Here is a 114,198-nt window from a genome sequence, read left to right on the forward strand (position 1 = left end):
ACGCCCGGTTACATTCCGAACCCGGAAGCTAAGCCTTTCAGCGCCGATGGTACTGCATGGGGGACCGTGTGGGAGAGTAGGACGCCGCCGAACAATATTTCAAGGACCCTTGGTCCCAGCGTTCACGCTGGGACCAAGGGTCCTTTTTGTTTTTTCCGAAGCGCGCCGGTCCACCGGTTGCGCGAGAATGACTGCGGTACCTGAAGACAGGAGTCACGTCGATGTCCACCAACTCTCCCGACGATCGATCGGGTAGCGACCGGGGCGGCTTCCGCCGCGACGACCGGCCGGCGTACCGGCGTGACGACCGTGGCGGTCCGCGCCGTGAAGGCGACCGGGGTGGACGCCCGACCGGCGGTGGTTTCCGTCGTGACGACCGCGGCGGCAGCAACGACCGTCCGCGCGGCCCGCGCCGCGAGGACGACCGTGGTGGTTTCCGCGGTGGGCGTGACGACCGTGGTGGCCGTCCCGCCGGTGGTGGCTTCCGTCGCGACGACCGTCCCTCCTTCCCCCGCGACGACCGGGCGCCCCGTCGTGATGACGACCGTGGCCCGCGTCGCGAGGACGACCGCGGTGGTTTCCGTCGCGATGAGCGTCGCGATGACCGTCCGTCGTTCCGCCGTGACGACCGTGCCCCGCGCCGTGACGACGATCGCGGTGGTTTCCGTCGTGACGAGCGTCGTGATGACCGTCCGTCCTTCCGCCGTGACGACCGCGCGCCCCGTCGTGACGACGATCGCGGCCCCCGTCGTGACGATGACCGTGGCGGCTTCCGTCGTGACGAGCGTCGTGACGACCGTCCGTCCTTCCGCCGCGACGACCGCGGCCCGCGCCGTGACGACGACCGTGGTGGTTTCCGCGGTGGGCGTGACGACCGTGGTGGCCGTCCCGCCGGTGGTGGCTTCCGTCGCGACGACCGCCCCTCCTTCCGTCGTGATGACGACCGCGGCCCCCGTCGCGAGGACGACCGCGGCGGCTTCCGTCGCGATGAGCGTCGTGATGACCGTCCGTCCTTCCGCCGTGACGACCGCGCGCCCCGTCGTGACGACGATCGCGGTGGTTTCCGTCGTGACGAGCGCCGTGACGACCGTCCGTCGTTCCGTCGCGACGACCGCCCGTCCTTCCGTCGTGACGACGACCGCGGCCCCCGTCGCGATGACGACCGCGGTGGTTTCCGCCGTGACGACCGCGGCCCGCGCCGTGACGACGACCGTGGCGGCTTCCGTCGTGACGAGCGTCGTGACGACCGTCCGTCCTTCCGCCGCGACGACCGCGCTCCGCGCCGTGACGACGATCGTGGCCCCCGTCGCGATGACGACCGCGGTGGCTACCGTGGTGGCCGCGATGACCGTGGTGGTCGTCCGGGCGGTGGCGGCTACGGGCGTCGTGACGACCGGCAGGGCGGCGGTGGCTACCGCGGTGGGCGCGACGAGCGCTCCGGTGGCTACGGGCGCCGTGATGACCGGCGTGACGACCGGGACCGGGACCGCGAGCCCGTGAAGCGTCTGCCGATCCCCGACGACGTGACCGGCGACGAGATCGACAAGGACGTCAAGCAGGAGCTCATGAGCCTGCCGAAGGGCCTTGCCGAGGAGGTCGCGCGCAACCTCGTCATGGTGGCGAACCTGCTGGACGAGGACCCGGAGCAGGCGTACGCCTACTCCCGGATCGCCCTGCGCCTCGCGTCCCGCGTCGCCGCCGTGCGTGAGGCCGCCGGCTTCGCCGCGTACGGCACGGGCAAGTACACCGAGGCGCTGGCCGAGTTCCGCGCCGCGCGCCGGATGACGGGCTCCGTCGAGCTGTGGCCCGTGATGGCCGACTGCGAGCGCGGCATGGGCCGCCCGGAGCGCGCGCTGGCCATGGCAGGCGAGCCCGAGGTGCACAAGCTGGACAAGGCCGGCCAGGTCGAGATGCGTCTCGTCGCCGCCGGTGCCCGCAAGGACATGGGCCAGGCGGACGCCGCGGTCGTGACCCTGCAGAGCCCCGAGCTCGCGTCCAGCTCGATCCAGCCGTGGACCGCCCGCCTGCGCTACGCCTACGCCGACGCGCTGCTCGCCGTGGGCCGCGAGGACGAGGCCCGTGAGTGGTTCGCCAAGGCCCTCGAGGCGGACCAGGGCGGCATGACGGACGCCTCCGACCGGCTCGCGGAGCTGGACGGCGTCGAGTTCACGGACGCCCTGGTCGAGGCCGACGAGGACGAGGAGACCCCGGTGGCCGAGGCTCCGGTGGCCGAGACCGCCGAGACCGCCGAGCCCGCTGAGAACGAGACCGTCGAGGCGGACGCCCCGGAGCGGTCCGTCGAAACCCCGGCAGCGGCCCCGCAGTTCGTGGAGCCCGTCATGCCCGAGGAGCCCGCCGAGGCCCCCGAGCCCGCCGCGGAGAAGGCGGCCGAGGACAAGCAGGCCGACGACAAGAGCTGACCGCTCACGCGTTGACGCTGACGCCGAAGGGCGGAACCCCCACCGGGGGTTCCGCCCTTCGGCGTTGAGGCCGTCGGCCGGTCGGTCTCAGTTCAACGCCAGGCTCCGCAGCACCAGGCCCGTCGCCGGTTTGGGGCCGAAGGAGGTGGATTTGCGGGGCATGGTGACGCCCTGTTCCGCCAGTTCGCGTACGACGTCCTCGCAGACCGGGTGCATCAGTACCGCCGTGCCGCCGTGGCGTTCGGCCTGTTCGACGGCGGCTGCCGTCTCGTGGATGTAGCCGATGTGCTCGGGGTCGTCCGGGACGTGCCAGATGTGTTCCAGGAGGACCGAGTGCAGGACGGTGGCGTCGAGTGTGCGCCATGCCTCCGGGCGGTCGGTGGGGACCGTGCGGGCGAGGAGGGCGGGGTCGGGGGTGTCGAGGAGGTGGAAGCGGCCGTCGCCGGCGAGCACGAAGGCGTTGCCGTCCTTGCCCACCGCCTCGGCGAGCGCGTCCAGGGCCTCCGGCAGGGAGCCTTCGAGGGTGCGTACGCGGAAGGCGGTGCTGGCGGCCGCGAGCGCCTCGGCGACCGGGAGGTTGTGCAGCAGGCGGTGGATGGCCCGTACGCGCAGGGGATAGCGGGCGGTGTCGACGAGGAGGACCAGGCCGAAGTCCCAGGGGCTGCCGGCGGGTTGCTCGGCGCGCAGCCGCAGGTAGGTGGCCCAGCGGTGGTGGCCGTCGGCGATCAGGGCCTGCTGCCGGGACAGGTCCTCGCCGACGCGGCGCAGGTCGTCCGGGTCGGTGATGGACCACAGCCGGTGGGCGTAGCCGTCGTCGGTGGTGGTGGAGAGCAGCGGAGCGGTGCGGGTCACCCGCTCGATGACACCCGCCGCGCCGCCCTCGCCGCCGTTCCCGCGGTAGGAGAAGAGCAGCGGCTCCAGGTTGGCGCCCGTGCCACGCATCAGGGCCGCGCGGTCCTCGACGATGTGCGGCATCACGTCCTCGTGGGGGAGCACGACGCCCTCCTCGCGGGGGCTGAGGCGCAGGGCCCCGATGAGGCCGCGTTGCAGTATGCCGTCGCCCCGCTGCTCGTAGACGTAGAGCGCGGGTTCGGGGTCGGCGGCGAGGATCCGCTCGTCCTGCCAGCGGCGCAGCGTTTCCGCGGCCTGCCGGTGCCGGTCCGCGGCCGTGGCGGCCTGGGGGAGGATGAGGCGGACGATGTTGTGCGGGTCCGCGGTCTCCAGGTGGCGCAGGCCGTCGGGCCGTACGACGACGTCGTACGGTGGTGACGTCACGGCGGCCAGGCTGCCGACCCGCTCCGGGACATAGCGCAGCCCTCGGAATGGCGCGAGTTCGAGACCCTGCCTTGTATCCCCTGTTCGGCCTGGAGTGCTCATTGGGAAATGTTATGTCCCATGGCCGGATGAGCAATGATCGGGGAAGAGACGTACAGCACAAGGAGTGAGCGCACGATGAACCAGACCGTCCGGACCCGGCCCGACGGCAGCCGCGAGCCGCTGAGCGCGGCCTACGACACGGCGCTGCTGGACCTCGACGGCGTGGTCTACGCGGGCGGCGAGGCCATCGCGTACGCCGTCGAGTCGCTGGGGACGGCGCGGGACGGCGGGATGCACCTCGCCTATGTGACGAACAACGCGGCCCGTACGCCCGGGGCGGTCGCCGCGCACCTGACGGAGCTCGGGGTGCCCGCCGAGCCCTCCGATGTGATCACCTCGGCGCAGGCCGTGGCACGGCTGATTGCCGATCAGATCCCCTCCGGCTCACGGGTGTTGGTGATCGGGGCGGAGGGGCTGCGGGTCGCGCTGGAGGAGCGCGGGCTGGTTCCGGTGGACTCGGCGGACGAGGACCCGGCCGCGGTGGCGCAGGGCTACGGCGGGCCGGACATGCCGTGGTCGCGGCTGGCGGAGGCGTCGTACGCGGTGGCGCGGGGCGTGCCGTGGTTCGCCTCCAATACGGACCTGACGATTCCCAGCGCCCGGGGGATCGCGCCCGGCAACGGCGCGGCGGTGCAGGTCGTGCGGATCGCGACGGGTGCGGAGCCGCAGGTGGCGGGGAAGCCGCTGCCGCCGATGCACCGGGAGACGGTGCTGCGCACGGGCGCGGAGCGGCCGCTGGTCGTCGGTGACCGGCTGGACACCGATATCGAGGGCGCCCACGTGGGCGGCGTGGACTCGCTGCTCGTCCTGACCGGGGTGACGACCGCCGCGCAGCTGCTTGCCGCGCCGCCGGAGCACCGGCCGACGTATGTGGCGAAGGACCTGCGGGGGCTGCTCCAGGCGCAGCCGGCGGTCGGCGAGGACTTCCGGTGCGGTGGGTGGACGGCCACGGCGGAGGGCGGGGAGCTGACCCTGGCGGGTGCGGGGGAGCCGGTCGACGGGCTGCGGGCGCTGTGCGGGGCCGCCTGGTCGGCGGCGGGCTCCGGCCGGTGCGAGCTGGACGCGGGGAAGGCGCTGGCGCGGCTGGGGTTCTGACGCCTTCCGCGTCCTGTGCGGGACGCCGACGGGCCCCCAGCCCTGGCGGCAGGGCTGGGGGCCCGTCGGCGTCCTCGGCCTCAGGAGAGCTCCGCCAGGAGTTCCTCCTCCGAGGCGCCCCGGCGCCAGTAGCCGGTGAAGGTCACCGCGCGGCGGTCGAAGCCGCGTTCGCCGACCAGGTGGCGGCGGAGGGTGCGGACCATGCCGGCCTCGCCGGCGATCCAGGAGTACGGGGTGCCGGTCGGCAGCTCCGCCGCGCGCACCGCGTCGGCCAGCGGGCTCGCGTGGCCGGGTCCCCGTACGAGCCAGGTGATCTCCGCCGAGGCGGCGGTCGGCAGGCCCTGGACGTCGTCGGCGTGCGGCACCTCGATCCAGACCTTCGCCCGGGTGCCCGCGGGCAGCCAGGCGAGGATGCCGGCGACGGCGGGCAGGGCGGTCTCGTCGGCGGCGACGAGAACCCAGTCGGTGCCGGCCGGGGGCTGGAAGTCGGCGCCGCCGTTGTCCCGGGCGACCGGGCCGAGGACGGCGACGCGGTCGCCGGGGCGGGCGGCCTGCGCCCAGTTCGTGGCGGGCCCGCCGTGGCCGTTGGCGTCGCCGTGGACGGCGAAGTCGACGTCGAGCTCGGCCGGGTTCTCGCGCAGGTCGCGGACGGTGTACGAGCGCATGACGGCGCGTACGGCGGGGTCCTGGGCGCGCCACTGCGCGTACCAGCCCTCGCCGAGGTCCTCGGGGAGGACGGGGGCGTCCTGGCCGGGCTGCGGCAGGAACAGCTTGAAGCGCTGGTCGCGGCCGTCGCTGACGGCGGCGCCGAGGTCGTCCCCGCCGAAGGTGACGCGGATCATGGCGGGGCTGACCCGGACCGCCCGCAGGACGCGCAGGTCGAAGAAGCGGAACGGGGCGGCGGTGGAGGTGGTGGTCATGCGGGGCGTGATCCTTTCGGCGGGCGCGACGGACACGGTCGCCGGCGGTGGCCGGCGTGAGGGACCGTCAGCTGACCTTCTTGGCCTTCTCGACCGCGGCGGCGAGGCTCTCGATGAGCGGGGCACAGCCGGCGTAGGAGTAGCGCGGTTCGCTGAGCCAGGGGGTGATCTGGCCGGCCTTGACCGCGGGCAGGCCCGCCCAGGTGGGCTTGGCGGTGAGGTCCTTGGGCTGGAGGGTGGCGGTGCGGTTGTCGAGGAGGATCAGGTCGGCGGCGTACTTGCCGGCGTTCTCCCAGCTGAGGCTCTCGAAGAAGCCGCCGGTGACCTTGTCGGGGACGACGATCTCGACGCCGAGCTGCTTGAAGTAGGTGAGGTCGGCGTAGACGGAGGGGTCGGAGACGTAGAACATGTCGGCGGCGGCGGAGGCGGCGAGGACCTTGAGGCCCTTGTTGTCGCGGGCGGCCTTGCGGAGCGTCTCGGACGCCTTCTCGAAGCGCTGCTTGGCGTCGGTGACGCGCTTCGCCCGGAGGTCGGCGCCGAGGGACCCGGCGAGTTCGGCGTAGCGCCCGATGACGTCGGTGAGCGACTTCTTGGAGGTGCTGATGCCGACGCAGGGGGCGAGGCCGAGGATCTTCTTCTTGCTGTCGTCGGGGACGTACCAGAGCTCCTGACCCTGGAACATGTTGGTGACGAGCAGTTCGGGGCCCATGGCGGCGTACTTCTCGACGTTGAACTCGCCCCAGGTGTTGCCGAGGACCGTCACCTTGTCGACGTCGAGGTCGCCGGCCTGGGGGTCGGGCTTGCCGTCCTTGAGCTTGGTGGGGCCGAAGACGGCGGCACAGTCGAAGCCGAAGTCGTGGAGGGCGGCGGCGGAGCCGGTGAAGGCGACGACCTTCTTGGGCGTGCTGCCCGCCTTGGCCGTCTCGCCGCGGTCGTCCTTGAAGGTCCAGGAGCCGCCGGAGGAGCCGGAGTCCGAGCCTCCCGAGGATTTCCCGCTCCCGCAGGCGCTGAGGAGGGCGCCGGCGCCGAGCGCGCCACCCACCGTCAGAAGGCCGCGACGGGACAGGGAGCTGATGCCTGGGATGCGGGGGGTGCTCATGTGATGCACTTCTCTCGGTACTCACTCGAAGGGGCGGTGTCAGGGTAGGCTAACCTAACCTGGTGTTGGTCGACAGTCTCCCCGAATCCCCGGCGGCGCCGCCCCGGTCCGCGCCGCCCGGCCGCAACGCGGCCCGCGCGGCAGGTCTGTTCGCCGCGCTGGGAGTCCTGCTCCTGGTCGCCGTCGCGAGCGTCGCCGTCGGCGCCAGAGCGATCCCCCTCGACCAGGTGTGGGACGCGCTCTTCCACTCCGCCTCCGGCGCCGACGCCGTGGTCGTCCGCGAAGTGCGCCTGCCCCGCACCCTCCTGGGCATCCTGGTCGGCGCCGCGCTCGGACTCGCGGGCGCCGTGATGCAGGCGCTCACCCGCAACCCGCTCGCCGAACCCGGCATCCTCGGCGTCAACGCCGGGGCCGCGGCCGCAGTCGTCTCCGCCATCACCTTCCTGGGCATCGGCACGATCAGCGGCTACATGTGGTTCGCCTTCCTCGGCGCGGCCGTCGTCGCCGTGGCCGTCCACTTCCTCGGCGGCAGCCGCAGCGCGACCCCGGTGCGGCTCGCGCTGGCGGGCACGGCCGTCACGTACGCGCTGTACGGCTACGTCTATTCCGTCCAGCTGATGGATTCCGCCGCGCTCGACCGGATGCGCTTCTGGACCGTCGGCTCGCTCGCCTCCGCCGACATGGGGACCGTCGGCCGGATCGCGCCCTTCATCGGCCTCGGCGTCGTGCTCGCCCTCGTGCTCGCCCGGCCGCTCAACGCCATGGCACTCGGCGACGACACCGCCCTCGCGCTCGGCTCCCGGCCCACGCTCACCCGCGTCCTGGCCATGGCCGCCGTCACGCTGCTGTGCGGCGCGGCGACCGCCGCCTGCGGGCCGATCGTCTTCGTCGGCCTGATCGTCCCGCACCTGGTCCGCGCCCTCACCGGCCCGGATCTGCGCTGGATCCTGCCGTACGCGGCCGTCCTCGCGCCCGTGCTGCTGCTCGGCGCCGACGTGCTCGGACGGGTCGTCACCCGGCCCGGCGAACTCCAGGTCGGCATCGTCACCGTGCTGATCGGCGGGCCCGTCTTCATCCACCTCGTACGCCGCCGGAGGGTGGTCCAGCAGTGAGCGTCTCCTCACCCCCCAGGCCCAAGGTGGTCCGCACCCGCGGCGGGCTCTCGCTGCGCGTGGACACCCGCGCCGTTCTCGTCGTCGCGGGGCTGCTCCTGCTCGCCGCGGCCGCCGCCGTCGCCCTCATCGGCACCGGCGACTTCCCGATGTCACCGGCCGAGGTCGTCACCACCCTCACCGGCGGCGGCACGACCGCGCAGGAGTTCATCGTCCAGGACCTGCGGCTGCCGCGCGTGCTCGTCGGGCTGCTCGTCGGCGCCTGCCTCGGCCTGGCGGGCGCGGTGTTCCAGTCGGTCTCCCGCAACCCGCTGGGCAGCCCCGACGTGATCGGTTTCGGCCAGGGCTCGGCGGCCGGGGCGCTCGTCGTCATCATCCTCTTCCACGGCGACCCCTTCGCCGTCGCGGCCGGAGCCGTGGCCGGCGGGTTGCTCACCGGCATCGCCGTCTACCTGCTGGCGTGGAAGAAGGGCGTCCACGGCTACCGCCTCGTCCTCGTGGGCATCGGCGCGGCCGCCGTGCTCACCGGCGTCCGCGACTACCTGATGACCCGGGCCGACCTCGTCGACGCGACCCGCTCGCTGGTCTGGATGGTCGGCTCGCTCAACGGCCGCGACTGGAGCCAGGTCTGGCCCCTGCTCTGTGTCGCCGCCGTGCTCTTCCCCGTCGTCATCGGCCACGGCCGGGCCCTGCGGATGCTGGAGATGGGCGACGACGCGGCGCACGCGCTGGGCGTACGGGCCGAGCGCGTCCGGATCGTCGTGATGGGCGCCGCCGTCCTGCTGACCGCCGCCGCGACCGCCGCGGCCGGACCCGTCAGCTTCGTCGCCCTCGCCGCCCCGCAGCTCGCCCGGCGGCTGACCCGGGCGCCGGGCCCCAACCTGCCCGCCTCCGCGTGCATGGGCGCCGTCCTGCTCATCACCGCCGACTGGGCCTCGCAGCGGCTCTTCGGCGCCGACCAGCTGCCCGTCGGCGCGGTGACCGGCATGCTCGGCGGCTGCTATCTGCTGTGGCTGCTCTTCACCGAGCGCAAGGCAGGCCGGATATGACGCCGCACACCACGAACCAACAAGGAGAGACCACCGTGAGCGACGTACGCGAGGCCGCCGTGCCACAGGCGGCCGGAGCGGCCGGGAAGCCCCGGCTGACCGCCGAGTCCGTGACCCTCTCCTACGACCAGCGGGTCATCGCGGAGAACCTCTCCGTCGCCGTCCCCGACCGCTCCTTCACCGTGATCGTCGGGCCCAACGCCTGCGGCAAGTCCACCCTCCTGCGGGCCCTCTCCCGCATGCTCAAGCCCGCCGCCGGAGCCGTGCTGCTCGACGGCGCGGCCATCGACTCGTACCCCGCCAAGCAGGTCGCCCGCACGCTCGGGCTGCTGCCGCAGTCCTCCGTCGCCCCGGACGGGATCACCGTCGCCGACCTCGTCGCCCGTGGCCGCTACCCGCACCAGGGACTGCTGCGGCAGTGGTCGCGCGAGGACGAGCGGATCGTCGTGAAGTCGATGACCGCGACCGGCGTCGACGGCCTCGCCGACCGCCACGTCGACGAGCTCTCCGGCGGCCAGCGCCAGCGCGTCTGGATCGCCATGGCCCTCGCCCAGCAGACCCCGCTGCTGCTCCTGGACGAGCCGACCACCTACCTCGACATCCAGCACCAGATCGACGTCCTCGACCTGTGCGCCCAACTGCACGAGGAACAGGGCCGCACCCTCGTCGCCGTCCTCCACGACCTCAACCACGCCGCCCGCTACGCCACCCACCTCATCGCCATGCGCGACGGGCGGGTCGTCGCCCAGGGCGAGCCGGGGGAGGTCGTCACGGCCGAGCTGGTCGAGCAGGTCTTCGGGCTGCGCTGCCAGGTCATCGACGACCCCGAGACGGGCACGCCCCTGGTCGTCCCGGCCGCCCGCCGGCGCCGCGTGCCCGCCGGGGCTACAGCAGGGACCGCAGCCGCAGGACGTCCCGCAGGCTCGCCTGCACCCTGACCCGGCCCGAGGCCCACGCCTTCGCGAAGCCCAGCCGGCCGTCCACCAGGTCCACCAGGTCGTCGCCCGACATCGTCAGGGCGATCTCCGCCCGCCGCTCGGGAGTGCCCGGCTGTGTCGTGACGTCCTGGATGTGCCCGCCCGCCAGATGGCCCGTGAAGGTGACGTCGAGATCGGAGAGGTGGCAGCTGAGCGAGCGGTCGGGCGCGGCGGCGTCCCGCAGGTCGCCGCTCGCCCCCGCGAGATTCCCCGCCAGCCGGTCGAGTGCCTCCCGGCACTCCTCGATGGTCGCCATGGGGAGGGACGCTACCCCAGCGGATCGCGTACGCCGCGAAGGCACCGGGACGGGGTAGCGTCGGGGACATGACCGACCCGATGACCGGCGCACCGCGGGACGAGCGGGCGAGCGGGCCCCTCCCGCTCGGCGTCGACCGCGCCCCCACCGGCGACCCCGCCGTCGACGGCCTGCTGGTCCGGCTGGCCGACGCCGACCACCTCGCCGCGACCGGTCACCTGGAGGTGTACGAGGATGTACACCGGGGCCTGCGCGACGCGCTCACCGCGCTCGACCGGCACCCCGGGCCGACGGCGCCCTCCGGCGCGCCCGCTTCGCACGACAACAGGAGCTGAACCACCCGTGGCAGTGACCCGCCCGCGCCGCAGCCGACTCGACGCCGAGCTGGTGCGCCGGAAACTCGCCCGCTCCCGCGAGCACGCGAGCCAGCTCATCGCGGCGGGCCGGGTGACCGTCGGCGGCGCGACCGCGACCAAGGCGGCCACGCAGGTGGAGATCAGTGCCGCCGTCGTCGTCACGAACGACGAGAACGACCCGGACTACGTCTCCCGCGGCGGCCACAAGCTCGCCGGCGCCTTCGCCGCCTTCGTCCCCCGCGGGCTGAAGGTCGAGGGCCGCCGCGCGCTCGACGCGGGCGCCTCCACCGGCGGCTTCACCGACGTCCTGCTGCGCGCGGGCGCCGCCCACGTCGTCGCCGTCGACGTCGGCTACGGCCAGCTCGCCTGGTCGCTCCAGAGCGACGAGCGCGTCACCGTGAAGGACCGCACCAACGTTCGCGAGCTGACGCTGGAGCAGATCGACGGCGAGCCCGCCGACCTCGTCGTCGGCGACCTGTCCTTCATCCCCCTCGGCCTCGTGCTGCCCGCGCTCGTGCGCTGCTCCGCCCCCGACGCGGACCTCGTCCTCATGGTCAAGCCGCAGTTCGAGGTCGGCAAGGAGCGGCTCGGCAGCGGCGGCGTCGTGCGCAGCACCCAGCTGCGGGCCGACGCGGTCCGTACGGTCGCGGCCCAGGCGGCCGGGCTCGGGCTCGGTGTGCTGGGCGTGACGGCCAGCCCGCTGCCGGGACCCTCGGGCAACGTCGAGTACTTTCTGTGGCTGCGCGCCGGGGCGCCTGAACTGGACCCGGCGGACGTTGACCGTGCAGTGGCGGAGGGGCCCCGTTGACCACTTCAGAATCAGCATCGACAGCAGTATCCGCAGCGGTATCCGCACAGACCAGGGCGGCAGCCGAGGGGGAGAGGACGGCGGCCGACGGCCGCAGGGTCTTCCTGCTCGCCCACACCGGCAGGCCCGCGGCCATCCGCAGCGCCGAACTCGTCGTCCAGGGACTGCTGCGCTGCGGCATCGGCGTGCGCGTGCTGGCCGAGGAGGCCGCCGACCTGCCGCTCCCGCCCTCGGCCGAACTCGTCGAGGCCGGACCGGACCGGCCGGACGTCCTGGAGGGCTGCGAGCTGCTGATCGTGCTCGGCGGCGACGGCACGCTGCTGCGGGGCGCCGAGTTCGCCCGCCGTTCCGGGGTGCCGATGCTGGGCGTCAACCTCGGCCGGGTCGGCTTCCTCGCCGAGGCCGAGCGCGACGACCTGGACAAGGTCGTGGACCGGGTGGTGACCCGGGAGTACGAGGTCGAGGAGCGGATGACCCTCGACGTGCTCGTCCGCGCCGACGGACACATCGTGCACACCGACTGGGCGCTGAACGAGGCGTCCGTCGAGAAGGCCGCGCGCGAGCGGCTGCTGGAGGTCGTCACCGAGGTCGACGGCCGGCCGGTCTCCCGCTTCGGCGGCGACGGCGTCGTCTGCGCGACCCCCACCGGCTCGACGGCCTACGCGTTCTCCGCCGGCGGCCCGGTGGTCTGGCCCGAGGTCGAGGCCCTGCTGATGGTCCCCATCAGCGCCCACGCCCTCTTCGCCAAGCCGCTGGTGACCGCGCCGGATTCGGTGCTCGCCGTGGAGGTGCAGCCGGAGACGCCGAACGGTGTGCTCTGGTGTGACGGGCGGCGGACGGTGGAGCTGTCGGCGGGGGCGCGGGTGGAGGTGCGGCGGGGGGCTGTGCCGGTGCGGTTGGCCCGGCTGCACCATGCGTCGTTCACCGACCGGTTGGTGGCGAAGTTCGCGCTGCCGGTGGCTGGGTGGCGAGGGGCGCCGCATTAGGTGACGGGGTGGGGTGCCCGCCGTTGCCGGATGCGCCTGCGGCGGGCTTTTTCCCAGCCCCGCCCCTTCCCGGCTGCGTCCGGCGCTCGAGGACACCCGAACCGTGAGGCGGCCACTCACGGACGCAGCCGCGCCAGAGCCTCCGGCAGCGCGTCGTCCGGGCGGACGGCGACCGTAGGCGGAATGCCCGCCCCGTCATACGTCGTCCGGCGATCCGAACCGTTCAAGAACTCCTCGTTCGGCAGCCAGAACTGCCAGCCGTTGGGGAGCGTCCGCTCCAGCCGGTCGGAGAAGAGGCCCTGCGTGTTCTCGCCGATGAGCACCGGCTTCGGGCCCCGCCCGAGCAGCGCCTCGGTGAGGGTCTCGCCCGCGCTCATCGTCAGCCGGCTGGTGAGGACGGTCAGCGGGCCGGTGTAGACGGGCCCGGCGTGCGGGACGGCCCGCACCGGCTCGGCGGGGGTGAACTTCCGCGGGTCGTCGGCGTCGTCGCGCGCGTGCTTGAGATAGGCCGTGTACGGCCGCCCGGTCAGCCGCTCGGCCACGTCCAGGGAGAGGCGGTCCGAGCCGCCGCCGTTGAGCCGCAGGTCGAGGACCAGGCCGCGCAGGGCGCCCGGACCGCTCGTGCGGGCGGCGGTGAAGACCTCGTCGAGGGCCTTGCCGAGCGTGGCCGCGTCGGCCTCGTAGGTGTTGCCCTGCGCGTAGCCCTGGAACGTGGTGACGCGGAGGAAGCCGATCCGCCCCGGCAGCTCCGCGTAGCTGATCTTCCCGTCCGCCCAGGACCGTTCGTCCTTGCCGCCGGCCGCCCTGACGCTCTCGGCGACGGCCTGGTCCATGCGGTTCCGCTCCTGCGCCGTGGGGAGGACGGTGTCCTCGCGGTGCCCGGCGAAGTAGCCCTCGGGGTGCCGCGGGTCGACCAGGCCGGTGTGCCCGTCGTGGAGCGGCCGGACCATCTCCGACAGGACCGAGAACAGCTCGTCCGGGCCGGTGGCCGCCGTGATCCGGGGCCGGTAGCGGTCCCGTACGGCGTTCCAGTCGATGTGCCGCGCGGCGAAGAAGGGGTAGTTCTCGGCGTACGTCCGCCAGTAGGTGTCGAAGACCTGCCGCGGGTCCGCCTTGGGGTCCGGGCCGATGTCGCCGCGGCAGTTCGCGGGCAGTGCGGTGATCCGGCGCAGTGTGCGGTGCCCCACGTCGTCCCCGAACGCCAGCTCCGCCCGGTCGCGCCCCTTCGGCGTCACCGTGAGGGGTGCCTCGCCCTCCTGGAGGAAGGGGCCGCGGGTGTCGGAGCGGGCCGCGGTCAGCCCGCCGGGCAGACAGCTGACGGCCGTGGTCTCGTACGACCGCAGCTTCCGTCCCCCGCCCTCCACGGTGACGACCGTGCCGTAACCGTCCACGCGCCATGTGCCGTCGAGCGCCGCACCGCCCGGGCCGCGGGCGGACGCGTTCCCCGGACCGACGGCGGTGGTCAGGGCGACGGCCGTGGTCAGCAGCAGTGCGGCGATGCGCGGGGTACGGGGGCGTACGGTCATCCTGACCTCATGGGAGTGCGTTCGGGCGGGACGGGATCAAGCCTCTCCGGTAAGGGGCGCGGAGGCCATGGAGGGGTCACCCGGACCGATGGTGGGGTTCTCCCCAGGGCGGCGGATGGGGGTGGCCGTCGCGAGGGGGCCCCGGAACCTCGTATGGTCGTATCCGTGTTGGAGGAGATGCGGATCCGGTCCTTGGGCGTCATCGATGACGCGGTGGTCGAGCTGGCGCCCGGTTTTACCGCGGTGACCGGCGAGACCGGCGCGGGCAAGACCATGGTCGTCACCAGCCTCGGTCTGCTGCTCGGCGGGCGTGCCGACCCCGCGCTGGTGCGGACGGGCGCCAAGAGCGCGGTGGTCGAGGGGAGGATCACCGTCGACCGCCGGTCGCCCGCGGCCGTCCGCGCGGAGGAGGCGGGCGCCGACCTCGAGGACGGCACCCTGCTCATCAGCCGCACCCTCTCCGCCGAGGGCCGCTCGCGCGCCCATGTGGGCGGCCGGAGCGTGCCCGTCGGCCTGCTCGCCGAGCTCGCCGACGACCTCGTGGCCGTGCACGGCCAGACCGACCAGCAGGGGCTGCTCAGACCCGCGCGGCAGCGGCAGGCGCTCGACCGGTACGCGGGCGACGCCGTGTCCGTGCCGCTCGCCAAATATGTATCCGCCTATCGCAGGCTGCGGGCCGTCGCCGCCGAGCTGGCCGAGCTGACCACCCGGGCCCGCGAGCGGGCGCAGGAGGCGGATCTGCTGCGCTTCGGCCTGGAGGAGGTCGCCGCCGTCGAGCCGCTGCCCGGCGAGGACACCGAACTGGCCGCCGAGGCCGCCCGCCTGGGCCACGCCGAGGCCCTCGCCTCCGCCGCCACCGTGGCCCACGCCGCCCTCGCCGGGAACCCCGAGGACCCCGAGGGCATCGACGCCGCCACCCTGGTCGCGGGCGCGCAGCGGGCGGTGGAGGCCGTACGCGCCCACGACCCGGCCCTGGCCGGCCTCGCCGACCGGATCGGTGAGATCGGCATCCTGCTGTCCGACGTGGCGGGGGAGCTCGCGGGCTACGCCTCCGACCTGGACGCGGACCCGCGCAGGCTCGCGGCCGTCGAGGAGCGGCGGGCGGCCCTGACACATCTGACGCGGAAGTACGGCGAGGACATCGCGGGCGTCCTGGCCTGGGCGGAGGAGGGCGCGGGCCGGCTCGCCGAGCTGGAGGGCGACGACGACCGCATCGGCGAACTGACCGCCGAACGCGACGCGCTGCGCGCCGAACTGGGCGAGCTCGCGCAGGCGCTGACCGACGCGCGGACGGAGGCGGCCGAGCGGTTCGCCGAGGCCGTCACGGAGGAGCTCGCGTCGCTGGCGATGCCGCACGCGCGCGTCTCCTTCGCGATCCGGCAGAGCGAGGTCGCGGAGGCGGAGGCCGACCACGGCATCGAGGTGGGCGGGCGCCCCGTCGCCTACGGCCCGCACGGCGCCGACGAGGTCGAGCTCTACCTCGCCCCGCACCCCGGCGCCCAGCCGCGCCCCATCGCCAAGGGCGCCTCCGGCGGTGAGCTGTCGCGCGTGATGCTCGCCGTCGAGGTCGTCTTCGCGGGTTCCGACCCCGTGCCCACGTATCTCTTCGACGAGGTCGACGCCGGCATCGGCGGCAAGGCCGCCGTCGAGGTCGGCCGCCGGCTGGCCCGCCTCGCGCAGACCGCGCAGGTCGTGGTCGTCACCCACCTTCCGCAGGTGGCCGCCTTCGCCGACCGCCACCTGGTGGTCGAGAAGACCCACGACGGGACGGTGACCCGCAGCGGCGTCCAGGCGATGGAGGGGGAGGACCGGGTGCGGGAGCTGTCCCGGATGCTGGCGGGCCAGTCGGATTCCCACCTGGCCCGGGCCCACGCCGAGGAACTCCTGGCGGCCGCGCGCGCACCGCTCCCACGGGGGGCGTGAGGCCGCCCCGGCGCGCCGGTGAGCATGCCGGCCGTGCCACGGCCGCGCGAGCGCGCCGGGCGAACGAAGGGGGCGCCCCTGGCCCTTGGGGCCGGCCTTCGGTCCGGCCTTGGGTTCGGCGCCGACCGGGTCCGGCGGTGGCCCGCGAGGCGCCGACCGGGTCCGGCCCTTCCGCATATTGAGCTTCCGCAGAGGAGCGCACACGCGTCGGGCCCGCGGTGATCCGGCGGCGCTGGCACACAGTCGGTACCGCATGCCACCGCCGTCGTGAGGCCGGCCGCCAAGAATCACCTATGTGAGTGAACCCGCGCATGCGTGGGCGAGGTAAGGCGGCCGACCCGCGAGACGGTGGTGTCGGGATGTCGGTGAAGGCTGGCATCCTGGGCGCGGCACCGCAGCGCCGTCCGTCCTCGCCCGACGCCGAATCAGGAGCTTCACCCGCGTGAGCAGCACACCCGTCTCGCCGCACGGGCGCCCACCCCTGCACGCCGTGCAAGTGCTGGGCGGCGGCGGTTCCGGCAGTGGACCGCATGTGCGGTCGCTGGCCGCCGGGCTGGTCGCGCGCGGGCTGCGGGTGACGGTGTGCGCACCGCGGCGCACGGGCGAAGGGTACGGCTTCACGGGCGCCGGGGCCGTCGGCGGCGCCTCGTTCGCGCCACTGCGCACCGGCCCGGACGCCCTGGCCGTCGCCGGGATCCGGGCCGCGAGCACGGGCGCGGACGTGGTCCACGCGCACGGTCTGCGGTCGGGGGTGCTCGCGGCACTCGCGCTGCGGGGACGGCGTACGCCCCTGGTTGTCACCTGGCACACGAGGGCGCGCGCGGCAGGGGCGCGCGCCCAGCTCGTACGGCTGATGGAACGGCAGGCGGCCCGTGCCGCGGCCGTCGTGCTCGGGGTGACCTCTGAGCTCGTCGACCGGGCGCGCCAGCGCGGCGCCCGGGATGCCCGGCTGGCCCCCGTCGGGGTGCCCGCGCCGCGCCCCGCCCCCGAGGACGACGAGCCGACGCGCAACAAGACGCGGGCCGAACTGGGGGCCGTCGCCCGGCCGTTGCTCGTCACGGTCGGCAGGCTGGAGGCCGACCAGGGCCACGGGCCCCTCCTCGACGCGGCCCGCGCCTGGCGTGAACTCGACCCCGAGCCCCTCCTCGTCGTGGCCGGCGAGGGCCGCGAACGGCCGGTCATCCAGCGCAGGATCGAGACGGAGGGCCTGCCGGTCCTCCTGGTGGGCCACCGCGACGACGTACCGGACCTGCTGGCCACGGCCGACGTGGCGATCCTCTCCAGCCGGTGGGAGGCCCGCTCCGTGCTCGCGCAGGAGGCCCTGCACGCGGGCGTCCCCCTGGTGGCGACCGCGGTCGGCGGCGTGCCGGACCTGGTCGGCGAGGCGGCCGAGCTCGTCCCGTACGGCGACGCGGCCGCGCTGGCCGCCGCCGTGAGCCGCCTGCTCGCCGACCCGGTCCGCCGGGCGGAACTCTCGGCGGCGGGCCGCGAACAGGCGGCGACGTGGCCGACGGAGGACGACACGGTGGCGCATGTGCTGAGCGTGTACGACGAATTGAGCTCGCGGCGGCGTTGAGCGGCGGGGGCGGGGTCGAATAACGGCCGTCGTGCCAGGTTCCGTGAGTGCGCTGTGTGCGGGCTCCGGTTCGGGGTGGCGTTGAGCGGCGGGGCGGGCGGGGTCACGGCACGGCTGTCGTGTCAGGTTCCGTGAGTGCGGTGTGTGCGGGATCCGGCTGCGGTATGTGTCGTCGGGTCCGCAGTGCGGGGTCCGGTTCGGGGTGGCGTTGAGGGACGGTCGCCGGGGGTGCCACGACCGCCGTGCCCGCGGCGTGCGGTTCGGCGGCAGGGCACAGGGCCGCGCCAGGTGCCCTGTGCCTGCCGCGCCGGGCGGGAAGCCGGGCTCGCGGCGTCGCTGAACGCCATAAGCCGGGTCCGGAGCCGGGCCGCGCCAAGTGTCCTTGTGCCCGCGACCCAGGGGATACGGCGACAGCCGGGCGCCAGGGGCGGGCCGCGTGCCCTTGCGCCCGTACCCCGACTCGACCGGCCGCGAGCCGAGTTCGTGGCCTCGCCGACCCGCGCGGTCGCCTCCGGGCCGGGCTACGCCACGTGCCGTCGTGCCCGCAGCGCCAGGTTCAGGGAGAGCGCCGTGTGCGGGTCCTCCAGGTCCGTGCCCAGGAGGCGGCCTATGCGTGCCAGGCGGTCGTAGAGCGTCTGGCGGTTGAGGTGGAGCTCGCGTGCCGTCTCCGCCTTGCGTCCGGCGTGGGCCAGATACGTCTCCAGCGTCGGCAGCAGTGCCTGGCGGGACGCGCGGTCGTGGGTGATGAGCGGCCCGATCACCCGGTCCACGAACGCCGCCAGATCGCCCTGCGAGCGCAGCCGCCACAGCAGCACGTCCACGTCCAGCTGCCGGACGTCGTGCCAGAGCCGGTCCGGCAGACCACGGGCCGCCGTCGCCGCCTCCGCGGCGTGGCGCAGGCCCGGCCCCACCGTGTCCCACCCCGTGGGCGCGCCCGTCACCACCACGGGGTGACGCTGCCCCGACCGCTCGGCCCCGGCCCGCAGCGCCCCGGCCACCCGGTCCGCGACGCCGGGGCGCTCCGCCTCGTCCCGCAGCCCCACCAGCAGCGGTATCCGGCCCTCCGGCAGCCGTACGCCCAGCAGCACCGGCGCCCCCACCGCGGCCAGCTCCTCCTGCACCGCGCACACCAGCGCGGCCCAGCTGTCGGGCGGTACGAGATCGGTGGACAGCCGCAGCACCATCGGCAGCAGCGGGCCGGGCCCCGGCCGGAAGCCGAGCACGCGGGCCTGGGCGGGAGCGTCGGCCGCATCGACGCGGCCGTCCGCGAGGCCGGAGAGGAAGTCGCCCCGGCCGCGCGCCGCGAGCTCCTCCTCCTGCCGGGCCTGGAGGAGGACGACGGCCAGCAGCCCCGCCGTACGGTCGGCGGCGATCCGGTGCACGGGCGCCAGCGGCGCGTTCACCGGCAGCACGGTCAGCCGGGCCCGGACCGCGCCGGGCCCCGGGCCCTGGCCGGGAATGTCGGTGGTCAGCGCGCCCGCGAGCCCCGCGTCACGCAGCCCTTCCCACACCTGGAGCGGATCGGCGCCCGTCCGGCCCGCGGGCCCCGCCGCGTAGAGCAGCCGCCCGTCCGGCGTCTGGAGGAAGACGGGATTGCCGGTGAAGCCCGCGAACAGCCGCAGCACCTCGGGCACCCCGCCACCGCCCAGCAGCACCTCCGTGCACCGCCGGTGGACCTCCTCGGCGCGCCGCAGCAGGGCGTAGTGCTCGTTGACCAGCTCGGTGTGGATCTCCTCGGTCACCGCGACGAACGGCACCTCACGGTGCAGCTGGACCAGCGGCAGGCCCAGCGAGCGGGCCGTGTCCACGACCGTCGCGGGCAGCGTCGCGAACCGGGCGCCCAGCTCCACCACCAGCGCCGCGATGCCCCGCTCGGCCAGGCCCCGGACGAAGCCGCGCTGCTCGGCCGGGCGGCTGCCCAGCCCCAGCCCGGTGGTCAGCAGCAGCTCGCCGCCCTTGAGGAGGGTGGCGATGTGCGGTGCCTCGCCCGCGTGCACCCAGCGCACCGGGCGGTCGAGCCGGTCGCCCGCGGCCAGCACCTCGGGCAGGCCCTTGCGCAGGGCGGGCAGGTCGAGCGCCCGCGCCACGGTGATCGTCCCTTGCGGGCCTTGCGGTTCCATGACCGGGAACGCTACTCGGCCCACCCCGGCGCGGACCACCGCCGCCGGACCGGCCGGACCCGGTCCGGGCCGGTGCCGGGGCGGGCGGGCCGCCCCTACGCTGTCGCGCATGACCGCAGTCCCCGAGTCGGCCCCGGACTCCGCCGACATACCCGGCATATCCCCGGCGGCCGACCGCGCCGCCGTCCAGCGGCACACCGTCAGGGTCCTGATGTCGGCACAGGTGGCCGCCGGGATCGGGATGGGCTCGATGATCTCCTCCGGGGGAATCCTGATCGAGCACCTCACCGGCTCCGAGGCCGTCGCGGGCCTCGGCACCACGCTCACGACCCTGGGCGCCGCCCTGCTGTCCGTCCCCCTCGCCACGCTCTCCCGGGCCCGCGGCCGCCGCGCCGGGCTGGGCACCGGCTGGCTGGTCGCGGCCGCCGGGGCACTGACGGTGCTGCTGGCGGCGGGCGCGGACCTGCCGCCCCTGGTGCTGCTCGGGATGCTGCTCATCGGCGCGGGCACGGCGGCCAACCTCCAGTCCCGCTACGCGGCCACCGACCTCGCCCCACCCCGCACCCGCGCCCGCGAGCTCTCGCTCGTCGTCTGGTCCACCACCGTGGGCAGCGTCCTCGGCCCCAACCTCAGCGGCCCCGGCGCCGTGCTCGGCCGCGCGCTGGGGGTGCCGGAGACCGCGGGCACCTTCGTCTTCTCCCTCGTGGCCTTCTGCGCGGGAGCCGCGATCGTCCTCGTACGGCTGCGTCCGGACCCCCTTCTGCTGGCCGTCCAGGACGCCGCGAGAGCCGCCGGGGACGTCACCGGCCGGGCCCGTTTCCGTACCCGAATGAGCGGAGCCCTGCGTCATGTCTCGGCTTCACCCTCGGCGCTGACCGGGCTGACCGCGCTGGTCCTCGGGCATGCCGTGATGGTGTCGGTGATGACGATGACGCCCATTCATCTCGCCCACCACGGCGCCTCGTTGAGCCTCGTGGGCCTCACCGTCAGCCTGCACATCGCCGGGATGTACGGCCTGTCGCCACTGGTGGGGCGGCTCACCGACCGCGTCGGCCGGGTGCCGGTGATCCTGCTCGGGCAGGTGGTCTTCGTCGCCGCGACGCTGCTCGCGGGCACCGCGGGAAGCCGCCGCTGGGCGGTCACCGCCGGGCTGCTGCTCCTCGGCATCGGCTGGTCGTGCGCGACCGTCGCCGGGTCCACTCTGCTCAGCGAGTCCGTGGACGCCGGGCACCGGGCGGAGGTCCAGGGGCTCTCCGACACCCTGATGAACCTCGTCGGCGCGGCGGGCGGGGCGCTCTCCGGCGGGCTGGTCGCCGCCGTGGGCTACGGCGGCCTGAACGCCGCGGCGGCGCTCCTCGTGGCGCCGGCCGGCTGCTGCGCGCTGTATTTCGGGCTGCGCGGGAGATAGCCCGCCCGTACGGGCCCGAAGGCGTGTGCCCCGGGCCCGTACGGCGAGATGTCTCCGGAGTCTCAGCCGCCGAACGCGCTCGACGCCGTGAGCCGCAGCGCCGTGTCGATCAGCGGGACGTGGCTGAACGCCTGCGGGAAGTTGCCCACCTGGCGCTGGAGGCGGGGGTCCCACTCCTCCGCGAGGAGTCCGAGGTCGTTGCGGAGCGCGAGCAGCTTCTCGAACAGCTGCCGCGCCTCGTCGACCCGGCCGATCATGGCGAGGTCGTCGGCGAGCCAGAACGAGCAGGCCAGGAAGGCCCCTTCGTCGCCCTCCAGACCGTCCACGCCGCACTCGTCGCCCACCGTGGGATAGCGCAGGACGAAGCCGTCCGGGGTCGACAGCTCCCGCTGGATCGCCTCGATGGTGCCGATGACGCGCTTGTCGTCGGGCGGCAGGAAGCCCATCTGCGGGATCAGCAGCAGGGAGGCGTCCAGCTCCTTCGACCCGTAGGACTGGGTGAAGGTGTTGCGTTCCTTGTCGTAGCCCTTCTCGCACACGTCGCGGTGGATGTCCTCGCGCAGCTCGCGCCAGCGCTCCAGGGGCCCGTCGACGTCGCCGGCCTCGATGAGCTTGATGGTGCGGTCCACCGCGACCCAGGCCATGACCTTGGAGTGGACGAAGTGCCGGCGCGGGCCGCGGACCTCCCAGATGCCCTCGTCGGGCTCGTTCCAGTGGTCCTCCAGATAGCCGATCAGCCGCAGCTGGAGCAGGCTCGCGTAGTCGTTGCGGGCGAGGCCGGTCATATGGGCGAGGTGCAGCGCCTCGGTGACCTCGCCGTAGACGTCGAGCTGGAGCTGGCCGGCGGCGCCGTTGCCGATGCGGACGGGCCGGGAGTTCTCATAGCCGGGCAGCCAGGGCAGCTCCGCCTCGCCGAGCTCTCGTTCGCCCGCGATGCCGTACATGATCTGGAGGTTCTCGGGGTCGCCCGCGACCGCGCGCAGCAGCCACTCGCGCCAGGCGCGGGCCTCCTCGCGGTAGCCGGTGCGCAGCAGCGAGGAGAGGGTGATCGCCGCGTCCCGCAGCCAGGTGAAGCGGTAGTCCCAGTTCCGGGAGCCGCCGATGTCCTCGGGCAGGGAGGTGGTCGGCGCGGCGACGATGCCGCCGGTCGGGGCGTATGTGAGGGCCTTGAGCGTGATCAGCGAGCGGACGACGGCGTCCCGGTAGGGGCCGTGGTACGTGCAGTGCTCGACCCACTCCCGCCAGAACTCCTCCGTGGCCACCAGCGACCCCTCCGGGTCGGGCAGCGCCGGGGCCTCGTGGTGGGAGGGCTGCCAGCTGATGGTCAGCGCGACGCGCTCGCCGGGGGCGACGGTGAAGTCGGAGTAGGTCGTCAGGTCCTTGCCGAAGGTGTCGGCGGTGGTGTCCAGCCACACCGAGTCGGGCCCGGCCACGGCCACCGAGCGGTCGCCGACCTTGTGCACCCACGGCACGACGCGGCCGTAGGAGAAGCGCATCCGCAGCGCCGAGCGCATCGGCACCCGGCCGCTGACGCCCTCCACGATCCTGATCAGCTGGGGCGCCCCGTCGCGCGGGGGCATGAAGTCGATCACTCGCACGGTGCCGCGCGGGGTGTCCCACTCGGATTCGAGCACGAGGGAGTCCCCCCGGTACCGGCGGCGGTCGGCCCGCGGTGGCGCGGCCCCCGAGGGGTGCGCGGGGCCGACCCGCCAGAAGCCGTGTTCCTCCGTGCCGAGCAGGCCGGCGAACGCGGCATGCGAGTCGAAGCGCGGGAGGCACAGCCAGTCGGCCGTGCCGTCCCGGCAGACCAGGGCGGCGGTCTGCATGTCACCGATGAGTGCGTAATCCTCGATACGCCCGGCCACGTCATCTCCAGTCGAACGGCCACGGGACCCCGCGGGGCCCTCTTGCGGTCAAGCGATCTTTAGACGAGCTCTTGTTCCGGAGAAAGGCGTGGGTGGTGCCGTGCCGGCCGGCTCGCTGCATGTGTCCGTGCAGGATACGACGCGGAGTTGGTGTGACGCGCGACGGTCGGGGAACGAATCTGAGCCGAACGGGTGGCCTGGGACAACGGTGCGGGACGGGGCCGGAGAGCGGGTCCGCGAGCACCTCGGGAGGGCCGCGGGAGCGCCCCGGCGGAGGGGGCCCACGCGTCACCGGACGCGTACGGGCCGGGGCGCTGATACCCTGGTACCCCGTGGACCGGTGGGCGCAAGACCCCCCAACCGCAGCGACGGCACCCCCGAAGAGACCGGGTGGTCGCCGATACGCACCTCACCTCGCGACCACGGGAGCCCCCCTTTGGCCATTGCCGCAAAGCCCACGACGACCAAGCACCTCTTCGTCACGGGGGGTGTCGCCTCCTCGCTCGGCAAGGGCCTGACCGCCTCCAGCCTGGGCGCGCTGCTCAAGGCGCGGGGGCTGCGGGTCACGATGCAGAAGCTCGACCCGTACCTGAACGTCGACCCGGGCACGATGAACCCGTTCCAGCACGGCGAGGTCTTCGTCACCAACGACGGCGCCGAGACCGACCTGGACATCGGCCACTACGAGCGCTTCCTCGACGTGGACCTCGACGGGTCCGCCAACGTCACCACCGGCCAGGTCTACTCCACCGTGATCGCCAAGGAGCGGCGCGGCGAGTACCTGGGCGACACCGTGCAGGTCATCCCGCACATCACCAATGAGATCAAGCACCGCATCCGGCGCATGGCGACCGACGACGTCGACGTCGTCATCACCGAGGTCGGCGGCACCGTCGGCGACATCGAGTCGCTGCCGTTCCTGGAGACGGTCCGTCAGGTCCGCCACGAGGTCGGCCGTGACAACGTCTTCGTCGTGCACATCTCGCTGCTGCCCTACATCGGCCCCTCCGGCGAGCTGAAGACCAAGCCGACCCAGCACTCCGTCGCCGCCCTGCGCAACATCGGCATCCAGCCCGACGCCATCGTGCTGCGCGCCGACCGCGAGGTCCCGACCGCCATCAAGCGCAAGATCTCGCTGATGTGCGACGTCGACGAGGCCGCCGTGGTCGCCGCGATCGACGCCCCGTCGATCTACGACATCCCCAAGGTGCTGCACACCGAGGGCCTGGACGCCTATGTCGTCCGCAAGCTGGACCTGCCGTTCCGCGATGTGAACTGGACCCAGTGGGAGGACCTGCTGGACCGCGTCCACAACCCCGCGCACGAGGTCACCGTCGCGCTCGTCGGCAAGTACATCGACCTGCCCGACGCCTACCTCTCGGTCACCGAGGCCATCCGCGCCGGCGGCTTCGCCAACCGTGCCAAGGTCAAGGTCAAGTGGGTCGCCTCCGACGACTGCAAGACCCCGGCCGGCGCGCAGAAGCAGCTCGGCGACGTCGACGCGATCTGCATCCCGGGCGGCTTCGGCGACCGCGGTGTGAACGGCAAGGTCGGCGCGATCACCTACGCCCGCGAGAACAAGGTCCCGCTGCTGGGCCTGTGCCTGGGCCTGCAGTGCGTGGTCATCGAGGCCGCGCGCAACCTCGCCGGCATCGAGGGCGCCAACTCCACCGAGTTCGACCCGGCCACCGCCAACCCGGTGATCTCCACCATGGCCGAGCAGCTGGACATCGTCGCCGGTGAGGGCGACATGGGCGGCACCATGCGACTGGGCATGTACCCGGCGAAGCTCGCCGAGGGCTCCATCGTCCGCGAGGTCTACGCGGACGAGCCCTACGTCGAGGAGCGCCACCGCCACCGCTACGAGGTCAACAACTCCTACCGCGCGGAGCTGGAGAAGGCCGGCCTGGTCTTCTCGGGCACGTCCCCCGACAACAAGCTCGTCGAGTACGTCGAGTACCCGCGCGAGACGCACCCCTACCTGGTCGCCACCCAGGCGCACCCGGAGCTGCGCTCCCGCCCGACCCGCCCGCACCCGCTCTTCGCGGGCCTGGTGAAGGCGGCCGTCGAGCGCCAGCAGGGCTGACCTATACGGTTGCCGGGGTGGGGGCCTTCCGGGCCCCCACCCCGGTTTTTCGTTTTTTGGGAGGACGCAGATGGGCATCAAGGACACCGCCGAGGAGTGGCAGGTCACCGAGACCGCGACCCCGTTCACCGGCAACAAGACCAGTGTGCGCACCGACCGGGTCGTCATGCCCGACGGCTCCGCCGTCACCCGTGACTACCAGGTGCACCCCGGCTCGGTCGCCGTCCTCGCCCTCGACGAGCAGGGCCGGGTGCTCATCCTCAAGCAGTACCGCCACCCCGTGCGCCAGAGGCTGTGGGAGATCCCCGCCGGGCTGCTCGACATCCCCGGCGAGAACCCGCTGCACGCCGCCCAGCGCGAGCTGTTCGAGGAGGCGCACGTCAAGGCCGAGGACTGGCGGGTCCTCACCGACGTCTACACCACGCCCGGCGGCTGCGACGAGGCCGTCCGCGTCTTCCTGGCCCGCGGCCTCTCCGAGGCGGAGGGCGAGCGCTTCGAGGTCTCCGAGGAGGAGGCCGACATGGAGTTCGCCCGCGTGCCGCTTCAGGAGCTGGTGCGGGGCGTACTCGCGGGGGAGCTGCACAACAACTGCCTGGTGGTGGGCGTGCTGGCGCTGACGGCGGTGCTCCGCGACGGCGAGGCGGGCCTGGCCGCGCTGCGCCCGGCGGACGCCCCGTGGCCGGCCCGGCCCTTCGAGGCGTAGCGGCGCCGCCGGGGCCCGCCCGGAATTTTCCTCCGACCGTCCGGAGAACCGAATAGGTGATCTTCATGGAGCGGGCGTCGCGTGTCCGGGACCCCACCGGAGCGTGAACTAGGCTCAGGGCGTGCAGGGAAGAGAGTGGGCCCCGTGACGCAGCCTCAGCGACCGGTGTTCGTCGGGCGCCGCCGTGAGCTGGAGGAGCTGCGGGCCGACATCGACCGCACCGGACTCGACACCCTCGCGGGCCGCAAGTCGCCCCGCAGCCGGGTCCTCCTGATCGCCGGGCGCCCCGGCTCCGGCCGTACGGCGCTCGCCGAGGAGCTCGCCCGCAGGCTGGCCGGCGACTACCCCGACGGTGTGCTGCGCGCCCGCCTCACGGGCGCCGACGGCGAGCCCGTACCCACCGAGCGCACCGCCCGCGCCCTGCTCACCGCCGTCGGCGCGCCCGTGCCCGCCGGGGCGGAGGAGGACGAGCTCACGGAGGCGCTGCGCACCGCGCTCAACGGACGCAAGGCGCTGCTGCTCCTCGACGACGCGGCGGGCGCCGAGCAGGTGGACCCGCTGCTGCCGGACGCGTCGGACTGCCTGGTCGTGGCCGTCTCCCGGGGCCCGCTGACCGGCGTGCCCGACGTGCGGCCGTGCACCCTGGGCGGCCTGGAGAAGGCGGCGGCCATAGAGCTGCTGGAACGGTACGCCGGGCCGACCCGGATCACCTGCGACCCGGTGGCCGCGAGCGCCGTCGTGGAGGAGTGCGGAGGCCAGCCCGCGGCGCTCGTCCTGATCGGCGGCTGGCTGGCGGCCGACTCCAAGGTCTCCGTCGCCGACGTCGCCACCCGGCTGCGCGAGCTGCCGCCCGCCGAGGGCTACGACAGCGCGGGCCGCACGGTGGCGCGCGCCTTCTGGCTCGCCCACGAGGCGCTGCCGCCGCCCGCCGCCCGGATGCTGCGGCTGCTGGCGCTGGCCCCGGCCGGTCCGGCCGACGCGCACACCACCTCCGCGCTGGCGGGCTGTTCGGTGGCCGCCGCGCAGACCGCGCTGGAGGACTTCGCCGCCCGGGGCATGCTGCGCCCCGAGCCCGCGGTGGGCCATGTGCCGGCGCAGTACTGGGTGCCCGGCTGCCTGGCGCCGATGCTGCGGTCGCTGCTGGAGACCCAGGAGCGGCCCGCGGAGGTCGAGTTGGCGCGGGCCCGGATGCTGGAGCGGACGGTGCGTCAGCTGCACTCGTGCCGGGCGACCACCGAGACCTGCGACCCGCTGACCCGCAAGCGGCTCGCCGAACTGCCGCGGCCGCTGCGCTTCCCCTCGCCGCGGGCCGCCGAGGAGTGGCTGCGGGGACGGCTGCCCGCGCTGCTCGCGGCGGCGCGGCTGGCCGTCGAGGACGGCCGCCTGGACACACTCGCGCGGCGGCTGGTCTCCGCGCTGACCCGGGCGCTGACGGCCCATCTGGGGGCCGAGGAGGCGGGCCCGGAGCTCTATGGGCTGCACCAGCTCGTGCTGGACGTGGCGCAGCGCTGCGAGATGCCGCTGGAGAAGGCTGCGGCCCTGCTGAACCTCGGTGACCTCGACGCCCGCGCCGGGCGCACCCGCACCGCGCTGGGCCGCTACCGCGAGGCGCTGGACGCGGCGCGCGACGCCTCCGACCCGTACGCCATCAGCCGGTCGCTGGAGTCGATCGCCGCCGCGCAGCAGGAGCTGGGCGACTGGCAGCGGGCCGCCGACTGGTACCGCAGGGCGCTGGAGCTGCGGCTGACGCGCGGTGAACTCGCCGACGAGGCACGGCTGTACGGGCGGCTGGGCGCCGTCCACACCTACGCGGGCCAGTGGGGCGAGGCGCTGCGCGACTGGCGCGCGGCGGCGGCCGCCCACCGCAGGCTGCGCGATCTGCCGGGGCACGCCCGGGCGCTGACCGAGGTCGCCCGGGTGCAGGAGTACGCGGGCCGCCCGCAGGACGCGCTGCGCACGTGCCGGGAGGCGGTGGAGTGCGCGCGGCAGGCGGGCGACGTACGGCTCCAGGCGGCGGTACGGCTGCGGCTGGCGGACACCCTGGAGCGGCTCGGCGACCCCGCCGCCGCCGGGGCGCACCGCGAGGAGGCCGGGCGGCTGCTGGCGGCGGGCGCGGTGCCGGAGGCCGGTGGCGGCGCGATATCGGCCGCCGGATCTCCTCCCGCGCGCCCGGCCGGTGCGGCGGGTCCCACCGCGGACCCGGCGGTGGATCCCGTCGCGGACCCCGCCGTGAAACCCACCGCGGACCCCGCTGTGGGCCCCACCGTGAACCGCGCCGCCCCGGCTGCTCGGTGCGAGCCCCCATCAACCGAGGGTTACCTACGAAATCAGTAGTTGATCGCCAGAAGATTGGCGCTTTGCAAGGCTAGACAGCGCGAGATCCTTCATTAGACTGGTTGAGCCGCGAGCGCCGCGGTCTGCTCTGGTGTGCCCCGGCATTTCCGGAATAGCCTGTCATTCTCTGATTCAAGGACCGTGATCGACGTGAAGGTCGGCATCCCCCGCGAGGTCAAGAACAACGAGTTCCGCGTGGCCATCACGCCCGCCGGCGTGCATGAGCTCGTGCGCAACGGCCACCAGGTCTACGTGGAGCAGGGTGCCGGTGTCGGCTCCTCCATCACGGACGCCGAGTACACGGCCGCGGGCGCGAACATCCTGGAGACCGCCGACGAGGTCTGGGAGACCGCCGACCTCCTGCTGAAGGTCAAGGAGCCGATCGCCGAGGAGTACCACCGCCTCCGCAAGGGGCAGACGCTCTTCACCTACCTGCACCTCGCGGCCTCCCGCGAGTGCACCGACGCGCTGCTCCAGTCCGGCACCACCGCCATCGCGTACGAGACGGTCGAGACCGCGAACCGCGCCCTGCCGCTGCTCGCCCCGATGTCCGAGGTCGCGGGCCGGCTGGCCCCGCAGGTCGGCGCCTACCACCTGATGCGCGCGGCCGGCGGCCGCGGCGTGCTGCCGGGCGGTGTCCCGGGTGTCGCCGCGGGCAAGGCCGTCGTCATCGGCGGCGGCGTCTCCGGCTGGAACGCCGCGCAGATCGCCGTCGGCATGGGCTTCCACGTCACCCTGCTCGACAAGGACATCAACAAGCTCCGCGAGGCCGACAAGGTCTTCGGCACCAAGGTGCAGACGATCGTCTCCAACGCCTTCGAGCTGGAGAAGGCCGTCGTCGAGGCCGACCTCGTCATCGGCGCCGTCCTCATCCCGGGCGCCAAGGCCCCGAAGCTGGTCACCAACGAGCTCGTCGCCAAGATGAAGCCCGGAAGTGTACTTGTCGACATTGCGATCGACCAGGGCGGCTGCTTCGAGGACTCGAAGCCGACCACCCACACGGAGCCGACCTTCGAGGTCCACGAGTCGGTCTTCTACTGCGTCGCGAACATGCCCGGCGCGGTCCCGAACACCTCCACCTACGCGCTGACCAACGCCACGCTGCCCTACATCGTGGAGCTGGCCAACCGCGGCTGGCAGGAGGCGCTGCGCCGCGACGCCGCGCTCGCCAAGGGCCTCAACACCCACGAGGGACAGGTCGTTTACGGCCCCGTCGCCGAGGCGCACGGGCTGCCGCACCTCGAACTGAGCGACCTCCTCGGCTGAGTCGTCAACACGACACGCCAAGAACGCGCACCCGGCCGGGCCTTGCTCCACAAGGCCCGGCCGGGGCGTTTCGGGGCCGTTTCGAGGGCCCGCGAAACTTCCGGGCAATAGGTCGCACGCCCTTGACAGAAGGGTGTTCGATTGCCGACACATCGTGCCGTCTCCGGCGGATTGTGTTGCTGCGGACCGCCGACACGCCATAGAGTCGCCAACCGTCGGCATGGTGCAACGCTGACCTATCTAGATGTTTCCTGGTCACCAAGGAGGTAGGACGACTTGTGAATGAGTCGACATTTGCTCCCGGGGGTGGTCACCCAGGAATGTCTGCGCAGGGCCAGAGTCCCATGGGACTCGAAGCTGTCGGCTCCGTCGCTGTCCACACCTTCGCGGCACACCAGAACATCCAGAGCACACCGACAGCCCACCAGAGCATGGACGGCCATCACGTGAACGCCATGGCCGGCGACCGCGGCGGAGCGGATTCCGCCCGGCTCGCCGACTACGAGGACGTGCCCGAGGGGCACTTCTACGACCCTGACGCGGAGTACGAGCCCGACCCCGAGTACGCGGCCACCCTCGCGCCCGACGCTGCCCGGCAGCGCCGCGAGCGCATCGGCCCCACCGGGCGTCCCCTGCCGTACTTCCCCATCCCCGGTCCGCTGACCGACCACGGCCCCGCGAAGATCATCGCGATGTGCAACCAGAAGGGCGGGGTCGGCAAGACCACCTCGACCATCAACCTGGGCGCGGCACTCGCGGAGTACGGACGCCGGGTGCTGCTCGTCGACTTCGACCCGCAGGGCGCGCTCTCGGTCGGCCTCGGCGTCAACCCGATGGAGCTCGACCTGACGGTCTACAACCTGCTCATGGAGCGGGGCATGTCGGCCGACGAGGTGCTCCTGAAGACGGCCGTGCCCAACATGGACCTGCTGCCCAGCAATATCGACTTGTCGGCGGCCGAGGTCCAGCTCGTCAGCGAGGTCGCGCGCGAGTCGACGCTCCAGCGCGCCCTGAAGCCGCTGCTGGCCGACTACGACTACATCGTCATCGACTGCCAGCCCTCGCTCGGCCTGCTCACCGTCAACGCGCTGACGGCGGCTCACAAGGTGATCGTGCCGCTGGAGTGCGAGTTCTTCGCGCTGCGCGGTGTGGCCCTGCTCACCGAGACGATCGAGAAGGTCCAGGAGCGGCTCAACCCCGAGCTGGAGCTGGACGGCATCCTCGCCACGATGTACGACTCGCGGACCGTGCACAGCCGCGAGGTGCTCGCGCGCGTGGTCGAGGCGTTCGACGACCACGTCTACCACACGGTCATCGGCCGGACGGTCCGCTTCCCCGAGACCACGGTCGCGGGCGAGCCGATCACCACGTACGCCTCCAACTCCGTGGGTGCCGCCGCCTACCGTCAGCTCGCCAGGGAGGTGCTCGCCCGGTGTCACGCCGAGTGAGTCTGCCCGGCGCCGACGAACTGTTCCGCACGACCGGGGGGACCGGGCTGCAGTCCTCCCCCCGCCGGCAGGCGAGCGGCGACGCGGCGCCCCGGGTCCCCGGCCCGGCCGCCGAGCCCGAGGCCCCGGAGAGCGGTGGTGACGAGGGCCGGGCCGAGCACGGCGGGCGGGGCACGGCCGGCACGGAGCGGGAGGCCGCGGGCGAGCGCCGCGCCGCCGCGCAGGCCCCCGACCGCACCCGCGCCGAGCCCGTCGCCCCGGCCCAGGGCCGCCGCCGCGGCCGGGCCGCCAACCGCAGGCCCAGCGGCCGCGAGCGGCACGACGAGAAGATCACCGTCTATGTCTCCGCCGAGGAGCTCATGGACCTCGAACACGCCCGGCTGGTGCTGCGCGGCGAGCACGGCCTGGCCGTCGACCGCGGCAGGATCGTCCGCGAGGCCGTCGCCGTCGTCCTCGCCGACCTGGAGTCGCGGGGCGACGCGAGCATCCTCGTGCGCCGCCTGCGCGGCCGCTGAGCGCGTTCGCCGATAGCCTGCCCGTCCGGAGTGCGGTGCCGCCGCCGGCGGCCCGCAGCGGCCTCCACAGGCCCGTACGGATGCGTACGAGCCGTGGGGCTGCCCCCGGACCGGCCCGTACCACCCGCGACCCCTGGACAGCGACCGAATCCCATGCCCGCCCCACCCGCCGTCCCCCAGGCCCGCCGAGCCCTCGGCCACGGGCCCGGCGCGCGACCGCCCGCGGACGGCGGCGGTGCCGCGGCGCCCGCCCCCGAGGAGCAGGGCGACGGCCGGTTCACCGTGCGGCTCGACAACTTCGAGGGGCCGTTCGACCTGCTGCTCCAGCTGATCTCCAAGCACAAGCTGGACGTCACCGAGGTCGCCCTGTCCAAGGTCACCGACGAGTTCATGGCGCACATCCGGGCCATGGGCCCGGACTGGGACCTCGACCAGACCACCGAGTTCCTGGTCGTGGCCGCGACGCTGCTCGACCTCAAGACGGCCCGGCTGCTGCCCGCCGCCGAGGTCGAGGACGAGGCCGACCTCGCCCTCCTGGAGGCCAGGGACCTGCTCTTCGCCCGGCTGCTGCAGTACCGCGCCTTCAAGAAGATCGCCGACATCTTCGGCGAGCGGCTGGCGGCCGAGGAGCGCCGCCACCCCCGTACGGTCGGGCTGGAGCCGCACCACGCGGAGCTGCTGCCCGAGGTCGTCCTCGGCATCGGTCCGCAGGGCCTGGCCGAGCTCGCGGTCAAGGCGATGCGGCCCAGGGCCGCGCCCCAGGTCTACGTCGAGCACATCCACGCGCCGCTGGTCAGCGTCCAGGAACAGGCCGCCGTCGTGGTCGCCCGGCTGCGCTCGGCGGGGCGGGCGAGCTTCGGACAGCTCACCGAGGACGCCCCCGACACCCTGACCGTCGTCGCCCGCTTCCTGGCCCTGCTGGAGCTCTACCGCGAGCGCGCCGTCGCCCTCGACCAGGACGAGGCCCTGGGTGCGCTGACGGTCCTCTGGACCGGCGCGGAGGGCGAGGACGAGCCCCTGGTGACCGACGAATTCGACCGCGAGAGCACGGCCGACGAGGCTGGGGAGGCCACAGCGTGACCCACGACAACGCCGTCGGGGAGGTGGCCCCCGCCGGGCCGCCCGACGTGGCCGGGCTCCCGCTGAAGCCCGCCCTGGAAGCCGTCCTCATGGTCGTCGACGAGCCGGTGGGCGAGGATTACCTCGCCCGCGTCCTGGAGCGCGGCCACCGCGAGGTGGCGGACGCCCTGCGCGAACTGGCCGACGAATACACCGTCCAAGGGCGCGGCTTCGAGCTGCGGAACGTCGCCGGGGGCTGGCGCTTCGCCACCCGGGCCGCGTACGCCGACGCCGTCGAGAGCTTCGTCCTGGACGGCCGTCAGGCAAGGCTGACCCAGGCCGCGCTGGAGACCCTGGCCGTTGTCGCGTACCGTCAGCCGGTCAGCCGTTCGCGGGTCTCCGCCGTACGCGGGGTGAACTGCGACGGCGTCATGCGCACCCTCCTCCAGCGCGGTCTGGTGGAGGAGACGGGGACGGAACCCGAAACAGGTGCGATCCTGTACAGGACGACGAACTACTTTCTGGAGCGAATGGGCCTGAGGGGCCTGGACGAGCTCCCGGAGCTCGCGCCCTTCCTCCCCGAGGCGGACGCGATCGAGGGCGACACTCAGGAAGGTGTGCCGTCGTTCGATCCGGACGCACCGGACACCGACGCAGACGACAAGACGGAACTTTGATGCGAAGCAGCGGCAGGAACAGCGGAAGCGGCAACCGGGACGACCGGGGCGCCCGAGGAGGGTCCCCCCGGCCGTCGTCCGGGGGCGGGCGCTCCGGCGGCGCGCGCTCGGGTGGCGGGCGCTCCGAGGGCGGTCGCTTCGACGGCGGCCGCTCGGGCGGGCGCCCCGAGGGTGGCCGCTCCGGCGGTGGGCGGTTCGACGGCGGGCGCGCCGGTGACCGGCGGGACGACCGCCGTGATGACCGCCGCGACGACCGTCGTGACGACCGGCAGCAGGAGCGCCCGCGCCGGCCGCGCCCCGAGGAGCGCCGCTACGACGTGGGCCCCGACGCCGAGCGCACCCGCGGCGGTGCCAACAGCGGCCGCGCCAGCGGTCCCACCAGCGGCCGCGGCGCGTCCGCCCGCGGTGGCGCCAAGGGCGGCCCGCGCAAGAGCTCCACGGCCGGTTCCGGCGGGCGCAGCAGCGGGCCCGCCCGCGGCCACGGCTACGCCCCGGCCCGCCCGCGCGAGCTCGACGCCAAGATCGAGGAGCGCAACCGGGAGCGGCACAGCAAGCCCCAGGTGAAGACCCCCAAGACCTTCCCCGGCGCCGAGCAGGAAGGCGAGCGCCTCCAGAAGGTGCTGGCCCGGGCCGGCATGGGCTCGCGCCGCGCGTGCGAGGAGCTCGTCGAGCAGGCCCGCGTCGAGGTCAACGGCCGGATCGTCACCGAGCAGGGCCTGCGGGTCGACCCGGAGAAGGACGAGATCAAGGTGGACGGCCTGACCGTCGCCACCCAGTCGTACCTCTTCTTCGCGCTCAACAAGCCGGCCGGCGTCGTCTCCACCATGGAGGACCCCGACGGCCGCCAGTGCCTCGGCGACTACGTCACCAACCGCGAGACCCGGCTCTTCCACGTCGGCCGACTCGACACGGAGACCGAGGGCATCATCCTGCTCACCAACCACGGTGAGCTGGCCCACCGCCTGACGCACCCCCGCTACGGCGTCCAGAAGACCTACCTCGCGGCCATCACGGGCCCGCTGCCGCGCGACATCGGCAAGCAGCTCAAGAGCGGCATCGAGCTCGAGGACGGCTGGGCCCGCGCGGACAACTTCCGCGTGATCCAGCAGACCGGCAAGAACTACCTGGTCGAGGTCACGCTCCACGAGGGCCGCAAGCACATCGTCCGGCGGATGCTGGCCGAGGCGGGCTTCCCGGTGGAGAAGCTGGTCCGCACCTCCTTCGGGCCGATCGCGCTGGGCGACCAGAAGTCGGGCTGGCTGCGCCGCCTGACGAACACCGAGGTCGGCATGCTGATGCGCGAGGTCGAGCTCTAGGCCGCACCGCGGGTCCTTCACGCGTGCCGTACGGGCCGGTCCACCCGGCCCGTACGGCACGCGTGTCTCAGGACCAGAGCGCGAGCCCCGTCGCCCGGCCCTCCTCGTCGCGCTGGATCTCCATCATTCCCTCCACGGCCTCGCGGTTGATCCGGCCGAAGACGTGCGGGAAGAGCGTGCCGGGCGCGACTCCGGGCGGCGGCGCCGGGTCCGCGGCCTCCCAGCGGACCATCACGTCCAGCTTGTGCTCGTCGATCAGCAGCACCATCAGCGGGCCTGGGGTGTCGCGGTAGAAGGCGGAGGCCACCGCGAGCGTCGTCTCCTCGTCGGGGGAGCAGTGCACGAAGCCGTCGTCGGAGAGGGAGGCGGGGGAGTACGGGCGGTCGGGCACGGCCAGCCAGTCGTCCAGGGGCACCACGTGGTAGATCATGTACATGGTTGTACCGGGTCGCCGGGCTCCACGGGCGGACCATCGCCGGGGAGGGCTCCCGGACGTGGCGCGGAGTCCGTGTCCGGGCCCTGCCGGGCCGGATCCCGCGGACCATGACCAGCACATTCAAGCCGTCCGGCGGCGGAGGGCGACGCGGCGGAGCCGACTCGCGGCGGCCGGCGCCGAGCCACCGGCGGAGCCCGTGCGCGGGACGTGCCGGGCACGACCTAGGCTGGGCGGGCACTCTCCGCTCTCCGCAAGGACACCGTCAGTGAGAACCGCTCTCGTCATCGGTACCGGACTGATCGGCACCTCGGTCGCGCTCGCGCTCCACAGCCGCGGGGTCCGGGTCCACCTCATGGACCACGACCCCGCCCAGGCCCGTACGGCCGCCGCCCTCGGCGCCGGCACGGACGAGGAGCCCGAAGGCCGTGTCGACCTCGCCGTCGTCGCCGTACCCCCCGCGCACGTCGCCGGGACCCTCGCCGAGGCCATCCGCGGCGGCCGGGCCCGCGGCTATCTCGACGTCGCCAGCGTCAAGGGCGGTCCCCGCCGCGACCTGGAGGCGCTCGGCTGCGACCTCAGCGGCTATCTCGGCACGCACCCCATGGCCGGCCGGGAGCGCTCCGGGCCCCTCGCGGGCACCGCCGACCTCTTCGAGGGCCGCCCCTGGGTGCTCACCCCCACCCGCGAGACCGACACCGAGGTCCTCAACCTCGCGCTCGAACTGGTCTCCCTGTGCCGGGCCGTCCCCGTCGTCATGGACGCCGACGCCCACGACCGGGCCGTCGCGCTCGTCTCCCACACCCCGCAGCTGGTCTCCAGCATGGTCGCGGCCCGCCTCCAGGACGCCGACGAGACCGCCGTGCGCCTGTGCGGCCAGGGCATCCGCGACGTCACCCGGATCGCGGCCTCCGACCCGCGGCTGTGGCTCGACATCCTCTCCGCCAACCCCGGCCCCGTCGCCGAGATCCTCTCCGCCGTCGCCGCCGACCTCGACGAGACCGTGCGGGCCCTGCGCGCGCTGGACTCCGCGGACAAGGACGACCGGGAGGCGGGCGCGGCCGGCATCGAGGACGTCCTGCGCCGCGGCAACGCGGGCCGCGGCCGCGTCCCGGGCAAGCACGGCGCGGCCCCCACGGCGTACGAGACGGTGACCGTCCTCATCGGCGACCAGCCGGGCGAGCTGGCCCGCATCTTCGCCGACGCGGGCCGGGCGGGCGTCAACATCGAGGACGTCCGCATCGAGCACGCCACCGGGCAGCAGGCGGGCCTGATGCAGCTGATGGTCGAGCCGCGGGCCGTGCCGGTGCTGATCACGGCCCTGACGGACCGCGGCTGGTCGATCCGGCAGTAGGCCCGGCGAGAGGACGGGCGGTGAGCCAGTAACCTTGTCTGAGGCTGTATAGGACGCACCGTCCGCACCGCCGAAACGTAACCCCCGTGCACGAGGAAGGTGTCTCACACCGTGAACAACGCCGGCAATGCCGTAACCGCCGCCCGGATCGCACCGGCAGCAGTCGTCGTCGGCATCGACGGTCCTTCCGGCACGGGCAAGTCCAGCACCTCCAAGGCCGTGGCCGCGAAGCTCGGGCTGCGCTACCTGGACACCGGCGCCCAGTACCGGGCGATCACCTGGTGGATGCTGAGCAATGGCATCGACGTCGACGACGCCGCCGCGGTGGCCGACGCCGCGGGCAAGCCGGAGATCGTCTCCGGCACCGACCCGTCCGCGCCGAGCATCACGGTCGACGGGGCCGACGCCGCGGCGCCCATCCGCACCCGGGAGGTCACCTCCGCGGTCAGCGCCGTCAGCGCCGTCCCCGAGGTCCGCGCCCGGCTGACCGAGCTCCAGCGGGCCATCGCCGCCGAGGCGCCGCACGGCATCGTCGTCGAGGGCCGGGACATCGGCACCACCGTGCTGCCCGACGCCGACCTCAAGATCTTCCTGACCGCGTCGGCCGAGGCCCGCGCCGCCCGCCGCAGCGGCGAGCTCAAGGGCAAGGAGGCCAGCGACCTGGCCGCCACTCAGGCCGCCCTGGTCAAGCGGGACGCCGCCGACTCCGGCCGCAAGACCTCCCCGCTGGCCAAGGCCGCCGACGCGGTCGAGGTGGACACCACCGACCTGACACTCGATCAGGTCATCGAGTGCGTGGTCACCCTCGTCGAGGAGCGGCGGAGCGTGACCGGGAGTGCGTGAGGCGGGCGGCGCGACGGCCTCCGCGTCCGGTGCCGCCGTCGGCCGGCGGATCGGCATCGGCCTCATGTACGGGCTGTGGAAGCCCCGTGTGCTGGGCGCCTGGCGGGTGCCCGCCGCGGGGCCCGTCATCATGGCGGTCAACCACTCCCACAACGTCGACGGCCCGATGCTGATGGGCACCGCGCCCCGGCCGGTGCACTTCCTGATCAAGAAGGAAGCCTTTGTCGGACCGCTGGATCCCTTCCTGCGCGGGATCGGCCAGCTGAAGGTCGACCGCTCGGGCCCGGACCGCACCGCGATCAGCGGTGCGCTGGAGGTCCTGGAGCACGGCGGCGTCCTGGGGATCTTCCCCGAGGGCACCCGCGGCGAGGGCGACTTCGCGTCGCTGCGCGCCGGGCTCGCCTATTTCGCCGTCCGCTCCGGGGCACCGATCGTGCCCGTCGCGGTTCTCGGCAGCGCCGAGCGCCGCGGCCGGATGATACGGGCCCTGCCGCCGCTGCGCAGCCGCGTCGACGTCGTCTTCGGCGACGCCTTCGAGGCGGGGGACGGCAGCGGGCGGCGCACGCGCACGGCGCTGGACCAGGCGACCGTGACGATCCAGGAGCGCCTCGCCGCGCACCTGGCCGACGCCAGGCGGCTCACCGGCCGCCCCGGTGTCATTCCGGGGGAGACCTCACGGCCCCCGCGAGACTTCGAGTAGTGGACCGCGCACAGCGGCCCACCGATGACGATGAACGAGGAACGGACTTCATGAACGACCAGATCCACTCCGGCGACGAGCACGGTGAGCTTGGCGACGCCGAGTTTGCGGAGTTCATGGAGCTCGCGGCGCAGGAAGGCTTCGACGCCTCGGAGATCGAGGGCGCCCTGGAGGAGGCCGGCCACGGCCCGCTGCCCCGGCTCGCCGTCGTCGGCCGCCCCAACGTCGGCAAGTCGACCCTGGTGAACCGCATCATCGGCCGCCGCGAGGCCGTCGTCCAGGACAAGCCCGGCGTCACCCGCGACCGCGTCACCTACGAGGCCGAGTGGGCCGGCCGCCGCTTCAAGGTCGTCGACACCGGCGGCTGGGAGCAGGACGTCCTCGGCCTGGACGCCTCCGTGGCCGCACAGGCGGAGTACGCCATCGAGGCGTCCGACGCCGTCGTCTTCGTCGTTGACGCCACCGTCGGCGCCACCGACACCGACGAGGCCGTCGTCAAGCTGCTGCGCCGGGCCGGCAAGCCCGTCGTGCTCTGCGCCAACAAGGTCGACGGCCAGTCCGGCGAGGCCGACGCCGCCGCCCTGTGGTCGCTGGGCCTGGGCGAGCCGCACCCCGTCTCCGCCCTGCACGGCCGTGGCACCGGCGACATGCTCGACGCGGTCCTGGAGGCGCTGCCCGAGGCGCCCGCCCAGACCTTCGGCGGCGCCGGCACCGGCGGCCCCCGCCGCATCGCCCTGATCGGCCGCCCGAACGTCGGCAAGTCCTCCCTGCTGAACAAGGTCGCGGGCGAGGAGCGCGTCGTCGTCAACGAGCTGGCCGGCACCACCCGCGACCCGGTCGACGAGCTGATCGAGCTCGGCGGCGTGACCTGGAAGTTCGTGGACACCGCCGGCATCCGCCGCCGCGTCCACCTCCAGGAGGGCGCGGACTACTACGCCTCGCTGCGCACCGCGGCCGCCGTGGAGAAGGCCGAGGTCGCCGTCATCCTGATCGACTGCAGCGAGTCGATCAGCGTCCAGGACCAGCGGATCATCACCATGGCCGTCGAGGCCGGGCGTGCGATGGTCCTGGCGTTCAACAAGTGGGACACCCTCGACGAGGAGCGCCGCTACTACCTGGAGCGCGAGATCGAGACCGAGCTCGCGCAGGTCGCGTGGGCGCCGCGGGTCAATGTCTCGGCGCGCACGGGCCGCCACATGGAGAAGCTCGTCCCGGCGATCGAGACGGCCCTCGCGGGCTGGGAGACCCGCATCCCCACCGGGCGGCTGAACGCCTTCCTCGGTGAGATCGTCGCCTCCAACCCGCACCCGGTCCGTGGTGGCAAGCAGCCGCGCATCCTCTTCGGCACGCAGGCGGGCACCAAGCCCCCGCGCTTCGTGCTCTTTGCCTCCGGCTTCCTGGAGGCGGGCTACCGCCGCTTCATCGAGCGCCGCCTCCGCGAGGAGTTCGGCTTCGAGGGGACGCCGATCCACATCTCCGTGCGGGTGCGGGAGAAGCGCGGGCGTAACAAGTAGCGAGGGTTCGCACCCGGTTCGGCCGGGGGTCCGGGGGGTGCCCCCGGGCAGGCACAGTTCCGTGCGGGTGCGGGAGAAGCGCGGACGCTACAAGTAGCGGTTGCGCAGGGCGGGGACGCGGCGGAGGCCCGGGCCCCGACGGCCGGGCCCGGGGTGACTCGGCCCGGCTCAGAAGCCGCGGACGCGGCCGTCTCGCGACGCGGGCGGCAGCGCGGCGGGCACATGCCCGCCGCGCTGCCGCCCGTAGTACGTGTCCCACGCGGCGGTGTACCCCGAGTGGCCCGGATACGCGGGCTGGCCGCCGAGCTGGCCGAAATGGCCCTGCCCGCCGTAGTGGCCGTGGGCCACCAGCTGGTGGCCGAACCCCGCGAACCGCAGTTCCTCCTCGCCCGTCCGGTCGAAGGGGAGCGCCCGGAACGAGCGGCGGTACTCGGCGTAGAGCGCGTCGTAGATCGGGGTCACCGAGGAGGTGTGGCTCTGCGGGGCGGCTTCGCGGGGTGGGCGCATGCCGGGGATGTGATGGGGGTACGGGATCCGGGGGGCAGGCTCGTATGAGTGCACATCCGAGCCAACGAGTCCGTGGCCCGGGGGATGCGGGCCGGGCCGGTAATGGCCCGTGGCGGTGTGACGCATGGGCAGCGGGAGCACGGTGTGACTCATGTGCCCGCGAGCGGCATGGACGCGGCGACGAGCTGCCCGCGCGCGGCGGCGCGGTCCAGCGCGTCACGGAGCAGGTCCTCACGCGGCTGCTGGCCGATCGTGCCGACGGGCGCCGCGAAGACCAGCACCTTCTTGGTCTTGTTGACCGCCGAGCGCCACTCCTGGGCGACCTCCATCGCCTGGTGCGCCTGCCACCACGCCGACGGGGTGCCGCCCCCGGTGCCCGGCTGGAGGATCGCGTGCAGCCGGCCGACGGCCAGCAGCACCGACCAGCCCGGGGTGGGCGGCGGCACCTGGTCGATGGCGGCGACCGGGGTGAAGCCCTGCTCGATCAGGAGCGGCAGGAAGACGTCCACCGGGCCGCTGGTGCCCGGCCGGGCGATGGGCGCGAGCGGCTCGACGACCAGCGCGGGGTGCAGGTCCCCGTCGACCAGGACCAGCCCGCTGGTCACCCCGAGCTCGGCCTGGACCGGCCCGTCGGTGCCGATGGGCACCACGGGCGGCCCCACCGGGGCCTGCGCCGCGCCCCCCTCGCCGGTGATGGACCGGACGGCGCCCTGGAGCTGCTCCTCGGAGACCGGGACGACCTGGGAGGGGATGCAGGCGGCGTGCGCGAAGGCGAGCACGGCCGTCTCCTCGCCGACGAAGAGCACCGTGCTGGTGGGCTCCCGCTCGGTGTCGCCTGGGGTGCGGCAGGAGGTGCAGTCATAGCTGCCGGGGGCGTTGTCGCCGCCGAGCAGACGGTCGGCTTCCTCATCGCCGATCTCGGCGCGGACGTCGTCACTGACGTCGAGCATGCGAGGCACGGGTGGCTCCTCGGACTGGGTGCGTGTGCGCCGGGCGGTTCCCGGCTCTCGGGAAGACAACGGACGATCCGTGGCAGGGGTCACGCTCGGGGCCGGGGGCCCGGCGCGGACCGGCGAGAACGGCCGAAAGTTCCCGGCTCCGCTACCGATTCGCCATCGCTTGCAGAACGAGTTGGTGATCAGGGCCAACCCCGAAGCCTTCCCCACGGTCTAATGTCTCGGTAGGCGGGCTGCACGGAATGTCCGCGGCGAAACGGCTGCATACGGGGACGAATGCACATCTCATTCCTGATTCACAACGCGTACGGCATCGGCGGCACGATCCGCACCACGTACAACCTCGCGGGCACGCTCGCCGAGCACCACGACGTGGAGATCGTCTCCGTCTTCCGTCACCGCGAGGAGCCCGTCTTCGCGCCGAGCCCCAAGGTGCGCCTGCGCCACCTGGTGGATCTCCGCAAGGGCACCCCGGGCTACGAGGGCGACGACCCGGAGTACGAGCGCCCCGCCACCGTCTTCCCCGCCACCGAGGGCCGCTACAAGCAGTACAGCGCGCTCACCGACCGGCGCATCGCCGAGCACCTGCGCAGCCTGGACTGCGACGTCGTGGTCGGCACTCGGCCCGGCCTCAACGTGCACATCGCCCAGCAGGCCCGGCACGGCGTCGCCCGCGTCGGCCAGGAGCACCTGACGCTCAGCACGCACTCCCCGCAGCTGAAGCTGACCCTGCGCACGCACTACCCCCGGCTCGACGCCGTCACCACTGTCACCGAGGCCGACGCCGCGACCTACCGCAAGCTGATGCGGCTGCCCGGAGTGCGAGTGGAGGCCGTCCCCAACAGCATCCCCGCCCCCGCCCTCGCCCCCGCCGACTCCACCGGCAAGTGGGTGATCGCCGCCGGCCGCCTCGCCCCCGCCAAGCGCTACGACCTGCTGATCCGTGCCTTCGAGAAGGTCGTCGCCGAGCGCCCCGACTGGCGGCTGCGGATCTACGGAGCGGGCGCGGAGCGGGCGAAGCTGCGCGCGCAGATCGACAAGCGCGGCCTCTACAACCACGTCTACCTCATGGGCCCCGCCACCCCCCTCGACGCCGAGTGGGTCAAGGGCTCCATCGGTGCCGTCACCTCCAGCCTGGAGTCCTTCGGCATGACCATCGTCGAGGCGATGCGCAGCGGCCTGCCCGTCGTCTCCACCGACTGCCCGCACGGCCCCGGCGAGATCATCGACAACGGTGTCGACGGACTGCTGGTGCCCACCGGCAAGGCCGACGCGATCGCCGGGGGCCTGCTGAAGCTGATCAACGACGACGACCTGCGGCGGCGCATGGGGCAGGCGGCCCTGGCGAGCTCCGCCCGCTTCGACCCGGCCGAGGTCGCCGGCCGCTACGAGGCGCTCTTCACCGACCTGGCCTCGCGCGGCGGCCTGCGCGGCTCGCTGCACCGCACCCGGGGAGCCCTGCTCAGCAGCGCGCTGCGGACCAAGGACAGGAGCCGCACCGCCCTGCGGAAGGGGCGGGCCGCATGACGCCTCCCACCGACCCCGCCGTGCCCCACGGGCACACCTCACCCGACGAACCCACCGGCCCGTCCGCCACCCCGCACGCGGCCAGCACACCCGAGGAGCCCGCCATCGTGTCTGCCCCTCCCCAGCCCTTCGGCGTGGAGGATCCGAGCGTCGACTGCATCGCGGACTCCGCGGGCGGGCTCACCTTCGACCTCGACGCCCCCGGCCTCGCCGACACCCCGGGCGACTGGTCCGCGGCCCTGGTGCTGCGCCGCCGCGGCGGCGCCGAGGAGGCCGGCGAGCCCGAGGAGATCAGGCTGCCGCTCGCGCCCGACGGCGACGGCCGGCTGCGCGCCGTCCTGCCCAGCACCGTCGCCCTCCCCGAGGGCCGCTGGGATGTCTACGCCGCCTGCGCCGACGCCGAGCCCAGACGCCTGGTGCCCGGCCTCGCCGACCTCCGCTCGCTGGTCGACCGCAGACCAGGCCCCAGCACCTCCCCGCTGGCGGTCCGCATCCCGTACACGACCAAGCACGGCAACCTCTCCCTGCGCAGCTGGCTGCGCGGGCCGCACGCCGAGGCCGGCGACCTCCTCCTGGACGCCACCGGCCTGACCCTGCGCGGCCGCCTCTACCGGGTGGCGGACCCGGCCGCCTGGCTGGCCGGCGCCGTGCTCGAGGCCCGCCTGCGCCGGGACCCCGAGCGCGTCCGCAGGGTCCCCGTCGCCCCGGCCAAGGAAGAGGGCGCCGATGATCAGGACTTCACCTGCACGCTCCCCTTCGCGGCCCTGGCCGAGGAGTGGCGGGGCGGGCTGGACGTCTGGGACCTCTGGGTGCGTGGCGCCGAGGGCGCGGAGACCGCCCGCGTCGCCCGGATCCTGGACGACGTCGCCGACAAGAAGCAGATCTTCGTCTACCCCGCGCGGACCGTCGACGCCTCGTACGCGCCCGCGCAAGCCGGCCCGTATTACACGGCCGACAACAACCTCGCGATCCGGGTCGACGAACGCCCGCCCACCGCGCGCTGATCCACCGGCCCGCGGGGCGGTGCGGCGTGTGGTTCGGGGACAGGAGGGCACTCGCATCCATGGAGGTGCGAAAACCATGGTTCCTGTCCTGCTCGTCCTGCTGCTGGCCCTGCTGCTCTTCGGAGTCGGCTTCGCCGTCAAGATCCTGTGGTGGATCGCGGTCGCGGTCCTGGTGATCTGGCTCCTCGGCTTCCTCTTCCGGTCCACAGGGGCCGGGGGTTCGAGGGGCCGCTGGTACCGGTGGTGAGCGGTGCCCCATGACGGCACGTGGGGGCACAGATGAACGCGGCCCGCGGCGGAGGACCGTAGCCCTCCTCCGCCGCGGGCCGACGCCTGTTCAGGACCGGGCCGCTCCGGGCGCCGTGACCGGCGGTTCCGCCTCCCGCACCGCCTCCGGGTGGTGCAGGTCGAAGGCCGGTGACTCCGAGCGGATCCTGGGCAGCGCCAGGAAGTTGTGCCGGGGCGGCGGACAGGAGGTCGCCCACTCCAGGGAACGCCCGTAGCCCCAGGGGTCGTCGACCTCGACCCGCTTGCCGTAGCGCGCGGTCTTCCAGACGTTGTAGAGGAACGGCAGCGTCGACAGGCCCAGCAGGAACGCCCCGATCGAGGACACCGTGTTGAGCGCGGTGAAGCCGTCGGCCGCCAGATAGTCCGCGTACCGCCGGGGCATGCCCTCCACCCCCAGCCAGTGCTGGACGAGGAAGGTGGTGTGGAAGCCCACGAACAGCGTCCAGAAGTGGAGCTTGCCCAGCCGGTCGTCGAGCATCTTCCCGGTGAGTTTGGGCCACCAGAAGTAGAAGCCCGCGAACATCGCGAAGACCACCGTCCCGAACACCACGTAGTGGAAGTGCGCCACCACGAAATAGGTGTCCGTGACGTGGAAGTCCAGCGGCGGTGACGCCAGGATCACGCCCGTGAGCCCGCCGAAGAGGAAGCTCACCAGGAAGCCGACCGCCCACAGCATCGGCGCCTCGAAGGACAGCGACCCCTGCCACATGGTGCCGATCCAGTTGAAGAACTTCACCCCGGTCGGCACCGCGATCAGGAAGGACATGAAGGAGAAGAAGGGCAGCAGCACCGCGCCGGTGGCGAACATGTGGTGCGCCCACACCACCACCGACAGCGCGGTGATCGCCATCGTGGCGCCCACCAGCATCGCGTACCCGAAGATCGGCTTCCGGGAGAACACCGGGATGATCTCCGAGATGATGCCGAAGAACGGCAGCGCGATGATGTAGACCTCGGGATGGCCGAAGAACCAGAACAGGTGCTGCCACAGCAGCGCCCCGCCGTTCTGCGCCTCGAAGATCTGCGCCCCGAACCGCCGGTCCGCCTCCAGGCAGAGCAGCGCCGCCGCCAGCACGGGGAACGCCAGCAGCACCAGGATCGAGGTGAAGAGGACGTTCCAGGTGAAGACCGGCATCCGGAACATCGTCATCCCGGGCGCGCGCATCCCGATGATGGTGGTCAGGAAGTTCACCGCGCCCAGGATCGTGCCGAAGCCCGACAGCGCCAGACCCATGATCCACATGTCCGCGCCGGTGCCCGGCGAACGGACCGCGCTGCTCAGCGGCGCGTAGCCGGTCCAGCCGAACGCGGCGCCGCCCTCGGGCATCAGCAGGCTGCTCACCACGATCAGCCCGCCGAAGAGATAGAGCCAGTAGGCGAACATGTTCAGCCGGGGGAACGCCACGTCCGGCGAGCCGATCTGCAAGGGCATGATCGCGTTGGCGAAGCCCGCGAAGGCCGGCGTCGCGAAGAGCAGCAGCATGATCGTGCCGTGCGCGGTGAAGGTCTCGTTGAACTGCTCGTTCGACATGAACTGGAGACCGGGGCGCGCCAGTTCGGCGCGCATCAGCATCGCCAGCAGCCCGGCGGCCAGGAAGAAGCAGAAGGACGTGATCAGATAGAGGTGGCCGATCTTCTTGTGGTCGGTGGTCGTCAGCCAGTCCACCAGGATCCGGCCGGGCCGCCGCTCCCGGACCGGACCGGCGGCCGCGTGCGCGGTGTCCGTCCCCATCTGCGCTCCCTCGATGTCATTGTCGACGGGCTTTCGGGCTCACGCCATGATGCTCGTCGCGCGCCCCTCGCGCGAGGGTGCGTCGGGTGCGCCCGGCGGTCAGTCGCGGGGCAGCAGCGGCCCGAGGGGGCCGAGGTCCAGATTCAGGTCGGAGGCGTCCAGCCCGTAGCGCGCCCGCAGTTCGGCCATCCGGTCGGCCAGCAGCATCAGCGTCAGCCCGATCCGCTCCTCCTGGTCCTCGGTCAGGTCGCCCTGGTCGACGCGGCGCAGCGCCTGACGCTCCATCAGGCGGCGCACCAGCTCGACGAGCGTCAGTACCAGCCGCATCAGATCCCGCTCGACGGTGTCCTCGTCGAGCTCCAGCCGGCGCGTCACGGCGCCACCTCCTTCTTCACCGGCTCCTTCGCCGGCGGCCCCCACGGCGAGGGCAACTGGTCGCCCACCGAGCCGATCACGGCGTGCAGGTCGATGCGTACGAGATCGACGTCGGCGATCCGCAGGGTGAGGTCCCCGGCCACCACGACGCCGCCCGCGAGCAGCCGGTCGAGGACGTCGAGCAGGGACAGCTCCTGCCGCGGCGCGAGCGGCGGCGGGCCGGTCACGGCGTGCCCCGGGTGACGAAGGAGTACGGCGCCCACGGCCCCGAGAGCTCCACCAGCGGGCCGTCCGGGCGGTCCGCGAGCGTCCCGACCGCCGACCGGAACCGGTCGGAGCGCTCGCGACGCACCAGATAGGCGGCGTTGAGGACGTTACGGCCGGGACGGCCGGAGAGCCGGGTGTCCCGGGTGGGGTGCAAGCGTGCCTCCTCGGCGAGGGCGAGCAGCGTGGAGTGGACGCTGTCGGCCGTCTCGTCCGCGTGCCGCCGCGCCTCCTCGCGGGCCCGGGCCTCGGCACCGCGCCGGGCGAGATAGGCCCGGCCGGAGCGGTCGCCGGCGGCGGGATCCGGCTCCGGCCCGGGCCGCGGCGGGACCCAGACCTTCACGGCCCACTCGTCCCGCCCGTCGAGCCGGCCGAGCGTCGTGGTGAGCTCCTCGTGCCCGGCCGTCAGCATCCGCCGCACGCCCGCCTCGTCGCGGTAGACGGTCGCCAGGCGCAGCGGCAGCACACAGGCCAGGGCCGTGGCCGCGTCGACCACCCGCTGGTGGCCGCGTGCCACGCGCTCCAGCCAGGCGAGATCCTCCAGGTGCTCCCGCAGGGGCGCCTCGTCGAACTCCGTCGCCGGGACCGCCTCCACCAGGGCCATCAGGCCCCGCTCCCGCACGGCGCGCACGGGCCGGCCCGTCACTCCTTCCACTTCCGCCACCGCGGTCAGCCCGGCCGCCGGCAGGTCGGCGTCCCGGGCCACGGCGTAGGCGTACAGCAGCATTCCGGTGGTCGTGTCCGTGTCGGTCCTCATGTCGTCTCCCGTGCCTCCAGTTCGGCGATACGGGCCTTCAGCCGCTCGTTCTCGGCGCCCAGGCCCCGGCGGTGGGAGCCGCCGGGGGAGAGGGCCGGGTCGTGCTCCCACCAGTCGATGCCCATCTCCTTCGCCTTGTCGACCGAGACCACGATCAACCGCAGCTTGATGGTGAGGAGTTCGATGTCGAGGAGGTTGACGCGGATGTCGCCCGCGATGATCACGCCCTTGTCGAGCACCCGCTCCAGGATGTCGGCGAGATTGGCCGAGCCCGCGGGCGGCTGGGGGTCGGGCAGCCGGCTGGGGAAGGTCATCGGGCCGCCCCCCGCCGCCGCGCCTCCTCCAGCCGGTCGAGGAGCGCGTCCTCCCGCCGGTCGAACTCCGCCTCGTCGATCAGCCCGTTCGTCAGTCCCGCCTCCAGCTCCTTGAGCTCGGCCCGGATCGTGGCCGGGTCGTGGTGGATGCGCTCCGCCTCGGCCAGCACCTGGCGCAGCACCCAGCCGATGAACGTCATGACTCGACGAAGCTGTAGGGCGGCAGCGGCCCGTTCGCCTTGAGGTCCAGCTGAGGCTGCGCCTCCGCCAGCCGGCCCACCGCGGCGAGCAGGTCCTCGGCGCCGCTCCTCGGTACGAGCAGGGAGAGGTTCACGAACCAGCCGGTGCTCTCCGGGCCCGGCCGGGAGTCCTCGGCCAGCGGCGTCAGCGTGTCCAGGACCAGTACGGCGTCGCGGTCCTCCCGTTCGCGCACGGCCTCGGCGACCAGCTCGCCGAAGCGCAGGCGCTGTTGGTAGGAACCGCCGCCGGTCGCCCGGTCGGCCTCCGCCAGGGCGCGCAGCTCGGTGTTCTCGGCGAGGACGAGGTGGATCACCGCGTCCTCGCGGTGCATGGCCTTGACGTTGTACTCGACGCGGTCGTCGAGCCGCCGCAGCTGCGCGCGGTAGCGGTCGGCGTGCTCCGCGAGGACGGCGCGGACCTTCTCGTCGCTGTCGGAGACGCTGCCGAAGCGCAGGGGCAGCACCGCGGACCGCTTGCCCACCTCGGCCAGTACCTGCTGGTGGGCCAGCAGGTCACGGCGCTTGGGCCGCAGCCGCTCGGGGCAGTCGCTGACGACGGCGCACAGTCCGTCCTCGCCGAGGACGCGCACGGGGAGCGGTGGGTCGCCGATGCCGGTGAGGCCGTCGGGGAGACCGGTCCGCTCGCCGCGTGCGATGCCGTAGACGTAGGTGGTCACTCGCTCTCCTCCTTGTCCTTGCGGGAGCCGGTGGCGCGGCGGACGCGGGCCTCGCCCTTGTCCTTGGCCTGGCCCAGGGCGTCGGTGACGGTCTGCGCGGCGCCGGAGAGCGCGCCCTTGGTCTTGCCGCGGGCGCCGCTCTCGGTCACCTCGCCGACGAGGTCGGGCAGACCGGCGCTCCGGTGCGGGCCGGCCTCCAGGTCGAGGCGGTTGCACGCCTCGGCGAACCGCAGGTAGGTGTCCACGCTGGCCACCACCACGCGTACGTCGATCTTCAGGATCTCGATGCCGACCAGGGAGACGCGGACGAACGCGTCGATCACCAGGCCGCGGTCGAGGACGAGTTCCAGTACGTCGTACAGGCCGCTGGTGCCGCCCGCACCCCCGGTCTCCTGTGCCGGGACAACGGTCATGCCGGACACTTCCTCTCTTATGGCTCTCTTGTGCCTCTCTTGTGCCTCTGGTGAGGAGGCCGCGTCAGCGGCGGTCGGCCCGCCCGCGTTCGTAGCGGCGCAGGCGGCGGTAGCCGGTGAGGGTGCCGTCGGGGCCGAGGGTCACTTCGTAGAGGGCCACGATGCTCATCGTCTCGGGCACGCGGGTGATCTCCACGACTTCGGCCTCCAGGACCCAGCCGTCCTCCGCGCGTTCGAAGCGGGACACGCTCTCGGGCCGCATGCCGGTCAGTTCGGTGAGCTGATCGCGGGCCGCGCGCAGGAGTTCCAGGGGCGCCGGGTCCCGATCCCGCCGCGCTTTGTCTGCCTTGTCGGATTCATGTGGTGTTTCTGATGTGTCTGTCATGGGGGCCTCGGCGTGGCGGGTACCGCGGCGACGCCCCGCCAAACCCCTTGGCGGCGCGGGAGTGTTCCCGGCCGGGAAAGGGCGGGGAACCTTGACGGAACAATGTATTCCGGATAGTCGGACGGAAGCCCGGAACGGCGGTACGGCCGATGGCCTGTAAATGCGCAGGAAGTATTTACGGGCGGCGGCGTACGGGGGAATTCCCGGGGCGGTCCTGGCAGTTGTCGAGGACATTCCGGGAAGGCCGCGTGTATTTACCGGCGAAGCCTTGTGAAGGCGGGGCAGGAGGGGCGAGAAGGCTCGTACGGGTGATACCGGACCCGGTAAACCGGCGGGAGTTCTCTGTGACACAAGCGTGACCGGTGACGGACCCGGAGCGCATGGGTCCGTGCTCGGGGGCGTCGCTGTCGCGGTCCGGCCCCGGCGCCTACGGTGGCCTCATGGCACCTCTACCGAACGTCCCCGCCGACCCGCACGACGACCTCGACGCCTACGTCGGGCTGGAGGTCGCGCACGCCTCCGAGCGCGCCCGGGCGCGCGGCTGGGCGACCGTCCGCGCGCTGGCGCCCGGCACGGTCGTCACCATGGAATACCAAGTGGGCAGGCTGAACTTCGAGGTCGCGGAAGGCTCCGTACGACGCTGCTGGAAGGGCTGACCCGGCTGCCTTCCCGTGAACGCCACAGCGGCCCCGGAGGGTTCCGGGGCCGCTGTGCGGTGTGTACCTCGGGGGCCGTCAGCTGCCGACGGTGCGGCCGCGGCCCGTGGCCGGGCCGAGCGGCGCGGTGCGCGGTGCGCGGTCCGGGCTGGGCGGGCGGCGGCTGCCGCCCGGCGTGACCGGCGTGCGCTCGGAGCGGACCGTGTGCGGCTTGGGCGACAGGTGCGGCCGGCCGTCGGACACGCGCGCGCCCGTACGGCCGCCGACGCCCACCGGCTCGCGGACGGGCCGCTGGTCGTCCCCCGCGGGGCGCGGACCGCCGATCGCGACGGGGGCGGCCGGCGCGGGCAGGGACACGGTGCGGGAGCGCACCTGGTGCCAGGCGGCCAGCAGCCAGGTCTCGGCGCGGGCCATCGGCACCTCGAACCAGGGGAGGGCCAGCAGCACCAGCAGCCCCGCGCTCCAGCCGAGCGTCACATCGCTCATCCAGTGGGTGCCGAGATAGACCGTCGTCATGCCGACGCCGAGCGCCAGCATCGCGGCGATCACCGAGGAGATCCGGCGGGTGCGCGGCGTGGTGGCCAGATAGGCGAGAACGCCCCAGGTCACCACGGCGTTCGCGGTGTGGCCCGAAGGAAATATGTCGCCGCCCGCGAACATCTCGTTCGAGCCGATCGAGGTGGCGTAGTGCGGACCGAGGCGCCCCATGCCCAGCTTGGCGGCGCCCACCGTGGCGTTGAGCAGCAGCAGCGAGGTGCCCAGCACCAGCAGCGGCCGCAGCGTCTTCTGCCGGTAGGTGCACCAGCCCAGCCAGGCGGCCACCGCGACGGCGGTCGGGCCGCGCTGGCCCAGCACCACGAAGTAGTCGAGGAAGGTGTGGATCTCCGGCCACTGCTTGTACGGGCGGAAGAGCATGACCTGCCAGTCGAACCGCACCGGCCAGGACGTGGTGAGCACGCCGACCACGATCGCCAGATAGACCACGGAGGTCGCCACGAAGATCCCGAGACGGGTCCGGGTCATCCGCGGCCGCACGGGCTCGGTCGGGCGCTCCTCCGGATGGACGAGCTCGTCGTTGGTACGCACCCAATCGACGTTACATTGCGTGACAGGAGGGTTCGGCCGATCGAGGCGCTTTGTGATGACGATGTGATGTGGAATGCGTCTCAAACATGACGTACAGCACGTTTGATTCCGCGGAATAAGAAGCGCTTAAAGAAGCCCGGATCCACGGTAGTTGACGGTGCCCCCGTCGAATTGCTTTTGTGCGCCGTCGTTTATCGCCGATTGGCCGGTGCGTTCCGTGACGTTTCCCGCGCGGGCCGCCCCGGGGCCCGGCGGCCCGCACCGGCGGATTCGATCTCGGTGGACTCGAGCACGCCGGACTCGATCACGGCGGGCCCGAACCGTGCAGCCAGAACGCGCCGTACACAGCCGACACCAGCACCAGGGGAGCCACCGTCAGCACCGCCCGTACCGTCCGCAGCCGGGCGACCGCCACCGCGAGCGGCAGCAGCAGCGTGAAGGCGGGCATCATCAGGCGGGGCTTCGAACCGAAGTAGCCCTTCGCCGTCAGCGCGAGCAGCAGCACCGTCCCCGCGTAGACGAGGAGCGGCAGCGGCTGGCGCTGCCGCACCCCCTTCGCGTACAGCCACACCACCAGGGCCACGCCCACCAGCAGCCCGACGCCCGCCGGCCACGCCGGGCCCGCCAGCCGGCCCGCGACGAAGGAGCCGAAGGCCATGCCGCCGTCGAAGCCGTTGCCCCAGCCGCCCTGCACGTCCAGATAGCCGGTCACGCTGCCGGTCCGCACGCCGACCCAGGTGAAGTACGCGAGCCAGCCGAGCGGCGCGAGCAGCACGCCCAGCAGCATCCGGGCGCCGGGCCGCCGCCGGTCGCGCCACAGGGTGACCGCCGCCGTGATCCACACGGCCGCGACCACGGCCGCGCCCACCGGCCGGGTCAGCCCGGCCAGCGCGGCGAGTGATCCGGCCCACACCCACCGCCCGGTGAGCACGCAGTAGACGCTCCACGCCGCCAGCGCGGTGAACAGCGATTCCGAGTACGCCATCGACTGCACGATGCCGACGGGCAGGGCCGCCCACAGCACCGCCAGCGCGATGCCCGCGCGCCGCCCGTGACAGCGGTCACCGATCAGGAAGACCGCCCAGGCGGCGCCCAGCGAGGACACCGCGCTGACCACGAGACCCGCGTCGGCCGCGGAGAGCGGGAAGACCGCCGAGAGCCCCCGCTCCAGCCACGGCAGCAGCGGGAAGAACGCCAGATCCGAGTGGACCTTGTCGCCGCCCAGATGAAGGGTGTAGCCGTAACCGTCCTCGGCTATCCGGCTGTACCAGAGCGAGTCCCAGCGGGCCGAGAGGAGCTGGTGCGGGTCCTTGCCCGCCACCGCGCCCCACACCGCCAGCACCACGATGCCCAGCGCGCGCACTCCCGCGTAGAGCAGCAGGGCGGGGGCGGCGTGCCGCAGCGCCCCGCGCACCGGCGGAGCGGCCGGCACGGAGCCCGCCCCGGCGTCCGTACCGGCGGGGGAAACGAGATGAGTCACCCGGCCCATTGTCCAGCACGCGCGACACGCCCCCGGCGGGCGGACCACCGCGTGACCAGGAGCACGGATCCGTGCCCGGGACTCGCGTACGCTGTCGACTCACTCGCCCTCGATCCCGCCGGTCCACGCCCTTCGGGCCCGCGGACGGCCGCGAGCGCACGACACGGAGGTGAGCATGTCCGGGACGACCACAGCCGGCGACCGACGGGCTGCGGGCGTCCCCCGGCAGCGGATCCGGCGCGGGCAGTGGCTCCAGCCACGGCCCGGCCGGGAGCGCGGCGCGGGGGCCGATCGCTGGACCGTCCTCGTCGTCCTCTGCGTCAGCCTGCTGCTCGTCGCCGTCGACGCGACCGTGCTGCACGTCGCCGTCCCCGCCGTCACCGAGGACCTGCGCCCCGGCGCGGTCCAGCTGCTGTGGATCGTCGACGTCTACCCCCTCGTCTGCGCCTCGCTCCTGATCCTCTTCGGCACCCTCGGCGACCGCGTCGGACGCCGCCGGGTGCTGCTGCTCGGCTACGGCCTCTTCGGCGTCGCCTCCGCGCTCGCCGCCTTCGCCACGAGCCCCGAGGTGCTCATCGGGGCCCGCGCGCTGCTCGGCGCCGGCGGCGCGATGATCATGCCCGCGACGCTCTCGATACTCCGGCAGGTCTTCCCCGACCGGCGCGAGCGCGCCCTCGCCGTCGGCATCTGGAGCGCGGTCGCCGCCGTGGGCGCGGCCTTCGGCCCCCTGCTCGGCGGCCTCCTCCTCGAACACTTCTGGTGGGGCTCGGTCTTCCTCATCAACATCCCGCTGATGGCCGTCAGTCTGCCCGTCGGACGCCGGCTGCTGCCCGAGTCCACCGGCGAGCGCGACGGGCCGTGGGACGTGCTCGGCGCGCTGATGGCCGCCTTCGGCCTCTTCGGCATGGTGCTCGCCGTGAAGCGGATCGGCGGCGGCGAGCCGCCGCTGACCCTCGCGACGATCGTGCCCGGCGCCGTCGGAGCGGGTCTGCTGGTCCTCTTCATCCGCAGGCAGCGGCGGCGCGAGCACCCGCTCGTCGACCTCAGGATGTTCGCCAGGCCCGCCTTCGGCACCTCCGTCGGCTGCATCGTGCTCGCCATGCTCGCGCTCGTCGGGCTGGAGCTCATCGCCGCGCAGTACCTCCAGCTCGTCCTCGGCCTCACGCCCCTGCAGACCGGGCTGCGGCTGTTGCCCCTCACCCTCGCCGCGATGGCCGCCGGACTCGTGGGCTCCCGCCTGCTGCACCGGCTCGGCCCACGCCTGATGGTCGGCCTCGGCTTCGTCCTGACCGCCGCCGCCGTGCTCTCCCTCATCGCCATGGGCGCGGACGACCGGCCCAGGCTCCTCGTCGCGGGCTTCGTCCTCCTCGGCTTCGGCCTGGAGACCACGCTCTTCGGGGCGTACGAGTCGATGCTCAGCGAGGCACCGCCGGAGTCCGCGGGCGGGGCGGCCGCGATCGGTGAGACCTCCTACCAACTCGGCGCGGGCATCGGCATAGCCCTCCTCGGCAGCGTCATGAACGCCACGTACGCGCCCGGCGTCGCCGGAACGCGGGGTGTGCCGTCCGAGGCGACGGCCGCCGCGAGCCACTCGCTCGGCGAGGCGTACGAGGTCGCCGCCGGCCTGCCGGCTCCAGCGGGGCCGGCGCTGCGGGCGGCGGCCCGCGACGCTTTCATCCACGGTCTGCATGTGACGTTGTTGCTGAGCGCTGCTCTGCTTCTTGTGGGGGCGGTGGCCGCGTTGCGACTGCCTCGGACGATGGACTGCGGGCGGGGCGAGGTGGCTGAGGGGTAGGCGGGTGCGGGTTGCCGGCGCCTGCGGCGGGAAGCGTGTTGCGGGGTCTGGGGCGCGAGCCCCCACGCGGCGAGCCGCACATCAGATGCGGCCGGGAAGGGGCGGGTAGGGGAACAAGCCCGCCGCAGGCGGAAGGTGGCAGGAGCTCACCCCCTGGACGCCCCCGCGGCGAGCGGATTAGCGTGCGGGCTGACCCGAAGATCACCGGAGGCCGGCCATGTCACGCAAGCCGTTCGACCCGCACGACCCCCTCGGCATCGACGACCTGCTGTCGCCCGAGGATCTCGCCGTCCGCAGCACCATGCGCCAGTGGGCCGCCGACCGCGTCCTGCCCCACATCGCCGAGTGGTACGAGCGCGGCGAACTCCCCGTCATCCGTGAACTCACCCGTGAACTCGGTGCCATAGGCGCCCTCGGCATGCCGCTCACCGGCTACGGCTGCGCGGGCGCGAGCGCCGTGCAGTACGGCCTGGCCTGTCTGGAGCTGGAGGCCGCGGACTCCGGCATCCGCTCGCTCGTGTCCGTCCAGGGCTCCCTCGCGATGTACGCGATCCACCGCTTCGGTTCCGAGGAGCAGCGGCAGCGGTGGCTGCCCGGCATGGCCGCGGGCGAGATCATCGGCTGCTTCGCGCTGACCGAGCCGGACCACGGTTCGGATCCGGCCGGCATGCGGACGTACGCCAAGCGCGACGGCGGCGACTGGGTGCTGACGGGCCGCAAGATGTGGATCACCAACGGTTCGGTGGCGGGCGTCGCCGTCGTCTGGGCGCAGACCGACGCCGGCATCCGTGGTTTTGTCGTACCGACGGACAGCCCCGGCTTCTCCGCGCCGGAAATCACCCATAAGTGGTCACTGCGTGCATCGGTCACCAGCGAGCTTATTTTCGACGAGGTGCGGCTCCCCGCCGACGCGATCCTGCCGGAGGCGCAGGGCCTGCGGGGTCCGCTGAGCTGCCTGAGCCATGCCCGCTACGGCATCACCTGGGGTGCTCTGGGCGCGGCCCGCGCGAGCTTCGAGGCGGCCCTGGACTACGCGCGGACGCGGGAGCAGTTCGGCCGTCCCATCGGTGGTTTCCAGCTCACCCAGGCCAAGCTCGCCGACATGGCCGTGGAACTGCACAAGGGCCTGCTGCTCGCCCATCACCTGGGGCTGCGGATGGACGCCGGGACGCTGCGGCCGGAGCAGGTGAGCTTCGGGAAGCTCAACAACGTGCGCGAGGCGATCGAGATCTGCCGCACGGCCCGGACGATCCTCGGCGCGAACGGGATCTCCCTCGAATACCCCGTCATGCGGCATGCGACGAACCTGGAGTCCGTGCTCACGTACGAGGGCACGGTGGAGATGCACCAGCTGGTGCTGGGGAAGGCGCTCACCGGCATCGACGCTTTCCGGTGAGCACCGCATCCACTGCTTCGTAAGGTCCCCCGGACCCCCGGCCGGAGCCCCGCTCAGTTCTGGTTGAAGAAGCCCCCGTTCGCCCGGCGGCCCGCCGGTTCGCCGCTCAGGACCTGGTAGTCGGCGGGGGTCAGCAGGAAGACGCGGTTGGCCACGCGCTCGATCGAGCCGCGCAGGCCGAACGTCAGCCCGGCCGCGAAGTCCACGACGCGCTTGGCGTCGTTGGGCTCCATGCCGGTGAGGTTCACGATCACCGGGACGCCCTCGCGGAAGAGCTCGCCGATGCCACGGGCGTCCCGGAAGCCGTCCGGGGTGACCGTGGCGATGCGGGTGCCCTGCTCCTGGGCCACCTCGTCCGCCACCCGCACCTTCGGGTTGGTCACCCAGGAGTCGCCGGGCTCGGGCCCCTCGGCGTAGTCGTCGTCGTAATAGCGCTCGTCATCGCTGTCGTCGACGAGGCCGAGCCAGGCACTCGCCTTGCGCACCGATCCCATGGACGCCTCCTCTCACACGCGGTGTGGTCCGACCGCTTCCCTATCGTCGTCCATGTTGTGGATGGTGTGCCAAGTGGATAGCCGCCAAGCGTGGATTTCGTGACGCATCTGGTGCAAAGCGCTTGGCGATGCGTCAGATCGCCCGAGAGACCCGTCACACACGGGCGGACCTGGCCTTATGCGGTGTCAGGGGGTGGCCCGCGGGCTGCGGGCCGGTGTGGTTGTCCGGTGATTAGGATGCCCGGGTCCAACCGCACCACACACGGGGGCCGGAATTGTTCGGGATCGTCAGACCATGTCGTCATCGACTGTCGGAGTCGATGCGCGCGGAGTGGATGGCCCATCTCTGCGGGTTGTGCCTGGCGCTGCGCGGCGATCACGGGCAATTCGCCAGAACAGCCACAAATTATGACGGACTGGTGATTTCGGTTCTGGTCGAGGCGCAGTCGCCGCGTACCGAGGGCGCGAACGCGTGGCGGCGCACGGCCGGTCCCTGCCCGCTGCGCGGGATGCGGACCGCCTCCGTCGCGCGGGGCGAGGGCGCGCGGCTGGCCGCCTCCGTCTCGCTCCTCCTCGCGTCGGCGAAGATGCGCGACCATGTCGCCGACGGTGACGGGCTCTTGGCGCGGCGTCCGGTCGCCGCGGCCGCGCGCAGGGTCGCCGCGAAGTGGGACCGGGCCGGTGCCCGTACGGGGGCGGACCTCGGTTTCGACACGGCGGTGCTGGTGGACGCGGTCGAACGGCAGGCGGGGGTCGAGGCCCTGGCGGGGCCGGGCACCTCGTTGTTGGCGATAACCGAGCCGACCGAGACGGCGACCGCCGCGGCCTTCGGCCACACCGCGGTGCTGGCCGGCCGCCCCGCCAACCGGGCGCCGCTGGAGGAGGCCGGGCGGCTCTTCGGCCGGCTCGCGCATCTCCTGGACGCCGTCGAGGACCTGGCGGAGGACGCCGCGGGCGGCGCGTGGAACCCGGTCGCCGTGACGGGCACCGACCTCGCGGAGGTGCGGCGGCTGTGCGACGACGCGGTGCACGGCGTGCGGCTCGCCCTGCGGGAGGTCGACTTCGCGAGCAAGGGGCAGGGCAGGCTCGCGCATGTGCTGCTGGCGCACGAGTTGGAGCGCGCCGTCGACCGCGCGTTCGGCACGGCGGACTGCGGCCATCGGCACGGCGACGGGCCGGGCGGTGGCGTACCGCACGGTGCGCAGGGCGCGTTCGGCCCGCCGCCGGTCATGCCGCCCGGCGCCCCGCCGGAGCCGCCGAGGCGGCGGCGCGGGCTGGTCCACGGCTGCGCGGTGTGGGCCGGGCTCTTCTGCACCTGCCAGATCTGCTGCACGGACTACCACGACCCCTGGAACGGGAAGAAGCGGGAGGCGTGGTGCGACGACTGCGACTGTGATTGCAGTGGCTGTGACGGCTGTGGTGACTGCTGCAATTGCTGTGACTGTTGCAGTAATTGTGACTGCTGTGACTGTGGATGTGACTGCTGAGCAGCCTCACCCGGCCGTGAGCGAGGCGGTACGAGGGGAGGGGGGCGGCCGGACTGCCGCGGTGTGAAGGCGCGGGGCCCGCCGAGGACGCGGCGGCCCGCGGGGATCAGGACGCGGTACGGGCGGTGGCCGTACCGGATCCCGCGAAGGGAACAGGGGGGCACGGACACGAAGCGGACCACACCCGACCGAAGTCGATGTGGTCCCGCGTGACCAGCCGTTGCCCTGTGCGCATGGGCCAAGTGGAACAGCCATCCGTTTCCGCGTCAATGCCGTTGAGGCGCTCCGTCCGCATCGTGGACGGTGAAATGGACCTGCTTGACAGCAGGTCGGCTCTCCGGCTTAGCCTCGGGGTCCGGTTCGCGCTGAGGGGCGCGGCCCGGTGTGAAGGCGTCAACTCCCGTGTCCGATCCCCGCATCCACGGAGCCTTCGCATGTCCGCGCACCCGGATACCCCCACCCCGCCCGTCCCTTCCCTCGTCATCGTCGGCGCGGGCCCCCGCGGCACCGGTCTCGTCGAGCGCATCGCCGCCAACGCCGCGGAACTCCTCGCGGGCGGCCGCCTCGACCTGCACCTCGTCGACCCCTGCCCGCCCGGCGGCGGCCGCGTCTGGCGGCGCGACCAGTCGCCGCTGCTGTGGATGAACTCGATGGCCGAGGACGTCACGATGTTCACCGACGAGAGCGTGGAACAGCGCGGCCCCGTGCGGCCCGGCCCCTCCCTCGCCGAGTGGGCCTGCCTCGTCGCCGACGGCGCCGTCCCGGACATCGGGCCCGAGATCACCCGGGAGGCGGCGGAGTCGGCCGAGCGCTCCTACCCCAGCAGACGGCTCCAGAGCGCCTATCTCGCCTGGGTGTACCGCCGCGCCGTGGCCGCCCTGCCGCCCGGCGTCGTCGTCCACGAGCACCGCCGACGTGCCTTACGGCTCCTCGGCCCCCGCCACGGACGCCAGTCGGTCCGGCTGGAAGGACGGGCCGAACCCCTGCCCGCCGACCTCGTCGTGCTCGCCCTCGGCCACCTGCCCGCCGCCCCCGCCGCCGAGGAGGCCGCGCTCGCGGACTTCGCCCGCCGCCACGGACTCACCTATCTGCCGCCCGAGTTCACCGCCGACAGCGACCTCGCCGTGCTGCGCCCCGGTGAGGACGTCCTCGTCCGCGGCTTCGGACTCGCCTTCGTCGACCTCATGGTGCTGGTCACCGAGGGCCGTGGTGGTACGTACACCGACGACGGCACCGGCACGCTGACCTACCACCCCTCCGGGCGGGAGCCCGTCCTGCACGTCGGCTCGCGGCGCGGCGTCCCGTACCGCGCGAAGATCGACTACCCCTGGAGCGGCGAACGGCCGCCGCTGCCCCGCTTCCTGGGACCCGCCGAGGTCGAGGAGCTGCGCCGCCGGCCCGGTCCGCTCGACTTCGGCCGTGACGTCCGGCCCCTCGTCGAGAAGGAGCTGGGCTTCGCCCACTACCATCGGCTGTTCACCGCGCACCCCGAGCGCACCCGCGTCAACTGGCCCGACTTCGAGGCGAAGTACGCCCTGTGCGACCCCGGCGGCCCCGAACTCGACGCGCTCGTGTCCGCCTCCGTCCCCGAGCCCGCCGACCGCCTCGACCTCACCGCCCTCGACCACCCGCTGGCCGGGCTGCGCCACGCGGGCACCGAGTCGCTCCAGGACGGGCTGCGGGCCCACATCGAGGCCGACCTCGCCCGCCGGAGCGACCCCCGCCACAGCCCCGACCTGGCTGTCTTCCTCGGACTGCTCTCCGCCTACGGCCAGCTCCTGGCCCTCGGTGACATCGGCACCTGGTGGCACGGCTTCTTCAGCTACCTCGCCTCCGGACCACCGGGCCCCCGGCTGCGCCAGCTCCTCGCCCTCTCCCGGGCCGGATACGTGCGCTTCCTCGGCGCGGACACCGAGATCACCACCGACCCCGGGCGCGGGACCTTTCGCGCCCACAGCCCCACCGTGCCTGGCGCGGTGACCGAGGCGCGCGCCCTCGTCGAGGCGCGGCTGCCCGCGCCCACGGTCGTCCGGTCCGGCGACCGGCTGCTGCGCGGCCTCGCCGACGAGGCCACCGTGACCCCGGCCGGGCTGCTCGCCGTCAGCCCCGACGACGGCCGGATCCTCGACCGGGACGGCCGCCCGCACCCCCGCCGCTTCGCCCTCGGCCCGCACACCGACGCCCGCGCCGGAGCCGCCTTCACCCGGCCGCGCTCCAACGGCCCGGCCTTCCGGCAGAACGACGCCACGGCGCGAGCCGCGCTCGCCGCCGTCCGGGAGCTGTTCCCGCGCCCGGACGCCCCGGTTCCGCCTCGCCGTCGCTGACCCCAACCGGCCCCATGACGCGGCCGGTTCGAGACCCATCGCGTACCGACACACCCCTCACACCCCAGGGAACCCCATGTCCTCACCCGTACCCACCCGGCCGCTCCACCTGGCCGTCGCCCTCGACCGGCCCGACGCCCGGGACGCCGAGCCCTATGCCCGCACGGCGCGCCTCGCCGAGCACGGAAAGTTCGACTTCGTCACCCTCGGCGACACCCTCGGCCCGCCCCGGCGCGGGGAGAGCCGCCTCGACGCCCTCGCCGTCCTCGCGCGGATCGCGCCCGTCACCGAGCGGATCGGGCTGGTGCCGACGGTCACCACCACGCACACCGAGCCCTTCCACGTCTCCTCCGCCGTCTCCACCCTCGACTGGGTCAGCCGGGGCCGGGCCGGCTGGACCGTCGAGGTCTCCACCGGCGAGGCCGACGCCCGCCACTTCGGCCGCAAGCCCGCCCCGCCCGCCCGCGAACTGTGGCAGGAGGCGGACGAGGTCGCCGACGTCGTCACCCGGCTCTGGGACAGCTGGGAGGACGACGCCGAGATCCGCGACGTCGCCACCGGCCGCTTCGTCGACCGCGACAAGCTCCACTACGTCGACTATCAGGGCACCGCCTTCAGCGTCCGCGGCCCCTCCATCGTGCCCCGGCCCCCACAGGGCCACCCCGTCATCGCCGTCGACGCCACCGACTCCCTGCCCCGTACGACCGCCGCCCGCCGCGCGGACGTCGCGTACGTCCGGGTCGAGGACACGGCGGACAACACGGCGGCCCCGGCCGCCGTCCGTGCCGTCCGTGATGAACTGCGCCGCCACGCCCGCGCGTTCGGCCGCGACCCCGGGCGGATCGTCGTCCTCGCCTCCCTGCGCGTGGCGCTCCACGCGGCCGCCGACGCCGTGGCCCTCGCCGACCTGGCCGGGGCCTGGTACGCGGACGGCGTCGTCGACGGCTTCCACTTCCGGCCGGAGAACCCCGACCGTGACCTTCCGCTGCTCGTCGACGGGACCGTCCCCGTGCTCCAGCACCGCGGGCTGCTGCGCTCCTTCTACCCCGGCGGCACGCTCCGCGAGCACCTGTGCCTGCCGCGCCCGGCCAACCGCTACGCCACCGCGAGGGAGACCGCATGACCAGCCGCACCGGACGCAGGCAGATGCATCTCGCCGCCCACTTCCCCGGCGTCAACAGCACCACGGTCTGGACCGACCCCGCCTCCGCCAGTCAGATCGACTTCTCCTCCTTCGTCCACCTCGCGCGCACCGCCGAACGCGGCCTCTTCGACTTCTTCTTCCTCGCCGAAGGGCTGCGGCTGCGTGAGCACAAGGGACGCATCCACGACCTCGACGTCGTCGGCCGCCCCGAGTCCCTCACCGTGCTCAGCGCCCTGGCCGCCGTCACCGACCGGCTCGGCCTGGCCGCCACCGTCAACGCCACCTTCAACGAGCCCTACGAACTCGCCCGCCGCCTCGCCTCCTTGGACCACCTCAGCGGCGGGCGCGCCGCCTGGAACGTGGTGACCTCCTCCGACGCCTTCACCGGCGAGAACTTCCGGCGGGGCGGCTACCTCGACCGGGCCGACCGCTACACCCGGGCCGCGGAGTTCGTCGCCACCGCCCGCGAGCTGTGGGACTCCTGGCTGCCCGATTCTCCGGGGGCCGACGGCGTGCCCCGCCCCTTCGCCCACGAGGGCCGGCACTTCCGCATCGCGGGGAAGTTCGACGTGGCGCGCGGCCCCCAGGGCCACCCCGTGGTGATCCAGGCGGGCGACTCCGCCGAGGGCCGTGAGTTCGCGGCCTCCGCCGCCGACGTCGTCTTCACCCGGCACGGCACCCTGGAGGCGGGCCGAGCCTTCTACGCCGACGTCAAGGGCAGGCTCGCCGCGTACGGCCGCGCCCCCGGCGACCTGAAGATCATGCCCGGCGTGACCGTCGTCCTCGGCGACACCGCCGCCGAGGCCCAGGAGAAGGCCGCCGAGATCCGCAAGCAGCAGATCTCCCCGCAGACCGCGCTGCTCACCCTGGAGCAGGTGTGGGGCCGCGACCTCTCCGCCTACGACCCCGACGGCCCGCTCCCCGACATCGACCCCGACCCCGACGGCGAACTCGCCCAGGGCCGGGTCAAGATCGGCGACCCGCTCGCCGTGGCCGCCCGGTGGCGCGCGGTCGCCGAGGCGAAGGGGCTCTCCATCCGGCAGACCGTGATCGAGACCTCCGGCCGGCAGTCCTTCATCGGCACCCCGCGGGCCGTCGCCGCGCAGCTGGACGAGTTCGTCACGACGGACGCCGCCGACGGCTTCATCCTCATCCCGCACCTCACCCCGGGCGGGCTCGACGACTTCGTCGACCGCGTCGTGCCGCTGCTCCAGGAGCGGGGCGCCTTCCGTACGGAGTACGGGGGGCCGACCCTCCGCGACCACCTCGGGCTGTCGTGGCCCGAAGGGACGGACCGACGGCTGTGCGGGCGCTGACGCGTGGCCGTCAGCGGTCGAGGCCGGGGACGGGCACGCCGCGCGCCGCGCACGCCTTCGGCTCCACCGTGGTGATCAGCGCGTCGGCGCCTCCGGTCCGGGAGGTGGTCCGCGGCGTGGACGGCGGCCGCGATCCCCGGGGCACCGTCGAGTGCGGTGCCCCTGGCCGGGGCCACGGCCGGGCCCGTACCGGAGTCGTCAACTCCCGCCATGGAAAAGGCAGTTGGGCGGAGGTTCGTCTGAAAGATGCTCTTGCGCGAGGCGTCGCCGCCCGCGAATACTCGCCGGAAGTGCTTGTCAGGGGCACGCAGAATCTGGAAGAGCTGTGTCCTCTTGGCGGCGCCTCACCAGACCCCCCACGGGAGGAAGACAACGTGAGGACCGAGCGCACATCCCCCCACCGCACCCCCACCCGACGGGCCCGGCGTATCGCCGTGGCCGCGGGGCTGCTCGCAGCCTCCGCCCTCGTCGCCACCAACGCCCATGCCCAGGGCGACTCCACGGACGTGCGGCACTCCGCCGCCCAGCTGTCCGCCGCGAGCGCGGCCGTGCAGGCGGCGGACGTCGCGGGCACCGCGTGGGTCACCGACGCGAGCAGCGGCACCGTCGTCGTCACCGCCGACGCGAGCGTCTCCGACGCGGCGATAGCGAGGATAAGACAGCAGGCCGGGCCGGCCGCCGACGCGATACGCGTCGAGCGCACCCCTGGCACCTTCACGAAGTACCTCGCGGGCGGCGACGCCATCTACGCGCCGACGTGGCGCTGCTCCGTGGGCTTCAACGTCCGCAAGGGCAACACCTCTTACTTCCTGACCGCAGGCCACTGCACCCAGGGCAAGCCCCCCTACTACACCGACGCCGCGCACCGCACGAGCATCGGCCCGACCACCGGCACCAGCTTCCCGGGCAACGACTACGGCATCGTGCAGTACACCAACGGCTCCGTCGCCCACCCCAGCGCTGTCGACCTCTACAACGGCAGCTCGCAGCGCATCACCTCCGCGGGCAACGCCTCCGTCGGCCAGGCCGTGCAGCGCAGCGGCTCCACGACCCATGTGCACGGCGGCAAGGTCACCGGCCTGAACGCGACCGTCAACTACGGCAACGGCCAGATCGTCCGCGGTCTGATCCAGACCAACGTGTGCGCCGAGCCCGGTGACAGCGGCGGCGCCCTCTTCGCCGGCTCCACGGCCCTCGGCCTGACCTCCGGCGGCAGCGGCAACTGCACCTCGGGCGGCACGACCTTCTTCCAGCCGGTCGGCCCGGCGCTCAAGGCGTACGGCGTCAGCGTCTTCTGACCGCCGAGACCCGCACGGACCCCTGACCGCGAGCGAGCACGGCCCTTCCCCAAGCCTTGCGGCCAGCAGCGGAAGGAGCCCCCGGCCCGGACCCCCGGGCCGGGGGCTCGACCTTGGTCCGGTACGGGCCTACCGTGGAATGTGACACCCGACACGCAGGGCAAGGGGTCGTGCCATGGTCGAGGAACTGGTAGTGGCGGCGGCGGGTGCCGGGTCCGCGTGCCTGGTGTACGCGGCGGCGGCGTCCCGTGTGGTGAAGCAGTACGAGCGCGGCGTCGTGCTGAGGCTCGGGCGGCTGCTCCCGGAGGTCAGGAAGCCCGGGTACACCATGGTCATCCCCGGCGTCGACCGGCTGCGCAAGGTCAATATGCAGATCGTGACGATGCCGGTGCCCGCCCAGGAGGGCATCACCCGGGACAATGTGACGGTGCGCGTCGACGCCGTCGTCTATTTCAAGGTCGTCGACCCCGCCGAGGCCGTGATCCAGGTCGAGGACTACCGCTTCGCCGTCTCCCAGATGGCCCAGACCTCGCTGCGCTCGATCATCGGCAAGAGCGACCTGGACGACCTCCTCTCCAACCGCGAGAAGCTCAACCAGGGCCTGGAGCTGATGCTCGACAGCCCGGCCATCGGCTGGGGCGTGCACATCGACCGTGTCGAGATCAAGGACGTCTCCCTGCCGGAGACGATGAAGCGCTCGATGTCGCGGCAGGCGGAGGCGGAGCGGGAGCGGCGGGCGCGCGTGATCAACGCCGACGCGGAGCTCCTGGCGTCGAAGAAGCTGGCCGAGGCGGCGGCGACGATGTCGGAGCAGCCGTCCGCGCTCCAGCTGAGGCTGCTCCAGACGATCGTGGCGGTGGCCGCGGAGAAGAACTCCACCCTCGTGCTCCCTTTCCCGGTCGAGCTGCTGCGCTTCTTGGAGCGCGCCGGTCATGAGCCGGCGCCGGCGAAGCCGGGCCGCCCCGGGACCGCGCCCCGGGACGAGCCGGCCGCGACGCGGGGCGGGCCGGCAGCCGCGCGGGAGGGGTCGGAGATCCCGCGGGACGGGCTGGAGCTCCCGCCGGACGGGACGGGCACGGAGCAGGTCTGAACCTGAACCCTGGCGGGCCGGGTGTGCCGCAAGTCACCGGCAGAGTGTGGCGCTTGAGGGCCGCCGGGCGGTTGCGGGCTCCCCGGGCGGGGCATCACACAAGCCACGGCCCCCGGACACACCTCCACGGTGTCCGGGGGCCGCGTGCCGCGCGGAGCTCCTTCGGGCCGGGCCTTTAGAACTCGAAGACCGTGCCCTGGGACGCCCGCTTCATGCACGGGTTGGCGAAGGTGTGCTCGTAGCTGACCCGCTTGCCCTGCCAGACGCCTTCGGCGGTGACGACGATCGGGTTCCACTCCTTGGTGCAGTAGGTGTCGGCCTTGAGCGCGATCGTCTTGTCGAAGTCACCGTCGGCGGCGCGCAGCTGGTCACAGGCGCCCTTGACGTCCGGGTGCGTCCCGGCGGCCTTCGGCATGCAGGTCAGGGTGACGGCGCGCTGCACCCCGGAGCTGTCCCTGCTGTCGCCCTGGCCGATCGTCAGGACCAGCGAGGAGGGCGCGAACAGGCTCGTCGGGAACAGGCTCTGCGCGTGTGCCGCCGGTGCGGCGGCGGGGGCCGGTGCGGCGCTCGCGGCCGTCGACGTCCCGGCCGCCACCAGGCCGCCCAGTGCCAGCGCGGCCCCCAGTGCGAACCCTCCAGTGATGTACCGCATTCCGAACGCTCCCTTGTGTGTGGTTTCGGATAACGGACCGGAGTCTTGCTCAAGTTGAGCATGAACGCACGCCGAACGGACACTTTCAGTCGCTGGTTGAAAACCCTGAGTAGTGGCCTGAACTGGTGTGAGGCAGGTCTCGCGAGAGTCGTCCCGGGCGGGGTGGGGTCCGGTCGCATGCCCGTTTTAGGGGGGAAAGGCGGGAATTAATGTTACAGGGATGTTGACCAGCAAAGATTCCTTGTAATCGACGATGAAATAACCAAGCTGCCTTTAAAAAGATGGTTTGCCGTCCCGTGAATCATCGGATCTAATGATCCGCACCCCGGGACGGGAGACCCCCGCTTCCCGGCCGAAAAGAGGCCCGCCAGGTGACCGAGCGGCGGCCGGAGTGATTCAGGAGCGCGGCAGCAAATGGCCGAAGTGCACTCAGGAGGACCCCCAGGAACGCCTTCAGGAGGCCCCTTCGCCGCCGCCTGCCGGGCCTTCCGGCGCGACCGAACGGGCATGGCGGCCCTCTTCGTTGTCGCCCTCTGTGCCCTGCTCGCGCTCGCCGCGCCGCTCCTCGCGGCCCTCTACGGCAAGAACCCCACCGACCACTACGGGCAGAACGAACCCGGCCTGCTCAGCGCCGAGGGCCTGCCCGTTCTGCCCAACGGGGGCATCTCCGCCGACCATTGGTTCGGCATCGAGCCCGGCCTCGGCCGCGACGTGCTCACCCAGCTGCTCTACGGCATGCGCACCTCGCTGCTGGTCGCCCTCGCCTCCGTCACCGTGATCGCCGTCGTCGGCGTCGTCCTCGGCGTGACCGTCGGCTACCTCAGCGGGCTCGCGGACCGCGCCTTCACATTCGTATGCAATGTGATGCTTGCTTTTCCGACACTTCTGCTGCTGCTCGCGCTGAGCCCCGTCATCCAGACGCGCTTCGTCAGAGCCGGTGAGAACGAGCCCGCCTGGATGCAGTTCACCTCGCTCATCCTGGTCTTCTCGGCCTTCGGCTGGGTGCCGCTCGCGATGGTGCTGCGCACCTCCGTGCGGAGCCTGCGCGAGCGGGAGTTCGTCGAGGCGGCGCGGGCCGTCGGCGCGAGCCGCCGCCATATCGTCCTGCGCGAGCTGCTGCCCAACGTCTGGGCGCCCGTGCTCGTCCACATCACCCTCGCCGTGCCCGGCATCGTCACCGCCGAGGCCGCGCTGTCCTTCCTCGGCGTCGGCATCAACGAGCCCGTCCCCGACTGGGGCCGCATGATCTCCCGCGGCTCCGAGGTCTTCTACGACGACCCGACCTACATGGTCTTCCCGGGCGTGGCGATCCTCGTCTTCGTCCTCGCCTTCAACCTCCTCGGCGACGCGGTACGGGACGCGCTCGATCCCCGTACCGCCCGCTGACCACGCACCGCAACCTCGCAACGCACCTTCCGATCAACGGAGTTCACCATGCCCCGCTCTCGCACGCGCACCGCAGCCCTGCCGGCTCTCGCCACCGCCGCCGTCATGCTGATGTGCTCCTGCTCGGCCGGCGCGGGTCCGGACGGGGCGGGCGGCAAGAAGGACGGCGGCGCGAACGCCGTCAAGAGCGGCCAGCGGCTCACCGCGACCCTCGGTACCGCCGAGGACAGCCGGGGCCCGGCCCCCGCCGAGCCCGGCGCCCGGTCCGGCGGCACGGTCAGGATCGCCAACCTCAACGACTACAGCCACCTCGACCCGCAGAAGACCTACGCGGGCGAGTCCTACAGCACGTCCCTGCTGTGGGGCCGACAGCTGACGCAGTATCAGGTCGTGGACGGCAAGCCCAAGCTCGTCGGCGACCTCGCCACCGACACCGGGCAGTCCTCCGACGGCGGACGCACCTGGACGTACAAGCTCAAGGACGGCATCGCCTGGGAGGACGGGCAGCCGATCACCGCCGAGCACGTCAAATACGGCATCGAGCGCACCTTCGGCCCCGGCTTCGAGCTCGGCCCGTCCTACTGGCCCAAGTGGCTCACCGGCTCCGAGGACCGCACCGCCGCCGTCAAGAAGTACGGCGGTCCCAAGGACGGCGACCTCGACGCCATCGAGACCCCGGACGACAAGACGATCGTCTTCCACTTCCCCGAGCCGCAGTCCGACGTGCCCTACATGGCCGCCCAGTCCTCCTCGTCCCCCGTCCGCAAGGACAAGGACACCGGCACCGACTACGACGTGAAGCCGTTCGCCAGCGGCCCGTACCGGATCGTCGAGCACAAGCAGAACCAGAGCCTGACCCTGGAGCGCAACCCGCACTGGAAGGCCGAAACCGACTCGATCCGCCACCAGTACCCCGACCGCTTCGAGTTCACCTTCGGAAAGAAGATCCTCAACACCGCGCAGGAGGTCTTCAACAGCCGCGGCGCCGGAGCCGACACCGTCTCCACCCAGAACGAGGTCCCGCCGGAGCTCTACGCCGAGGCCCAGCGCGACCCCAAGAAGAAGGACCTCCTCGTCGCGGGCAGCCAGGGCGCGTACACCGAGGACCTCTACATCAAGAACAGCCGCGTCACCGACCCCGAGGTGCGCAAGGCCATCCACTACCTCTTCCCGCGCGAGCAGGCCCGCCAGGTCCTCGGCGGCCCACGCCTCGGCGACTTCGCCACCACCCTCTCCTCGCCCGCCGTCGTCGGCTGGAAGAAGTACGACCTCTACCCGGTCGGGCCCGGTGGCGACATCGAGAAGGCCAAGGAGCACCTCGCCAGGGCCAAGCAGAAGGTCACCACGCTGACCTACGCCTACGAGAGCGACGCCCCCGAGAAGGACCGCCTCGCGCAGGTCCTCGTCGACGCCTTCGCCAAGGCCGGCATCAAGCTCGTCACCAAGCCGATGAACAACGCGGCCTTCAACGACCAGGTCTTCCGCGGCGACGCCCCCTACGACCTGTGGATCTCCACCAACTCCGTGGACTGGCCCACTCCCTCGACGCTGTTGCCCGACAACTACCACAGCAAGCTCGACGTCCTCGCCAACTCCACCCGCTACGGCAACCCCCAGGTCGACAAGGAGCTGGAGCGCATCGCCACGATCGGCGACGCCCAGCAGAAGGCCGCCGCCCTCATCGACCTGGAGCAGGTCGTCATGAAGGACGTACCGGTCGTGCCCTTCCTCTACACCAGCGTCACGCAGTTCCGCGGAAAGAACATCGGCGGCGCCGCCATCCACCCGATCTACGGCTCCATCGCGGCCGCCGGGCTCTATGTGAAGAAGTCCTGACGTGATCGTCTACCTGCTCCGGCGGATCCTCCAGGCAGCGGTGGTGCTCCTCGCGATCACCGCCGTCGCCTTCGGGCTCTTCTACGCCGCCCCCTCCGACCCGGCCCTCATCGCCTGCGGCCACAAGTGCGACACCGCCCAGGTCGAGGCCGTACGCCACAGCATGGGCCTCGACCAGCCGCTGACCGGGCAGTTCACCGACTATCTGCGCGGACTCGTCGCCGGCCGCACCATCGCCGACGTCGACGGCAGCCCCATCGACTGCTCGGCGCCCTGCCTCGGCTACTCCTACACCCTCCACCAGCCGGTCCTCGACGCCATCGGCGACCGCTTCCCGGTGACCCTGTCCCTCGCGGGCGGCGCGCTCGCCGTGATCGTCGTCCTCGGCATCGGCGCGGGCTTCGTCGCCGCCCTGCGCCGGGGCACCGTCACCGACCGGCTGCTGTCCGGCTTCACCCTCGTCGGCGCCAGTGTGCAGATCTACTTCCTCGGCTACGCGCTGCAGTACCTCCTCGTCTACACGACGGACGTGCTCCCGGTGCCCGGCTACACGCCCTTCGCCGACGACCCGGCGGCCTGGGCGGCCGGGCTCGTGCTGCCCTGGCTCGTCCTCGGCTTCGTCAACGCCGCCGTCTTCGCCCGCCTCACCCGCTCCCAGATGCTGGAGACGATGCACGAGGGATATGTGCGCACCGCGCGCGGCAAGGGGCTCGGCGTGCTCCGCGCCCACCTGAAGTACACGGCGCGCGGCGCGGCCGCGCCGCTGGTGCAGCTCCTCGGCCTTGAGGCGGGCGCCCTGTTCGGCGGGGCGTTCATCACCGAGACCGTCTTCGGCCTCGGCGGTGTCGGCAAGCTCGCCGTCGACTCCGTCGTCCAGAACGACCTGCCGACGGTGGTGGGCACGGTCCTGCTCGCCGCCTTCTTCGTGGTGCTCTTCGTCGCCCTCGCCGACCTGGTGGTGGCCTGGCTCGACCCGAGGGTGAGGCTCGCATGAGCGTCCTGCACGTCCGTGACCTGACCGTCTCCTTCGCCGGGCGCGGCTCCTCGGTGACCGCCGTGGACGGCGTCTCCTTCGGCCTCGACCGTGGTGAAGTGCTCGGTCTGGTCGGGGAGTCGGGCTCCGGCAAGTCCACGGTGGGGCTGGCCGCGATGGGGCTGCACGACCCGGCCCGTACGACGGTGACGGGCAGCATCACCGTGGGCGGCACCGAGGTCGTCGGAGCGCCCGAGTCCGCCCTGCGGAGCCTGCGGGGCGCGCGGATCGCCATGGTGTTCCAGGACGCGCTGGCCGCGCTGTCGCCCTTCCACACGGTGGGCGCGCAACTGGCCGAGGCGTACCGGCTGCACGCGCGGTCGGGGCGGGCCGAGGCGCGCGAGCGGGCGGCCGCCATGCTCGACCGGGTCGGCATCCCGGCCGCCCGCGCCCGGGACTACCCGCACCGGTTCTCCGGCGGCATGCGGCAGCGCGTCATGATCGCCATGGCGCTGATCAACTCTCCCGACGTGCTGGTGGCGGACGAGCCGACGACGGCGCTGGACGCGCGCGTGCAGCGCCAGGTCCTCTCGCTCATGTCGGAGCTGGCGGAGGAGAGCGGCACGGCGGTGCTGCTGATCACCCACGACGTGGGCGTCGTCGCGGAGATGTGCGATCGCACGCTGGTCATGCGGGGCGGGCGCGGCATCGAGTCGGGCCCCACCCGCAAGCTGCTCGTGGACGCCGCGCACCCGTACACCCGTGCCCTGATCGGCGCGGCACCGACGCTTTCCTCGGTGCCGGGGACGCGGCTGCCGACGGTGGAGGATCCGGAGCCGGGCGCCTGCGGCGCGCGCCCGCCCGTGGAAGCCGGCCGTGGCCCGTCGGCCGGGCGGCGGCGCTCTCCGAGCGGGGCAAGCGTTGTCGAAGGGGAATCGGCGGCGGTGCCTGCCGGGTCTGCCGCAGGCCGCACCGGAGCCGTATTGGCCGAAGTCGTCGACACCAAGGTCGAGTTTCCCGGCCGCCGCACCCTGCTGGGGCGCAGGACGTCGCCCGTCGTCGCCGTGAGCGGGGTCAGTCTTCAGGTGCGGGCGGGGGAGACCCTAGGGCTCGTGGGGGAGTCCGGTTCGGGCAAGTCCACCACCGCCCGCGTTCTCGCCGGGTTGCAGCGGCCCACCACCGGAAGCGTCCGCTTCGACGGGCGGGACATCGGCCGGGCCTCCGTCGACACCGCGCTGCGCCGCGAACTGAGCCGCGAGGTGCAGCTCGTCTTCCAGGACCCGTACGCCTCGCTCAACCCCCGCCGCACGGTCGAGCAGATCGTCACCACGCCCCTGCGCGTCCACACCTCGCTGGACGCGGCCGCCCGCCGCGACCGGGCGGCCGAACTCCTGGGCCAGGTGGGGCTGGACGCGGCGCACCTGGCCCGCTATCCGCACGAGTTCTCCGGCGGCCAGCGCCAGCGCATCGGCATCGCGCGGGCCCTCGCCCTGCGCCCCCGGCTGATCATCGCGGACGAACCGGTCTCCGCGCTCGACGTGTCCGTGCAGGCCCAGGTCCTCAACCTGCTGATGGACCTGCGCGACGAGCTCGGGCTCTCCCTGCTCTTCGTGTCGCACGACCTCGCCGTCGTACGTCACTTCTGCGACCGCGTCGCCGTCATGCGGGCCGGGACGGTGGTGGAGAGCGGCCCGCGCGACGAGGTCTTCGACGACCCGAAGACCGGCTACACGCGTGAGCTACTCGCGGCCACCATGTAGGACCCCGGTGCCGCCGGGGGAGGGAAGGGGCGGCGGCGCCGGGCGCCGGGGGCGCAGGAGGTCGACGGGGGAGCCGGTGATGTCCTCGGTGAGGCTGATCCTGCGCTCCCGCGCCGGGAGTTCGGGGTTCCTGGGCAGGCCGTCCAGCCAGGCGGAGAGGGCGTCGGCATAGGCCAGCGCGGCGGGCGGGAGGCCGCGGCGGGCCAGGTCCGCCGCGAGGCCGGAGCGGGCGGAACGGAGCGCGTGCGCGCGGGAGGCGAGGAACTCGGGGGAGAGCTCCCGTTCGCCGGGGCAGGCGAGCACGGCCGTACGGGCGAGACGGTCCATCGAGGCCAGGCCGGCGATCTCCGGCGGTACTTCATATCCGCTGGTGTACTCGACGAGGTCGAGGAGCGGCCGGGCCGGGCCCTGGGCCGTGAGCAGCCAGGCGTCCACGAACTCGCCGAAGTGCGCGGTGAACCGCGCCCGCCAGCGCGGCGACATCGCCGGGGCCGTCATCCGCCAGGCGTCGGCCAGGGCCCGCTCCAGGGCCGTGCGCGGTGGCGGGGTGCGGCCCAGGTCGACGGGCAGGAAGTCGAGCAGGGCGTCGGCGTAGGGCGGCGGCAGTCCGCCCGCCCCGCACTCCTCGGACCGCCCGGCGAGGATGAAGAACCACACCAGCCACGCGGCCCCCCGCTGTAACCGCCCGCACTCGGCGTCCGGCATCACCCGCGCCGCGAACGCGGCGCACCCCGCCTTCCGGAAGCGCCGCTGCGCGGAGAAGGACTGCGTGAGCCCCGTCCGCCGCACCCACCGCTCGACGAACGCGGCGGCTTCCGCGGCGTGCGGATTGACGCGGGGGACGGACACCGGGCTGCTGGGCATGCGTTCCTCACCGGGTAGCGCTCTGGGTGGGATGAGGTTCTACCCGGACGCGTACATGAACCACGGCTCATCCGCGCACTCCACGGCGCGTGTTGGGGGTCGCGCGCCCCGGAAGGGGCTCGCCGCCGCAGCGGTCGCGGAGCCCCGTGACTCAGCGCGCCGTCGCGTTCCGGCGGAGCGCCGCGCATGTCATCGTCACCGCCGTCCCCACCACCGCCCACGCCGACAGCACCAGCAGCGGCCCCGTCAGGGCGCTGCCCCGGAAGTACGCGATGGAGCGCGCCGACCAGGTGCCCGCCCCGGGCGGGAGCGCGGGGCCGATGGCGCGCCAGAACGGCGGGAGGAGGGGGTAAGGATAGGCGCCGCCCGCGCTGGGGTTGCCGAGGACCACGACGATAGCGATGGCCAGGCCGATGCCGATGATTCCCGCCAGCCCCTGGAGCGCGAGGGTCGTGGCGCCGACGGCGAAGACCACCAGGGCCCCCAGCCCCCACAGGCCCAGGACGCTGCCGGGCAGCGCGCCCAGGACCGGGCCCGCGATGACGGCGCCGAGCAGGCCCGCGACGGCGGCGTAGAGCGCGAGCGCGGCGAGGCGGAAGCTCGCCCGCCGGGGGTTCGCGGGGCGGGCGCCGGCGCTGATCGCGAGGATCGCGGCACACAGATAGCCGCCCACGCACCAGCCCACCACCAGATAGAAGGAGCTCAGGCCGCGCGCGTCGCCCGCGTCGGCCGGAGCGATGTCGGTGACCTTCAGCGAGCGCTGCTGCGCGGTCTCGGCCCGGGTGACGACGGCCTCGGTGGCCTGGGCGAGCGAGGCGCCCGAGCCCCCGGCGACGAGCAGGGTGTCGGTGGTGCCGCGCGGGTCGACGACCAGGGCGGCCTCCAGGTCGCGGTCACCGATCCGGCGCCGCGCCTCCGCCTCGTCGCGGACCGCGCTCGCGTCCAGGGGGCCGCCGGGCAGCGCGCCCAGCTTCCGCACCAGCTCCCCGCTCACCTGCCGCGGGGCGACGACGCCCAGCGCGATGTCCTTCGGCTTCGGGGCGTGGAAGGCGCCGATGTAGGACGTGATGAACGCGAGCTGGAGCACCAGCGCGCCGATCACCAGCAGCGCCGCGCGGACGGTCACCGCCTCCCGCGCTTCCTCGGCGAAGGTGGGGCGGGGGCTGTCACCCGGGGTGCGGTCCATGTCCCGAGCGTGCGGGGTCGGGCGGGCGGCCGCAGGCGCTGCGGGCCGTTCGGGCGACCACCCGCCACGTTCGTACGAATGTTCGAGCGGGTGGTTTATGGTGGATAGGGAGGGCGGAAATCGGCCAGGGGGTGAGCGAGCGGCAGGAGGTGCGATGGCGGGGTTCACGCACCTGCGCACCGCATCGGGGTTCTCGATGCGGTACGGCGCCGCGCACCCGGAGCACCTCGCCGAGCGCGCCGCCGAGCGCGGCATGGACGCCGTCGCCCTCACCGACCGCGACAGCCTCGCCGGAGCGGTCCGGTTCGCCAGGGCGGCCGCCCCGGCCGGGGTGCGGCCGCTGTTCGGCGTCGACCTGGCCGTACGGGAGCCGACCCCCGCCCCCGGGCCCACGGTCCGCCGGCGCACCCCCGTGCGCGGCGGCGCCTTCGTCGACGAGTCCGCACCCCGCGTGACCTTCCTCGCCCGGGACGGCGCGGCCGGCTGGGCGGCCCTGTGCGGGCTGGTCTCGGCCGCGCACGCGGCCGGCGGCCGCCCCGGGCTCGCCCATGAGGACCTCGCGGCCGCCGCCACCGGCATCAGGGCGCCCCTGACCGTCCTCCTCGGCCCCTCCTCCGAGGTCGGCCGCGCGCTCGTCGCCGGGCGCCCCGACCGGGCCGCGCGGCTGCTCGCGCCCTGGCGGGAAATGTTCGGTGACTGCCTGCGGCTGGAGGTCGTCTGCCACGGCCGCACCGGCACCGGACCCGGCTCGCTGCGGCTCGCCGCCCGCACTCTCGGCCTCGCCGCCGAACAGGGCGTACGCCCCGTGCTGACCAACGCCGTCCGCTACGCCGACCCCGGCCAGGGGCCCGTCGCCGATGTGCTCGACGCGGCCCGCCGGCTGGTGCCGATCGACCCCCGCAAGCCCCTGGACAGCGGTGAGCGCTGGCTCAAGGGGCCGCGGGAGATGGCGGCCGTCGCCGAGCGGGTCGTGGAGGCCGCCGGATTCCGCCGCGCCGCCGCGCACCGGCTGCTCACCCTCACCGAGGAGACCGCCGCCGCGTGCCTCGTCGACCCCGAGGACCACCTGGGCCTGGGCTCCGTCCACTTCCCCGAACCCCACCTGGTCGGGGCCGGGCACCGCACCGCCGCGCGCGTGCTGCGCGCCCGCTGTGCCGGGGCCCTGGTGCTGCGCGGCCACGGCCGGGACCGCCGCTACTGGGACCGGCTGGACGACGAGCTGCGCATCATCGAACAGCGCGGCTTCCCCTCGTACTTCCTCACCGTCGCCCAGGTCGTCGACGACACCCGCGCCCTCGGCATCCGGGTCGCCGCCCGCGGCTCCGGCGCGGGCTCCCTGGTCAACCACCTGCTCGGGATCGCCCACGCCGACCCCGTCGAACACGGGCTGCTGATGGAGCGCTTCCTGTCGGCCCGCCGCACCGCGCTGCCCGACATCGACATCGACGTGGAGTCCGCGCGCCGCCTGGACGTCTACCGCGCGATCTTCGACCGCTTCGGCGCGGACCGGGTCGCGACCGTCGCCATGCCCGAGACCTACCGGGTGCGGCACGCCGTACGGGACGTGGGCGCCGCCCTCGGCATGGACCCCGCCGAGGTCGACCGGCTCGCGAAGTCCTTCCCGCACATCCGGGCCCGGGACGCCCGCGCCGCCCTGAAGGAGCTGCCGGAGCTGCGCGGCGTGGCGGCGGAGGAGCACGGCAGGCTGTGGGAGCTGGTCGAGGCGCTGGACGGACTGCCGCGCGGCATCGCCATGCACCCGTGCGGGGTACTGCTCTCGGACGCGACGCTGCGGGCCCGTACGCCGGTCGTGCCGACCAGCGGCGAGGGCTTCCCGATGGCGCAGTTCGACAAGGACGACGTCGAACACCTCGGGCTGCTCAAGCTCGACGTGCTGGGCGTGCGGATGCAGTCGGCGATGGCGTACGCGGTGGCGGAGATCGAGCGGGCCACCGGCCGCCGGGTGGACCTGGACGACCCCGCGCAGGTGCGGCCGGGCGACCCCGCGACGTACGAGCTGATCCGCTCCACCGAGACCCTCGGCTGCTTCCAGATCGAGTCGCCCGGCCAGCGGGACCTGATCGGCCGGCTCCAGCCCTCGACCTTCCACGACCTGGTGGTCGACATCTCGCTCTTCCGGCCGGGCCCGGTCGCCGCCGACATGGTGCGGCCCTTCGTCGAGGCCCGGCACGGGCGCGCGCCGGTGCGCTACCCCCACCCGGACCTCGCGGAGACGCTGCGCGAGACGTACGGCGTGGTCGTCTTCCACGAGCAGATCATCGAGATCCTGCGGATCATGACCGGCTGCGACCGGCACCTCGCGGACGAGACGCGCCGCGCGCTGTCGGACCCGGAGCTGGTGGGCCGGGTGCGCGCGTGGTTCGCGACGGAGGCGGCCGGGCGCGGGCACGGCCCCGGCACCGTCCGCCGCACCTGGGAGATCGTGGCGGCGTTCGGCAGCTACGGCTTCTGCAAGGCGCACGCCGTGGCGTTCGCGGTGCCGACCTACCAGTCGGCCTGGCTGAAGGCCCATCACCCGGCGGCCTTCTACGCGGGGCTGCTCACGCACGACCCGGGGATGTATCCCAAGCGGTTGCTGCTCGCGGACGCGCGGCGGCGCGGGGTGCCGGTGCTGCCGCTCGATGTGAACCGGTCGGCGGCCGCCTATCGGATCGAACTGGTGTCCGGGGAATTCGGGATCCGGCTCGCGCTCTCCGAGGTGCAGGGCATCACCGAGGCCGAGACGGCGCGGATCGTCGCCGGGCAGCCCTACACCTCGCTCCAGGACCTGTGGCAGCGTGCCCGCCCCGCCCGGCCCGTCGCCGAACGGCTCGCGCGCGTCGGCGCGTTGGACGCCTTCGGCCCCAACCGCCGTGACCTGCTGCTGCACATCGCCGAACTGCACCGGCGGCGGCGCGGCTCCGCCGGCCAGCCGACGCTGGCCGACAGCGCCCGCGCCGCGCCCGTCGGCCTGCCCGACCTCGACGCGGAGGAGCGCCTCGGCGCCGAGCTGAGCGTGCTCGGCATGGACGCCTCGCGCCATCTGATGTCCGACCACCGGGCGTTCCTCGCCGAGCTGGGCGCCCTCCCGGCGAAGCGGCTGCGCGACGCGCGGCACGGCGAGACCGTCCTGGTCGCGGGCGCCAAGGCCGCCACCCAGACCCCGCCGGTCCGCTCGGGCAGGCGGGTCATCTTCACGACCCTGGACGACGGCACGGGCCTGGTCGACTGCGCCTTCTTCGACGACAGCCACGAGCGGTGCGCGCACACCGTCTTCCACTCCTGGCTGCTGCTCGTGCGCGGCGTGGTCCAGCGGCGCGGCCCCCGCAGTCTCAGCGTGGTGGGCGCGGCGGCGTGGGACCTCGCGGAGCTCACCAGGCTCCGCGCGGAGGGCGGCCTGGGCGCCGTGGCCGAGCTGCTGGCGAGCCCGGCGGGCCCGTCCGGCGCGGCACCGGCCCGCCGCATCCACCTGTCCACCGGCTACGCGATGCACCCCTGGGCCGACCTCCGCCCGGCGGGTGAAGGCGCGCCCACCGGGCGGAAGCTGTGGCACGCGAGCCCGGGGAGCGCGGGACGATGACCGAGCGCCGCCTTTCCCCCGTCCCGCCCCTCCCGACGGCCGGGAGCCCCGCCGCCGGAGCCCCGGCGCCGGGCACGATCGAGCCCGTCCGGCATGCGAGCGCGCTTTCCGGCGCGGGGGAGACGACCGTCCTGTACGTGCACTTCCACCCCACCGGCGGCGCGCCCGTCGACGAGGAGACGTACGACGGCCTGCTCGCCCTGCTCACCGATGTGACGCCCGTCGTCCAGGCGCTGCCTCCCGACGCCGCGCTGATGGACGTCCGCGGCGCCGTGCGCTACTTCGCGCACGACCCGGCCGAGCTCGCCGGCCTGCTGCGCGTCCGCGCGCTCGCGCGGTACGAGGCCGACTGCACGGTCGGCATCGCGGCCAACCCGATGCTGGCGCGGATGGCCGCGCACGACGGCCCGCCCGGGGCCGTGCGCGCGCTCCCCGGCGACCCCGCCGCCGTGGCCGCCTTCCTCGCCCGCAAGCCGGCCGCCGCGCTGTACGGCGTCGGCCCGGCGACCGCCCGCACCCTGTGCTCGTACGGGCTCGACAGCGTCGGCCGGATCGCCGCCGCGCCGCTCCCCGCGCTCCAGCGGATCCTCGGGGCGGCCGCGGGCCGGCGGATCCACGAGCGGGCGCGCGGCCTCGACCCGACACCCGTCACGCCGGGGGAGCGAGCCCGGTCGATGGGCGCGGAGCACCGCTTCGCCGGGGACGAACTGGACGACGGCCACCGGCGGCGCGCCCTGCTCACGCTCGCCGACGGGCTCGGGGCGCGGCTGCGGGAGGGCGAGCGGACCGCCCGCGGGCTGACGCTCACCGTCCGCTACGCCGACGGCTCCTCGACCACCCGCACCAGGTCCTTCGCCGAACCGACCGCGCACACCCCGGTGCTGACCGCCACCGCCTACGCGCTGCACACGGCGCTCGGCCTGCAGCGGGCCCGGGTGCGGGCGGTGGCGCTGCGCGCGGAGGGGGTCGGCCCGGCCGGACTCGCCCCGTACCAGCTGACCTTCGACCCCGCCGACGACAAGGCGCGCCGCGCCGAGGCGGCCGTCGACCGGGCGCGGGCGCGCTTCGGGGTGGGGTCCGTGGGGCCCGCGGCGACGCTGGGTGTGGCGTGAATCTTTCTGTCCAACTCGGTGTATTTGCTTGACGAATGCAAGATCAGCCCGCACCCTACTCGCAAGTAAGTTCACGTCGTTTTAACGCGCCGGTAATCCCACCCACCGGTGCCGGTCCGGCGTGCCCACCCCCCACCTGTGAGGAGTCCAGATGAAGCCGCGCCGCAGACCCTTCCGTGCCCTGCTGCCCGCACTGGCGCTGACCCTGGCGGCCGCCGTCGCCCCGACGCTCGCGACGGCCACCCCGGCCCACGCCGCGCCGGTCACCAGTGGCTGGAACAACGACTCCTGCAAGCCGTCGGCCGCGCACCCGCGGCCCGTCGTCCTCGTCCACGGCACGCTGGAGAACGGCACCGACACCTGGTTCTCCCTCGCGCCGTATCTGGTCCAACGGGGCTACTGCGTCTACTCCTTCGACTACGGCCAGGTGCTCGGCATCCCCGCCTTCTACGGCCTCGGGCCGGTCGAGGAGGGGGCCGGCAAGCTCGCCTCGTTCGTCGACGCGGTGCTGGCGCGGACGGGCGCTTCCAAGGTCGACGTCGTGGGCCACTCCCAGGGCGGGATGATGCCCCGCTACTACCTCAAGTTCCTGGGCGGCGCGCCCAAGGTGGGCACCCTCGTGGGCATCGCCCCCAACAACCACGGCACGACGCTGTCCGGCCTGACCAAGCTCCTGGACGTCGTCCCCGGCGCGCGCGGGGTCCTCAAGAACCTCACCCCCGGCCTCACCGACCAGGTCGTCGGCTCGGACTTCATGCGCCGCCTCAACGAAGGCGGCGACACCGTGCCGGGCGTCAACTACACCGTGATCGCCACGAAGTACGACGAGGTCGTCACCCCCTACACCTCCGCCTTCCTCTCCGGCCCGAACGTGCGCAACGTCGTCGTCCAGGACCTCTGCCCGGTCGACATCTCCCTGCACCTGACCCTGGGCACGATCGACCGCCTCGCCTTCCACGAGACGGCCAACGCCCTCGACCCGGCGAACGCCACCCCGACCACCTGCAAGACCATGCTGAGCTGACCGGCTCGCGGACCGGGCGCCCGGCCGAAGTCCCGGGCGCCTCCAAGCCCTTCGCCGCGGCCCGCGGAAAACCGCTGGACCCGGCGCCCGCCACCGGGAGACGCTGCCGCCGGACCTGACGGCGAACAGCGCGGAATCGAGAGCACCATGGCAGTCCTGACGGCGGGCGGCGACGTGACGGTCACCTTGACGAAGAGGGCGCGGACCAAGGCGCGCTACCCCGCGACCGTGATCCACGACGACGGCACCCACCTCGCCGTCCGCGCCCCGTGGGCGGGCGCGGCGGACCGGGACTTCGGCTTCGTCCGCTTCGAGCACGGCGACGTCTTCACCGAGCACTACTGGCGCGACCGCTGGTACGCGGTCAAGGAGGTCCGGTCCGCCGACGGCACCCTGAAGGGCTGGTACTGCGACATCACCCGCCCCGCGGCCGTCGGGGACCGCGCCCTGGTCGTCGAGGATCTCGACCTCGACCTCTGGGTCTCGGCGGACGGCGGCACGGTGCTGCGCCTGGACGAGGACGAGTTCGCGGAGAGCGGCCTGCGGGACCGCGACCCCGAGGCGGCGGACCGGGCCCTCGAGGCGCTGGACGCACTGGAGGCGCTGGCCCGTGAGGAAGGGCTCGCCGGGCTGCTCACCCGCGGCGCGCGCTGACCGGAACGCCTGTCTAAGGTGTGGTCCGTGATCGATTCCCATGATGTCCGGCGCATCGCGATGGCTCTCCCGGAGACGGTGGAGAAGGAGGCGTGGAGCATGCCCACGTTCCGGGTCGCCGGGAAGATGTACCTCACGGTCCCCGACGACGAGACGTCCATCGCCGTCCGCTGCCCCAGGCACGAGCGCGCCGAGCTGATCGCCGCGGAGCCGGAGAAGTTCTGGGTCCCGCCGCACGAGGCGGGTTCCTCGTGGGTACGGGTGCGGCTCGCCGCGCTGGAGGACCTGGGCGAACTGCGCGACATCATCGTGGACTCCTGGCGGCAGGCGGCACCGGAGCGGCTGCTCGGCGCGGACGCCTGACGGCAGGCGGAGGTCAGTCCCGCAGCAGGGCCGCCAGCGGGAGGGCCGCCACATCGGCCGGGGGCCGCGACAGGTGCGGGGACGTGTGGAAACAGCCCTCGGTCTTCTTCCCGCGCGGGTCCGCCCCGGCCGCCGCCACCGCGTCCACCGCGTAGCGCTGCTCCCGCTCGTCGGTGAAGCGGCGCTGCGGGAAGGTGGCGGTGCTCCTCTCGGTGACGAGCCCGTGCGTGGCCAGGGCCGCGGCGATGTGGTCGTACGAGCCGGTCCGCAGCACGAAAGCGGCCACCCACGGCGGGACTTCGGCGGCGGCCAGGAGCGGCCGGAACGTGCGGGGGGACAGGAAGCTCGCTCCGCCGGTGACCGTGATCAGGCGGGTGCGGCGCACGGCGCGGCACAGGGCCGGGGAGGGCGGGGCGGTTTCGAGGTTCTCGGCGAAGCCCTCTTCCAGCAGGCCGGTCGCGACCGCGTAGCCGAGGGCGGGGGCGGCCACGTCGAGGCCGGTCACCGGCACCGCGTCGGGCCGTCTGCGGGCGGCGTAGAAGGCGCGGTCGTCGGCGATCAGCGCGGCGGTGGTGAGGTTCTCGGCCTCGGGCGAGGTGTAGCGGGCGTGGAGCTCGTCCCACGTCACGTCGTAATTGAGCAGGGCGGCGTTGATGCCGAAGGAACAGCAGATGTCCAGCACGCCCGCCGGCCCCGGTCCCCCTCCCGCCGTCCGGTCGGCGGCCAGGCGCCGGAAGAGAGCCTGGGCATGGTGGGGCGTCCGGTATCCCAGCGCCCCCAGCACCCGGAAGTAGGCCCGCGGGTCCGGCCGGTTGTAGAGGTCGTCGAACGGGGTCCTGCCCACCGCCGTGGCGCCGGTGCCTGTGGCCTCGCCCATCCCGCTCGCCCCTCTCGTCCGCCGCCTCCGGCCCCGACAGTCTGTGCGCTGTGGTCGCCGGCGAAACAACGGCCGTCCGGAACCGGCCATGGAGCCGGGCACGCGGCAGCACGGGCCGCGGGTGAGTCTCGAAAACGGGAGCGAGGGCGTGGCAGGGTGATCACATGACTGCGAACAGCCCCCGTGCGACCGCCCTGGAGATCGTCGAAGCCGCCGTGGACCCCGGCAGCTGGCGGTGCTGGGACGAGCCCGTCGAGGTGACGACCGAGGACGCCGCCTACCGCGCCGACCTCCTCGCGGCCCGCGGGCGCACCGGGCTCGACGAGTCCGTCATCACCGGTGAGGGCCGGGTCCAGGGGCGCCGGGTGGCCCTGGTGGCCTGCGAGTTCCGCTTCCTGGCGGGGTCGATCGGGGTGGCGGCGGGGGAGCGGCTCGTACGGGCCGTGGAGCGGGCCACGGCCGAGCGGCTGCCGCTGCTGGCGGCGCCCGCCTCGGGCGGCACGCGGATGCAGGAGGGCACGGTCGCCTTCCTCCAGATGGTCAAGGTCGCCGCCGCGATCACCGACCACAAGGCCGCCGGCCTGCCCTACCTCGTCTATCTCCGCCACCCCACGACCGGCGGCGTCCTCGCCTCGTGGGGCTCACTCGGCCACCTCACCGCCGCCGAACCGGGCGCCCTCATCGGCTTCCTGGGCCCGCGCGTCCACCAGGCGCTCTACGGCGAGGAGTTCCCCCCGGGCGTCCAGGTGGCGGAGAACCTCCTGGCCAACGGCCTGGTGGACGCGGTGCTCCCCCCGTCCCGCCTCTCGGGGGTGGCGGCGCGGGCGCTGCGGGTCCTGTGCGGGGACCCTGGCGGGGGCCCTGCGAACGGGCCGGGCGCCGGGCCGGGGTCCGACGCGGGTCCGGGGGCGAGGGGCTCCGAGCCCGGCGCTTCCGACGTGCTCGATGTCTCCGCCGTGCCTGGCGTCTCTGCCGTGCCCAGCGTCTCTGCCGTGCCCGGCGCCTCCGCCGAGCCCCGTGCCTCCGTCGTGCCCGATGCCTCCGCCGAGCCCCCTGCCGGGGAGGCCGGCTCCGGTGCCGGGAGTCCGGGCGCGCTCCCCGTGGCCCTCGCGGCGGATCCCGCGGCCGGGCCGGGTGCGGCTGCCGGGGAGGCCGGGGCCGCCCCGCCCGAGGACGTCCCCACCGCCGAGTCGATCCGCCGGTCGCGCCTCCCCGGGCGGCCCGGCGTACGGGAGCTGCTCGCGGCCGCCGCCACCGATGTGACGCCGCTCAGCGGTACGGCGGCGGGGGAGCGCGACCCCGGGCTGATGCTCGCCCTGGCCAGGGTCGGTGGCACGCCCTGCGTCGTCCTCGGCCACGACCGGGGCGAACGCGCCGTACCGGGCCTCGGGCAGGCGCTCGGCCCCGCCGGGCTGCGAGCCGCGCGGCGCGGCATGCGGATCGCCGCCGAGCTGGACCTTCCCTTGCTCACCGTCGTCGACACGGCGGGCGCCGCGCTCTCGCGGGACGCCGAGGAGGGCGGGCTGGCCGGGGAGATCGCCCGCTGCCTCGCCGACCTCGTGACCCTGCCCGCCCCGACGCTCTGCCTGCTGCTGGGACAGGGCGCGGGCGGCGCCGCGCTCGCCCTGCTGCCCGCCGACCGCGTCATCGCGGCCCGGCACGCGTGGCTGTCGCCGCTGCCGCCGGAGGGCGCGTCGGCGATCCTCCACCGCACGACGGACCGGGCGTACGAGGTCGCCGACCGGCAAGGGGTGCGGGCCGCGGACCTGTCGGCCAACGGCATCGTGGACGTGGTCGTGGAGGAGGGGGAGGGTTTCCTCGCGCGTCTCGGTGTGGTCCTCGGAGCCGAGCTGTCCGCTCTCGCGGCGCGTGAACAGGGGGAACGCCTGACGGACCGGCGGGCGCGCTATCGGAGGACCGGGCTGCCGGGGTGACGCCGCCGTGGGGATGAACGCGACATAACACACCGATTCCTTAAGGTGATTGACAAGGTTAGGCTCGCCTAACTTAATGTCTGTCTGTGGTCGAACCAGTGGCTCCGCGAAGCGCCCCCCACAGCCGGACGGACGTGGCGGCGCCGCACGCGCCCGCCGCCGCGCTCCCGCGGCGCGGCGCGGCGGACGGGCGTCTGCACCTCCTCGCCCGTAACCCCACCGACTCCGTGACCGAAGGCTTCCTGCCCGCAGCCGCCGCGCTCGGGCTCGCCGTCACGCTGCTCACCGATCAGCCGGACGCCCACCGCGCCGCGTACGCGAGCCGCGCGTCGCCGCCACCGGACGTCGTGGCCTGCGACGTACGGGACTTCCGCGAGGTCGTCGGCCGGATCGACCGGCTGGGGAGGCCCGACGCCGTCTTCACCAACAGCGACCACCTCCAGGTCCAGGCGGCGCTGGCCGCCGACTACTTCGGGCTGCCCGGCAAGGACTGGAAGGCCGCGCTCCGCGCCAAGGACAAGGCACTGCTGCGCCGGAGCCTCGCCGGGGCGGGCGCCGACACCGTGCGCTCCGCCGAACTGGGCCCGCACGACGACCCGGCCGGTCCCGCCCATGGCGGCATCCCTTTCCCTTGCGTGCTCAAGCCGCGCGAAGGCGTGGCCGGCGAGGATGTGGCGCTGATCGGCGACGCCGAGGAACTCGCCTACCGCTGCCGGGAGATACGCGCGCGACGGCCCGGCGCCGCGCTGGTCGTCGAGGAGTACCTGGACGGCCCGCTGCACACCCTGGAAACGCTCGGCGACGGGCACGCCCTGCACACCCTCGGCACCTTCCGCACCGGACTCTCCCCCCTGCCGTACTTCATCGAGGAGCGGCTCACCCTGCTGCCCGGCCCGCCGCTGCCGCACGCCGCCGACGCCCTGCGGCAACTGCGCGCGCTCGGCGTCGGGTTCGGCGCCTGCCACACCGAATATGTCGCGCAGGGCGACCGCGCCCGCATCGTCGAGGTCAACTACCGTGCCATCGGCGACCAGTGCGACCTGGCGCTCGCCGACGCCCTCGGCATCCCCCTCTTCGCGCACATCCTCCGCACCCACCTCGGCGAGCGGCTGCCCGCCCGCCTGGGGGCCCGCACGGACGGCCGGGCGCGCGTGGAGTACGTCTGCGCCGACCGCGGCGGCACGCTCATCACGGCGCCTCCGGCGAGCGACACCGAACACGACGGCGTACGGCTGGTGTACCGGCCGCTGCGCGTGACCGGCCAGGCGCACCCGCTCCACCGCTCCAACCGCGACTATCTCGGCGTCATCCGGGCGACCGGCACCGACCAGGGCCGGATCGACCGCGCCGTCGAGGAATTCCTGGCGGCGCGGCGCTGGGAGATCATGTCGTGGGCCTGACCGGCAGCACCGCACCGGAGGACGAGCTCCTCCAGCGCGTCCTCTCCCCCCTCCTCCGCGAGGACGCCTACGGGCCGCGCACTAGGTGGAGGGACCCAATCACCTTCGTGGGGCGGGTGGATGAGGAACCCGCCAGCCAGAGGGGACACTTCTGGGGGGAGGTGGCCGGGCGAGTTCGAGGCAGCCCGCCGCAGGGGCTGTGAACCCGCACCATCAGCCCGTCCAGCGATCGAGGGCGCGGCCGCAGGCCGCTCCCGCCGCTGGGGGCACCTCCCAGCGGTAGCCGGGGGAGTCAACGGCGGGTCAGCCGGGGGTCCGGGGCGCGAGCCGGCGGTTTCGGGAAGGGGCGGGGTAGGGGAAAAGCCCGCCGCAGGCGACAACAGCCCCGCACTCGGCAGTGAACCCGCACTCGAACGAGCCGCCGGCAAAGCGCGGCGAACCCGCACTCAAAACAAGCCGCCGGCAAAGCGCAGCGCCCCGGCAGCGAACCCGCAGCGAACCCGCCCCGACGGAGCCGCCCCGACATGACCGCACCCCCCGCCCTGACCTCCGCCGATCACATCGTCACCCACACCCTTCTCAACTGCCTGCTCAGAGAGATCTCAGGACCCGAGCACCAGACCGCCGTCACCGACGGCAGGCTGCTGCTCCGCCTGCCCCGCACCGGAACACAGCTCCGCGTAGCGCTGCGGCGCGTGTCCCTCATCGGCGCCCACCGTTTCACCGGGCCGGTCGCCGAACGGCGCGGCGACACCTGGACCGAGCTGACCTGGCAGGCGTTCGCCGAGCGCGTCCACCGGGAGCTGGAGCTGCGTACGGGCGTGGGCAACGACGAGTTCCTCGGACAGGTGGCCGCCAGCCACGCCGGGGTGACCGCCGCCCTCGGCGCCGCACGCGGTGCGGCGGGGGCCGACGCCTATCTGGACTCCGAGCAGTCCCTGCTCTTCGGTCACCGCTTCCACCCCACCCCCAAGGCCCGCACCGGCACCGCCGGTGACTGGGACCGCTACGCCCCCGAGAACCGCGCCCGGTTCCCCCTGCACCACCTGGCCGTACGCCGCGCGCACGTGCGCGAGGAGGCGGCGACGGACGGCGCCCTGGCCGCCCTCGACCGGCAGCGGCCTGTGCCCGAGGGATACCGCCTGCTGCCCGCGCACCCCTGGCAGTACGCCATGCTCCGCGACCACCCCGCGCTGCGCGCCGCCCTCGCCCGGGGCGACGTCCTCGACCTCGGGCCCGGCGGCGCCGGCTTCGCGCCCACCGCGTCCGTACGCACCCTCTACGACGGCCGGGACTTCCTGAAGTTCAGCCTCAACGTCCGCATCACCAACTGCCTGCGCAAGAACGCCGAGTACGAGCTGTCGGGCGCCGTCGCCCTCACCCGGCTCCTGGAGCCCGTCGCCACCGCCCTGGCCGCCCGCTTCCCCGGTGCCGACCTGCTGCGCGAGCCCGGCTACCGCACCCTCGGCCTCGGCAGCCGCGACCTCGCGGAGGGCTTCGGCGTCATCGTCCGCGAGGGCCTCGCCACCCGGCTCGCCCCCGGCCTCACCGGGCTGCTCGCGGCGGCCGTCGCCGACGAATACCCCACCGGCGGCGCCCACCTCGGCCTGCTCCTGGCCGGCGCCGGGCCCACCGGAGCGCTCGCCTGGTGGGACGCCTACCTCGAACTGCTCGTGCCGCCCGTGCTCGCGGCCTACTTCGACCACGGCGTCGTCCTCGAACCCCACCTCCAGAACGTCGTCGTGGGCCTCGGCCCCGACGCCATGCCCCGCCAGGTGCTCTTCCGCGACCTCGAAGGCACCAAGCTGCTCCCCGGGCAGCACGCCGCCGCCCTCGCCGCGCTGCCGCAGGACGTGGCCCGCCCCCTGACGTACGACCGCGAGCGCGGCTGGGACCGGGTGGTCTACTGCCTCCTCGTCAACCACGTCGCCGAGATGCTCGCGGCGCTCGCCGACCTCCACCCCCACCTCGAACCCGAGCTGTGGGCCGCCGTCCGCCGGACCCTGGCCGCCCGCGCCGCCGCGCACGGCGAACCGCCGCTCCTGCGCGCGCTGGTGGCCGGGGCGCCGCTGCCCGCCAAGGCCAATCTGCTGGCCCGCTGGGAGCGCGGGGCCGACCGGGACGCGGGTTATGTGCGCCTCGCCTCGCCCCTCGTGCCGGACCTGCTGTCCACGCTCACCCGCGACGCCCGTACCGAACCCTGGAGCACCGCACCGTGATCACCCCCCGCGTCGCCGGGCTCGCCGCCCGCCTGCCCGGCACCGAACTGCCCGCGTACGTCCACGACCTCACCGCGCTCGACGCCCACGCCCGCGAGGTGCGTGCCGCACTGGAGGGCGTCGAGCTGTACTACGCCGCCAAGGCCAACCCCGCGCCGGGGATCCTCCGGGCGCTCGCCCCGCACGTCGACGGTTACGAGGTGTCCTCCGGTGGCGAACTGGCCCACGTCAGAGCGGAGGTTCCCGGCCTGCCGCTCGCCTTCGGCGGTCCCGGCAAGACGGAGGAGGAGCTGCGGCTCGCCCTCGAACTGGGCGTGGAGCGCTTCCACGTGGAGAGCGAGAGCGAGCTGAGGCTGCTCGCGGACCTCGCCGACGAGCGGCCCGGCGCCGCGCCCGCCGACGTACTCCTGCGCGTCAACCTCCCCGTGGGCGCGAGCGGGGAACTGGACGGCGCGGTGCTGGCCATGGGCGGCGGTCCCGGTCCCTTCGGCCTCGACCCGCACCGGGCGGAAGCCTGCATTCCGCTGCTGCGCGGCCGTCGGCTGCGGCTGCGGGGCGTCCACGCCCACCTCGCCAGCGGGCTCGACGCGGCGGCGCATCTCGCCGTCGCGTCACGGGTGGTGAGCTGGGCGCGGTCCCTGGCCGGCCGGCACGCGATCGCCCTGAGCGAGGTGAACGTCGGGGGCGGGATGGCCGTCGACTACGTCCGCCCGCACACCCGCTTCGACTGGCGGGCCTACGGCGCGGGCCTGCGCGAACTCGCCTCCGCGCACCCCGGTCTCACCCTGCGGACGGAACCCGGCCGCTCGCTGGCCGCGCACTGCGGCTGGTACGTCACCGAGGTCCTGGACCTCAAGCACAGCCAGGGGGAGGCGTTCGCGGTCCTGCGGGGCGGCACCCACCACCTGCGCACACCCGCCGCCAAGGCGCACGACCAGCCCTTCACCGTGCTGCCGGTCGAGGAGTGGCCGCGCGCCTGGCCGCGTCCCGCCGCGCTCGACGAGCCCGTGACCCTGACCGGGCAGCTGTGCACGCCCAAGGACGTACTCGCGCGGCAGGTGCCCGTCGCCGAACTGCGGGTGGGGGACCGGATCGCCTTCGCGATGGCGGGCGCGTACGCCTGGAACATTTCGCACCACGACTTCCTGATGCACCCGGAACCGACGTTCCACTTTCTGACCTGACGAAGTGTCAATGCGCTATACCCGCAGGTGGGATGCGTTACCGCCGGTTTCCGTTCGGTCTGAATGTTTTCCCTGTTCGTGCATGGTGAATGCATCTATGCAGGCGTATCGTGATCTTCGCGGCGCGCCGCGAAGATCACGGCGGGCCTGTCACACACGGGGACAGCCGCACCCGGAACCGGCCGGGGCGGCCCAGCGAAGGGGAGCATCGCGAGCATGTGCGGCATCACCGGATGGATCGCCTACGAGCAGGACCTCAACGCAGCGCGCGGCACGCTCGACGCGATGAACGAGACCCACATCTGCCGCGGCCCCGACGCCGGCGGCATATGGCTGGACACCCACGCCGCACTGGGACACCGCCGGCTGTCCATCATCGACCTCGACGGCGGCAAGCAGCCGATGCTCGTCGAGCACGACGGCCGCACCCTGCTCGCCACCACCTACAGCGGCGAGGTCTACAACTTCCGTGAGCTGCGCGCCGAGCTGGAGGGCCGCGGCCACACCTTCCGCACCACCAGCGACACCGAGGTCGTGCTCCACGCCTACCTCGAATGGGGCGAGGCCGCCGCCGAGCGCCTCAACGGCATCTACGCCTTCGCCGTCTGGGACCCGCGCACCGAGGAGCTCCTCCTCGTCCGCGACCGGATGGGCGTCAAGCCGCTCTTCTACTTCCCCACCCGCGACGGCGTGATCTTCGGCTCCGAGCCCAAGTCGATCCTCGCCCACCCCGACGTCCGCCCGGTCGTCGACGCCGAGGGCCTCGCCGAGATGCTGGCCTTCACCAAGACCCCCGGCCACGGCATCTACAAGGGCATGCGCGAGGTGCGGCCCGGCCACACCGTCCGGGTGCGCCGCGGCGGCCTGACCGAGCGCAGCTACTGGGCACTGGAGTCCCACGAGCACACCGACGACCTCGACACCACGGTCGGCCACATCCGCGAGCTGCTGGAGGACATCGTCTCCCGCCAGCTCATCGCCGACGTCCCGCTGTGCACCCTGCTCTCCGGCGGGCTCGACTCCTCCGTCATCACCGCCCTCGCCGCCAAGGGCCTGGCCGACGGCGGCCACGGCCCGGTGCGCTCCTTCGCCGTCGACTTCGCGGGCCAGACCGAGAACTTCAAGGCCAGCGACCTGCGCGGCACCCCCGACGGCCCGTTCGCGCACGCGCTCGCCGAGCACGTACGCGCCGACCACGCCGACATCGTCCTGGACACCGCGACCCTGATGGACCGCGGCAACCGCGACGCCGTGCTGCGCTCCCGCGACCTGCCCGTCGGCTTCGGCCAGGTCGACACCTCGCTCTACCTCCTCTTCAAGGCGATCCGCGAGCACTCCACGGTCGCGCTGTCGGGCGAGTCGGCCGACGAGGTCTTCGGCGGCTACCGCTGGTTCCACGACGCCGAGGCCGTCAACGGAGACACCTTCCCCTGGCTCACCGCCCGCATCTTCGACACCGTCTCCGGCGACGGCAGCGGCGACCGCACCCACTTCCTCGACCCGGGTCTCCTGACCAAGATCGACCTCGCCGGCTACCGCGAGCACCGCTACCGCGAGGCCCTCGCCGAGGTCCCCCGGCTCGCGGGCGAGACCGGCCTCGAGGCCCGCATGCGCGAGATCAGCTATCTGCACCTCACCCGCTTCGTGCAGCTGCTGCTCGACCGCAAGGACCGCGTGAGCATGGCCACCGGCCTGGAGGTGCGCGTGCCCTTCTGCGACCACCGCCTCGTGCAGTACGTCTTCAACACCCCCTGGGCGATGAAGACCTTCGACGGCCGCGAGAAGTCCCTGTTGCGCGCCGCCGCCCGCGACCTGCTCCCCGCCTCCGTCGCCGACCGTGTCAAGAGCCCCTACCCCAGCAGCCAGGACCCCCGCTACCCCGACGTCCTGCGCGCGGAGCTGCGCCGCGTGCTGGCCGACCGGAACAAGCCCGTCCACGCCCTGCTGGACACCGTGGCCGTCACCGGCTCGCTCACCCAGGGCACCGGCGCGGCCTTCCAGTCCACCACCGAGCTCGTCCTCAGCCTCGACACCTGGCTGACCACTTACGGCGCGTCGCTGGAGCTCTGACACCACCCGGGCACGGTGGGACCGCCTGACGCACAATGGGTGACACAACCCTTCGCCGAACCGGGAGTCCCACCGTGGCCCTGCACCTGACCGTCGACCCCGACGCGGCCGAGCCGCCCTTCGAGCAGATCCGCGCCGGCATCGCCGAGCGGGCCCGCTCCGGCGCACTGCCCGTCGGCTACAAGCTCCCGACCGTACGGGGCTTCGCCGAGGAACTCGGCCTCGCGGCGAACACGGTGGCCAAGGCGTATCGCGCGCTCGAAGCGGACGGAGTCACCGAGACCCGGGGCCGCCACGGCACGTTCGTGGCGGCGCCCGGCGACACGGCGGCGCGGGAGGCGGCGGCCGCGGCCGCCGCCTTCGCGCAGCGCGCGCACCGGCTGGGCCTCGACCGCGCCGCCGCCCTGGCCGCCGCCGAGGACGCGCTGCGCGCCACGTACGGCGGCTGAGGCGGCCGGGGAAGCGCTTGAGCAGGCCGGGTGAAGTCCACCGCGGCCCGGCAGCGCCGTGCGGGGGCGCGGGGAGGCGTCGATGTGCGGCTCCGCCGCGGGGGCGCGACCGGCCACGACGGCGCCGCGGACGAACGACGGCACATCACGGTACGTCCGGCGGAACGCTCAGAGATAGAGCCCCGCGTCCTGCCCGTCGTGCTGCGCCGGCACCGACGCCGGCCCCGTCCCCCGCCGCAGGGCGAAGAGCTCCGCGAGCGTCGCGCCGTCCCGCCCCACGCCCTCCTCCCGGCCGAGCCAGGCCACGGACTCCTTGCGCGTCAGCGGGCCCACCTCGATGCGCGCCAGACACCGGCCCGGCCGGACGACCGCGGGGTGCAGCCGCTCCAGATCCTCGTTCGTGGTGACCCCGACCAGGACATTGCGGCCCTGCCCGAGCAGCCCGTCCGTGAGGTTCAGCAGCCGCGAGAGCGCCTGCCCCGCCGTGTGCTTCGCCTCGCCGCGGATCAGCTCGTCGCAGTCCTCCAGCAACAGCAGCCGCCAACGGCCCTTCGCCGAGCCCTCGTCCTCGCCGATCGCGATGTCCATCAGATAGCCGACGTCGTTGAACAGCCGCTCCGGGTCCAGCACGCAGTCGACCTGGCACCAGTCACGCCACGACCGGGCCAGCGTCCGCAGCGCGGACGTCTTGCCGGTGCCCGGCGGACCGTGCAGGAGCAGCAGCCGGCCCGCGATGTCGTCCGGGGTGACCTTCATCAGCCGGTCCATCGCGTCGGCCACCGGCGCCGTGTAGTTGGGCCGCACCTCCTGCCAGGTGCCGGCCGAGATCTGCCGCGTCGTACGGTGCGGGCCGCGCCGGGGCGAGACGTACCAGAACCCCATCGTGACGTGCTCGGGCTGCGGCTCCGGCTCGTCCTCCGCGTCGTCCACGGCCTGGCCCAGCACCTTCCCGGCCAGGTCGTCGCTGACCGCCGTCACGGACACGTCCGCGCCGCGGTTCCAGCGGGAGATCAGCAACGTCCACCCGTCGCCCTCGGCGAGCGTCGCGCTGCGGTCCTCGTCCCGCGCGGCACGCACCACGCTCGCCGAGGGCGGCAGCAGCGAGGCGCCGGGCTTCACACGGTCCACGGAACGGCTGCGCGCGTACGGCTGTTCCCCGGTGGCGAACCGGCCCAGGAACAGCGCGTCGATGACATCGGACGGCGAATCGCTGTCGTCCACGTTCAGCCGGAGCGGGAGCGATTTCTCCGCGGGGGTGGGGGCCGGGGCGGTGGGCAGGATCTGCCTCCTGGCTTCGGGACGGACATCGGCGCACATGCCGCCCATGATCCGGCACCGGAGTCTCTTGCGCACACAGGTTTTTCCCGGTTGCGCCCGTGTTCGCGCGGAAGCCGCCGCACATCGGTCCACCCGTGGATACCCTTGCCCGTGATGGCACGTCATGGGGCACCTCGGGCGTTTTTCTCTCGGACAGGGCGGTGGCGGGTCGCCGCACTGCTCGTGAGCGGCGTGCTGGCGCTCGTGGTGCTGGTCGCCGTCCTCAGCGGCGGCTGGGACGGCGGTGGCGGATCCGGCGGCCCGGGCGGGCCCGGCGGTTCGGACGGCGACCGGGGCGGTGGCGGCGCGGCCGCCCTGGGCTTCGGCTTCACCCACACCCAGTACAGCGCCGACCACGGCGACGACGGCGCCCGCGCCGCGGCGGCCAAACTGCTCGCGGGCGCGCCCCTGCCGCAGAACCAGCACATCATGGGCTGGGGTGTGGACAACCCCGAACCCAAGCCAGGCACGTACAACTTCGGGGACCTCGACCGGCGCGTCGCCCTCATGCGCAAGACCGGCGCGACCCCCGTCCTCACGCTCTGCTGCGCACCCGACTGGATGAAGGGCGGCACCGCGGGCGCGACCGACTGGTCGCAGAAGTCCCTGGAGAAGGCGCCGCTGCCCAGCCACTACAAGGACTTCGCCCAGCTCGTCGGCGTGATCGCCAAGCGCTATCCGGACGTCCGCCACTTCGTCGTGTGGAACGAGTTCAAGGGCTTCTTCGACGAGTCCAGGAACCGCTGGGACTACGAGGGCTACACCCAGCTCTACAACCTGGTCTACGCGGAGCTGAAGAGACAGAACGCCCGCAATCTCGTCGGCGGACCCTACATCAACGTGGACAGCCATCCCCCCGACAACGCCACCAACGCCTCCTCCCTGCGCGGTGCCTGGGGTTCGGTCGACCAGCGCTCCGTGGACGCGATCTCCTACTGGAATACGCACAAGAAGGGCGCGGACTTCGTCTCGGTCGACGGGGCCAGCTACACGCGCGAGAACGACCGGCTGCTGCCCGACGAGTTCGGCGCCACCCGGAAGTTCGCCGACGTGACCGCCTGGCTGGCCAGAACCACCGGCCTGCCGGTGTGGTGGTCCGAGTGGTACGTCGAGCCGCCCGACGCCAACGACAACCGCAACGGCTGGACGGAGGAGCACCGCACGGCCGTGCAGGCCGTGGCGATGCAGCAGCTGGCCGGGGCCGGGGCCGCGACCGCGTTCTACTGGAACCCGGAGTCGAGAACAGCCGACTGCCCCGGCTGCCTGTGGCGCAGCACCGAACTGCCGGACGGCGGCACCGCACTGCCCATGCTGGACCTGCTGGCACGCTTCGCGAAGTCCTTCCCGGCGGGCACGCGGTTCCACTCCGTGGACGTCACGGGGGCGGACGCGGGAACCGTACGCACCCTGGCGTCGGACACCACGATCCTGGCCGTGAACACGCAGAACCGGGCGCTGACCGCGACGGTGGACGGCCACACGCTCGACCTCGGGCCGTACGAGGTGCGGTGGCTGGGCTGACCACCCCTCAGGCCGGACCGCTCGGGCCGGACCACTCGGGCCCGTCCCGGGGAACGGGTGGCCTACGAGATCGTCGCCATGCGGGTCACCAGGGACACCAGCAGGACCACCAGCAGTGGCAGCGCGAACCAGTAGGAGCTCTGGAGCCAGCGCAGCTGGCGGACTCCGGGGCGGCCCACCACCCGCAGCACCTCGCGCGCGGACAGGAGCAGCAGCAGCGCCACCGCCGCCAGCGCACCGATCACCGAGACCGGTGTCCACGTCACGATCGGGCCGGGCGGGCCCGGGCGGGGCCGTGGGGCCTCGCCCGCGGGCGGGTTCTTCAGTGCGTAGAGCACCGCGTCGTCGTTGGACAGCACCCGCCGCAGCTCCGGCCGGCCGTCCAGGGCGTGCCGCACCCGGGCATCCCAGTCCGGCGCGTAGCCGGAGTCGAGCTGGAGATAGACCGACTGGCCGCTGTTCACCATGATGTACGCCCGGGGCCCGGCCTTTCGCAGCGCGGCCACCAGGTCGTCCACCCGCGCCGGGTCGCGGGGCGCGAGCGTCGGGTCGTAGAGCACCCGCTCCATGTCGCGGCTGCCCCAGGGCATGGCGGGCGTGACGTTCTTGACGGTGTCGTTGCTCATCCACAGCAGGTGCACCGTCGGCTTGTCGTGCGCGTACACAAAGTTCATCGCGGCGACCTCGCCGGGCCGCACCCGCTCGAAGGACTCGTTGCCCCAGCGGGCCACCAGGAAGCCGAAGACGAGGACGAGCCCGGCGACCAGTGCGGCCACCGGCCCCAGCACGCCGCTGCGCGCCGTCGCGCGCGTGCGCGGGAAGAGCGCGAGCGCGGCCAGGACGCAGGCGCCCGGCACGGCGAACAGGAAGACACGCAGGGCGACTTCACCGCCGTACGACTGCATCCCGAACGCGAGGAACGGCACCGCCGTGAGCAGCAGCAGCGCCACGTCGCCGATCCCGGAGCGGCGGCGGCGCCACCACCCGAGCGCGGCGAACGCCAGTACCCCGCCCGCCAGCGCCACCCGGACGTACAGCACCAGCTTGTGCGTGGCGCTGCCGCCCTCGATGCGGCCCGAGACCGACGAGGAGACATTGCCGCCCAGGGAGCCCAGGCCGCCGAAGAGCTCGTCGAAGTGGCCCGACCAGTAGGGCTCCGCGAGGAAGCCCACCCACACCGCGACCATCACCGCGCACAGCAGCGGCAGCCCGCGCAGCGTGCAGCGCCGGGTGACGACCAGCGCGGTCACCACCCCCAGCATCACGAACGGGGTGAGCTGGTGGCTCGCGACCGACGCGGCGAACACCGCGAGCACCACCGCGAGCAGGACCCCCAGCTCCCCGCGGCCCGCGGGCGCGACCTCCGCCTCGCCCGGCAGCAGCTTCCCGCGCAGCTGCCGCGGCCAGCGGAACCACACCAGCAGCACGGCCACGAACAGCAGATACAAGAGGTAGTTGAGCGCCTGCGGCGAGAAGTAGTCCTGGCCCACCCAGCCGCACAGCACGAACAGCCAGGCCGCCGTCCACTTCGCCCGCCACCCCGCCCGCACGGCCCGCAGCAGCAGGGCCAGCGGTGCCAGGCTCAGCAGCTGCACGGTCAGCGGCCACCAGCGCAGCACCCCGGAGAGGTCGCTCACCCCGCAGGCCCGCGCGACGAACGCGGCGGCGGCGAAGAAGCCCGGCCAGCTCCAGCGGGCGTCGAGGTCGGGCGCCGCCACCCCCGCGCGGTCGATGAAGTCGATGAACCCCAGGTGCTGCCAGGCCGTCGCGAAGCGCGGCTGCGCCTCCAGCACGGCGGGCGCGGCGTGCAGGGAGACCACGGTCAGCAGCAGCACCGCGGTCAGCAGCCACCGGCGCTGCCGGGCAAGCCCCAGGGCGGCGGCGAACGACACGATCAGCAGGGCGGCGCCCACCAGCGTCGCCACGGGCAGCACGGACACCAGCCCGAGCCCGCCCATGCCGTCCAGGCCGGACTCGCCGAGGGAGGCCAGCGGGGTCCAGTAGAGCGCGAGGGCACCGAGGAGGAGCAGCCAGATCCCCGGCTCGGGCCGCCGCCACCAGGGGCCGGCCGGGCGGGGAAGTGGCCCTTCCGCGGCCGGCTTCGCTACGGGTGGCCGCGGCGCCGCCTGGCCCTCGGCGGGCCGCGCCTCGGCCGGGGCGGTCGTGGCCGGTGCCGCCGGCCCGGGCTCCGCCTCGGCCGGGGCGGCGTCCGCAGGCTTCGGCAGCGGCGGCGGCACCGAGGACAGCGCCATCCCGTCCGGCGTGTGCCGGAGATCGGGGCGCCGCTCCAAGTGGTCGAAGTCCAACCGCACCCCCAGGGGCATCGTGTCCGCGTCGAGCGCCGCTCTCAGCGCCCAGCGCGTGCCGTACCGCCCATCGCGCCGCCCGCCGTCCGAGGCCGTCCGGGCCGCTAAGGCCCGCCCGAGCCCCCGCCGGGCCGGGCGCGTCCCGCCGGGGGCGTCCCGCCGGTCACCGCGCGCCGCGAGATCCGCGAGGTCACCGTCGGGCGCCACATCGGGGGCGTAGGCCACCGGGGGGACGGCCCGCGGCGTCGCTGCCTTGAGGATCCTGCGCAGCCTGACCGCGGAGATGGAGACGATCACCGCGAGGCTGGAGATCTCCGCGACCCCGGCGCCCGTGAGGCCCATCCGGGGCAGGAGCAGCAGCGTCAGGCCCAGCACCAGGACGCACAACAGGCCCTGGAGATAGGCGAGTCCGGCCGTGCGGCTCTGCGCCCGCAGCACCGCGAAATAGGTCTCCATGACCACCCGCAGCGCCGCCCCCACCGCGAACCAGCGCAGCAGCGGCGTCGCCGCGTCCGCGTAGCCCTGGCCGAAGACCCGCAGGATGTACGGCGCGAGGACGAACAGCAGCACACAGACCGGCACCATGATCTTCGCCATCCGGCGCAGCGCCGCCCGGCAGTTCTCCGCCAGCCGCGCCGGGTCGTGCGAGCCCTCGACCGTGAGGGAGGCGCCCATGTTGATGGCGAGCAGGTTGGTGGTGCCGCCGATGGTGGTGGTGATGTAGAAATACGCGTTGTCCGTGGAGCTGACCTGCGAGGCGATGATCACCGGCACCAGATAGACCACGGCCAGCGAGAACAGCGACCCCGTGTAGTCCCCGGCGAGGAAGCGCCCCATCTCGCGGTACGACGCGGTCCGCGCCGTCGCCTCGGTCGCCGCCACATGCCGGGGCACCAGCCGCCGGAAGACCAGCCACCCCAGCGGCAGCACCGAGACACCGATGGAGACGACCCAGGAGACGAACACCCCGGACGTCGGCAGCGCCGCCGACACCCCCACCAGCAGGGCCAGCTTCACGGCCGAGAAGACCGTATTGCCCACCGGCACCCAGAAGGCGCTGCGCAGCCCGGTCAGCACCCCGTCCTGCAAGGTGAGCACCGACCAGGCGGCGACCGCGATGACGAAGCCGAAGCCGTGCAGGGGCCCGTGCAGGAAGCGGTAGGAGGGGCCCCAGAGGTTGAGCGTGAGCAGGAAGACCGTCGCGGCCAGCGCGACGACCACCGAACTCCCCGCGTACGTACGGAAGACGAGCCGCCCCGTCGTCCGGCCGGCCGTGGGGATGAAGCGGGCCAGCGCCCCCGTCAGGGTGACCGCGGTGAGCCCCGCCAGGAGCTTCATCGCGGCGATGGCCGCGGAGCCCTGGCCGACCGCCTCCTCGGAGTAGTACCGGGCGGCGACCAGCCAGTAACCCACACCGAGGACGGCGCTGATGCCCGTGTTGAGCATCAGCGCGAAGGCGTTGCGGAACAGCGGACTTCCGCCGCCCCGCCCCGGCAGCCGCAGCCTGCGGCCGGCCGGCCCCTCCGTCTCCCGTTCCTCGGTGCGGGTGGACGTGTCAGACACGGGCTTCGCTTGCCTTCCTGATGACTTGTCGGGTTCTGCGATATATGGCGTACCCCTTGGTCAGCGTGCGGTCCCGGACGAAGAGCCGGCCGAGTGACCGGCCCTCGACGAGCCGCGCGAACTCGCCGAGCCCGGTCGAGCGCCGCACCGTGACCCGCTCCAGGGCGTACGGCCCCTGCGGGCGCGCGGCGAGGGTGTTGCCCACGGCCAGCGAGACGCTGAAGCCCGCCGCCCGGACCGTGCGCCGCACCCGGCGGTCGGAATAACCGTAGGGATAGGCGAAGGACACCGGTGGGCGCCCCAGCTCACCCGCAAGGATCTCCCGGCACCGCTGCACCTCGAACCACAGCCGTTCATCGGCCAGTTGATCGAGCTGCGGGTGGGTGTGGCTGTGCCCGCCGATCTCCACCCCCGCCGCGACCAGCTCCCGCACCTGGTCCCAGGTCAGCATGAGGTCGAGCGCGCCGCCCGTCTCGTGCTCCCCGCGCAGCCACCCCGTGGACGCGAAGAGCGTCGCGGTGAAGCCGTGCTCCACGAGCGCGGGGAGGGCGTGCCGGTGCACGCCCTCGTAACCGTCGTCGAAGGTGATCAGGACGGGCTTCGGCGGCAGCACGGCGCTGGTCCGCCAGGCGGCGGCGAGCTGCTCGGCCGTCAGCGGGGTGAACCCGCGTTCGGCCAGCAGCCGCATCTGCCCCGCGAACGACTCGGGGGAGACCGACAGGCCGTACGTCTCGCGCGCGGGGGTCTCCGCCACGGCGTGGTACATCAGTATCGGCACCGTCTCCGCGCTCATGCGGTGGCCTCCTCGGCGGGAGGGCCCGCTGCCGGGCCGTTCGGACCGTGTCCACCGTGCGGCTCCTCGGCCGGTGTGCCGCCCCCGGCCACCGCCGCGACCGCGAACCGGGCACCGCCGCGACGGGCCCGCAGGGTGCCGAGGGCGTAGCCTCCCACCGTCACCGCGAGCCCGGCCACGATCGCCCCGGCCCGGCCCGCGCCCCCCGGCCTGCCGAGCAGGGCGTCCCGCACCCCGCGCGCGACGCCCGCGGGCAGCACGCGCGTGGTGTAGCGGCGCTCCGAGGCCAGCCCGGAGCGCGTCCCCACGCTCCGGGTGACCAGGGCCTTGGACAGCCCCTCGGCATACGCCCGCTGACGGAAATAGCGGAAGCGCTCCCGCGCGGCGGGCACCCGGTGGTGGATCACCGACCGGTCGTCGATCAGCAGCACCGCCTCCGGCACGGCCCGGGTCAGCCGGATGCACAGCTCCGTCTCCTCGCCGCCCAGCGGCAGCCGGTCGCCGTCCCGGCCGATGCCGCTGGCGAACCCGCCGGCCAGGGTGAACGCCAACCTGCGGAAGGAGGCGTTGCCGCCGAGGATGTTGCGCACCCGGACCTGGCCGGGCGCGAGCCCGCGGTAGGAGCAGCCGACGACCCAGTCGAACTCCTCGGGGAACCAGGCCGGCCTGCGCCGCGACTCCCACACCGGCTCCGTACGGCCGCCGACCGCCATCACGCGCGGGTCGGTGTAGGCCGAGGCGAAGTGGCGCAGCCAGTCCCGCTCGGCGACCGCGTCATCGTCCAGGAACGCGATCACCTCGCCGGAGGAGGCGGCGATGCCGGTGTTGCGGCCCGCCGAGAGGCCGCGGGGGCCCGTGTTGGCGAGCACCCGCACCCCGGCCGTCGCACCGGCGCCGTCGTCGCCGTAGCGCTTGGCGAGACGGCGCAGCAGCGCGTCGTTGTGGTCGACGACGACCAGGGTCTCCAGCGCGGGCCAGGACTGGTCGCGCACCGAGGCCACCGCGGCGAGGATGTCGTCCCAGCGGTCCTCGGTGTAGACGCAGATGACCACGGAGACGTCCGGTGCGCCGGCCGGGGGGCCAGGGGGTGGGCTGCTGCTCAAGAGACTTCCCTGCGGTTGGCCGCCGGCGCGATGGCGAGGCGGTGCGGGCGCCGGCGACGGGCCCCGTGCTCCTTGAGAATGACCTTCAGGACCCGCAGCCCGTCGCGCACGGCACGGAGATTGCTGGTGCCGTGGATGCGCACGAACTCATGGCTGGGGATCTCCTGGACGCGCAGTCCGGCCTTGACGACTCTGATGTTCATCAGGGTCTCGACCTCGAACCCCGCGCAGTCCAGGGCGATTTCATCGAGGCAGTGCTTCCAGAAGGCGTTGTAGCCGTAGCACAGATCGGTGTAGCGGGCGCCGAACTTGTGGTTGACGAGGGAGCACAGGACGCGGTTGCCGAGCTTGCGGATCGGTGTCATGTCATCGGTGCCGCCGCCGTTGGCGAAGCGGGACCCCTTGGCGAAGTCCGCGCCGCCGACGAGGGCGGAGACATAGGTGACGATCTCATTGCCGTCCGCGGAGCCGTCCGCGTCGACCATCACGATGATCTCGCCCGTGCAGGCGGCGAAACCCGTGATCAGGGCGTCGCCCTTGCCCTTGCCGCGCTGCTCGACGACCTTGACGTCGGGCCACAGGCCCCGGGCGACGGCGATGGTGTCGTCGGTGGAATTGCCGTCCACGAGGACGACCTCGTGGATCCAGGCCGGCAGCGTCTTGAAGACGTACGGGAGGTTCTCCGCCTCGTTCATGGCGGGGATGACCACGCTCACCGGGGGCGCTATCGCCAGGTGAGAGCTCACCGGGCGGTAATGGCCGGCGGGCGGCGCCGGCTCCTGATCTGTCGCAGGGCGAAGGAAAGAACTCATGAGTCGGATTTCCCTCTCGTCCGGTGGACCGCCCCCCGGCGGTCCAATGGCTGATCCGGTTCGAAAAGGGGGTACTCGCCTCGCCCGCCACTGCGTGAAGCACCGTACGGACAGGGAGAGTTGACAACGAAGACCGGTCGCGTGGCGTGCGACCCTGCGACCGTGACTACCGAACGCGGCACCCCCCACCGCGCCCCGCCTCCGACACCATCGCGGCGCTTGAGCCCTCCCCTTGAGCCGCTGTAACTGATGGGCCGATGCGGGTGGATGTACGACGGTATTGATGCTTGAGACTGTATGGCAAGAGCTGGTGCGGTGACTCCTCCTTTGGGTGTTTTTTGCGCCCGTTTCATACGCCCGGTTGACGGAGTGCGCCGTAGGCGGCGCACTCGGAGGCGCGCGCCCGCGCCCTCAACTCCCTTCGCGGAACCGCCCCATGCGCTTGAGCAGCCGGTCCGCCTGCTCGAAGAGCTCCGGTCGTGCCAGCACGGTGTTGCGCAGTGCCCGCACCGGCGCGCGCCGGGCCCGGTGTCCCAGCGCGACGGGGTGATGGCGCGTCACCCACCCCTCGGAGACGCTGAGTTCGCGTGTCTTGAGGGAGTTCTTGTACGCCTTGTCGCCGCGGCCCAGATCCAGATAGGCCACGCCCGTGGCCGCGGCCCCCTCGGCCATCCGCAGGTGCAGCACCAGACCCGGCGAGTATTTGGCGAACGCCGGGTCGTACGCCGGGAACCAGCAGGCGAGCACCGGGCCCGAGCGCAGCCCGAAGTGCGCCGCGACCGGCTGCTCGCCGGCGTAGAGCACCGAGAGCAGCCCGCCGAACGACGCGCCGCGGGTGTGGAAGAGCTGTTCCACCAGATGGGAGATCCAGGGACGCGCGAAGCGGTCGCTGCGCCCCGTTCTTCGGTACTGCGCGGACTTCCAGCCGATCAGGGTGCGCAGCACGGCCGGGTCGCGCTCGTCGTGCACATAGCGCACCTCGCCGAGGTCCCGGCCGAGCTTGCGCTCCTTGGCGAGGGTGGTGCGGGTGAACTTCGGCGACTGCTTGCGCAGTGCCGCCAGATAGGAGTCGAAGCCCTGCTCGACGTCGATCACGGGCGAGCCGTACGACCCGGAGGCGCCGGCCTCGAAGGGCTTCTGGCCCTCCACCAGGTGATCGAATTCCCATACCGAGAGCCCGCACGCGAGCAGTAACTCCCGTGCGTCCCACTGGAATCCGGGCCGGTGGACCAGCCCCTGGGCGTCCGAGACGCCCAGGCCGATGGCCCGGCCCACGCCCAGCGGGGAGCGCTGGTAGGGGAAGAAGGCCACCGGCTCGCCCTCCTCCCGTACGACCGCGACCCGCACCCCGTGCCGGCAGCGGCCGACGGCCATGGCGAACTCCGGTGCCAGGAAGGGGTTCGCCAGCTGCGGCGAGCCGTCCTCGAAGGCCCGCGACTGCAAGGCGGACCAGGCCGCCCGGTCCGCCGCGGTGAGCTCGCCGGGGCGGTACACACTGATGTTCACGTCAGGAAGCCCGGTTTTTCGCCGCGCGGCCCCGCCGGTGCCGCGCGTGGGCCAGCAGGAACAGCAGGAGGCTGACGGCCGCGACCGCGGCGACGCCACCCCGCACTGTCCAGGCGTGCAGCGCGAGCATGACCTGCGCGATCAGCAGGTCGACGGCGACGGCGCCGCCGGCCGCCACCACGGCCCGGCTGAGCGGGTCGAGGCCGCGCAGGGCGGTCCCGACGGCACACGCCGGCGCCACTATCAGGAAGAACAGGGTGAAGGGCGCGCGCAGCGGCGAGCCGATGTCGGCGAGCGCGAGCGCGGCGCCCACGCCCCCGATGGCCGTCGCGGCCCCCGCGATCATGGGGAGGGAGTCCCCGGCCGACGGCATCCCGCCCGCGGTGGTGTACTCCCGGGCCGCGGCGGCGGCCCCGCCGGGCGCGCGGGGCCCGGAGGACTCGTCGGATTCGGAAAGCTCAGACAGATCGGTCAGCTCGCTCACGCCAGTTGGATCGGTGAGACCGGTGGGATCAGTGAAGCTCTGCATTGGCGACTTTGCCCCCCGAAGCGCCGGATGCCAAGTTTCAATGTCGCGCAATCGGCGGAGGCACGTCAAGATGTGAAGGCCGTGCATACAGACTCCGGTTACGCCATAGGGGAGCGAACCGGAGCCTTTCCGTCAGGACGGCCCTCACCGGAATCTGTCGATCCGTCAGAAGATCTCCACGAGACGATCGTCAACCATTCACCTATCCCATGGTTTTGACATGGACACTTCCATCGCATGCGGGTGACTGCTACCACGGAGTGAGCAGCGCCCCTGGTAAAGGAGGTTCCATGAAACTGGCCAGAGTCGTGGGTTCCGTATCCGCGCTGGCGCTCACCGCCACCCTCGCCCTGCTCGGCGCCGGGCCCGTCCAGGCCGCCGGGAAGACCGCAACTCCCGGCTATGTGGCCCTCGGCGACTCCTACTCGGCCGGTGTCGGGGCCGGTGACTACGACGCGGCGAGCGGTTCGTGCAAGCGCAGCGCCAAGGCGTACCCCGAGCTCTGGGCCGCCGCGCACGCCCCCGCGAGCTTCGCGTTCACCGCGTGCTCCGGCGCCCGAACGGGTGATGTTCTCAGCGGGCAGCTCGGCCCGCTCAACGCCTCCACCGGGCTCGTGAGCATCACCATCGGCGGCAACGACGCGGGCTTCGCGGACACCATGACCACCTGCGTGCTCAGCATGGAGAGCGTCTGCCTGGACCGCATCGCCCAGGCCCGCGCCTACATCCAGAACACGCTGCCCGGCCGGCTGGACGGCGTCTACTCCGCCATCAGTGCCAAGGCGCCCTCGGCCCGCGTCGTCGTCATCGGCTACCCGCGCTTCTACAAACTCGACGGGAGCTGCTTCGGCGGGCTCAGCGAGAACGTGAGATCCGCGGTCGACGACGCGGCCGACGCCATCGACGCCGTCATCGCCGAGCGCGCCGCCGATCATGGCTTCGCCTACGCCGACGTCAACACCACCTTCAGCGGCCACGAGATCTGCTCCGGCAGCCCCTGGCTCAACAGCGTGGCCTTCCCCGTCGACGAGTCCTATCACCCGACCGCCTCCGGCCAGGCCGAGGGCTACCTGCCCGTCTTCGCCTCAGCCGCCTGATCCGTACGTACCGCCGTACCCGCCGCCGCCCGGGGTCGAGCCGCCCGCGGAAGGTGACCGGCCCGGCGAGCTCGAAGGACCGGACGACACCGACGGACTGTTCGGCGACGGCTTGTCGCACCGCACCGTGAACGACACATGAGAGGAGGTCAGCCGCTGCGGGCTCTTGACCTCGACGGCGATCCAGTCGTCACCCGCGTCCGAAGGGCCGCGGTCCGACTCCACATGGCTGAAGGTCTGTGTGCGGGCGGTGGTGAAGTGGAGTGTCCGCCAGCCGCCGTCCGTGACCTTGCCGCTGCCCGTCACCCAGCGGTAGACGACGTCCACCGGGGCCCGGCCCACGGCGACGGACGCCCGGAACGACGGCGCGGCCCCCGCCGACGGCGGGCAGGCGCCGGTGTACTGGTCGCGCTGCGCCACGACCGTGACGCGCACCCCGTAGTCGGCGGAGTCGCCGGGCGAGGCGGCGGAGCTCCCGGAGCCGGTGGACGGGGGCACGCCCGCGTTCCGGCTGTCGGCCGAGGAGGCTCCGCTCGCGGCCGCCGTACCGCCGGAGTCACCGCCGCCGCGGGTGAGCGCCCACACCAGGCCGCCCACCAGCAGCGCGGCCACCAGCGCCGCGGTGACGAGCACCAGGAGGGTCCGCCGGTGCTGCCTGTCGCCGGGACCGGGCTGCGGCTCCGGGGCGCCGGGCGCGGTGCCGAAACCCGGGGGAGGGGTGCGGGGCCCGGTGGCGTAGGGCGGCGGGGCGGCCGGACGCGCGGGGACCGTCGGCGCGTGGGACAGGTCCGCGCCGGGCTGCCCGCCCGCGACGGCGCGCAGCATCCGCTCCGCCTCCTCGGCCCCGAGCCGCCGCTCCGGCTCCTTGCGCAGCAGTCCTTCCAGTACGGGCGTGAGCGCGCCCGCGCCGCGCGGCGGCGGGAGTTCCTGGTCCACCACCGCCCTGATCGTGCTCAGCGGGGTGTCCTGGCGGAACGGCGAGAAGCCCTCCACCGCGGCGTAGAGCGTCACGCCCAGCGACCAGAGGTCCGAGGCGGGGCCGGGCGGCCGCCCGAGCGCCCGCTCGGGGGCCAGGTATTCGGGCGAGCCCACCAGCTCGCCGGTCCGCGTCAGCGCGGAGCTGCCCGCGACCGTCGCGATGCCGAAGTCGGTGAGGACCACCCGGCCGTCGTTCGCCAGCAGGACGTTGCCCGGCTTCACATCGCGGTGCAGCACCCCCACCTGATGCGCGGCCCGGAGCGCGGCGACCGTCTCCGCGCCGATGTGCGCCGCGCGCGCGGGCGTGACGGACCCCTCCGCTTCCAGGACATCGGCGAAGGAGAGGCCACGGATCAGCTCCATGACGATCCAGGGGCGGCCGTCCTCGGTCACCACGTCGTAGACGGTGACGACACCGGGGTGGGATATGCGGGCCGCGGCCCGGCCCTCGCGCTCCATCCGGGCGTAGAGCTGCCGCACCTCGTGGTCGAGCAGCCCGGCCGGTGCCCGCACCTCCTTCACGGCCACCTCGCGGTCGAGCACCTCGTCCCGCGCCCGCCAGACCACGCCCATACCACCCTGGCCGAGCCGGTCCAGCAGCCGATACCGGTCCGCCACCCACCGCTCGCCCTGGCCGCCGTACCCGGCTCCGGAATTCCCGCTCATCGACGGGCCCCCTCCCGCAAGAGAGCAATTCGGGGTGAATGTACCGCAACGGAGCGTGATTGCCCCCCGTTCCGCGCATTCCGGCCCGCATCAACTCGCGCCCAGTAACGGCAGGTTCACGCCAGGTTCGTCAACGCCCTTGACGGAGTGGTGAATACGGCCTGCCGATGCGCGGGTGACGGAATGGGGCGGTAGGGTTACTCTGCCTGGGCCGGGGTGCCTCGTACGGGTGGGGAGTTTCGATGGATCAGATAGCGATGCGCGGCAGGGCACGAGTGCCTGCCATCAACTGCAACAGCGGTGCGACCAGTGCGCGCCTCGACCGCCATCTCGCGGTGCTGGGCGGACCCGCCCTGCCGCAGCGGGAGGTCGAGAACGCGACCCTGCTGATGCGGGAGCTGACCGCGCGTGACCGCGTGGCGGCCAAGCAGAGCAGGACCGCCAAGGTCTCGCTCCTGGCACCGCTCAGACGACTGCGCCGATCGCTCTTCGGCAACCACGGCTGACCCGGACCCCGGCCCGGATCGCGTAAGCCGCCCACCACACCGACCCGGCTCAGCGCCGTCGGCCGTATGCCCTCTCCCCAGGGCGGGCCGATCGGCGCTGTAGCATGCCCGGGGCCGACGGTGCCTTGAGGCCGCGTCGCGCCCGTACCGTCGGCGGCACGAAGACCGCAGGCAGGCCCGCCGCCCGGCCGAGCGCCGCCGCGACGGTGTGGGCCACCGGCCAGGAGACGCCGGGGGCGGCCCGCCGTTGCCGAAGAGGTCCCGGCCGCGGTGACCAGCGCTGACGGGGTTCCACTCGGCCACCGTCCGCGGCCATCTCGGCATGCCCGCGGTCGGCACATGGGCGTCCGGGATCAGCGGGAGCACGAACGCGCGGGCGTCCAGCTGTCCCGCCGCCTCCTCGCCGCCCACCACCAGCCCGGCGCAGTGCCCCACCCAGGCCGTGGCCGGCCGGAAGAGCGGCAGCGGGGAGAGCGCCGACGTGGTGGCCGGTCCGCCCTGGTCGCGGCCGGGCGTCGACCGGCTGTCGGGCAGGGCGAGCGTGGTCGTGCGGCGGCCTCCTCGGCGGCGGTGGGTGCGGTGAGGCGCGGGAAGACTTCGCGGGGGCCGCCGCGGCTCATAGCAGCGCGAACTGGCCCTCCGGTCCCTCCTCCTGGTGGCCCAGCACCGTCGCGGGCCGCCGGGCGGCGGGTGGCGGTGGGAGCACGCCCGCGCGGCGCAGCTCCGCGGCGTCCGGTCCGCCGTCCGGTACGGGCAGCGGCCGCCGGTCCGCCGTCTCGGCCAGCAGCGCCAGGACCGTGATCAGCTCCAGCAGCTCGGACGTCCACTCCGGCAGCCAGCCGGCGGGCCGCAGGGCCTCCAGCGTCCCGGGCCCGCCCGTGGCCGTGCGCTCCGCGAACCAGCTCTCCAGCACCCGCGCCCCGCCCGCGCGGAACTCCCAGGCCCCCTCCGGCACCGGCGCGATCCGGCCCGTGCCCAGCAGCAGCGTCTCTCCCGCCGGGTCGTAGTCCAGGCTCCCGGGCGGACCGGACGCGACGGCGGCACGGACGTAGGGCCTGCGGCCGCCCGGCAGACGGGGGCGTTCGCCCGGCGCGGGGGCGCACCGCGCGCCCCGGGTGTGCACCCACACCACATGTCGGCCCAGCGCGACTCCCTCCTCCCACAGCCGGGGTGACGCGGTCAGCGGGACGGCTGTCCCGGCGCGGGTCGGACGGGCGGCCGCCGCGGTCCAGGCGAGGAAGTCCTCGGCGGACACGGCCCGTCCGAGGGTGCCCGCCAGGTGGTCGAGGAGGCCGGGCGCGAGATTGGGCTCCAGCCCGCCGGGGCGCCGGTAGAGCGGCCGGATCCTGCCGGGCCTGCCGTCGGGGGAGTGCCCGTCGGGCAGGAGCGCGGAGAAGGCCGGGCCGTCCGTCCCCGGCGCCGCTTCCAGCAGATGGATCTGACGGTCGTCGGCCACCCGCCACAGCTCCGGCCGCGCCGCGTCGACGAGCCGGTGGTCGGGCAGCAACCACCGCTCGTCGTACGGCCCGTGCGCGATCCGCACCGGCTCGGGGCACGCCCCCATCCCGTGCGCGAGCCGCCCGGTCGACGTGGCCTGCCCGGGGAGCTGGGCGACCGCGCTGAGCGGTGTGCGGTGGCGGGTGGGGCGGAAGAGTTCGTCGCGGGTCTTGTCGTCGGGTGCGGCCGCGAGCGCGGCCCAACGGGCCTTCAGGGACGCGGCGTCGGGTGCGGTGACCCAGGGGCGGCCGAGGCGCCAGGGGGTGACGGCCCAGGGCATGAGGTCGGCGATGAGGGGCGCGTCGGCGGTCACGCGGGGCATCGTAGCGGGGTGGTGTGCGTCGGGGTGCGGGCCGGCGGGCGCCTGCGGCGGGCTTTCCCCAGCCCCGCCCCTTGCCGGAATCGGGGCTCGTGCCCCGGCCCCCCCGGCTGCGGGTTTCGTTGCCTCCCCCAGCTACCTCCCCCGGAATCCGTCCGGGGGTGCCCCCAGCGGCGGGAGCGGCCTGCGGCCGCGTCCTCGAACGCCGGACGGGCCGGTTGTGCCGGTTACAGCCCCCCACGCGGCGGAGCCGCACATCAGATGCGGCCGGGAAGGGGCGGGGCTGGGGAAAAACCCGCCGCGGGCGCGTCGGCTACCGCGCATCCACCGTCACGGTGAAGGAGAAGCGGTCCCCGCGATAGTGGATGCGCGCCACATCCACCACCCGCCCCGCCTCGTCATAGGTCACCCCCGTGTAGAAGAGGATCGGGCTCAGCAACGGCACCTGAAGCAGCCGAGCCGTCTCCGGATCCGCGAGCCTCGCCTCGACCGTGTCGGTGATGCGGCTGATGCGCACGCCCACCGCGTCCCGCAGCACCTTGGTCATCGGCCACCGCTCCAGATCGGCGAGCCCGATGCGCGCGGCGAGTTCGGGGCGGACGAGGTTCTCCGCCCAGTTCGTCGGCTCGCCGGTCCGCTCGTCGCAGCGCAGCCGCCGGTAGGCCATCGCCTCGTCGAGCCCGGGGAAGTGCTCGGCCAGTTCGGCCGGGATCTTCTCCGGGCCGTGGCCGAGCACCTCCGTCCGCTCGCCGGACTGCTGCGCCACGATGGCGTCCACCGAGCCGAGCAGCCGCACCGGCGAACTCCGCCGCGCGCTCGGCTCGATGAAGGTGCCGCGCCGCCGGTGCCGGCTGATCAGCCCCTCCGTCTCCAGCTCCTTCAGCGCCTGCCGCATGGTGAGCACACTGACGCCGTAGTGCGCGGCGAGCGCGTCCTCGGTGGGCAGCCGCAGCGGATCACCGGCGCTCCGCCCGAGTATCGAGGCGCGCAGCGACTGCGACACCTGATACCAGAGCGGCAGTTTCCGGTTGAGCGTGACGGAGTCGGGGGCGAAGGTGGTCACGAGGGGCTCCGGCTCTACGGCTGCGAGGAAGGCGTTCGACGGTATGGGCGGGTCGCCGTCACCGGCGGTAGTGGCGCTCCAGACCCTGCCATACGTCGTCGTAGCCCGCCTGAAGGTGGTCCGCCGTCCTGGCCCGCTCCGTCGTCGTGACCGGCCAGCGTGTCTCGAACATGAAGGCCAGCCCGTTGTCCACCTTCTGCGGCCGCAGCTCCGCCGCGCTCGCCTTGTCGAAGGTCTCCCGGTCCGGGCCGTGCGCCGACATCATGTTGTGCAGCGACCCGCCGCCGGGCAGGAAGCCCTCCGCCTTCGCGTCGTACGCGCCCTCGATCAGGCCCATGTACTCGCTCATCACGTTCCGGTGGAAGTACGGCGGCCGGAAGGTGTCCTCGCCCACCAGCCAGCGCGGCGCGAAGACCACGAAGTCCACCCCCGCCAGCCCCGGGGTGTCCGAGGGCGAGGTGAGCACGGTGAAGATCGACGGGTCGGGGTGGTCGTAGCTGATCGATCCGATCACATTGAAGCGCCGCAGGTCGTAGACGTACGGGACGAGGTTCCCGTGCCAGGCCACGACGTCCAGCGGCGAGTGGTCGTAGGTCGCCGACCAGAGGTTCCCGCAGAACTTGTTGATCACCTCCACCGGGCCCTCGACGTCCTCGTACGCGGCGACCGGGGCGAGGAAGTCCCGGGCGTTCGCCAGCCCGTTGGCGCCGATCGGCCCGAGGTCGGGCAGGGTGAACGGCTGCCCGTAGTTCTCGCAGACGTAACCGCGCGCCGCCGGACTCTGCCCGCCGTCGGACGCGGTGTCCAGGAGCTCCACCCGGAAGCGCACCCCGCGCGGGATCAGCGCCACGTGGCCGGGCTCGGCGCGCAGCAGGCCGAACTCCGTCCGCAGCAGGAGCGCCCCGCGCTCGGGGACGATCAGCAGCTCGCCGTCGGCGTCGCTGAACACCCGGTCGGTCATGGAGGTGTTGGCGGCGTAGAGGTGGACGGCCATGCCGGTGCGCTGGGTGACGTCGCCGTTGCCGCCCAGCGTCCACAGCCCGGCGACGAAGTCGGTGCCCGCGGGGGGCTCGGGCAGCGGGCTCCAGCGCAGCCGGTTGGGGTCGGGCACGCAGTCGGTGAAGGGGGCGCTGCTGATGTCGCCGTTGCCGGTCCGGGTGAACGGCGGGTGCGCGGCGGAGGGCCTGATGCGGTAGAGCCACGAGCGCCGGTTGCTGTGCCGGGGCTCGGTGAAGGCGGTGCCGCTCAGCTGCTCCGCGTAGAGCCCGAGCGGGGCCCGCTGGGGCGCGTTCCGCCCGTGCGGCAGCGCCCCGGGGACGGCCTCACTGCTGTGCTCGTTGCCGAAACCGGCCGAGTAGGCCAGTGCTTCGGCGGACTTCCGGGCCTGCTCGTCGCCCGTATCGCTCATCGCGTGCTCCCCGCGCCGATGGATTCCTATGGGAGACCGTAGGATTCCGGGCCGGGCACGTCAATGGATCAGCGCCAGAGCGTGGCGGCTGCGAGGATCGGACGCCTGACACCAGGGGGGACCGATGCGCCAGTGGCCGGAGTTCATACGGTGGAACGAGCCGAGAGGTGAAGAGTTCGCCCAGGCCGTCCGCGGACTGTCGCAGCGCCTGGTCGCGCTGGACAACGAGCCCGGCGGACCACCGGCCGCCGACGCGGCCGTACGGGCCTTCACCGCCGTGCGCAGGCTGCTGCGGGAGCGCGGGCCCGAGCGGCCGTACGAGCGGGACGTCCTCGCCGCCGCGGCCGAGCTGGCGGAAGTGGCGGGCTGGGCGCTCTTCGACGCCGAACGGCCGGGCGAGGCGGCCGGGTTCAACCGGACGGCCCTGCGCCTGGCCAGGCGCTCCGGCGACCGGGCGACCGAGCTGCTCACCCTCCAGAACATGGCCCTCGCGTCCGGCTGGTCCGGCCGGCCCCGGGGCGAGCTGGCGGTGGCACGGCAGGTGCTCGACCGGGGGCGCCTGTCGCCGCGCGTCGAGGCGGTCTTCCGTGTGCGGGAGGCCCGGGGCCTCGCGGGCACGGGCCGCGCCGCCGAGGCCGCCCGCTCCTTCGCCCGCGCCCGCTCGCTCCTGGCCGAGGGCGAGCGGGACGGCGACCCGTTCTGGGCCTGGTGGATGACCGCGGACGAGGTCGACGGGCACCAGGGGTTCGTGCTCCAGGAGGCCGGCGAGCCGCGGGCGGCCGTGCCCCACCTGCGCCGGGCGGCGCTCCAGGAGGCGGGCGCCGGGGCGGGGTACCGGCACATCTTCGCCGCGCGGCTGCTCGACTGCCTGCTCGGCCTCCACGCGTGGCGCGAGGCGGAGGAGGTGGCGGAGGGACTCGTCCCGGTGGCCGCCGCCGGGATCGCCTCGGCCCGCACCCGCGGCCTCCTCGACGGCCTCACCCGGCGCGGGCGGGGGCTGCCCTCCAGCGCCCCGGCCGGCCTTCGTGAGGTGCTGGAACACCTCGGGGCGCCGGCCGGTCAGCCGGTGTGACCCACTGTGCGCAGGACCGGACTCGAGCACCTCACGGCGCCGGCCGGTCAGCCCGGGTGGCCCACCATGCGCAGGACCAGATCCGCGTAGAGCTCGCCCACCTCGTCCGGAGTGCGCTTGCCCTCCGCGTTGAACCAGCGGGCCACGTCGATGCACAGGGAGAGCACGGCGAGCGTGGTGCCGCGCACGTCGGGGACGTCGAAGTCGCCCGCCGCGACGCCGTCCTCGATGATCGCGCGAACCGTCGCGTCGGTGTCCCGGCGCAGCCCCACGATCTCGGCGTGGTGCTCCTCGCCGAGCGCCCCCAGCTCGTACTGCACCACACGCGCGGTGGTGTGGTGCTCCGCGTGCCAGCGGACGAAGGCCCTTACGGCGCCGGCGAGGCGCTCCGCGGGGGTGCCGTCGCCGCCCTGCTCCCGGCGCAGGATATCGAGGGCGAGCCGGTGTCCGACGCTGCTGATGCGGTAGAGCAGCTCTTCCTTCGTCCGGTAGTGGATGTAGAGCGCGGCGGGGCTCATGCCCGCGCGGCCGGCGATGTCGCGGGTGGTGGTGGCGTGGTAGCCGCGCTCGGCGAAGGCGGCGACGGCGGCGGTCACCAGCCGGCGCGCGGCGTCGGGTGTGACCTCGGCCCACTCCTCGCCCCGCGTGTGCTTCGCGTCCATCCCGGGCCCCCGCTCCTCGGCTGCGCCGCGGACTGCCCGGCGGCGGAAGGAACACCATACCCCCGAGGCTGAGCAAGCGCTTAGGCCGTGGCCCGGGCGGCGTGGGCTTCCCGCCGCGGCCGGGGCCCCCGAAGCCGCTGCGCCGCCTGTTCCCCACGGCCTTCGTCCGGGGGCCGCGACGCCTTTGCGCCTCCGCGTATACCGCCGACCGGACGGGCATGCATCCGGCAGGGGCGCGGCCAGGGCGGGAGACACTCACATGGCGAACACATGGCAAGGCCGGGCGGGGCGCTTCGGCAACCTCCCCGTCGCCGCGGTCGCGCTGACCGCGACCGTGGCGCTCTATACGGCGCTCGTCGCCTTCGGCAACATCACCGACTTCGGCACCAACCAGCAGTTCGTCCGGCACGTCCTGGCGATGGACACGACCTTCAAGGACGACGACCTGATGTGGCGGGCCATCACCGACCACACCGTGCAGGACATCGCCTACGTCGCGATCATCATCTGGGAGGCCGTCGCGGCCCTCGTGCTGATCGCGGGCACCGTGCTCTGGCTGCGCGGAGCGGCGGTGCGCGGAGCGGCCCGGCGGCTCACCACCGTCGGGCTCGTGATGCTCCTGCTGCTCTTCGGGATGGGCTTCATCGCGATCGGCGGTGAGTGGTTCGCGATGTGGCAGTCCGCCAAGTGGAACGGACTCCAGGCCGCCGAGCGCAATTTCGTGGTGGCCGCCCTGGTGCTGGTGGTAATCCACCTGCCGGTGCGCGACGAGACGTGAGGTGAGGCAGGCGGCCGTTCACCCCTGCGGGAACACCACCAGGGAGCGGCCGCCCCGCCCCGCCAGCATCGCCTCGAACGCCTCCGGGATGCCGTCCAGCCCGATCCGGCCGGTGACCATCGCGGACAGGTCGAACCGCCCGGCCCGCACGTGCTCGGCGATCACCGGCAGGTCCTTGGCCGGGTCGCTGTTGCCGTAGACGCAGCCCGACAGCGTGCGGCCGAAGTGGAAGAGCTCCAGTGCCGTGAACGTCACCTGCTGGTCCCGGCCGCCGATGCCCACGACCGTGGTGCGCCCGCCCCTGCGCGTGGCCGACCAGGCCGTGCGGATGGCCTCGGCGCGGCCCGCGCACTCGACGGCCACGTCGGCCCCGTGGCCGCCGGTGAGTTCGCGGATCCGCTTGGCGGTGCCCTCCCCGGCGACGAGGAACTCGGTGGCACCCGCGGCGCGGGCCAGCTCCTCCTTCTCCGGCGAGACGTCGACGGCCACGATCGTCCCCGCCCCGGCGATCCGCGCCGCCTGGAGCGCGGCCAGGCCCACCCCGCCGATGCCGTGGACGGTCACGGACTCCCCGGCGCGGACCCGCGCGCTGTGGTGCACCGCGCCGTAGCCGGTGAGCACCGCGCAGCCCAGCAGCGCCGCCTCCGTCAGGGGCACGCCGTCGGGCAGGGGGAGGGCGGCGCTCGCCCGGACGACGGTCTCCTCCGCGAAGACGGCGGTGCCCAGGCCCGGATAGAGCCCGGTGCCGTCCTCGCTGAGCGTGGCGTACGGAACGGCCGCCGCCGCGCCCGCGTCCGCGCACAGCCAGGGCTCGTCCAGCCCGCAGAAGTGGCAGGTACCGCAGGAGGGCGCCCAGTTGAGCACCACCGCGTCGCCGGGGGCCACATGCGTGACGCCCTCGCCCACCGCCGTGACCGTGCCGGCGCCCTCGTGCCCGAGGACGGCGGGAACGGGCTGGCGGAGCGTGCCGTTGGAGAGCGAGAGGTCGGAGTGGCAGACCCCGGCGGCGGCGAGCCTGATCCGCACCTGCCCCGGCGCGGGGTCCGGGAGGTCGATCCCGGCGATGCGCAGGGGAGTGCCGGTGCTCGTCAGGACGGCGGCGCGGACCATGGCTTCCTCTCGGGGAACGGCGAAGGGCGAACGGTGAACCGCGCACGGCTCAACGGGGCGCGGCGTGCGGGCACTTGTCCCCGCCCGCCCCGCTCCCGCCGGGCTGTGCCGTCAGAACTGCAGGGACTTCGTCTGCAGGTATTCCGTCAGGCCGTGCGCGCCCAGCTCCCGGCCGACGCCCGACTGCTTGTAACCGCCGAACGGCGCGAGGATGTTGAAGCGGCCGCCGTTGATCTCGACCTGCCCGGCGTCCAGGCGCCGCGCGAAGGCCGCGGCCGTCGCCTCGTCCGCGGCCCAGACCGCGGCCGCGAGGCCGTAGACCGTGCCGTTGGCGATCCGCAGGGCCTCCTCCTCGTCCTCGTACTTGAGGAGCGAGATCACCGGGCCGAAGATCTCCTCCTGCGCGATCGTCATCTCCGGGGTGACGTCCGCGAAGACCGTCGGGCGGACGAAGTAGCCCTTCTCCCGGCCCTCCGGCGCGTCGGAGCCGCCGGCGACGAGCCGGGCGCCCTCCTGGACGCCCTGGTCGATGTAGCCGCGCACGCGGGCGTGCTGCTTGGCGTTGACGACCGGGCCGACGCGGACCTCGGGGTCGGTCGGGTCGCCCGGGGCGTACGCGGCGACGGCGGCGGCCGCCAGCGAGACGGCCTCCTCGTACTGATCGCTGTGGACGAGCAGCCGGGTCAGGGCGTTGCAGGACTGCCCGGTGTTGCGGCAGACGTCGGCGACGTTGGCGGCGACGGCCTTCTCCAGGTCGGCGCCGGGCAGGACGACGTTCGCCGACTTGCCGCCCAGTTCGAGGGCGAGGCGTTTGACGCCCGCGCCCGCGATCGCGCCGATCCGCTTGCCGACGGCGGTCGAGCCGGTGAAGGAGACCAGGTCGACGCCGGGGTGCTCGGCCAGGGCCTGGCCCGCGACCGGGCCGAGGCCGGTCACCAGATTGAAGACGCCCGCCGGGATCTCCGCCGCGGCCACGCACTCCGCGAGCAGCTGGGCCGTGAGCGGCGTGTCCTCGGCGGGCTTGAGGACGATCGTGCAGCCCGCCGCCAGCGCGGGGGCCACCTTGTTGACGATCTGGTGCAGCGGGTAGTTCCAGGGCGTGATCGCGCCGACGACGCCGACGGGCTCCTGGAGCACCGTGGAGTTGCCGACCCGCTCCTCGAAGGCGTACGTGGCGGCGAGCTCCGCGTACGAACCGGCGACGGCGACCGGCAGTCCGGCGTGCACCCGCGTGGCGAAGCCGATCGGCGAGCCGAGCTCGGCGGTCACCGTCGCCGCGATCTCGTCCTGCCGGGCGGCCAGCTGGTCACGCAGCGCCGCGATGAACTCGCCCCGCCGGGCGGGCGCGGTGGCGGCCCAGCCGGGCAGCGCGGCGCGGGCCGCGGCCACGGCGGCGTCGACGTCCTCGGCACAGCCTGCGGGCACCTGGCCGATGACCTGCTCGTCGGCGGGGTTGACGACCTCGATGGCGCCGGTCCCGACGGCGGGCCGCCAGCTGCCACCGATGTACATACCGTCGTGCGCGATCACGGTTCATCTCCTCGCGGTGTCGGTGCTCGATGTTCCGTACGCATCATCGAATTCCCCGTGGCCTCAACCTAACGCCCGCCGGAACGCGGGCACCAGAGCCCCTCTCACCAGGTGAAGCGGCTCACCGACTCCGCCACGCACACCGGCTTCCCGCCGCCCTCGCGCTCGACGGTGACCGCCGTCGTCAGCTGGACGCCGCCCTCGACCTCGGTCACCTCGGTGATCACCGCCCGTGCGCGCAGCCGCGAGCCGACGGGCACGGGGGCGGGGAAGCGGACCTTGTTCAGCCCGTAGTTGATGCCCATCCGCATGGGGGAGACCCGCATCAGGAGCGGCACCAGGGACGGCAGCAGGGAGAGCGTGAGATAGCCGTGCGCGATCGTCGTGCCGAAGGGGCCCGCCGCCGCGCGCTCC

Annotated in this window: 98 protein-coding genes, 1 rRNA gene and 1 pseudogene (1 of these 100 only partly in view); 59 read left to right on the forward strand and 41 right to left on the reverse strand. The window is 73.5% G+C overall.

Annotated features, from left to right (window positions below):
- From rrf to ACH427_RS23915, 3 genes and pseudogenes are all read left to right on the forward strand, one after another.
- Positions 1–93 (forward strand): 5S ribosomal RNA (rrf, locus tag ACH427_RS23905); the annotation flags it as partial.
- Positions 94–608: 515 nt separating this feature from the next.
- Positions 609–1,466 (forward strand): annotated as a pseudogene (locus ACH427_RS23910) (hypothetical protein); the annotation flags it as partial.
- A gap of 99 nt (positions 1,467–1,565) precedes the next feature.
- Positions 1,566–2,420, forward strand: a complete 855-nt coding sequence (locus tag ACH427_RS23915) for a hypothetical protein (protein WP_398872515.1) — start codon at positions 1,566–1,568, stop codon at positions 2,418–2,420.
- A gap of 87 nt (positions 2,421–2,507) precedes the next feature.
- On the opposite strand, the gene ACH427_RS23920 is transcribed toward ACH427_RS23915, so the two are convergent.
- On the reverse strand, positions 2,508–3,797 hold the full coding sequence (locus tag ACH427_RS23920; protein ID WP_398872306.1) for a DUF1015 family protein: 1,290 nt from the start codon (positions 3,795–3,797) through the stop codon (positions 2,508–2,510).
- 75 nt (positions 3,798–3,872) lie between these two features.
- On the opposite strand from ACH427_RS23920, the gene ACH427_RS23925 reads away from it, so the two are divergent.
- Entirely contained in the window at positions 3,873–4,892 is a 1,020-nt protein-coding gene (locus ACH427_RS23925) for an HAD-IIA family hydrolase (RefSeq protein ID WP_398872308.1), read from the forward strand.
- 80 nt (positions 4,893–4,972) lie between these two features.
- Here ACH427_RS23925 and ACH427_RS23930 read toward each other — a convergent pair whose 3' ends face one another.
- Together ACH427_RS23930 and ACH427_RS23935 are read right to left on the reverse strand one after the other, a co-directional pair.
- Entirely contained in the window at positions 4,973–5,812 is an 840-nt protein-coding gene (locus ACH427_RS23930; protein WP_398872310.1) for a siderophore-interacting protein, read from the reverse strand.
- A gap of 67 nt (positions 5,813–5,879) precedes the next feature.
- Positions 5,880–6,911: an ABC transporter substrate-binding protein gene (locus ACH427_RS23935; RefSeq protein WP_398872312.1), complete on the reverse strand. Its 1,032-nt coding sequence runs from the start codon at positions 6,909–6,911 to the stop codon at positions 5,880–5,882.
- A gap of 65 nt (positions 6,912–6,976) precedes the next feature.
- On the opposite strand from ACH427_RS23935, the gene ACH427_RS23940 reads away from it, so the two are divergent.
- From ACH427_RS23940 to ACH427_RS23950, 3 genes are read left to right on the forward strand one after another with little or no spacing between them, the layout of a single operon-like run.
- Positions 6,977–8,023: a FecCD family ABC transporter permease gene (locus ACH427_RS23940; protein ID WP_398872517.1), complete on the forward strand. Its 1,047-nt coding sequence runs from the start codon at positions 6,977–6,979 to the stop codon at positions 8,021–8,023.
- A complete protein-coding gene (locus ACH427_RS23945; RefSeq protein ID WP_398872314.1) occupies positions 8,020–9,072 on the forward strand; it encodes a FecCD family ABC transporter permease in 1,053 nt (350 codons plus the stop codon). The genes ACH427_RS23940 and ACH427_RS23945 overlap by 4 nt, the downstream gene beginning before the upstream one ends.
- The gene (locus ACH427_RS23950) at positions 9,033–10,010 is read left to right on the forward strand and encodes an ABC transporter ATP-binding protein (protein WP_398872316.1); all 978 of its coding nucleotides are present in this window, start codon (positions 9,033–9,035) and stop codon (positions 10,008–10,010) included. Before ACH427_RS23945 ends, ACH427_RS23950 begins: the two co-directional genes overlap by 40 nt.
- Here the strand turns inward: ACH427_RS23950 and ACH427_RS23955 are convergent.
- On the reverse strand, positions 9,958–10,305 hold the full coding sequence (locus ACH427_RS23955) for a sterol-binding protein (protein WP_398872318.1): 348 nt from the start codon (positions 10,303–10,305) through the stop codon (positions 9,958–9,960). The two genes, ACH427_RS23950 and ACH427_RS23955, sit on opposite strands and share 53 nt — an antisense overlap.
- 68 nt (positions 10,306–10,373) lie before the next feature.
- Between ACH427_RS23955 and ACH427_RS23960 the strand changes: the two genes are divergently transcribed.
- Genes ACH427_RS23960 through ACH427_RS23970 form a run of 3 tightly spaced genes read left to right on the forward strand, consistent with a single transcriptional unit; the run spans position 10,374 to position 12,455 of the window.
- On the forward strand, positions 10,374–10,640 hold the full coding sequence (locus ACH427_RS23960) for a hypothetical protein (RefSeq protein WP_398872320.1): 267 nt from the start codon (positions 10,374–10,376) through the stop codon (positions 10,638–10,640).
- Positions 10,641–10,653: 13 nt separating this feature from the next.
- Positions 10,654–11,469, forward strand: a complete 816-nt coding sequence (locus ACH427_RS23965) for a TlyA family RNA methyltransferase (RefSeq protein ID WP_398872519.1) — start codon at positions 10,654–10,656, stop codon at positions 11,467–11,469.
- The gene (locus ACH427_RS23970) at positions 11,466–12,455 is read left to right on the forward strand and encodes an NAD kinase (RefSeq protein WP_398872322.1); all 990 of its coding nucleotides are present in this window, start codon (positions 11,466–11,468) and stop codon (positions 12,453–12,455) included. The genes ACH427_RS23965 and ACH427_RS23970 overlap by 4 nt, the downstream gene beginning before the upstream one ends.
- 116 nt (positions 12,456–12,571) lie before the next feature.
- On the opposite strand, the gene ACH427_RS23975 is transcribed toward ACH427_RS23970, so the two are convergent.
- Complete coding sequence (locus tag ACH427_RS23975) at positions 12,572–13,981, reverse strand: S41 family peptidase (protein WP_398872324.1); 1,410 nt, start codon at positions 13,979–13,981, stop codon at positions 12,572–12,574.
- 153 nt (positions 13,982–14,134) lie between these two features.
- Here ACH427_RS23975 and recN point away from each other — a divergent pair, with 153 nt between their 5' ends.
- Positions 14,135–15,904, forward strand: a complete 1,770-nt coding sequence (gene recN, locus ACH427_RS23980) for a DNA repair protein RecN (protein WP_398872326.1) — start codon at positions 14,135–14,137, stop codon at positions 15,902–15,904.
- 442 nt (positions 15,905–16,346) lie between these two features.
- A complete protein-coding gene (locus ACH427_RS23985) occupies positions 16,347–17,480 on the forward strand; it encodes a glycosyltransferase family 4 protein (RefSeq protein ID WP_398872328.1) in 1,134 nt (377 codons plus the stop codon).
- Between the two features lie 521 nt (positions 17,481–18,001).
- Here the strand turns inward: ACH427_RS23985 and ACH427_RS23990 are convergent.
- Complete coding sequence (locus ACH427_RS23990) at positions 18,002–19,600, reverse strand: PucR family transcriptional regulator (protein ID WP_398872330.1); 1,599 nt, start codon at positions 19,598–19,600, stop codon at positions 18,002–18,004.
- Between the two features lie 109 nt (positions 19,601–19,709).
- On the opposite strand from ACH427_RS23990, the gene ACH427_RS23995 reads away from it, so the two are divergent.
- A complete protein-coding gene (locus tag ACH427_RS23995) occupies positions 19,710–21,008 on the forward strand; it encodes an MFS transporter (protein WP_398872332.1) in 1,299 nt (432 codons plus the stop codon).
- Positions 21,009–21,070: 62 nt separating this feature from the next.
- Here the strand turns inward: ACH427_RS23995 and ACH427_RS24000 are convergent, their stop codons facing one another.
- Positions 21,071–22,873, reverse strand: coding sequence for a glycoside hydrolase family 15 protein (locus ACH427_RS24000; protein ID WP_398872334.1), 1,803 nt, complete (start codon positions 22,871–22,873; stop codon positions 21,071–21,073).
- 436 nt (positions 22,874–23,309) lie between these two features.
- Between ACH427_RS24000 and ACH427_RS24005 the strand changes: the two genes are divergently transcribed.
- The 9 genes from ACH427_RS24005 to ACH427_RS24045 all read left to right on the forward strand — a co-directional run bounded on the left by ACH427_RS24005 (position 23,310) and on the right by ACH427_RS24045 (position 34,277).
- Positions 23,310–24,959: a CTP synthase gene (locus ACH427_RS24005; RefSeq protein WP_398872336.1), complete on the forward strand. Its 1,650-nt coding sequence runs from the start codon at positions 23,310–23,312 to the stop codon at positions 24,957–24,959.
- Between the two features lie 70 nt (positions 24,960–25,029).
- Positions 25,030–25,662, forward strand: coding sequence for an NUDIX domain-containing protein (locus ACH427_RS24010; RefSeq protein ID WP_398872338.1), 633 nt, complete (start codon positions 25,030–25,032; stop codon positions 25,660–25,662).
- A 135-nt stretch (positions 25,663–25,797) separates the two neighbouring features.
- Positions 25,798–27,996, forward strand: coding sequence for a tetratricopeptide repeat protein (locus tag ACH427_RS24015; protein ID WP_398872340.1), 2,199 nt, complete (start codon positions 25,798–25,800; stop codon positions 27,994–27,996).
- Positions 27,997–28,146: 150 nt separating this feature from the next.
- Positions 28,147–29,262, forward strand: coding sequence for an alanine dehydrogenase (gene ald / locus ACH427_RS24020; RefSeq protein WP_398872521.1), 1,116 nt, complete (start codon positions 28,147–28,149; stop codon positions 29,260–29,262).
- A 320-nt stretch (positions 29,263–29,582) separates the two neighbouring features.
- Positions 29,583–30,710, forward strand: a complete 1,128-nt coding sequence (locus tag ACH427_RS24025; protein ID WP_398872342.1) for a ParA family protein — start codon at positions 29,583–29,585, stop codon at positions 30,708–30,710.
- The gene (locus ACH427_RS24030; RefSeq protein ID WP_398872344.1) at positions 30,695–31,225 is read left to right on the forward strand and encodes a hypothetical protein; all 531 of its coding nucleotides are present in this window, start codon (positions 30,695–30,697) and stop codon (positions 31,223–31,225) included. The genes ACH427_RS24025 and ACH427_RS24030 overlap by 16 nt, the downstream gene beginning before the upstream one ends.
- 153 nt (positions 31,226–31,378) lie before the next feature.
- Positions 31,379–32,305 (forward strand): segregation and condensation protein A, encoded by a 927-nt coding sequence (locus ACH427_RS24035; protein WP_398872346.1) that lies wholly within the window; start codon positions 31,379–31,381, stop codon positions 32,303–32,305.
- Positions 32,302–32,961: an SMC-Scp complex subunit ScpB gene (scpB, locus tag ACH427_RS24040; protein WP_398872348.1), complete on the forward strand. Its 660-nt coding sequence runs from the start codon at positions 32,302–32,304 to the stop codon at positions 32,959–32,961. The genes ACH427_RS24035 and scpB overlap by 4 nt, the downstream gene beginning before the upstream one ends.
- Positions 32,961–34,277 carry a pseudouridine synthase gene (locus ACH427_RS24045; RefSeq protein WP_398872350.1) on the forward strand — a complete coding sequence of 439 codons (1,317 nt, stop codon included), beginning with the start codon at positions 32,961–32,963 and terminating at the stop codon, positions 34,275–34,277. Before scpB ends, ACH427_RS24045 begins: the two co-directional genes overlap by 1 nt.
- Positions 34,278–34,344: 67 nt before the next feature.
- On the opposite strand, the gene ACH427_RS24050 is transcribed toward ACH427_RS24045, so the two are convergent.
- Entirely contained in the window at positions 34,345–34,707 is a 363-nt protein-coding gene (locus ACH427_RS24050; RefSeq protein ID WP_398872352.1) for a DUF952 domain-containing protein, read from the reverse strand.
- A 271-nt stretch (positions 34,708–34,978) separates the two neighbouring features.
- Between ACH427_RS24050 and ACH427_RS24055 the strand changes: the two genes are divergently transcribed.
- From ACH427_RS24055 to der, 4 genes are all read left to right on the forward strand, one after another.
- On the forward strand, positions 34,979–36,064 hold the full coding sequence (locus ACH427_RS24055) for a prephenate dehydrogenase (RefSeq protein ID WP_398872354.1): 1,086 nt from the start codon (positions 34,979–34,981) through the stop codon (positions 36,062–36,064).
- 111 nt (positions 36,065–36,175) lie between these two features.
- Positions 36,176–36,907, forward strand: a complete 732-nt coding sequence (cmk, locus tag ACH427_RS24060) for a (d)CMP kinase (protein WP_398872356.1) — start codon at positions 36,176–36,178, stop codon at positions 36,905–36,907.
- Positions 36,908–36,971: 64 nt separating this feature from the next.
- The gene (locus ACH427_RS24065) at positions 36,972–37,607 is read left to right on the forward strand and encodes a lysophospholipid acyltransferase family protein (RefSeq protein WP_398872522.1); all 636 of its coding nucleotides are present in this window, start codon (positions 36,972–36,974) and stop codon (positions 37,605–37,607) included.
- Positions 37,608–37,657: 50 nt separating this feature from the next.
- Positions 37,658–39,121: a ribosome biogenesis GTPase Der gene (der, locus tag ACH427_RS24070; protein ID WP_398872358.1), complete on the forward strand. Its 1,464-nt coding sequence runs from the start codon at positions 37,658–37,660 to the stop codon at positions 39,119–39,121.
- Between the two features lie 168 nt (positions 39,122–39,289).
- On the opposite strand, the gene ACH427_RS24075 is transcribed toward der, so the two are convergent.
- A complete protein-coding gene (locus ACH427_RS24075) occupies positions 39,290–39,628 on the reverse strand; it encodes a hypothetical protein (protein WP_398872360.1) in 339 nt (112 codons plus the stop codon).
- A gap of 149 nt (positions 39,629–39,777) precedes the next feature.
- The gene (locus tag ACH427_RS24080; protein WP_398872362.1) at positions 39,778–40,587 is read right to left on the reverse strand and encodes a hypothetical protein; all 810 of its coding nucleotides are present in this window, start codon (positions 40,585–40,587) and stop codon (positions 39,778–39,780) included.
- A 273-nt stretch (positions 40,588–40,860) separates the two neighbouring features.
- On the opposite strand from ACH427_RS24080, the gene ACH427_RS24085 reads away from it, so the two are divergent.
- The 3 genes from ACH427_RS24085 (at position 40,861) to ACH427_RS24095 (ending at position 43,362) form a co-directional block, all read left to right on the forward strand.
- Positions 40,861–42,111 (forward strand): glycosyltransferase family 4 protein, encoded by a 1,251-nt coding sequence (locus ACH427_RS24085; RefSeq protein WP_398872364.1) that lies wholly within the window; start codon positions 40,861–40,863, stop codon positions 42,109–42,111.
- Complete coding sequence (locus ACH427_RS24090; RefSeq protein WP_398872366.1) at positions 42,108–43,115, forward strand: hypothetical protein; 1,008 nt, start codon at positions 42,108–42,110, stop codon at positions 43,113–43,115. The genes ACH427_RS24085 and ACH427_RS24090 overlap by 4 nt, the downstream gene beginning before the upstream one ends.
- Before the next feature lie 76 nt (positions 43,116–43,191).
- Positions 43,192–43,362: a hydrophobic protein gene (locus tag ACH427_RS24095; protein ID WP_398872368.1), complete on the forward strand. Its 171-nt coding sequence runs from the start codon at positions 43,192–43,194 to the stop codon at positions 43,360–43,362.
- A gap of 90 nt (positions 43,363–43,452) precedes the next feature.
- On the opposite strand, the gene ctaD is transcribed toward ACH427_RS24095, so the two are convergent.
- From ctaD to gvpO, 9 genes are all read right to left on the reverse strand, one after another.
- A complete protein-coding gene (gene ctaD / locus ACH427_RS24100; protein WP_398872370.1) occupies positions 43,453–45,135 on the reverse strand; it encodes a cytochrome c oxidase subunit I in 1,683 nt (560 codons plus the stop codon).
- A gap of 99 nt (positions 45,136–45,234) precedes the next feature.
- The gene (locus tag ACH427_RS24105) at positions 45,235–45,510 is read right to left on the reverse strand and encodes a gas vesicle protein K (RefSeq protein WP_398872372.1); all 276 of its coding nucleotides are present in this window, start codon (positions 45,508–45,510) and stop codon (positions 45,235–45,237) included.
- A complete protein-coding gene (locus tag ACH427_RS24110; RefSeq protein WP_398872374.1) occupies positions 45,507–45,737 on the reverse strand; it encodes a gas vesicle protein in 231 nt (76 codons plus the stop codon). The genes ACH427_RS24105 and ACH427_RS24110 overlap by 4 nt, the downstream gene beginning before the upstream one ends.
- Positions 45,734–46,531: a GvpL/GvpF family gas vesicle protein gene (locus ACH427_RS24115; protein WP_398872376.1), complete on the reverse strand. Its 798-nt coding sequence runs from the start codon at positions 46,529–46,531 to the stop codon at positions 45,734–45,736. The genes ACH427_RS24110 and ACH427_RS24115 overlap by 4 nt, the downstream gene beginning before the upstream one ends.
- Positions 46,528–46,845, reverse strand: a complete 318-nt coding sequence (locus tag ACH427_RS24120; protein ID WP_398872378.1) for a gas vesicle protein — start codon at positions 46,843–46,845, stop codon at positions 46,528–46,530. The genes ACH427_RS24115 and ACH427_RS24120 overlap by 4 nt, the downstream gene beginning before the upstream one ends.
- Positions 46,842–47,045: a gas vesicle protein GvpG gene (locus ACH427_RS24125; protein WP_398872380.1), complete on the reverse strand. Its 204-nt coding sequence runs from the start codon at positions 47,043–47,045 to the stop codon at positions 46,842–46,844. The genes ACH427_RS24120 and ACH427_RS24125 overlap by 4 nt, the downstream gene beginning before the upstream one ends.
- Positions 47,042–47,761 (reverse strand): GvpL/GvpF family gas vesicle protein, encoded by a 720-nt coding sequence (locus tag ACH427_RS24130; RefSeq protein ID WP_398872382.1) that lies wholly within the window; start codon positions 47,759–47,761, stop codon positions 47,042–47,044. Before ACH427_RS24130 ends, ACH427_RS24125 begins: the two co-directional genes overlap by 4 nt.
- The gene (locus ACH427_RS24135) at positions 47,758–48,174 is read right to left on the reverse strand and encodes a gas vesicle structural protein GvpA (protein WP_398872384.1); all 417 of its coding nucleotides are present in this window, start codon (positions 48,172–48,174) and stop codon (positions 47,758–47,760) included. The genes ACH427_RS24130 and ACH427_RS24135 overlap by 4 nt, the downstream gene beginning before the upstream one ends.
- Positions 48,175–48,238: 64 nt before the next feature.
- Positions 48,239–48,559 carry a gas vesicle protein GvpO gene (gvpO, locus tag ACH427_RS24140; RefSeq protein ID WP_398872386.1) on the reverse strand — a complete coding sequence of 107 codons (321 nt, stop codon included), beginning with the start codon at positions 48,557–48,559 and terminating at the stop codon, positions 48,239–48,241.
- Between the two features lie 440 nt (positions 48,560–48,999).
- Here gvpO and ACH427_RS24145 point away from each other — a divergent pair, with 440 nt between their 5' ends.
- A complete protein-coding gene (locus tag ACH427_RS24145) occupies positions 49,000–49,215 on the forward strand; it encodes an I78 family peptidase inhibitor (protein ID WP_398872388.1) in 216 nt (71 codons plus the stop codon).
- 78 nt (positions 49,216–49,293) lie between these two features.
- Here the strand turns inward: ACH427_RS24145 and ACH427_RS24150 are convergent, their stop codons facing one another.
- Positions 49,294–50,301 (reverse strand): phosphatase PAP2 family protein, encoded by a 1,008-nt coding sequence (locus ACH427_RS24150; RefSeq protein WP_398872390.1) that lies wholly within the window; start codon positions 50,299–50,301, stop codon positions 49,294–49,296.
- Positions 50,302–50,605: 304 nt separating this feature from the next.
- Entirely contained in the window at positions 50,606–51,790 is a 1,185-nt protein-coding gene (locus ACH427_RS24155) for a hypothetical protein (RefSeq protein WP_398872392.1), read from the reverse strand.
- 166 nt (positions 51,791–51,956) lie between these two features.
- Here ACH427_RS24155 and ACH427_RS24160 point away from each other — a divergent pair, with 166 nt between their 5' ends.
- Positions 51,957–53,576: an MFS transporter gene (locus ACH427_RS24160; protein ID WP_398872394.1), complete on the forward strand. Its 1,620-nt coding sequence runs from the start codon at positions 51,957–51,959 to the stop codon at positions 53,574–53,576.
- Between the two features lie 217 nt (positions 53,577–53,793).
- On the forward strand, positions 53,794–54,972 hold the full coding sequence (locus ACH427_RS24165; RefSeq protein ID WP_398872396.1) for an acyl-CoA dehydrogenase family protein: 1,179 nt from the start codon (positions 53,794–53,796) through the stop codon (positions 54,970–54,972).
- 53 nt (positions 54,973–55,025) lie between these two features.
- Here ACH427_RS24165 and ACH427_RS24170 read toward each other — a convergent pair whose 3' ends face one another.
- Entirely contained in the window at positions 55,026–55,466 is a 441-nt protein-coding gene (locus tag ACH427_RS24170) for a cell division protein SepF (RefSeq protein ID WP_361534221.1), read from the reverse strand.
- A 275-nt stretch (positions 55,467–55,741) separates the two neighbouring features.
- Here ACH427_RS24170 and ACH427_RS24175 point away from each other — a divergent pair, with 275 nt between their 5' ends.
- The 6 genes from ACH427_RS24175 to ACH427_RS24200 all read left to right on the forward strand — a co-directional run bounded on the left by ACH427_RS24175 (position 55,742) and on the right by ACH427_RS24200 (position 64,125).
- Positions 55,742–56,953, forward strand: coding sequence for a DUF5685 family protein (locus tag ACH427_RS24175; RefSeq protein WP_398872398.1), 1,212 nt, complete (start codon positions 55,742–55,744; stop codon positions 56,951–56,953).
- Between the two features lie 434 nt (positions 56,954–57,387).
- A complete protein-coding gene (locus ACH427_RS24180) occupies positions 57,388–59,277 on the forward strand; it encodes an FAD/NAD(P)-binding protein (protein ID WP_398872400.1) in 1,890 nt (629 codons plus the stop codon).
- 76 nt (positions 59,278–59,353) lie between these two features.
- A complete protein-coding gene (locus ACH427_RS24185; protein ID WP_398872402.1) occupies positions 59,354–60,400 on the forward strand; it encodes an LLM class flavin-dependent oxidoreductase in 1,047 nt (348 codons plus the stop codon).
- A complete protein-coding gene (locus tag ACH427_RS24190) occupies positions 60,397–61,737 on the forward strand; it encodes an NtaA/DmoA family FMN-dependent monooxygenase (RefSeq protein WP_398872404.1) in 1,341 nt (446 codons plus the stop codon). Before ACH427_RS24185 ends, ACH427_RS24190 begins: the two co-directional genes overlap by 4 nt.
- Positions 61,738–62,111: 374 nt before the next feature.
- Positions 62,112–63,035, forward strand: a complete 924-nt coding sequence (locus ACH427_RS24195) for a S1 family peptidase (RefSeq protein WP_398872406.1) — start codon at positions 62,112–62,114, stop codon at positions 63,033–63,035.
- A gap of 175 nt (positions 63,036–63,210) precedes the next feature.
- Positions 63,211–64,125 carry a slipin family protein gene (locus ACH427_RS24200; RefSeq protein WP_398872408.1) on the forward strand — a complete coding sequence of 305 codons (915 nt, stop codon included), beginning with the start codon at positions 63,211–63,213 and terminating at the stop codon, positions 64,123–64,125.
- Positions 64,126–64,300: 175 nt separating this feature from the next.
- Here the strand turns inward: ACH427_RS24200 and ACH427_RS24205 are convergent, their stop codons facing one another.
- Positions 64,301–64,777 carry a subtilase-type protease inhibitor gene (locus ACH427_RS24205; RefSeq protein WP_398872410.1) on the reverse strand — a complete coding sequence of 159 codons (477 nt, stop codon included), beginning with the start codon at positions 64,775–64,777 and terminating at the stop codon, positions 64,301–64,303.
- 414 nt (positions 64,778–65,191) lie between these two features.
- On the opposite strand from ACH427_RS24205, the gene ACH427_RS24210 reads away from it, so the two are divergent.
- Genes ACH427_RS24210 through ACH427_RS24225 form a run of 4 tightly spaced genes read left to right on the forward strand, consistent with a single transcriptional unit; the run spans position 65,192 to position 70,732 of the window.
- Complete coding sequence (locus tag ACH427_RS24210) at positions 65,192–66,163, forward strand: ABC transporter permease (protein WP_398872412.1); 972 nt, start codon at positions 65,192–65,194, stop codon at positions 66,161–66,163.
- A 48-nt stretch (positions 66,164–66,211) separates the two neighbouring features.
- Positions 66,212–67,999 (forward strand): ABC transporter substrate-binding protein, encoded by a 1,788-nt coding sequence (locus ACH427_RS24215; protein WP_398872414.1) that lies wholly within the window; start codon positions 66,212–66,214, stop codon positions 67,997–67,999.
- 1 nt (position 68,000) lies between these two features.
- Entirely contained in the window at positions 68,001–68,993 is a 993-nt protein-coding gene (locus ACH427_RS24220; protein WP_398872416.1) for an ABC transporter permease, read from the forward strand.
- Positions 68,990–70,732, forward strand: a complete 1,743-nt coding sequence (locus ACH427_RS24225) for a dipeptide ABC transporter ATP-binding protein (RefSeq protein ID WP_398872418.1) — start codon at positions 68,990–68,992, stop codon at positions 70,730–70,732. The genes ACH427_RS24220 and ACH427_RS24225 overlap by 4 nt, the downstream gene beginning before the upstream one ends.
- Here ACH427_RS24225 and ACH427_RS24230 read toward each other — a convergent pair.
- Both ACH427_RS24230 and ACH427_RS24235 read right to left on the reverse strand, forming a co-directional pair.
- The gene (locus ACH427_RS24230; protein ID WP_398872420.1) at positions 70,712–71,596 is read right to left on the reverse strand and encodes a hypothetical protein; all 885 of its coding nucleotides are present in this window, start codon (positions 71,594–71,596) and stop codon (positions 70,712–70,714) included. The two genes, ACH427_RS24225 and ACH427_RS24230, sit on opposite strands and share 21 nt — an antisense overlap.
- A gap of 151 nt (positions 71,597–71,747) precedes the next feature.
- Positions 71,748–72,782: a DUF3533 domain-containing protein gene (locus ACH427_RS24235; RefSeq protein ID WP_398872422.1), complete on the reverse strand. Its 1,035-nt coding sequence runs from the start codon at positions 72,780–72,782 to the stop codon at positions 71,748–71,750.
- 154 nt (positions 72,783–72,936) lie between these two features.
- Between ACH427_RS24235 and ACH427_RS24240 the strand changes: the two genes are divergently transcribed.
- The 5 genes from ACH427_RS24240 (at position 72,937) to ACH427_RS24260 (ending at position 79,515) form a co-directional block, all read left to right on the forward strand.
- Positions 72,937–76,362, forward strand: a complete 3,426-nt coding sequence (locus ACH427_RS24240) for a DNA polymerase III subunit alpha (protein ID WP_398872424.1) — start codon at positions 72,937–72,939, stop codon at positions 76,360–76,362.
- Positions 76,359–77,474, forward strand: coding sequence for a hypothetical protein (locus ACH427_RS24245; RefSeq protein ID WP_398872426.1), 1,116 nt, complete (start codon positions 76,359–76,361; stop codon positions 77,472–77,474). Before ACH427_RS24240 ends, ACH427_RS24245 begins: the two co-directional genes overlap by 4 nt.
- A gap of 151 nt (positions 77,475–77,625) precedes the next feature.
- Positions 77,626–78,498, forward strand: a complete 873-nt coding sequence (locus ACH427_RS24250) for an esterase/lipase family protein (RefSeq protein WP_398872428.1) — start codon at positions 77,626–77,628, stop codon at positions 78,496–78,498.
- 147 nt (positions 78,499–78,645) lie between these two features.
- Complete coding sequence (locus tag ACH427_RS24255) at positions 78,646–79,152, forward strand: DUF402 domain-containing protein (protein WP_398872430.1); 507 nt, start codon at positions 78,646–78,648, stop codon at positions 79,150–79,152.
- A 60-nt stretch (positions 79,153–79,212) separates the two neighbouring features.
- Positions 79,213–79,515 (forward strand): MmcQ/YjbR family DNA-binding protein, encoded by a 303-nt coding sequence (locus ACH427_RS24260; protein ID WP_398872523.1) that lies wholly within the window; start codon positions 79,213–79,215, stop codon positions 79,513–79,515.
- A 13-nt stretch (positions 79,516–79,528) separates the two neighbouring features.
- On the opposite strand, the gene ACH427_RS24265 is transcribed toward ACH427_RS24260, so the two are convergent.
- Positions 79,529–80,392, reverse strand: coding sequence for a hypothetical protein (locus ACH427_RS24265; RefSeq protein WP_398872432.1), 864 nt, complete (start codon positions 80,390–80,392; stop codon positions 79,529–79,531).
- A gap of 164 nt (positions 80,393–80,556) precedes the next feature.
- Between ACH427_RS24265 and ACH427_RS24270 the strand changes: the two genes are divergently transcribed.
- From ACH427_RS24270 to ACH427_RS24295, 6 genes are all read left to right on the forward strand, one after another.
- A complete protein-coding gene (locus ACH427_RS24270; protein ID WP_398872434.1) occupies positions 80,557–82,326 on the forward strand; it encodes a carboxyl transferase domain-containing protein in 1,770 nt (589 codons plus the stop codon).
- 134 nt (positions 82,327–82,460) lie between these two features.
- Positions 82,461–83,726 (forward strand): acetyl-CoA carboxylase biotin carboxylase subunit family protein, encoded by a 1,266-nt coding sequence (locus ACH427_RS24275; RefSeq protein WP_398872524.1) that lies wholly within the window; start codon positions 82,461–82,463, stop codon positions 83,724–83,726.
- A 524-nt stretch (positions 83,727–84,250) separates the two neighbouring features.
- Positions 84,251–85,945, forward strand: coding sequence for an IucA/IucC family protein (locus ACH427_RS24280; RefSeq protein WP_398872436.1), 1,695 nt, complete (start codon positions 84,251–84,253; stop codon positions 85,943–85,945).
- On the forward strand, positions 85,942–87,129 hold the full coding sequence (locus tag ACH427_RS24285; RefSeq protein ID WP_398872437.1) for a type III PLP-dependent enzyme: 1,188 nt from the start codon (positions 85,942–85,944) through the stop codon (positions 87,127–87,129). The genes ACH427_RS24280 and ACH427_RS24285 overlap by 4 nt, the downstream gene beginning before the upstream one ends.
- 216 nt (positions 87,130–87,345) lie before the next feature.
- Complete coding sequence (asnB, locus tag ACH427_RS24290; RefSeq protein WP_398872439.1) at positions 87,346–89,199, forward strand: asparagine synthase (glutamine-hydrolyzing); 1,854 nt, start codon at positions 87,346–87,348, stop codon at positions 89,197–89,199.
- A gap of 74 nt (positions 89,200–89,273) precedes the next feature.
- Positions 89,274–89,648, forward strand: coding sequence for a GntR family transcriptional regulator (locus ACH427_RS24295; protein WP_398872441.1), 375 nt, complete (start codon positions 89,274–89,276; stop codon positions 89,646–89,648).
- A gap of 168 nt (positions 89,649–89,816) precedes the next feature.
- On the opposite strand, the gene ACH427_RS24300 is transcribed toward ACH427_RS24295, so the two are convergent.
- The gene (locus ACH427_RS24300) at positions 89,817–90,965 is read right to left on the reverse strand and encodes a DUF5925 domain-containing protein (protein WP_398872525.1); all 1,149 of its coding nucleotides are present in this window, start codon (positions 90,963–90,965) and stop codon (positions 89,817–89,819) included.
- A 114-nt stretch (positions 90,966–91,079) separates the two neighbouring features.
- On the opposite strand from ACH427_RS24300, the gene ACH427_RS24305 reads away from it, so the two are divergent.
- On the forward strand, positions 91,080–92,486 hold the full coding sequence (locus tag ACH427_RS24305) for a xylan 1,4-beta-xylosidase (protein ID WP_398872443.1): 1,407 nt from the start codon (positions 91,080–91,082) through the stop codon (positions 92,484–92,486).
- Between the two features lie 62 nt (positions 92,487–92,548).
- Here the strand turns inward: ACH427_RS24305 and ACH427_RS24310 are convergent, their stop codons facing one another.
- From ACH427_RS24310 to ACH427_RS24335, 6 genes are all read right to left on the reverse strand, one after another.
- Complete coding sequence (locus ACH427_RS24310; RefSeq protein ID WP_398872445.1) at positions 92,549–96,355, reverse strand: lipopolysaccharide biosynthesis protein; 3,807 nt, start codon at positions 96,353–96,355, stop codon at positions 92,549–92,551.
- The gene (locus ACH427_RS24315) at positions 96,348–97,148 is read right to left on the reverse strand and encodes a polysaccharide deacetylase family protein (RefSeq protein WP_398872446.1); all 801 of its coding nucleotides are present in this window, start codon (positions 97,146–97,148) and stop codon (positions 96,348–96,350) included. Before ACH427_RS24315 ends, ACH427_RS24310 begins: the two co-directional genes overlap by 8 nt.
- Complete coding sequence (locus tag ACH427_RS24320) at positions 97,145–98,251, reverse strand: glycosyltransferase family 2 protein (RefSeq protein ID WP_398872448.1); 1,107 nt, start codon at positions 98,249–98,251, stop codon at positions 97,145–97,147. Before ACH427_RS24320 ends, ACH427_RS24315 begins: the two co-directional genes overlap by 4 nt.
- Positions 98,248–99,063, reverse strand: coding sequence for a glycosyltransferase family 2 protein (locus tag ACH427_RS24325; RefSeq protein WP_398872450.1), 816 nt, complete (start codon positions 99,061–99,063; stop codon positions 98,248–98,250). The genes ACH427_RS24320 and ACH427_RS24325 overlap by 4 nt, the downstream gene beginning before the upstream one ends.
- Before the next feature lie 411 nt (positions 99,064–99,474).
- Positions 99,475–100,569 (reverse strand): GNAT family N-acetyltransferase, encoded by a 1,095-nt coding sequence (locus tag ACH427_RS24330; protein WP_398872452.1) that lies wholly within the window; start codon positions 100,567–100,569, stop codon positions 99,475–99,477.
- A gap of 1 nt (position 100,570) precedes the next feature.
- Positions 100,571–101,053: a hypothetical protein gene (locus tag ACH427_RS24335; protein ID WP_398872454.1), complete on the reverse strand. Its 483-nt coding sequence runs from the start codon at positions 101,051–101,053 to the stop codon at positions 100,571–100,573.
- 335 nt (positions 101,054–101,388) lie between these two features.
- Between ACH427_RS24335 and ACH427_RS24340 the strand changes: the two genes are divergently transcribed.
- Positions 101,389–102,195, forward strand: a complete 807-nt coding sequence (locus tag ACH427_RS24340; RefSeq protein ID WP_398872456.1) for an SGNH/GDSL hydrolase family protein — start codon at positions 101,389–101,391, stop codon at positions 102,193–102,195.
- On the opposite strand, the gene ACH427_RS24345 is transcribed toward ACH427_RS24340, so the two are convergent.
- Complete coding sequence (locus ACH427_RS24345; protein ID WP_398872458.1) at positions 102,184–103,839, reverse strand: serine/threonine-protein kinase; 1,656 nt, start codon at positions 103,837–103,839, stop codon at positions 102,184–102,186. The genes ACH427_RS24340 and ACH427_RS24345 overlap by 12 nt on opposite strands.
- A 242-nt stretch (positions 103,840–104,081) precedes the next feature.
- On the opposite strand from ACH427_RS24345, the gene ACH427_RS24350 reads away from it, so the two are divergent.
- Positions 104,082–104,345, forward strand: a complete 264-nt coding sequence (locus tag ACH427_RS24350; RefSeq protein WP_361535206.1) for a hypothetical protein — start codon at positions 104,082–104,084, stop codon at positions 104,343–104,345.
- 322 nt (positions 104,346–104,667) lie between these two features.
- A complete protein-coding gene (locus ACH427_RS24355) occupies positions 104,668–104,928 on the forward strand; it encodes a hypothetical protein (RefSeq protein ID WP_398872461.1) in 261 nt (86 codons plus the stop codon).
- A gap of 33 nt (positions 104,929–104,961) precedes the next feature.
- On the opposite strand, the gene ACH427_RS24360 is transcribed toward ACH427_RS24355, so the two are convergent.
- The 3 genes from ACH427_RS24360 to hmgA all read right to left on the reverse strand — a co-directional run bounded on the left by ACH427_RS24360 (position 104,962) and on the right by hmgA (position 108,632).
- A complete protein-coding gene (locus ACH427_RS24360) occupies positions 104,962–106,164 on the reverse strand; it encodes a type ISP restriction/modification enzyme (protein ID WP_398872463.1) in 1,203 nt (400 codons plus the stop codon).
- A gap of 310 nt (positions 106,165–106,474) precedes the next feature.
- The gene (locus ACH427_RS24365) at positions 106,475–107,224 is read right to left on the reverse strand and encodes a GntR family transcriptional regulator (protein WP_398872465.1); all 750 of its coding nucleotides are present in this window, start codon (positions 107,222–107,224) and stop codon (positions 106,475–106,477) included.
- A gap of 58 nt (positions 107,225–107,282) precedes the next feature.
- Positions 107,283–108,632: a homogentisate 1,2-dioxygenase gene (hmgA, locus tag ACH427_RS24370; protein ID WP_398872467.1), complete on the reverse strand. Its 1,350-nt coding sequence runs from the start codon at positions 108,630–108,632 to the stop codon at positions 107,283–107,285.
- A 124-nt stretch (positions 108,633–108,756) separates the two neighbouring features.
- On the opposite strand from hmgA, the gene ACH427_RS24375 reads away from it, so the two are divergent.
- Entirely contained in the window at positions 108,757–109,704 is a 948-nt protein-coding gene (locus ACH427_RS24375) for a hypothetical protein (RefSeq protein ID WP_398872469.1), read from the forward strand.
- A gap of 47 nt (positions 109,705–109,751) precedes the next feature.
- Here ACH427_RS24375 and ACH427_RS24380 read toward each other — a convergent pair whose 3' ends face one another.
- The gene (locus ACH427_RS24380) at positions 109,752–110,366 is read right to left on the reverse strand and encodes a TetR/AcrR family transcriptional regulator (protein WP_398872471.1); all 615 of its coding nucleotides are present in this window, start codon (positions 110,364–110,366) and stop codon (positions 109,752–109,754) included.
- A 259-nt stretch (positions 110,367–110,625) separates the two neighbouring features.
- Here ACH427_RS24380 and ACH427_RS24385 point away from each other — a divergent pair, with 259 nt between their 5' ends.
- Positions 110,626–111,144 carry a DUF2165 domain-containing protein gene (locus ACH427_RS24385; RefSeq protein WP_398872473.1) on the forward strand — a complete coding sequence of 173 codons (519 nt, stop codon included), beginning with the start codon at positions 110,626–110,628 and terminating at the stop codon, positions 111,142–111,144.
- Between the two features lie 18 nt (positions 111,145–111,162).
- Here the strand turns inward: ACH427_RS24385 and ACH427_RS24390 are convergent, their stop codons facing one another.
- The 3 genes from ACH427_RS24390 to ACH427_RS24400 all read right to left on the reverse strand — a co-directional run.
- A complete protein-coding gene (locus ACH427_RS24390; protein ID WP_398872475.1) occupies positions 111,163–112,254 on the reverse strand; it encodes a Zn-dependent alcohol dehydrogenase in 1,092 nt (363 codons plus the stop codon).
- A 111-nt stretch (positions 112,255–112,365) separates the two neighbouring features.
- Positions 112,366–113,784 (reverse strand): aldehyde dehydrogenase family protein, encoded by a 1,419-nt coding sequence (locus ACH427_RS24395; RefSeq protein ID WP_398872477.1) that lies wholly within the window; start codon positions 113,782–113,784, stop codon positions 112,366–112,368.
- A 104-nt stretch (positions 113,785–113,888) separates the two neighbouring features.
- Positions 113,889–114,198, reverse strand: the 3' portion of a protein-coding gene (locus tag ACH427_RS24400) for a MaoC family dehydratase (protein ID WP_398872479.1). The gene runs 152 nt beyond the window's last position; 310 of the gene's 462 nt are visible here — the last part of the coding sequence; its start codon lies off the right edge, out of view; the stop codon is at positions 113,889–113,891.

It is taken from the genome of Streptomyces sp. NPDC020379, assembly GCF_044387105.1.
Classification (GTDB): Bacteria; Actinomycetota; Actinomycetes; order Streptomycetales; family Streptomycetaceae; genus Streptomyces.

Coding starts and splice junctions, on each gene's coding strand:
- ACH427_RS23915 (WP_398872515.1), top strand. CDS start 1,566: ATGAGCCTGCCGAAGGGCCTTGCCGAGGAGGTCGCGCGCAACCTCGTC.
- ACH427_RS23920 (WP_398872306.1), bottom strand. CDS start 3,797: ATGAGCACTCCAGGCCGAACAGGGGATACAAGGCAGGGTCTCGAACTC.
- ACH427_RS23925 (WP_398872308.1), top strand. CDS start 3,873: ATGAACCAGACCGTCCGGACCCGGCCCGACGGCAGCCGCGAGCCGCTG.
- ACH427_RS23930 (WP_398872310.1), bottom strand. CDS start 5,812: ATGACCACCACCTCCACCGCCGCCCCGTTCCGCTTCTTCGACCTGCGC.
- ACH427_RS23935 (WP_398872312.1), bottom strand. CDS start 6,911: ATGAGCACCCCCCGCATCCCAGGCATCAGCTCCCTGTCCCGTCGCGGC.
- ACH427_RS23955 (WP_398872318.1), bottom strand. CDS start 10,305: ATGGCGACCATCGAGGAGTGCCGGGAGGCACTCGACCGGCTGGCGGGG.
- ACH427_RS23960 (WP_398872320.1), top strand. CDS start 10,374: ATGACCGACCCGATGACCGGCGCACCGCGGGACGAGCGGGCGAGCGGG.
- ACH427_RS23975 (WP_398872324.1), bottom strand. CDS start 13,981: ATGACCGTACGCCCCCGTACCCCGCGCATCGCCGCACTGCTGCTGACC.
- recN (WP_398872326.1), top strand. CDS start 14,135: ATGGTCGTATCCGTGTTGGAGGAGATGCGGATCCGGTCCTTGGGCGTC.
- ACH427_RS23990 (WP_398872330.1), bottom strand. CDS start 19,600: ATGGAACCGCAAGGCCCGCAAGGGACGATCACCGTGGCGCGGGCGCTC.
- ACH427_RS23995 (WP_398872332.1), top strand. CDS start 19,710: ATGACCGCAGTCCCCGAGTCGGCCCCGGACTCCGCCGACATACCCGGC.
- ACH427_RS24010 (WP_398872338.1), top strand. CDS start 25,030: ATGGGCATCAAGGACACCGCCGAGGAGTGGCAGGTCACCGAGACCGCG.
- ACH427_RS24025 (WP_398872342.1), top strand. CDS start 29,583: ATGTCTGCGCAGGGCCAGAGTCCCATGGGACTCGAAGCTGTCGGCTCC.
- ACH427_RS24035 (WP_398872346.1), top strand. CDS start 31,379: ATGCCCGCCCCACCCGCCGTCCCCCAGGCCCGCCGAGCCCTCGGCCAC.
- ACH427_RS24045 (WP_398872350.1), top strand. CDS start 32,961: ATGCGAAGCAGCGGCAGGAACAGCGGAAGCGGCAACCGGGACGACCGG.
- ACH427_RS24050 (WP_398872352.1), bottom strand. CDS start 34,707: ATGATCTACCACGTGGTGCCCCTGGACGACTGGCTGGCCGTGCCCGAC.
- ACH427_RS24065 (WP_398872522.1), top strand. CDS start 36,972: ATGTACGGGCTGTGGAAGCCCCGTGTGCTGGGCGCCTGGCGGGTGCCC.
- der (WP_398872358.1), top strand. CDS start 37,658: ATGAACGACCAGATCCACTCCGGCGACGAGCACGGTGAGCTTGGCGAC.
- ACH427_RS24075 (WP_398872360.1), bottom strand. CDS start 39,628: ATGCGCCCACCCCGCGAAGCCGCCCCGCAGAGCCACACCTCCTCGGTG.
- ACH427_RS24085 (WP_398872364.1), top strand. CDS start 40,861: ATGCACATCTCATTCCTGATTCACAACGCGTACGGCATCGGCGGCACG.
- ACH427_RS24090 (WP_398872366.1), top strand. CDS start 42,108: ATGACGCCTCCCACCGACCCCGCCGTGCCCCACGGGCACACCTCACCC.
- ACH427_RS24095 (WP_398872368.1), top strand. CDS start 43,192: ATGGTTCCTGTCCTGCTCGTCCTGCTGCTGGCCCTGCTGCTCTTCGGA.
- ctaD (WP_398872370.1), bottom strand. CDS start 45,135: ATGGGGACGGACACCGCGCACGCGGCCGCCGGTCCGGTCCGGGAGCGG.
- ACH427_RS24115 (WP_398872376.1), bottom strand. CDS start 46,531: ATGAGGACCGACACGGACACGACCACCGGAATGCTGCTGTACGCCTAC.
- ACH427_RS24120 (WP_398872378.1), bottom strand. CDS start 46,845: ATGACCTTCCCCAGCCGGCTGCCCGACCCCCAGCCGCCCGCGGGCTCG.
- ACH427_RS24125 (WP_398872380.1), bottom strand. CDS start 47,045: ATGACGTTCATCGGCTGGGTGCTGCGCCAGGTGCTGGCCGAGGCGGAG.
- ACH427_RS24135 (WP_398872384.1), bottom strand. CDS start 48,174: ATGACCGTTGTCCCGGCACAGGAGACCGGGGGTGCGGGCGGCACCAGC.
- gvpO (WP_398872386.1), bottom strand. CDS start 48,559: ATGACAGACACATCAGAAACACCACATGAATCCGACAAGGCAGACAAA.
- ACH427_RS24145 (WP_398872388.1), top strand. CDS start 49,000: ATGGCACCTCTACCGAACGTCCCCGCCGACCCGCACGACGACCTCGAC.
- ACH427_RS24155 (WP_398872392.1), bottom strand. CDS start 51,790: ATGGGCCGGGTGACTCATCTCGTTTCCCCCGCCGGTACGGACGCCGGG.
- ACH427_RS24160 (WP_398872394.1), top strand. CDS start 51,957: ATGTCCGGGACGACCACAGCCGGCGACCGACGGGCTGCGGGCGTCCCC.
- ACH427_RS24165 (WP_398872396.1), top strand. CDS start 53,794: ATGTCACGCAAGCCGTTCGACCCGCACGACCCCCTCGGCATCGACGAC.
- ACH427_RS24170 (WP_361534221.1), bottom strand. CDS start 55,466: ATGGGATCGGTGCGCAAGGCGAGTGCCTGGCTCGGCCTCGTCGACGAC.
- ACH427_RS24180 (WP_398872400.1), top strand. CDS start 57,388: ATGTCCGCGCACCCGGATACCCCCACCCCGCCCGTCCCTTCCCTCGTC.
- ACH427_RS24185 (WP_398872402.1), top strand. CDS start 59,354: ATGTCCTCACCCGTACCCACCCGGCCGCTCCACCTGGCCGTCGCCCTC.
- ACH427_RS24190 (WP_398872404.1), top strand. CDS start 60,397: ATGACCAGCCGCACCGGACGCAGGCAGATGCATCTCGCCGCCCACTTC.
- ACH427_RS24200 (WP_398872408.1), top strand. CDS start 63,211: ATGGTCGAGGAACTGGTAGTGGCGGCGGCGGGTGCCGGGTCCGCGTGC.
- ACH427_RS24205 (WP_398872410.1), bottom strand. CDS start 64,777: ATGCGGTACATCACTGGAGGGTTCGCACTGGGGGCCGCGCTGGCACTG.
- ACH427_RS24210 (WP_398872412.1), top strand. CDS start 65,192: ATGGCCGAAGTGCACTCAGGAGGACCCCCAGGAACGCCTTCAGGAGGC.
- ACH427_RS24215 (WP_398872414.1), top strand. CDS start 66,212: ATGCCCCGCTCTCGCACGCGCACCGCAGCCCTGCCGGCTCTCGCCACC.
- ACH427_RS24225 (WP_398872418.1), top strand. CDS start 68,990: ATGAGCGTCCTGCACGTCCGTGACCTGACCGTCTCCTTCGCCGGGCGC.
- ACH427_RS24230 (WP_398872420.1), bottom strand. CDS start 71,596: ATGCCCAGCAGCCCGGTGTCCGTCCCCCGCGTCAATCCGCACGCCGCG.
- ACH427_RS24235 (WP_398872422.1), bottom strand. CDS start 72,782: ATGGACCGCACCCCGGGTGACAGCCCCCGCCCCACCTTCGCCGAGGAA.
- ACH427_RS24240 (WP_398872424.1), top strand. CDS start 72,937: ATGGCGGGGTTCACGCACCTGCGCACCGCATCGGGGTTCTCGATGCGG.
- ACH427_RS24245 (WP_398872426.1), top strand. CDS start 76,359: ATGACCGAGCGCCGCCTTTCCCCCGTCCCGCCCCTCCCGACGGCCGGG.
- ACH427_RS24250 (WP_398872428.1), top strand. CDS start 77,626: ATGAAGCCGCGCCGCAGACCCTTCCGTGCCCTGCTGCCCGCACTGGCG.
- ACH427_RS24255 (WP_398872430.1), top strand. CDS start 78,646: ATGGCAGTCCTGACGGCGGGCGGCGACGTGACGGTCACCTTGACGAAG.
- ACH427_RS24260 (WP_398872523.1), top strand. CDS start 79,213: ATGGCTCTCCCGGAGACGGTGGAGAAGGAGGCGTGGAGCATGCCCACG.
- ACH427_RS24265 (WP_398872432.1), bottom strand. CDS start 80,392: ATGGGCGAGGCCACAGGCACCGGCGCCACGGCGGTGGGCAGGACCCCG.
- ACH427_RS24270 (WP_398872434.1), top strand. CDS start 80,557: ATGACTGCGAACAGCCCCCGTGCGACCGCCCTGGAGATCGTCGAAGCC.
- ACH427_RS24280 (WP_398872436.1), top strand. CDS start 84,251: ATGACCGCACCCCCCGCCCTGACCTCCGCCGATCACATCGTCACCCAC.
- asnB (WP_398872439.1), top strand. CDS start 87,346: ATGTGCGGCATCACCGGATGGATCGCCTACGAGCAGGACCTCAACGCA.
- ACH427_RS24300 (WP_398872525.1), bottom strand. CDS start 90,965: ATGTGCGCCGATGTCCGTCCCGAAGCCAGGAGGCAGATCCTGCCCACC.
- ACH427_RS24305 (WP_398872443.1), top strand. CDS start 91,080: ATGGCACGTCATGGGGCACCTCGGGCGTTTTTCTCTCGGACAGGGCGG.
- ACH427_RS24315 (WP_398872446.1), bottom strand. CDS start 97,148: ATGAGCGCGGAGACGGTGCCGATACTGATGTACCACGCCGTGGCGGAG.
- ACH427_RS24325 (WP_398872450.1), bottom strand. CDS start 99,063: ATGAGTTCTTTCCTTCGCCCTGCGACAGATCAGGAGCCGGCGCCGCCC.
- ACH427_RS24340 (WP_398872456.1), top strand. CDS start 101,389: ATGAAACTGGCCAGAGTCGTGGGTTCCGTATCCGCGCTGGCGCTCACC.
- ACH427_RS24345 (WP_398872458.1), bottom strand. CDS start 103,839: ATGAGCGGGAATTCCGGAGCCGGGTACGGCGGCCAGGGCGAGCGGTGG.
- ACH427_RS24350 (WP_361535206.1), top strand. CDS start 104,082: ATGGATCAGATAGCGATGCGCGGCAGGGCACGAGTGCCTGCCATCAAC.
- ACH427_RS24355 (WP_398872461.1), top strand. CDS start 104,668: ATGCCCGCGGTCGGCACATGGGCGTCCGGGATCAGCGGGAGCACGAAC.
- ACH427_RS24360 (WP_398872463.1), bottom strand. CDS start 106,164: ATGCCCCGCGTGACCGCCGACGCGCCCCTCATCGCCGACCTCATGCCC.
- hmgA (WP_398872467.1), bottom strand. CDS start 108,632: ATGAGCGATACGGGCGACGAGCAGGCCCGGAAGTCCGCCGAAGCACTG.
- ACH427_RS24375 (WP_398872469.1), top strand. CDS start 108,757: ATGCGCCAGTGGCCGGAGTTCATACGGTGGAACGAGCCGAGAGGTGAA.
- ACH427_RS24380 (WP_398872471.1), bottom strand. CDS start 110,366: ATGGACGCGAAGCACACGCGGGGCGAGGAGTGGGCCGAGGTCACACCC.
- ACH427_RS24385 (WP_398872473.1), top strand. CDS start 110,626: ATGGCGAACACATGGCAAGGCCGGGCGGGGCGCTTCGGCAACCTCCCC.
- ACH427_RS24390 (WP_398872475.1), bottom strand. CDS start 112,254: ATGGTCCGCGCCGCCGTCCTGACGAGCACCGGCACTCCCCTGCGCATC.